Consider the following 110,509-nt stretch of genomic DNA (forward strand, 5'->3'; position numbering starts at 1 on the left):
GTACGGTAACCCGCACGCGCCGTAACTCACGAACTCACCACGGTCGAACACCACGATCTGCGCGTCCGGACTGAACCGCCGCGCCCGGCTGGCCGCACTCATTCCTGCGGCCACGCCGCCCACAATCACGATTCGCATGCCCGCAGCCTAGCCGCTCCCCGCCCGCCAGCCGTACCGGCGGCCTTCATGCGGGGCAGTGGGTTGCGGGCGGGGGAGAGGAATGCACCCGCCCGCAACCCCCTCCAGCCACCCGCCACCCGCCGTCTGCCATCAGCTATCTGCCATCAGCCGTATCACCGCCCGAAGCTCTGCACCCAGTAGTTGGCGAAGGTGGTGGTGGGGGTGCCGTTGCCGACGGCGGCGCCGAAGAGGGTCCAGTCGGGGTTCATGAGGGTCCGGCAGTGGCCGGGGCTGTCGATGAGGGTCTGCAGGGCCTCCTCGGGCGTCATGACGTTGTAGGCGGCGTTCTCGCCTGCCAGTTCGCCTGTGAAGCCGTTCTGGCGGGCGCGTTCCAGGGGTTCGCTGCCGGTTTCGGGGTTCACGTGCCCGCGGAAGTTCAGGCGGACCATGTCGTTCACGTGCATCTGCGCGCTGCGGGCCAGCGTGTCGTCCCAGGCGAGCGGGCCGGTCGTGTTGAACAGCTGGTCTCCGCAACGCTGCCCCTGCCGCCGGGCTTCGTTGGTGATGTTCATGAAGCGCACCATCCACTCGCGGGGATCGCTGACCTCGATCTGTGCGGGCTGCACGTACACCAGCGCGGCCCGGCCGTCCTGCACCGACACGCCGTAGCGGCTGAAGCCGACCCGGTGCCCGCACTGGTTGGCGAGTGCCCCGGCGACCAGTTTGACCTTCCCGAGTTTCGCCATGGTGAAACTGGCCGAGCGTTTCGCCGGGTAGTGCAAGCGGGCCAGTTCGTTTTTCAGGGTGAAGCCCCGCAGGACCTGCTCGGCCACGCTGTCCAGCGTCGGGTCGCGGTGCGCCTGCTGCCCGCAGCTCAGGAAGTCCGCCTGCACGACCTCCGAGAACAGGTCACTGGAATTGACCAGTTGCTCCGGGTTCAGGGTCACGCCCGGCAGGTTCAGGGTCGGCAGGGACGGCGCGATGACCGGCCCGGCGGGAGCGGCGGGGGGTTGCGTGCCGCCCGGTTGCCCACCTCCGGCCTGAACGCCCGAGTTCTGGACACCGGCGTTCTGCTGCGCAGCCGGCTGGGTCGCCGTCGTCTGTGTGGTGGCTGTCTGTGCAGCGCCCGTCTGTGTGGTGGCCGTCTGTGCAGGGGTCGGCTGTGTCTCGCCCGTCTGTGCGCTGGCGGGCTGTTGGGCAGCGAGCAGGGCGGTCAGCAGGAACAGGGTGCGGCGCGTCAGAAATGAAGGTGAAGTAAGCATCTGCTGCTATTGCATCATGAGAACCGCACGCTGTCCTCACAATCTGCCCATTAAGTTTGAAGATCCTCACGTTCGGCGGGTGTGCACCCGACACGTAGCCCCCCACGCGCATCCCCCCACCCGGCGCCCCGGTACCGGGCCAGTACTCCGCTGCACAGTGCCGAGCGGCGCACCCCCACGCGGGCTACCATGCGGGGCATGAGCGAAGCCCCCCCCATGCAGTACGCGCCCCTGAACCGCGCCCGCCTGATCGCCCCCGGCCCGGTCGAAGTCGCTCCGGACGTGCTGGCCCAGCTGGCGCAACCGCAGATGCACCACCGCGCGCAGGCCGGCATCGACAAGCTGATGGAAGCCCGCGCGAAACTCACGCAGTTGCTCGGCGACCCCTACGACGCCGTCATCACGACCAGCAGCGGCACCGGCGCGTTCGAGGGCGCCCTGCTGAGCACCACCCCGGCAGGCGCGCGGGTCGTGAACGCCCAGGCCGGGAAGTTCAGCGAACGCTGGGGCGAGATGGCCCAGCGCTTCGGGTACGACACGACCCTGGTCGCCAGACCCTGGGGCGACGTGCTCGACCCGCAGCAGGTCGCGGACGCCACGCGCGGCGCGCACACCCTGCTGATCACGCACAGCGAGACCAGCACCGGCGCCCTGCACGACCTGGAAGCCATCGCCCGCGCCGCGAAGGCGCAGAACCCGGACCTGATCGTCATTGCCGACTGCATCACCTCGTACGGCGTGGCGGAACTCCGCCCGGCCGCGTGGGGCGTGGACGTGATCGTCTCCGGCAGCCAGAAGGGCACCGCCACCCCGCCGGGCCTGGGCTTCGTGCTGTTCAGCCCCGAGGTGCAGGCGCGCATGATCCGCAATCCGGGCAACGCCTTCTACCTCGACATGACCCGCGAACTGGCCGGACAGAAAGCCGGGAGCACCCCGCAGACCCCGGCCATCAACCTGATCTACGCCCTGAGCACCGCCCTGGACCGCCTGCTGAGCGTGCCGCACGAGGTCCTGTGGGCCGAGCAGCGCCGCAAGACCGACGCCCTGATCGCCGCCGGAACCGCGCTGGGCGCGCCTGCCTGGGCACCGCGCACCAGCCCGGCCGTCGCGGTCCTGACGCCCCCGGACGGCATCACCGGCCGTCAGGTGGCCGCGCAACTGGCCAGCATGGGCCAGCGCGCCCTGCCCGGACAGGCCCCTCACGAGGACACCGTGTTCCGCGTGAGCACCATGGGCTACGCCGACCGCTACGACGCCCTGAGCATCGCCGGAATCCTGGAAGACGCCTTCGCCGCGCTCGGCGTGCCCTTCGAGCGGGGCGCCGCCGTGAACGCCGCGTGGCAGGCGCTGAACGACTGAACGCACCCACGCAGAACCGCCCCAGCTTCAGGCCGGGGCGGTTCTGCGTGGGTGCTGCGTGGGTGATGGTCAGTGCTCAGCGGACGGGGGGGGTGCTGGGCGGGTCACCGGCGGGGGGATCGCGGCGCTTGGTGCTGGTCACGCCGGCCAGGATGCCCAGGCCGAGCAGGACCACGGCGCCGATCAGGGTGTACGACTGCGGCCACGCGAACGCGTTTCCGGCGATGAACAACCCGACGATAAGAACGACGATCCCGATCATGTAAATGCTGAAGTTCGACATGGTGACCTCCTGTTGCAGTAGAGAACTGGAACCTGAATGAAGCGAAGAGTCTCGGACATACTGTTCTGGACAGTGGAATGATGTCCGGTTGAATGTGATCAGTGTAGTTCAGTGAATCTGACGCTGCCGCAATGAACTGTTGAAGCGACCTTGAAAGGGACTTTAAGTGCCCTTCAGGTCTGTTCCCGCCGGAGCACAGGGGACGGGCAGGACGCTGCCGCCCCCGTGCCGTACCCTGGGCGGCATGACCCGCGCCCTGTACCACACCACTCACGACCTGCTGTTCACCGCGCGGGTCACGCACGCCCACGCTCACACTCACGCTCACGAGGTCGCGCTGGACGCCACGGCCCTGTACCCCGAGTCGGGCGGGCAGGCATCCGACACCGGCACGCTGCGCTGGACGGACGCAGGCGGTGACGCCCGCGTGGCGACCGTGACGCACAGCCGCAGGGACAGGGCCGCCGGACTGATCTGGCACGCCCTGACCGGCGACGTGCCCCCGGTCGGCACGCCGGTGGCGGGCGAGGTGGACGCCGCGCGCCGCTGGCGGCACTCGCAGCGGCACAGCGCCGAGCACCTGCTGGCCCAGGCGTTCGTGCGCGTGAACCCGGCGTTCACGGTGGACGCCGTGAACATGACCGGCCCGGAATGCACCCTGGACCTGCGCGGCGACCCGGCCGAAACGCACGTGCGGGCCGCCGAGGTCCTGCTGCGCGAGACGCTGGGCCGCACCGACCTGACCCTCGAAACGCCGGTCGTGCCGGACCATGACCTGCACCTCTACCCGCTGCGGCGCGGGGCGAAGGTCAGCGGGGACGTGCGCCTCGTGATCTTCCGGGACGGGCAGGGCGAGCCGTTCGACGTGAGCGCCTGCGGCGGCACGCACGTCCCCCGCGCCAGCATGGCCGCCCCGGTCGTGATCCTGCGCACCGAGCGCGTGAAGGGCGGCGTGACCCGCGTGACCTTCATGGCAGGCGAGGAGGCGGGCGCGTTCCTGAGCAGCGTGTACACCGACGCCCGTAGGCTGGCCGTGGGGTTCAGCGTGCCGGTCGAGCGGCTGCCCGAACGGGTCGAGGCGCTGAGCGCCGAGCGGGCCGCACTGGCCTCGCAGCTGGACGCTCTGCACGCCGCGCACGCCCGCACCCTGCGGGACGCCTCTGCCGCACAGACGCACGGAACGGTGACCCTGCGTCTCGTGACGCTGCCCGACCCGGCTGGCCTGCTGCCCGCCCTGACCGACCTGAACCCCGGCGAGGTCGTCGTGGCGGTCACAGATGCGGGCCGCGTGGGTATCGGCAGCGCGCACCCCGACCTGAATGCCGCCGGGGTGCTGCGCGCCGCGCTGAACGCCAGCGGCGGCAAGGGCGGCGGAAGGCCCGACCTCGCGCAGGGCAGCACCCCGGACGTGGCCGCCTTCACGCACGCCGTCCGCGGGGCGCTGACCACCCCCGCCTGACCGTTCACAGCCGCGCCGGAACTTGGTAGGCTCAGGGGTCATGAGTATTCACCTGAACGCCGAACCCGGCCAGATCGCCGAAACCGTCCTCCTGCCGGGCGACCCGCTGCGTGCCAAGCACATCGCCGAGACCTTCCTGACCGACCCCGTCCTGCACAACACCGTGCGCGGCATGCACGGCTACACCGGCACGTACAAGGGCCAGCGGGTCAGCGTGCAGGGCACCGGCATGGGCATCGCCAGCTCCATGATCTACGTCAGCGAACTGATCACCGCCTACGGCTGCAAGAACCTGATCCGCGTCGGCACCGCCGGCAGCTATCAGGAGAACGTGCACGTGCGCGACATTGTGCTGGCGCAGGCGGCGTGTACGGACAGCAACATCAACAACATCCGCTTCGGCGCGAAAAACTTCGCCCCCATCGCCGACTTCGACCTGCTGATGCGCGCCTACCAGATCGCCCGCGAGCGCGGCCACACCACGCACGTCGGGAACATCATGAGCAGCGACACCTTCTACCACGACGATTTCGACCAGTACAAGATCTGGGCGGACTTCGGCGTGCTGGCCGTCGAGATGGAAGCCGCCGGGCTGTACACCCTGGCCGCCAAGCACGGCGTGAAGGCCCTGACCGTCCTGACCGTCAGCGACCACCTCGTCACCCGCGAGGAAACCACCGCCGAGGAACGCCAGCTGACCTTCAACGCCATGATCGAGATCGCCCTCGACGCCGCGCTGGGCGAGTAATACGGACTCCGATTGAATGGGCTGCAAAGACCATTCAATCCGAGCGGATGCGAGTAGGAGAGAAAAGGATTCCGGACGTGGAGCCGGCAATCCGGTGAAGTTCCGGATTGTTGGCGAAACAAACGGAATCCGCATAACCCCTTCAGGACTGCACCCCAGGCTGCACCTGCCGGGTCGCCGTGTGCGGCCCGGTTTTACACTGAGGGCATGAAGCGCGCAGCGGACTGGACGTTCAGTTATCCGGCGACGATGGGGGGCCGTCTGTCAGGGCGGGGTCTGGCCCGGCTGCGGCTGGCGCTGGGACTGCTGTTCCCGCCGCTGCGCTGGCCCCTGCGGCGCGTGGCGGACCTGCCTGCCCCGCTGCGCGGCGTGGCGTGGCCTGCGGGCGTGACCCCGCTGGGCGTGTACCGCGACCGGGCGGGTGGGACGTTCGTGCGCCTGCGCGGCCCGGCTGACCCGCACGGGCAGGCGCGGGCGCTGACCGGCCTCCGCGCCGCGCTGCTGGCGGCCGGGTGCCCGCCCGTGCCGACGGGTGCCGTGGGTTTCGGCGTGCCTGCGGACCTGTTCGGGGTGGGGGAGGAGTCCCTGCTGCTCGTGGTCGGCGCCCAGGTCGGCACGCTGGAGCTGCCGCTGCTGCCCCGGTCGGGGCATGCGGCCGCAGAGCCGGGCCTGAACCTGGGCGCCCTGCCCGGCGTGTCCTGGTCGGAACCGCAGGGCGCGCCGCATGCCCTGTTGCCGCCGGGCACGGACATCCGCGCGGCATTCACGCACTGGGTGGCGCAGGCGGCCGCGCAGGGCTGGGCGGCGCAGCCCCCACTGTTCGGTGCCGCGCAGGCCTTCACGCTCCTGACGAACGGCGAGCGGGCCGTGACCCTGAGTGCCGCGCAGGTCAGCGAGGTGCCCCTGGTGTGGGCGGCCGCGCTGGAAGGCGACCTGTGGAGTCATCTGCGGCGGCGCGCGGCTGCGCGTCAGTAGGAACGGGTCAGAATTCGCCGTCGGCACTGAAGACCGGGCTGTTCAGGATGGCGTACCCCGTGGCGGTCGCGGCGTCCCCGCGTGTGCCCAGCGTGCCCATGATCGCCTTCCCGAGCGCCTCGTAGCGGTCCACGCTGGCCTTCCAGTCGGCCGGGTCGAACCGCACGTAATCCTCGTCGGCGCCGGGCCGGTAGCGGCGCAGCGCCGCGATGTACGCCGCGTGATCCGCGCGGGCCTGCGTGACCTGCCGTGCGTACAGGGTGCCCGTCTGCCCGCCCAGAGAGCTGCGGGCCAGCGCCGCCAGACTCCCGATCTGCTCTTCCAGGAACGCGTAGGATCGGGGGACGGCGTGCGCGTACAGGGTGCCGCCCCCGGCACGCGTGCCCGCCAGTTCGCTCTCGATGGCGCGCATCTCGCGGTACTGCCTTCGCAGCGTGTCGATGCGGGCGCTGAGTTTCGGGTTGCCGGTCAGCGTGCGGCGCAGCGCGGCGGCGCGGCACTCCGCCCAGTTGTAACTGGCGTTGTCCTGATCGACTTCAGACCACGCGCTGATCGTCAGGGTGGCGTAGGTGCCGCTGTCCACGGCGTTCGCCAGCGCGCAGTTCGCCGGAGCCTGCGCCCGCGCGGCGCCGGACGCAAGAGTCAGGAACAGGCTCAGCAGGACGGACCGGCGCAGGAGTGTCATACCCCAGCGTACCCGGCCCGGTCTGCGCTGCCTACCGCTTACGCCCGGCGTGCCATCCGCGCGATGAAGAACCCATCGATGCCGCCGTCCGGGACGGTCAGCACGCCCGGTCCCGCCGGGACGGTGGGCACCTCGACGCCCGTCACGGGCTGCGCCTCGAAGTCCGGGTGGGCGTCCAGGAAGGCCTGCACGACCTGCGGTCCTTCCTGTGGCGTGACCGAGCACACCGAGTACACCAGCGTCCCGCCGGGCGGCACGAGCGCCGCCGCGTTCGGCAGCATCCGTGCCTGAAGCGCCGCCATTTCCTGCACGGCGTCCGGCGTGAGGCGCAACTTGATTTCCGGGTGGCTGCGCAGCGTGCCGCTGCCGGTGCAGGGGGCGTCCAGCAGCACCACGGCCGCCGGTTCCAGGGTCAGGGGTTCGGTCAGGTCGTGCGTCACGAACTCGGCTTTCAGGCCCAGGCGGCGCAGGTTCCCGCGCGCCGCGTCGTGCTTGCGGGCCACGAGGTCCACGCTGGTGACCTGCGCGCCGCGCGTGGCGAGCATCGCGGCCTTCACGCCCGCCCCGCCCGCCAGGTCCAGCACGCGCACGCCGCTCACGTCGCCCAGTGCGTCCACGCAGGCCAGACTGGCCGGGTTGATCGGCTGCGCCTGCCCGTTCTCGTACGCGGCGGTGCGGCGCAGCGGGCGGTCCAGTTCCACGCGGTCCACGCCCTGCACGCCCGGATGCACCACGCTGCCTTCTTCTTCCAGGGCTCGCACGCCTGCGTCCGACAGGCTCAGCCACAGCGGTTGCGGGCGCAGCAGGTCCGCCATGACCGCGCCCGCCTGCTCACCGAACGCCGCGCGGTACACCCCGGCCAGCCACCCGGGCAGTTCCGTGCGGGTCTCGTCGGTCGCGTCGGGCAGCGTCACGCGGCGCAGCACGGCGTTCACCAGCGCGGGCGGTCCCAGCCGTGCCCCGCGGGCGAGGTTCACGTACTCGCTCGCCACGGCGTGCGGCGCGGTGCCCAGGAACAGTTTCTCGAACGCTCCGGCCATCAGCACGGCCCGCGTTTTCGGGTGCGTCTCGCCCTTGAGCATGGGGGTCAGGGCGCGGTCCAGCGTCAGCGCGTGCCGCAGCGTGCCGTACACCACGTGCGTCGCCAGTCCCGAATCCCGGCCCGGCAGGCGGGCCTGTTGCAGGGCGTCGTCCAGTGCCGGGGCGGCGAAGGCGTCGCCGTTCAGGACGCGCAGCAGCACCCGCACCGCCACCTCACGCGCGGGATTGAACGGTCCCGGCCGGTCCTCGCGGGGACCGCGGGACGAGCCGGAAGCAGGGCGGGCAGAGGGTCGGCGTGGAGCGTCGTTCACCTTGGCAGTGTACGCGCCGGAAAGGGGAGGGGGTAGGAAGTGGGGTGTAGGCACTGGAGAGTGATTGGGGTTGACGGAAGCGGTCAGCCCGCGCACACGTTGTTGACCATCAGCCATCAGCTGGCATTGACCTTCGGTCGGCTGATCAGTGTCCAGATCAGCAGGGCGGTCAGGACGCCGCCGCTCAGGAGGTAGGGGGCGGCGTGTCCGGCGGTCTGGTACAGGCCGGTGCCGAGCAGGGGGCCGGTCATGCGGCCCAGGGCGAGGGCGCTGGAGTTCAGTCCGGCGACGGCGCCCTGCTGGTCCTCGGTGACGCTGAGGCTCAGGGCGGCGCTGAGGCTGGGGCTCAGGATGGCGCTGCCGATTCCGATGACGGCCAGGGCCAGCGTGATGGGCCAGAAGCTCTGGCCGGTGGGCAGCAGGAACATTCCGGCGGCCATGATCAGCAGCCCGGCGGCGACCAGCGGCGTGGTCGGAAAGCGTTTGGCGAGGGGGCGGATGGCGCCGCCCTGCACGAGCGCGGCGACCAGTCCGAAGATGGTGAGCATGCCGCCGACGGTACGGGCCGCGCCTTCGGGGGTGAGGTTCAGGGTGTCCTGCACGTAGAAGCCGATGGTCTGTTCCATGCCGACGCTGGCGAGGGTGCTCAGGGCGCTGATCGCCAGGAACAGCGGGATGGCTCCCTGGCCCAGCAGCGCGCGGCGGCTGCCGGCGGCGGGTTCGGGTGTTCCGGCGCGGCGTGTTTCGGGCAGGGTGCGCCACGCGACGAGGGCGGTGATCAGGCCCAGCGCGGTGCTGAAGAAGATGGGCGCGGTGAGGCTGACGGTGCTCAGGAGTGCGCCGATGGCGGGGCCGAACACGACGCCCAGCCCGAAGGCCGCGCCGATCAGGCCGAGGCTGGCGGCGCGGTCTTCCTTGTCGCTCAGGTCGGCCATCATGGCCTGCGCGGTGGGCAGGGTGGCGCTGGACAGCACGCCGCCGATCAGGCGGGAGATGACCAGCAGCGCGAACAGGGCGGTGCCGCCCAGCGCGCCCTGCACGCCCAGTTGCGCCAGGATGCCGAACAGGCCGAAGCTGATGGAAAAGCCCACGAGGCCCAGCAGCAGCACGGGTTTGCGGCCCAGGCGTTCGCTGCGGCTTCCCCAGATGGGGGAGAACACGAACTGCATCAGGGAGTACCCGGTGGAGAACCAGCCGGTCTGTGTCTCGGTCAGGCCGAGCTGGCGGCCCAGCGGCGCGATGATGGGGAACAGGACGCTGAGGCCCAGCATCGCGATGAAGATGGTGAAGAACAGCGTCAGGCGCGTGCGGCCCGTGGCTGCGGGGGGGGTGGGGGAGGCCGACATGCGCGGAGTATACGCCCCGGCCTGACCGCTCGGTAAGGACGCCTGTCCGGGCGCGCCGCCCGGGCACGATCAGGCCGGGCACGATCAGGTCTGTGGAACCGCATCCTGCGCATGGGCGCCGCCTGTCACCCATTCCGGTGGGGGCGGAGTGGCGTGCAGGACTGCCTGCCTGCGGCCCCGTATGTGCCCTGCATGTGAGGGTGGCGGCAGCGCTTTTCTGAAACGTCCTGTTCCTATGTCCCGTGGCCCGGTCGTGTGGGCCGCGTGGCAGATGAGTGGGGGGATGCGGAACTCTCACGTTTGCCGTATGATCGGGCGATCTTGACAGACCGAGGACCGGGACCAGCGGACGCGCACGCGGCATCCGTAAATATTGGACCCGGTACGAAAAGTATGATTTTTATCTGACTGGAACGTTCATTCTTCCATAATGGGGGCATTGCCAGGAAAGCGATCCGGGCTTATACTGAAAGGCGAGCAACCAGTGAAAACTCAGCCGACAGGGCTCAGGTCGGCACCCCCGGACGCCTCCTCCTGTGGAAGGCAGATGGAATCAGATGTACCCCAATTGGAAGCGGTTCACACAGGACCGCTCATCCGTAAGGAGCCTCATGAAAAAAGCACTGACCGTTCTGTCCCTCGCGCTGCTCGGCCAGGCCAGCGCCGCCACCATCACCGTTTGGACGCACTTCGGCGACAGCGAACTCGCGTGGCTGCGCACCCAGGCCGCCCAGTTCAAGACGAAAACCGGTAACACCGTCAACATCGTCAGCGTGCCCTTCGATCAGATTCCCGACAAGCTGATCCAGAGCGCCCCCAAGGGCCAGGGCCCCGACCTCGTCACCACCCTGCCCCAGGACCGCCTCGGCCAGCTGGCCGCCGCCGGCGTGATCGAGCCGATGGACAAATTCATCACCAGCAAGACCGACCTCGACAAGACCGCCGTCAGCGCCATGACCTACGGCGGCAAGCTGTTCGGCCTGCCCATGTTTGCCGAGGCCGTTGCCGTCGTGTACAACAAGAAACTCGTGCCCAGCGCCCCCACCACCTGGAACGCGTTCCTGGCCGCCGCGCAGAAGAACACCAGCAGCGGCAAGTACGGCTACCTCGCCGACCTCAGCAACGCCTACATGCAGTTCGGGATCGTCAGCGCCTACGGCGGCTACGTCTTCAAGAACACCGGCGGCACCCTGAACACCAAGGACGTGGGCCTCGCCAACGCCGGAGCCGACAAGGCCAGCGCGTTCCTGAACGACCTGCGCTACAAGTACAACCTCGTGCCCGAGGGTGTGGACGGCGGCGCCGCCAAGAGTGCCTTCGTGGACGGCCGCCTCGCCATGTTCCTGACCGGACCCTGGGACATGGGCGACATCAAGAAAGCCGGGATCGACTACGGCATCATGACCTTCCCCACCCCTCCCGGCGCGAGCGGCAAGTGGAGCCCCTTCGTGGGCGTGCAGGGCACCATGCTCAACGCCTACAGCAAGAACAAGGCCGCCGCCGCGCTGTTCGCCAAGCAGATCAGCTCCAGCGACGCGCAGGTCGCCTTCAACAAGGCCGGCGGCCGCATCCCCGTCAGCCTCAGCGCCCGCACCAAACTGAAGGCCGACCCGGTCGTCGTGGGCTTCGGCAAGAGCATCAGCGCCGGCACCCCCATGCCCAACGTGCCCCAGATGGGCGCCGTGTGGGGCCCCTGGAGCAACGCCATCGCCCAGAGCGTCCAGAAGCCCGGCCAGAACTACGGCCAGATCCTCGACAAGGCCGTGCAGGAAATCAACAGCAACATCAAGTGAGCCTGTAATGCCCGCGCTGCCCCGCCGCGTCACGCCGGACGGGGCAGTTGCTTTTGCCGGCGCCGCACGGCCCCAACCCCGCACGGTGACCGCCTCGCCCATGCACGCTGCACTCAGTCACGTTGCACTCAGGCACGCTGCATTCAGGCCCGCCCGGAGGTTCGTATGGGCAGTCGCTGCACCCTCCGGCCACTCCAGGGTGTAGGCTACCCGGCAACCAGGTCTGCCCCGCACCCACCCGCTCTGCCCGCCGCGCGACCGGCGGTTACGCCTGCCCCCCGGCAGCGAGGTCCTTTCAACCCATGACCCACACCATGCACCCACCGCCCCGGCGGCGGCCTACCGTTCCGCCGCAGGGCACCCAGGGCGTGTTCACCGCGCTGCTGATCCTGGCCGCCCTGATCGGCGTGAGTTTCCTGATCGGCTGGCTGCTGTCCGGCCTGGCCGCGCAGATCCTGCCCGGCGCCCCCGCGTACACCATCCTGATCTTCACGCTGCTGGCCCTGCTGCTCCTGACCCCCCTGACGTACCGCCTGTTCCCGTGGATCACCAACTGGTTCTACCTGCTGCCCGCCCTGGTGTTCATCCTGGCGTTCACGGTCCTGCCGGTCGTGCTGACCGTGAACTACGCCTTCACCAACTACAGCGGCGAGAACAGCGGCAACCCGGACAGCGCCTCGCGCACGCCCGCCACCCTCAGCGCCGACCGCCTGACCGTGACCCTGCCGGAACTGACCGGGCAACCCCTGCCGGAGTACCTGAAGTGCGCCGCGCCCACCTGCGCCGGCGGCACTGTCGTGCTGTTCGACGAGGAAGCCAGCGTGCCGTACCGGCAGAAGATCGCCAGTGTCCGCGCCAATACCGTCACGCTGGCCGCGCCCGTCCCGGACACCGTGGCCGTCGCGCAGGTCACCCGCATCAACCGCTTCGAGTACGTGGGCCTCGCCAACTTCCGCGAGATCTTCGGGAAGGCCAGCCGCGCCCTGTGGCCCGTGTTCCTGTGGACCGTGGTGTTCGCCTTCTCGACCATCGTGATCAACTCGCTGGCCGGGCTGATCCTGGGCATCCTGCTGTACAACAAACGCCTGAAGGGCCGCAACGTGTACCGCACGCTGCTGTTCCTGCCGTGGGCGGTACCCGCCGTGATCAGCGTGCAGATGTGGGTGGCGTTGTTCAACCAGCAGTTCGGGATCGTGAACAAGACCCTGGGACTGCTCGGCATTGCCGCCGTGCCCTGGCTGGGCGACCCGCTGTGGGCGAAGGTCAGCATCCTGCTCGTGAACCTGTGGCTGGGCTTCCCGTACATGATGACCGCCACCATCAGCGCCCTGAGCACCATCAACGAGGACCTGTACGAGGCCGCCAGCATCGACGGGGCCAGCCGCTGGCAGCAGATCACCAACATCACGCTGCCGCTGCTGCGCACCTCGTTCACGCCGATCCTGCTGTCGGGCTTCGCGTTCAACTTCAACAACTTCGGCATCATCTACCTGCTCACGGCGGGCGGCCCGGCCCAGGAAGGCCGTGAAAGTACCGCGCAGAGCACCGACATCCTGCTGTCGTGGGGGTACAACACCGCGTTCGTGTCCAGCGGCGGGCAGAACTTCGCGCTGGCCAGCGCCATCGCGCTGATCATCTTCTTCCTGACCCTCGCCATCAGCCTCGTGAACTTCCGCGCCGCCGGCGTGTTCGAGGAGGCCCGCAAGTGACCGCCACACCCAAGCCCAGCGACCTGCCGCCCGGCGGGTACGTCCACCGTGAACCCAGCCTGCTGCGCCGCGCGCTGCCGTGGCTGGTCACGGCCGCCCTGATCATCGGCCTGCTCGTGCTGGGGCAGGCGCTGGTCGAGAACATGAAAGGCCGCCAGAAGAGCTTCTCGATCTACTTCGTGGAACGCGGCTGGGTTCGTTTCCTGCTGTTCCTGCTGGCTGCCAGCGGCGTGCTGGCCCTGACCAGCCTCGTGGGTCAGCGGATCGGCATGGCCCGCACGGGACGGCGCATCAGTTACGCCGCCGTGCTGGGGGACCAGCTCACGCACCTGTTCCTGATCCTGGTCGTGCTGGTCGCCGTGTACCCGCTGCTGTACGTGCTGATCGCCGCCTTCGACCCGCGCAACAGCCTGTTCGCCTTCCCGGACTTCGAGAACCCCAACATCCTGTACCGCAGCGGCCTGATGCCCCGCCTGGACGTCCTGAGCACCGAGAACTTCGCCAAACTGTTCGAGGGTGTCGTCATTCCCGGCTGGCAACTGCTGCTGGCCGGGGTGGGCGGCGCGGCCCTGACCGCCGTGCTGCTCGGCGCGCTGATCGGCCGTTTCGGGCATGACAGCGTGGGCCTGCAACAGGCCCGCACCTGGGCCATGCGCGTCCTGGTGGTCGCCCTGACCATCCTGGTGCTGTTCATGACGCCCGGCCAGTTCACGGGCTTCAGCAACGAGAGCAAGTTCCTGCTGTCGGTCCGCAACACGCTGTTCGTGTCCGGCCTGACCGGCATCCTGGCCATCCTGCTGTCCACCACCGCCGGGTACGCCATGGCGAGACTGCGCTTCCCCGGCCGGTTCCAGATGCTGCTGTTCTTCATCTTCATCCAGATGTTCCCGGTGTTCCTGGCGCTGGTCGCCGTGTACAAACTCCTGACGGACCTGGGCCTGGGCAACACCTTCACGGGCCTGATCCTGGCGTACTCGGGCGGCGCCATCGCCTTCAACACCTGGATCTTCAAGGGGTACGTGGAAAGCCTGCCCGAATCGCTGGAGGAAGCGGCCATGGTGGACGGCGCGACCCGCTGGCAGACCTTCGTGAAGGTCGTGCTGCCACTGTCCGGCGGGATCATGGTGTTCATCTTCCTGAACCAGTTCATCGGCACGTACGCCGAGTTCATCCTGGCGAACGTCCTGCTGACCGGCGTGGAACAGTGGACGGTCGGCGTGATGCTGCGCTCGTTCACGACCGGACAGTTCAGCACCAAGTGGGGCGTGTTCGCCGCCGCCAGCACCCTGGGCGCCCTGCCGATCATTGCGCTGTTCTACGGCTTCCAGAACTACTTCGTGGGCGGCACCGTGTCCGGCGGCGTCAAGGAGTAATACGGACTCCGGTTGAATGGTTTGCACAAACCGTTCAACCCGAGCGGAGCGAGTGGGAGCCGGACGGGTTCCGGGCGTGGAGTTGGCAACTTGGCGCCTTCCCAAGTTGTCAACGAAACAGACGGAATCCGTATAACTTCATCCTCCACGTAAAAAGGCCCCCAGCTTGATCGGCTGGGGGCCTTCTTCGGTGTGCGGGTTCAGGCCTGCGGGGCGGCGTCTGGGTCGGGCATGCTGGCGGTCACGGCCGGGTCCACGCCGTCCTCGAAGCGGCGGAAGTTCTCGCGGAACATCCGGGCGAGTTTGCGGGCCGTCTCGTCGTAGGCCTGCGGGTCGGCCCAGGCGTCGCGGGGGTTCAGGACGCCCGCCGGGATGCCCTGCACGTTCGTGGGGATTTCCAGCCCGAAGTGCGGTTCGCGTTCGAAGGTCGCGCTGTCCAGTTCGCCGCTCAGGGCGGCGCCGATCAGGCGGCGGGTGTGCGCGATGCTCATGCGCTGGCCCGTGCCGTACATGCCGCCGGTCCAGCCGGTGTTCACCAGCCACACGCGCGCGCCGCTGTCCTGCACCCGGCTGGCCAGCAGGCGGGCGTACTCGCCGGGGTGGCGGGGCATGAACGGCGCGCCGAAGCAGGTGCTGAAGGTGGGGCTGGGTTCGGTCACGCCGTCCTCGGTGCCGGGGATCTTGGCGGTGAAGCCGCTGATGAACTGGTACATGGTCTGCTCGGCGCTCAGGCGGCTGATGGGCGGCAGTACCCCGAAGGCGTCGGCGGTCAGGAACACCACGTTGCGGGGGTGGCCGCCCAGACTGCCGGGCTGCACGTTCGGAATCTGGCTGATGGGGTAGGCGCTGCGGGTGTTCTCGGTCAGGCTGCCGTCGTTCAGGTCCGGCTGGCCGCTGGCGTCCAGGACCACGTTTTCCAGCACGGTGCCGTAGGTGCGGGTGGTGCGGTAGATGTCGGGTTCGGCCTCGGCGTTCAGTTTGATGACCTTGGCGTAACAGCCGCCCTCGAAGTTGAAGATGCCCGTGTCGGTCCAGCCGTGCTCGTCGTCGCCGATCAGGTGGCGGGCCGGGTCGGCGCTCAGGGTGGTCTTGCCGGTGCCGCTCAGGCCGAAGAACAGCGCCACGTCGCCGCCGTCCCCGACGTTTGCCGAGCAGTGCATGGGCATGACGCCCTGATCGGGCAGCAGGAAGTTCAGCACGCCGAAGATGCCTTTCTTGTTCTCTCCGGCGTACTGCGTGCCGCCCGCGATGATCATGCGGCGCGTGAAGTTCATGATGATGAACGTGTCACTGCGCACGCCGTCCAGCGCGGGGTCGGCGCGGAACGACGGGATGTTCAGCACCGTCCAGTCCTCGTGGAAGTCCGCCAGTTCGGCCGGGGTGGGGCGCACGAACATGTTGTGGATGAACAGCGAGTGGTACGCCATCTCGGTCACCATGCGGCACCCGATGCGGTAGCGGGGGTCCGTTCCGGCGTACACCTGCTGCACGAACAGTTCCTTCCCCTCGGCGTAGCGGGTCATCTTGTCGAGCAGGCGGTCGAACACCGCGCCGCTGATGGGCGTGTTGAAGCCGCCCCACCAGACCTTGTCGCGGGTCAGGTCGTCCTCGACGATGAAGCGGTCTTTCGGGCTGCGGCCGGTCTTGTTGGTGCGGACGGTCAGGGGACCGCAGGCGGCCTGCACGCCCTCGCCCAGGCGGGCAGCGTGCGCGTACAGGTCGTCCACGCCGGGGTTCAGGTGAATGGTGGCGGTCTTGATGCCGAGGTCGGCAAGGGGTGCGCTGGCGGTCAGACTCATGGGCGGTCCTCCTCTGGCTGGGCAGGTGGGAAGCGGGGCGGCAGGCAGCGGATCGGGCGGGGGGCGCGTGGGGCCGGGTGGGCGCGCGCGTCCTGAACGTGCCCGCAGGAGCGGCGGCGCACTAAGGGTCGAGTTGGTGTGTTGTCCTACAGTGGAATCTTCGCCTGGGAAACGGTTCCAGTCAAACCTTTTGGGTGTCACGCCTGAGGGAACAACATACACTAATGTCCGAGCGCTCTGGACGGAACGCTGCCCGCCTGCCTCCTGCCACCAGCATCCACCCCCGACTTACAGTGCCGTTACAGCCAGCCCCCTCCCACCACGCACATGACAGGTCCAGCCCAGCCGGACAGCCACGCTCCAGCGAAAGACCCCAGCGAAAGACCCCAGCGAAGTGCCCTAGCGAAGGGCCCCAGCAAAGGGCCACGACGAAAGCAGGAGGCGAACCCCGAACCCGGGGTGCCTCCTGCCACTGCTGCCCCCACTCTCCGGCCGTGCAGACCGGAGGGGAGCTGGGTACGTCAATCAGTTGGTGGGTTTGGTATCGCCCGCAGGCTTGCCGGACTCGGCCGCCGTGCGCGCCGCTGCCGGTGCGTCGGGGGCGACCGCGCCGCCCGCACTGCTGCCGGTCGTGGCGGCCTGGGTGGTCTGCGCCGCGCCGGGCGCCGGGGTCACCTTGGGTTCCTCGATACGCTCCAGCCACGCCGTGCCGATCAGGTTCCGGGCGTTGCGGCCCGCCTGCCGCAGAGACTGCGCCGCCTCGGGGCTCATGCCCTCCACGGCACTCAGGATGCCCTGACGGGCCGCCGGAACGCGGGCCAGCACCACCGCGCCCGTCCCGATCAGGGCCAGGGCCGTCAGGCCACCGGCGGGACTGCCGCTGCGGTCATCACGGCGGGCCTGTTTCGCCTGTTTCTCCAGCACTTTCAGTTCACGGGCCAGTTCCTTCTGAAGCGGCGCGACCTTCCGGTCGACGGCCTTCTGGAGTTTCGCGGGGTTCAGGGTCTTGCGACCGGCAGCCAGCTCGCGTTCCGCGTCACGGCGCGCCTGCTTCAGGGTGCGTTCCATGCGGCGCTGACGGGTCTGCGCGCCGTCCGCGACCTCATGCAGGGTGCTGCTCACGCGGTCGTGCACGGTCGCCAACAGTTCCTTCCCGGCGCCCTGCGCGTCCGCCAGGGTATCCCCGGCCGTGTGCTGCGCGGCGCTCAGCAGGCGCCCCGCCTTCCGGCGGCCCTGTTTCGTGACCGTCTGCGTACTCTCGGCCAGCGTGCCTGCCAGCACCCCGGCGCGTTCCTGCGCGGTGCCTGCCAGTTCCCCGGCCGTGCCCGCCAGCCCACCGGCGACCGTGGCGACCTCGTCCAGCACGCTGCTCAGCAGGCTGGACGCGCGGGGCACGCCTTCCTCGCGGATCAGTTGCGCGGCGCTCTGGCCACGGCGGGCGGCCTCGTGGGCCAGCCCCTGCGAGAGCTCCTGCGCCTGCGCCAGTCCCTGGGTCAGTCCCTGCGCCAGGGTGGGTTTCACGGTGTCCTGAAGGGTGTGCTGCGCGCCGCTCCACACGTCACGGCTGCCCGTGACCAGGGCGCGGCGGGTGTCCTTGTTCAGTGCCAGGGCCGCGAGGCCACCCAGCATCAGCAGGCTGCGTTTGCTGACGCCGCCGTTCATTTCGTTACTCATGACTTGCTCCTTTGAACTTCACCCGCTTGAGTGGGCGGCCCGGCCCACCGTGAGCCCGCAACCTGCCCGGAGTGAACCGGTTGAGCGCATTCTCGCTCCGCACCCACAGCCGAACGTGGGGGCAATGTAATGAGGATTTCATGTTCAGCACCCCCGCCAGACATCTGCCCGCCCTGAACGCCTCCCCTGAAACCTGCCGCTGACCCCGCTTGCCCGGCGGGGCAGACGCTAGACTGGCGGGCGTGACCCGAAAGGCCCGCCCCCGCGACGAGACCACCCAGACCGCGCCGCTCCCGACCGCTGCTCCCGCGCTGACGGTGGACGCCGGGCCGTCCCTGACCCGCCTGGAAGTCCGGAACCTCGCCACCATCCGGACGCTGGACCTGCACTTCGGCGCGGGCCTCAGCGTCTTTACCGGCGAGACCGGCGCGGGCAAGAGCATCATCGTGGACGCCCTGGGGTTGCTGCTGGGATCGCGCAGCAACACCGACCTGATCCGCACGGGCGAGGACGACCTGCTCGTGACCGGCTTCTGGAACGACGACGCCGCCAGCCGCCGCGTGACCAGCCAGGGCCGCAGCACCGCCCGGCTGGACGGCGAGGTCGTCACGCTGCGCGAGTTGCAGGACTGGGCGCAGCGCCGCCTGACCATCCACTGGCAGCACAGCGCCGTCAGCCTGCTCGGCCCCGCCAACCAGCGCGCCCTGCTCGACCGCCAGCTGCCGGGCGAACTGGCCGCCTACACGGCCGCGTACCGCGCCTGGACCGACGCCCGCACCCGCCTGGACGCCCTGCGCGCCAGCGAACGCGAACGCGCCCGGCAGCTGGACCTGCTGCAATTCCAGGCGACCGAGATCACCGAGGTGAACCCCACGCCCGGCGAGGAGGAACCCCTCCAGGCCGACCTGAACCGACTGGCGAACCTGGAAAGCATCGCGCAGGGGGCCGCCGGGGCCATCACGCTCCTCAGCGACGGCGAGGAGAACGCCCTGGGCTTCCTGGCCGAGGCGGTCCGGTCCCTGAACGTCAGCGCCCGCTACGACGACACGACCGCGCAACTGCAACGCGAACTGCGCGAGGCGCTCGACAGCGTGCAGGCCGTCGTCGGAGAACTGCGCGCCGTGGCCGAGGATCAGGCGCCGGACCCCGAGGAACTCGCGCGGGTCGAGGCCCGCCTGGGCGCGCTGGGCAAACTGCGCGCCAAGTACGGCCCCACCCTGGACGACGTGCTGACCTTCCACGCGCAGGTCGAACAGGAACTCGCCGCCCTGACCCGCGACGAGCAGGACGCCGGCACCCTGGACGCCGACGTGGCCGCCCTGCTGACCGACGTGCGCCGCGCCGCCGCCGACCTGGACGCCGCCCGCACCCGCCGCGCCGCGCCGCTGGCCGCCGAACTGGTCGGCGTGATCCGTCAACTCGGGATGCCGCACGCCCGCCTGGAATTCCAGCTGACCCCCCTGACCGAACCCGGCGCGCACGGCCTGAGCGACGTGACCCTGCAGTTCACCGCGAACCCCGGCGAGGACCTCGCCCCGCTGGCCGACGTGGCCTCCGGCGGGGAACTGTCGCGCGTGATGCTGGCCATCAGCACCGTGCTGGGAGCCGACACGCCCGCCGTGGTGTTCGACGAGGTCGATGCGGGCATCGGCGGGGGCGCGGCCCTGGCGGTCGCGGCGCAACTGCGGCACCTCGCGCAGACGCGGCAGGTGTTCGTGGTCACGCACCTCGCGCAGATCGCCGCGCAGGCCGACCATCACTTCAAGGTGGAAAAGAGCGTGCAGGACGGCCGCACTGTCAGCCGCGTCCGCCTCCTGACGCAGGACGAACGCCTGGAGGAGATCGCGCGGATGCTCAGCGGCAACACCAGTGACGCCGCCCTGCAACACGCCCGCGAACTGCTGGGCTAGGCCCGCACGCCACGGGAGAGGCCGGAAGGGAGGCCGGTGGGTGTGCCTTTGGTAAAGGTGACCTTCAGTTGAGCGTCAGCCCGGATGCCTAAGCTGCTACACATGACCCGATCCCACCTGCCCCTGCTGGGCGCCGCGCTGCTCGGCGTGAGCCTGCTCAGTGCCTGCACCATGTCCGCCCCCGGTAACCTGCGCGTTCACGAGGCGCTGCTGTACGGCGGCGCGCAGGAACGCATCGTGTGGGTGTACGGAACGCTGGGCCAGGGGAGCACCCAGAGCAGCGTGAAACTCGGCGCGAACACCGCCGAACTGCGCGCCCAGGTCACTGACGACCTCGCCCTGACCGGCACGCTCAGCGTGAACGGCAAGGCCACGTACCGCTCGGCGACCAGCGTCACCACGCAGAAACTCAGCGTGACCCGCCGCACCGACGGCACCTTCAACGTCACGCCGCTGAGTGGCGCGCGCCTGAGCGCCGTGTACTTCACGGACGGGCAGACCTGGACAAAACTGAACGGCACCAGCGGCACCGTGACCGGCACCCGCAGCGAAGGCCTCGGCGGGGCCGGGCAGCTCAGCCGCGACGAGGGAGCCGCGCTGGGCCGAGCCCTGCTGGGCCAGGGACCGCTGGCCGTCGGCGTCCTCGACAGCACCGACATTCCCGACGCGCCCCTGAGCGTCGAACCCGCCCCCACCGAGTACCAGCGCACCGCGCTGTACGTCCTGCCGAACGTCACCACCCAGACCCCCGTGACCCCCACCCGCCCCGGCCTGCCCACCACGCCCGGCACGCCCCCCACCGCCACGCTGCCCGGAGACGCCTTGACCTTCACCGAACTTGCCAGCGGCACCCAGGCCAGCGAGACCGCCCCCGCCACCCGCGTGGCCCGCACCAGCAGCGAGGCCCGCACCCTGTACGCCGCCGCGTACGCCCGCCAGACCGGCGCGCCCACCCCACCCACCCTGAACGGCTCGACCCTGATCGGCGTGTTCCTGGGCCAGCGTGCCACCGGCGGCTACGGCGTGAAAGTCACGGGCGCCAGCGTCAGCGGCGGCGTCCTGACCCTGGTCGTGCAGGTCAGGGCCCCCGCCCCGAACTCGTTCACCACGCAGGCCATCACCAGCCCCTGGACCATCGTGCAGGTGCCCGGCACGTTCACGCAGGTGCGCGTCGTGGACAGTGCCGGTCAGCCCCTCCAGGGCAGCGTCGGCAACGACCGCTGACCTGACCCCACCCTGAACGCAGCGCCCACCGGAATATCAGTTCCAGGCGGGCGCTGTGATTACGGTGTTCTGCGGCTGGTCGGCCTGGCCCGTCGCCGGGCGCCTGCGGGTTCGGCTGGGTGCGCGCCGCGCAGTCCCGCCCCCACGGTCAGGCCGGGACCGCCCAGCAGTACGGCCAGACTGCCGCACAGCAGCAGCCACGGCACCTCCAGTTGCGTCCACCCGACCGGCCCTCCGGCCAGCAGGCCCGGCAGTCGCGTCACGACCACCAGCGCCGCCAGCGTTCCGGCCAGGGGCCGCGACGCCAGCCCCAGCAGCAGCAGCAGCCCCCCGGCGAGTTCCAGCACGGCGCTCAGTGGCGCGGTCAGCAGCGGCAACGGCACCCCGGCGCGCGTGAACGCCTCGGTCACGCCGGGCAGACCCAGCGTGAAGATCTTCTGGAATCCATGCTCGGTGAACACGGCGGCCGTCGCCATCCTGATCACGGTCAACGCCGCTTCCGGGTGTTGTCTCACAATTGCCAGTGTATCCGGCACGCGCGCCTGTACCCGGCAGACGCGACCGGCACTTCAGACCGGCACTTCACCGGCCCCCTTCACGTCATGTGGACTCCGGTTGAATGGCTTACAGAGCCGCTGGGTCCGAGCGAGACGAGAAGGAGCAAAACGCCCCTCCGGACGTGGAGCCGGCAGCCCGGCGCGTGGGCGGGTGGAGGGCAGAACAGACGGAATCCGTATCGGCCACGAACACAGGTCGGGCCGCAGAAAGCGGCGGCCCCCCGCACTGGGAGGGCCGCCGCGGTTCAGGCCCGGAGGGGGCCTGAGGGTCGGATTACTTGCTGGGAACCTTGATGGCGCCGCTGATGATCTTGGCCTTCACGGCTTCCAGGCGGGCAACCTGGGCGCTGGTGATCAGGGCCTTGTTGTACTGGTCGACGGAGTAGCCCACGCCGCCTTCCTTCAGGCCGAAGCGACGCTCGCCGCCCTTGAACTTGTCTTCCTTGACGTCCTTGATCAGGGCGTAGACGGCGTTGTCGACGCGCTTGAGCATGCTGGTCAGGCCGTGGTTCATGGTGGCGGGGTTCTTGTCGAAGTCGCCCAGGTAGTTCTGGTTGCTGTCCACGCCGATGAAGAACATGGGGCGGGTGTCGCCGGCGCAGGCCTTGGTGTAGGCGGCGCTCTTCTTGAGGGTCGCGAACTTGTTGTTCACGAACTTCACGCCGCTGGGCAGGGCGCTGGCCTTCAGGCACTGCGTCTGCTTGATGTAGTCGATCACGCCGTTCCCCGACCCGCCCGCGGCGGCGAAGATGATGTCGGCACCCTTGGCGCGCATGCTACCGGCGATTTCCTTGGCCTTGCCGGGGTTGTTCCAGGCGTCGGGGGTGGTGCCCACGTACTGCGCGATGACCTTGACCTTGGGGTTGAAGGCCTTGGCGCCGGCCGCGTAGCCCGCCTCGAACTTGTGGATCAGGGGGATGTCCATGCCGCCCACGAAGCCCAGGACGCCGGTGGCGCTGTTCATCGCGGCGATGTAGCCGACCAGGTAGCTGCCCTGCTCTTCCTGGAAGACCAGGCTGGCGACGTTCTTCTCGGCGGACACGTCGTCGACCAGGCCGAAGTACAGGTCGGGGTTTTCCTTGGCGACCTGGCTGATGCTGGCGTTGTTGGCGAAGCCCACGCCGACGGTCAGGTCGAAGCCCTCGTTGGCGAAGGCGCGGATGCCCTGCACGGTCTGGCTGGGGTCGCTGGGTTCGAAGTCGGAGGACTTGACGCCCAGGTTCTTCTCGGCGCGCTGGGTGCCTTCGTAGGCGCTCTGGTTGAAGCTCTTGTCGAACTTACCGCCGGCGTCGTACGCGATGCCGACGCGGAGGGTCTGGGCGGAGGCGACGCTGGCGCTCAGGGCAAGGGCAATGGTCAGGATCTTCTTCATGGGTGTTCCTCCAAAGGTTCGTTGATGAATTCTTGAACAGAGTATACGGAATTCTGCGCCTGTCCAGTCCCCACCAGGGTCACACTCTTAACCATACGAGGGGGCGGCGGCGGATAGGAGAATTCTTGTGAACTTCTTAACGCAAGCAGCTGACGGGCACCTGAGCGGCCCTCTCACGCGCGGCACATCCCCGCCAGCGCGGCCCGCCCTGGCCTGCCGACAGTCTCAGCAATGGTGCGGACACTCTTCAGGTGCCGGAGGGGAACAGCATGGAACACGTCTTCTGTAACGCCATTCATGCTCACCCCCTCCCAGCCTCCCCCCGCAATGGGGAGGGGTAACCACTGCGTGTTCATCGCTGGTCTGCCCTGCGGGTTCCGGACGTGGGACTGGCAGGGCCGGTTGGCAGGGCCGGTGAAGTTCCGGATTGTCAGCGAGACAAACGGAGTCCGTCTCACTGGTCCAGGTGCTCAAGGCCCTCCAGGCCGTCGAACAGACCCCGCAGCGGGTACTGATGAATCGGCGTGCGCGTGCCGCCGATGCTGAAGTTCTCGTGACCCAGGCGCTCCTGCATCGCCGCGCGTTCCTCCGGCGTCATGCGGCCCATCAGGCTCTGCTCGCCCATCTGCGTGCCGTGCGCCGCCAGGGCCGCCTTCTTGTTCTCCGCGTACGCCGACACGTCCATGCGCACCGCGAAGGTCTCCTCGGACACGCCGTACACCAGCGGGTCGAGGTCCTGACCCATCCGCGCGATTCCGGCTGCCGACTCGACGCTCATGGCCGTGAAGTACAGCCGTTTCGGGCCGCCGTACGGCAGGGACCCCGCGCTGAAGAACGCCGCGCTGGCCGCCCGGTGAATCTGCAGGTGATCCACGTGGCCGTACCCGCCGTGCGGGTCGAAGGTCACCATCACCTGCGGCTGCACCCGCTCGATCAGGGCGCGCAGTTTCACCTCCACGTCCAGCGGGTTCACGTTCATCATGGCCAGCGGATCGTCGTGGCGGGTGCGTTCGTACCGGCCGGAATCGTGGTAATCCAGGAACACCGGGGCCGGAATCTCCAGCGCGCGGCACGCCTCGATCAGTTCCTGCTCGCGCTGGGCGCCCAGGTCGGTGACGGTCATGCCGGGCACCGTGATCTTCCCGGCCTCGCCGCGCGTGGCGCAGGCCAGCACCACGTTCACGCCCAGCCGCGCGTAGTGCGTCAGGGTGCCGCCCACGCTGAAGGCCTCGTCGTCCGGGTGGGCGAACACGGCCAGCAGGGTCGGGCGGGTGTTGAGGGCCGGAGTAGTGTGTGGCGCAGTGTGCGGCGCTGAATGCGTGTCAGTCATGCCGGGCAGTGTACGGGCCGCGCCCGCCGGGGGGTGTGCCCCCCTCCCCATTCGCCGCCCCGCGCGCCGGACGGTCAGGACTCGCGGGCGGCCAGCACCTGACCGCGCCCGTAAAAGTCCCACAGGGCGTCCGACCACGTGCGGTAGATCAGGCGGCGGTTCCCGGCGTCGGCGGCCTCCAGCGCCTCGCCCAGCGCGCGGTAGAAGCGGCTGCCCTGCTCCTGCATGGCGCGGGCCGTCCAGTACACCCCGGCCTCCATCATCTGCGCGTGCTGCTCCTCGGTGATCACCTGCCCAGCATGCCCCAGGCGGCGCGTGACGGGTGCCCCGCCGGCTGCCAGCATGGCCCGCGCGGCCCTGACACGCCCGGCGCGGGGTGTCTGCTACGCTCGGACGCATGACGAAGGTGGTGGCCATCACATCCGAGAAGGGCGGCGTGGGGAAAAGCACGCTGGCCGTGCATCTCGCAGGCGCGGCGCACGCCAGTAACCGCAAGGTCCTGCTGATCGACGAGGACGGCCGCGTGGGCAGCAGCCTGCGCTGGGCGGCCCGCAGCAGCGGCCTGCCGTTCCCGGTGCTGGCCGCCGACGACGTGAAACCCCGCCGACTGGCGGATTTCGACGTGGTCATCCTGGACACTGAGGGCCGCCCGCGCCGCAAGGACCTGCGGCAACTCGCGCAGCGCACCGACCTGATCCTGGTGCCCAGCGGCGTGTCCCCGCTGGAACTGGAGGCCACGCGGGAACTGATGGACTTCCTGCTGGCCGAGGACGCCGGACGCAAGACCCGCGTGGTCCTGACCCGCGTGCCCCCGGTGGGCCGCGCCGCCGAGGACATCCGCGAGGACCTGCGCGAGGACGGCGTGACCGTGTGCAACACCCTGATCCGCCAGTACGCGGCGTTCCAGCGGGCCGCCGAGCAGGGCGTCCTGGCCTGCGACGTGCGCGACCCGCGCGCCCAGGCCGCCTGGGACGACATCCTGGCCCTGTCACGAGAGGTCCTGTGAAACGCGCGCGCGTGGCAGGAGGGAAGTAGTGGGACGCTTCGACTACCTGCAGGAACGGGAAGTCCCGGCGCCAGAGACGGCCGACAGTGGCGCCACCCGCAAGGTCGGGAAGAAGGGCCGCAAGAAGGACGCGAAGGCCCGCAAGGCCCTGAAGGTCACGCCGGAACCCGACGGGCGCAGCAAGGGCGAGACCGCCGAGCGGGTCGAGGCGGTGTACGTCCGCAAGGAGACGGTGCGGGCCGTGTGGCGCGCCGTGAAGGCCGAGGGCGGCGAGAGCGTCAGCGAACTCGTCGAGGACCTGCTGCTCGCGTGGCTGCGCGAGCGCGCCTGACGTGACCTGCCGGGTACCACATCAGGTGGCATGGCGGGCCTGATACGGATTCCGTCTGTTTCGCCAACAATCCGGAACTCCACCGGATTGCCAGCTCCACGCCCGGAACCCGCTTTGCCCCCACTCGCATCCGCTCGGACTGAACGGTTGTTGCCCACCGTTCAGTCGGGGTCCGTATGAGCCCACGCGCGGCGCTGGCGCTGAGGCTGGCCGGGCTGGCCCTGGCGCTGCTGGTGACCGTGCCGGGCCTGCTCAACCCCCTGCGGGGCGGCGTGCTGGACGGCGCGAACCTGATCTTCCATGAGGCCGGGCACGTCCTGCTGGCCTGGGCGGGCGAGACGCTCATGCTGCTGGGCGGCAGCCTGATGCAGGTGGCGGTGCCGCTGGCCTGCGCCGCCGCGTTCCTGCTGCGCGGCGACCGCTACTCGGCGGGCATCGTGGGCCTGTGGCTGGCGCAGTCGCTGTCGGGCGTGGCGGCGTACATCCGGGACGCGCCGCTGCGGCAACTGGACCTGATCACGGGCGACCCGGACACCCACGACTGGTGGCAACTGCTGGGCGGCTGGAACCCGCTGCACAACTCGCTGAGACTGGCCGACCCGCTGGGCCGCTTCGTGACGTTCCTGGCGTTCGTGGCCGTGATCGTCTCGGTGCTGCTGGCCGTCTGGGACGACCTGCGCTAGCCTGCGCGCATGACGGGATCAGGAGGGGCGGGCGTGGTGGGGCGGTTCGCGCCCAGTCCGACCGGGGCCATGCACCTGGGCAACGCCCGCACGGCGCTGCTGGCGTGGCTGCACTCCCGCGCGCACGGGGGGCGGCACCTGCTGCGCTTCGAGGACCTGGATACCGGGCGGGTCCGCCCCTGGGCATACGACCTGACCCGCCGCGACCTGGAATGGCTGGGCCTGGACTGGGACGAGGAAATCACGCAGTCGCGGCGACTGGACCTGTACCGGGACGCCGCCGCGCGCCTGGACACCTACCCCTGCACCTGCACCCGCCGCGAGATCCGGGACGCCATTCAGGACAGCGCCGGGGCACCGCACGGCGAGGAACCCGTGTACCCCGGCACCTGCCGCGCCGCGCCCCGGAATCCGGACCGCCCGGCGGCGCTGCGCTGGCGCGTGCCGGACGGCGTGGTCTGCGCGCACGACGCCCTGAGCGGCCGGACGCTGTGCCAGGACCTGCGCGCGGACGTGGGTGATCTGGTGCTGCGCCGTAACGATGGCGTGTACGCCTACCATCTGGCGGTCGTGGTGGATGACGCGGCGGGCGGCGTGACCGACGTGCTGCGCGGCGAGGACCTCTGGACGGCCACGCCCCGGCAGGTGGCGTTGCAGGCGGCGCTGGGCCTGCCCACGCCCCGCTACCTGCACGTGCCGCTGATGACCGGTTACCGGGGCGAGCGCCTCGCCAAGCGGGGGGGAGCGCCGCCGCTCTCGGCGCTGCGTGAGGCAGGGGAGAGCGCGGCCCGGATCCGCGCGGAACTGGCCCGCAGCCTGGGCTGGCTGGTGCCGGACGAGGTGAGCCTGCTGGACCTGCTGCCCCTGTGGTCGGCGGAACTGGCGCGGCCCGGCGCGGGGTGAGGGCGTGCGTCCCTGGCGGTGAATTGCGCGGATTCTCACTGTCCGGACCTGTCAGACGAAAAGCGGCCAGACGGACCAAACTTAGACGAGTTGTCTAAGTTTGCCAAACGGACGTTCGGAGCGGCAGTCCTACGCTGAACCCATGCCCCTGACCCTTCCCACCTACCCGCAACCGGACGAACGCGGCCGCTACGGCCGGTTTGGTGGCCGGTACGTGCCCGAAACGCTGATCCCCGCCCTCGACGAACTCGAACAGGCCTACCTGACCGCCAAGACCGACCCCGCGTACCTGAACGAACTCGAGCGGCTGCACCGGGAATTCGTGGGCCGACCCAGCGGCCTGTACCTCGCCGAACGCCTCACCGCGCACGCCGGCGGCGCGAAAATCTACCTGAAACGCGAGGACCAGAACTACACCGGCGCGCACAAGATCAATAACTGCCTCGCGCAGGCCCTGCTCGCCAAGCGCATGGGCAAACAGCGGGTCGTGGCCGAGACCGGCGCCGGGCAGCACGGCGTGGCCAGCGCCACCGCCGCCGCCCTGCTGGGCCTGGACTGCGTGGTGTACATGGGCGCCGAGGACATCCGCCGCCAGGAACTGAACGTGTTCCGCATGAAACTGCTGGGCGCCGAGGTCCGCGCCGTCACCAGCGGCACCAGCACCCTCAAGGACGCCACCAACGAGGCCATCCGCGACTGGGTCACGAACGTCCGCGACACCTTCTACATCCTGGGCAGCGTCGTCGGGCCGCACCCGTACCCCGCCATGGTCCGCGACTTCCAGAGCGTGATCGGCGAGGAAGTCAAGGTGCAACTCCAGGCGCTGGAGGGCACCCCCACCCCGGACGTCATCGTGGCCTGCGTGGGCGGCGGCAGCAACGCCATCGGCATCTTCGCGCCGTACGCGTACCTGCCGGACGGCCAGCGCCCCCGCCTGATCGGCACCGAGGCCGCCGGGGAAGGCGTGGACACCGGACGGCACGCCGCCAGTGTGGCCGGTGGGCGCGTGGGTGTGCTGCACGGCAGCATGATGTACCTGCTGAACGACGCAGAGGGGCAGATCGTGCCGCCGCACTCCATCAGTGCGGGCCTGGACTACCCCGGCATCGGCCCGGAGCACTGCCTGTACAGCGACACCGGACTGGCCGAGTACGTGCCCGTCACGGACGCCCAGGCGCTTGAAGGCCTGCAACTGTGCACCCGCCTGGAAGGCATCATTCCCGCCCTGGAAAGCGCGCACGCCATCTACCACGCGGTCGAACTGGCCCGCACCATGCGCCCCGAGCAGACGATCGTGGTGAACCTGTCCGGGCGCGGCGACAAGGACGTGGCCGAGGTCATGCGCCTGCTGGACCTGCCGGAAGGGCAGAGCAGCACGCCCAGCCACAATCTGCCCGGCCACAACCTGCCGCACGCCCCGTCCGTCACGGCCCAGCAGGAGGTGCAGGCATGACCGCCCCCGCCCAGACCGGCGCCCAGCCGCAGGCCACCACGCCCGGCGCGGCCCGCATTCACGCGGCGTTCGCCCGCGCCGCGCAGGAAGGCCGCGCCGCGTTCATTCCCTTCATGACGGCCGGGTACCCCACCGCGTCCGCCTTCCCGGCCGTGGCGGACGCCCTGCTGACCCAGGCGGACCTGCTGGAAGTCGGCATTCCGTACAGCGACCCCCTCGGCGACGGTCCCACCATCCAGCGGGCCAGCGAGCAGGCTCTGGGCGGCGGCACCAGCACCCGCCACACCCTGCAACTCGTCAAGGACCTGCGCGCCCGTCACGACACGCCCATCGTGATCATGACCTACGTGAACCCCATCTACGCCGTCGGGCCGCGCGAATTCATGCGACTGGCGCAGGACGCTGGGGTGGACGGCCTGATCCTCCCGGACCTGCCGCCCGATCAGGACCTTGAAATCGCGGACCTCGCCGCCGAGCACGGCATCGCCGTGACGTTCCTGATCGCCCCCACCAGCACCCCCGAACGCGTGAAACTGGTCGCGGAGGCCTGCACGGGCTTCCTGTACGCCGTCAGCGTGACCGGCGTGACCGGCACCCGTGAAGGCGCGGCGCTGGGCGAGGTGCCCGCCATGCTGGCCCTGGCCCGCCAGTACGCCCGCGTGCCGGTCGCCGTGGGCTTCGGCGTGAAAGACGCCGAGACCGCCCATCAGGTCGCGCAGGTCGCAGACGGCGTGGTCGTGGGCAGCGCCTTCATCAACGCCGTGCAGCACGGACAGGACGTGGGCGCCCTGGCCGCCTCCATCGCCGAGGGTTGCCGCAAGGACTGATACGGACTCCGATTGAATGGGCTGCCAAGACCTTTCAATCCGAGCGGAGCGAGTAGGAGAGAAGCGGGTTCCGGACGTGGAGTTGACAGATCGGTGGTGTTCCGATCTGTTAACGAAACAAACGGAATCCGTATCAGGCGGGGAGGGTGCGGGCGGCGCGGAGGTTGTTGCGGGCCATGACACCCCAGGCGATCAGGGTCAGGGCGGCGCACAGCACGAACACGCTGCGGTACCCGAAGGTCTGCGCGACCGCGCCGGACGTGACGCCGCTGAGCATCGCGCCGACGCTGCTGGTGTTCGCGAAGAGGGTGGTGGCGGCGCTGAAACGGCCGGGCATCAGCGTCTGGAAGTAGGTCATGCCCAGGCCCGCCAGGATCGCCAGGACGACCGCGCGCACGACCTGCGCGGCGATCAGCAGCGGCAGGCTGTTCGACAGGACGATCAGCGCGAAGTGCAGCACGAACAAGCCCATCCCGGCGGCGATCAGGGTGGGCACGCCGGGCAGGCGCCGCCACATGACCAGGGCCAGCATGACCGGGATTTCCAGCAGGGCGCACAGGCCCACCAGGAACCCGACCTCGCGGGCGTCGCCACCCAGGGTGTCGGTCACGAACAGCGGGAACATCGCCATGCCCATCTGCATGCTCATGCCGTACAGCACGAACGCGGCGGCTCCGAAGGCGATCACGCGGCGGTTGGCGCGGCGGGTCTGCGCGGCGGCCTGTTGCGCGCCGCGTTCCTGCTCGGCGGTGGTCTGGGCAGCGCCGGGGCTGGGCAGCGGGCGGCGGCCCGGCACGCGGATCAGTGGCAGGGCGGCCAGCGCGAAGCACGCGGCGGCGGCCAGGAACACGGCGCGGTAGTCGCTGTCGCCCAGCAGCAGGGCGCCCAGGCCGGGGCCGACCACCCACGACAGGCTGAACACGCTGCGCAGCACGGTCATGGCGCGGTCGGCGAGGTCTGCGGGGACGTCCCTCAGGCTGGCGCGCGCGAACGAGAACACCTGCGGGAACGCGGCGGCCCCCAGCGACAGCAGCAGCACCCCGATGACCAGCAGGCCCGCGAAGCTGGCCGTGACGCTGATCAGGGCGTACGCGGCGGTCCCGGCGGCCAGGGTGGCCATCACGATGGGTTTGCGGTTGGGCAGGCGGTCGCTCCAGCGGGCCAGCAGCGTGGCGACCAGCACGGCGGCCACGGCGTTCAGGGTCAGGAACACCCCGATCTGGAAGGGGCTCATGCCGACGCGGTTCACGGCGTACAGCGCCAGGTATGGCACGGCCAGTGACAGCCCGAAGCCCAGCAGGAACACACTCAGGGCCAGTCCGGTGGCGTGCGGGAGCTTCAGCATGCTGCCCAGGCCTGCGGGGGTGGGGGGCGCGGCGACCGTCATTCGGATGCTCGTTCTGGGTGGTCTGCGGGGGTCCGTCCGTTCATCCGGACCACTGTAAGCCCGCCGCGCCGGGATGGACCGTGAGGAGGTGCTAGCCTCCGGCATGACCCCTGAACCGATCAAGACGCTGCCCCGCCGTCAGGACGTTCCGCAGGAGCAGACCTGGGACATCGAGGCCCTGTACGCCACGCCCGACGCCTGGGCTGCCGAGGGAGACGCCCTGAGCCGCGACATCGCCACGCTGTCTGCCCACGCCGGACAGCTGGGCACCCCGGACGGCCTGCTGGCCTACCTGTCGGCCGCCGACGACGTGGAACTGCGCCTGACCCGCTTCATGTCGTACGCCGGCATGACCGCCAGCGTGGACGGCCGGGACGCCGTGGCCGCCGCCCGCCGCGACCGCGCTGGGAACCTGGGCGCGCAGTACGGCAGCACGACTGCCTTCTACCGCCCGGAACTGCTGGCCCTGGACGAGGCGACCGTGCGCGGCTGGCTGGACACCCCGGCCTTCGCGGACCAGCGCGTGCGCCTGGAACGCATCCTGCGCGGCAAGCCGCACGTCCGCAGCGCCGAGGTCGAGGAACTGCTGGGCGCCGTGCAGGCCCCCTTCGCCTCCGAGCGGGGCATTCACCCGGCGCTGGCGAACATGGACCTGCGTTTCGGCACGGCGGGCGGCGAGACGGTCACGCAGGGGAACGTGGACCGCCTGACCTCCCACCCGGACCGCGAGGTGCGCCGCGAGGCCTGGGAAGGGTACGCCGACGCGCACCTCGCCGCGCGGCACTCGCAGGCCGCCATGTACGCCACGAACATCCGCCAGAGCGTCTTCCTGGCCCGCGCCCGCCGCTACCCGGACGCGATCACGGCGTCCCTGGCCCCCGACCGCATCCCCACCGACGTGGTCACCACCCTGCTGGACACGTACCGCGCCAGCACCCCCATCTGGCACCGCTACTGGCGGGTGCGCCGCGACTGGCTGGGCCTGAACGAACTGCGCGAGTATGACGTGAAGGCCGCGCTGGTCCCCCCCCGCCACGTGGACTACGCGCAGGCCGTCACCTGGATCGGCGAGGGCATGGCCCCCCTGGGCGAGGCGTACGTGCAGGACATGCTCTCGGGCCTGACCACCGAACGCTGGGTGGACTACGCCGAGAACGACGGCAAACGCCAGGGCGCGTACAGCAACGGCGGCGGGCGCGTCAAACCGTTCATCTTCATGACCTGGAACGACACCATGAACAGCTACAGCACCCTGGCGCACGAGATCGGGCACTCCATGCACTCGCTGCTGTCCATGCGTGAGCACCCGTACTCGGTGCCGCGCTACACGCTGTTCCACGCGGAAGTCGCCAGCAACTTCAATCAGGCGATGGTGCGCGCCCACCTGCTGAAACAGGCCCGCCAGAGCGGCGACACCGAGTTCGAGGTGCAGATCATCGAGGAAGCCCTCTCGAACTTCCACCGGTACTTCTTTATCATGCCGACCCTGGCCGCCTTCGAACTCGAAGCGTACCGCCGGATCGAGGCGGGCGGCACCCTGAGCGCCCCGGACCTGAACACCCTGACCGCCGACCTGCTCGCCCAGGGCTACGGCGACGGCGTGACCATGGACCGCGAACGCAGCGGCATCCTGTGGGCGCAGTTCAGCACGCACCTGTACGCCAACTTCTACGCGTACCAGTACGCGACCGGCATCAGCGCCGCGCACCAGCTTCTGGAGACCTTCGCAGGCGACCCGGACGCCGCCCGTGAGAACTACCTGCGCTTCCTGCGCTCCGGCGGCCGCCTGGACCCCATCGACGCGCTGCGTGAGGCGGGCGTGGACATGCTGAGCCCCGCGCCCGTCCAGGCCACCTTCCGCACCCTGGAAGGCTACGTGGCCCGCCTGGAAGAACTGCTCGCGCAGCGCCGCTGACACGGACTCCGATTAAATGGGCTGCAAAGCCCGTTCCATCCGAGCGGAGCGAGTAGGAGTCGGGCGGGTTCCGGACGTGGAGTGGGCAGATCGGTGATGTTCCGATCTGTCAACGAAATAAACGGCAGTCCGTATGACACCGGCGCCGGACTACGCGGACCCTGCTTCTGCTGATCGGGGTCCGCCGTCAGTCGGGCTGGTTGACGGGGCGGGCGCGGTCCAGCCAGCCGTGGTCGCGCAGGAACGCCCGGAAGTGGGTCAGCAGGGCGTCCGCCCGGGTGTGCTCGGTGGGGGGCAGGCTGCGTTTCCAGGCCTCGCCGGTCAGGCGGGTGTAGGCCAGCAGTGGCGCGTCCGTGCCCAGGAATGCGTCCAGGGAGGTCAGCAGCGCGGCCTCCGGTGCGGGTCGGTCCAGCGCGGCGAGGTACTGCCGGGCGGCGGCGTTCAGGCGCAGCGGGGCCGTGCCGGGCGGGGTGGGCGCCGTGTCCGTGTGCGGTGCGGCGCGGTCGGTGTCGGTGCGGGCGCCGGGCTGCGGCGCCTGCGTTCCGGGGGTCGTGATCATGCGCCGCAGTGTCGCTCCGGTTGGTCACGCCCGGTTCAGGGGCGCGTCAGCTGCCGGTCATGTGGATTCCGGTGGAGAGAAACGGACTCCGATGAAACGGGCTGCAAAGGCCATTCAATCCGGGCGGGCGGATCCCCCCCCGGTGGGTGCAGTGAAAGGGGCATGACCGGGGAATTGTATTGACCAATTTGATGAACATAGAATGAACGGGCTTTGAGCTTCAGAGAGGAGAGTCCCATCTTGGAAACCCTGCGTGTATCCGGCACTTCACGCCCCAACGCCATCGCTGGTGCCATCGCTGCGCTGCTGCGCTCGCAGGGGCAGGTGGAGATGCAGGCCATCGGCCCGGCCGCCGTGAACCAGGCAGTCAAGGCCCTGGCCATCGCCCGAGGTTACCTGACCGGTGACCTGCTCGATCTGGTCGCACAGCCAGAATTCGTGAAACTCGAAACTCCCCAGGAGGAACGCACCGCCGTGAAGTTCTCGGTGCGCGCCATTCCTGCCGCCCCGGCCTGAACCTGCACGGCCCGCAGGCCCGGTGTTCCTGCCGGGCGCGTTCCATGCTGCGTGCAGGGCCGCCCGGCGGCCGGGGCACCACCGTTCCGTGCGCAGACCCTGAATGCCGTCTCATAAAATCTGAGTGCATGTCGCTTAGATTGAGGGCAGGAGGAAGCGCCCCATGGAATTCTTAGGCCCCTACACCCCCCTGATCCTGCTGGTGTTCGTCGCGTCCATGCTGATCCAGGGTTACCTGACCCGCACGTACAGCCGCTGGAGTCAGGTTCGCAACCCCCGCAACCTGACCGGCGCGGACGTCGCCCGCCTGATGCTGGACGCCAACGGCCTGCACCACGTCCCCGTGAACGCCGTTCCCGGCAACCTCAGCGACCACTACGACCCCATCCGCAAGACCGTGAACCTCAGCGAGGGCGTGTACGGCGTGCCCAGCGTCAGCGCCATGGCCGTCGCCGCGCACGAGGTCGGGCACGCCATTCAGGACAAGGTCCGCATGCCCGCCCTGCTGCTCCGCGGCCGCCTCGCCGTCCCGCTGAGCCTTGGCATGAACCTCGCCCCGTGGCTGCTGATGGCCGGGATCTTCCTGCAACTCACCGGCCTGATCTGGGTCGGCGTGATCCTGTTCGGCGCGGCCCTGCTGTTTCACCTGATCACGCTGCCCGTCGAATTCGACGCCAGCCGCCGCGCCCTGGCGTACCTGCAGGCGGGCAACCTGACCGGCAGCGCCGAAGGGCAGAAGGGCGCCCAGGCCGTCCTGACCGCCGCCGCCCTGACCTACGTCGCCGGGTTCGCCATGGCCCTCGCGCAGTTCCTGAACGTGCTCGGGCTGGCCCGCAACCGCAGCTGACCACCCTCCCCACACACAGACAGCCCCCGACCTCTGGTGTCGGGGGCTGTCTGCTGTTTGACCTCCTAGAAGGCCAGAATCAGACGTTGAAGCCGAACATCCGCATCTGGCGTTTGCCGTCGTCGGTCATCTTGTCCGGACCCCATGGCGGCGTCCACACGAACTCCACGTTCACCTCGGTCACGCCGTCCAGGCGGCTGACGGCCATCTCGGCGTCCGCGCGGATCAGGTCCTGCACGGGGCAACCGACGCTGGTCAGGGTCATGGTGATGTCGATCAGGCCGCTCTCGGCGATGTCCACGCCGTAGATCAGGCCCAGGTCCACCACGTTCACCGGGATTTCCGGGTCCTTGACGACCTTCAGGGCTTCGAGAACCTGCGCCTCGGTGGGCAGCGTCACTGGCTGGCCTCCGGGCCGGTCGCGGTGGGCAGACCGTCGTTCGCCCAGGCCATGGTGCCCCCGGCGAGGTTCACGACCTGCGAGTACCCCTGCGCTTTCAGGTACTCTCCGGCGCGGGCGCTGCGGGCGCCGCTGCGGCAGATCATGACCAGTTCGCGGTCTTTCGGGAGTTCCGCGAACCGCGACTCGAACTCGCTGAGGGGAATCAGCGTGGCGCCCTCGGCGTGCACTTCCTCGAACTCGTTCGGCTCGCGAACGTCCACCAGCAGCGCCCCGGCCTGCACGCGGCGCTGCCCTTCCTGCGGAGAGATGTCTTCCATGCGGGCCAGCATAGCCGAGTGCGGGGCTGTGAATGTGCCCGCCACCCCCGAGCCCGTCCCGCGCGCCCCTATGCTGCGGGCATGACCCCGCCCGCCCCACCGCCCGCCCCCCCGCCCGATGGCGTGACCCTGATCGACCTGCGCCCCGAGGCGTTGCGTTCCCCGCCCCTCGCGGACCTGACCGGCCGCCCCGTGCGCGTGGTCAGCCTGGACGAGATCGAGAACGGCGCGCACGGCCTGACCCGCGACCTGGGGCCGCTGCTGGTCGTGTGCGAGCGGGGCGTGCGCAGCTCCCTGGCCGCCCGTTACCTGAACGCCGACGGTCTGGACGCCCGCGCCTATCCCGGCGGCGTCCCGGCGCTGCTGGCGGCGTTATCTCCCTCCGGTTCCTGACGGCCGGGCGGGACGCGGGCGGCGCGTCTCACGGTCCGCGCGGCTAGACTGCTTGCCATGTCAGTTCTGCCCCCCGGTTTCATCACGACCAGCGACGTGCTCGAAGGGCGCCTGAGCGGCGCGGACGTCCGCCGCCTGGAACTCGCGCACGGCAACGAGGAACTCCTGTACGGCCTGGACGTGCTCGGCCTCGCCGGGCCATTCAGCCGCGTCACCCCCTGGGAACTGGAGGACGAGCGGGGCGTGCGCCGCATCAACGCCAGCGGGTACGCCGCCACGCCCTTCGGCGAGATGCCGCCCGCCATCACGGAGTTCATGCAGGCGTTCCTGCGCGAGAACCGCGCCATGAGCCTCCCGCAGCAGAGCACCGGCCCGTGGCGCGCCGCGCTGGAAGCGAACCTCGTGCGGCTGCTGGCCCGCGAACTGCCCAGCCACGCCGACAGTCAGGTGTTCTTCTGCTCCAGCGGCACCGAGGCCATCGAGGGCGCCCTGAAATTCGCCAAGGCCTGGAGACCCAGGGCGAAATTCCAGATCTCGTTCGCCAGCGGGTACCACGGCAAGACGCTGGGCAGCCTGAGCCTCACGCCGAACCCCGAGTACCAGGACATCTTCCGGCCCCTCGTGCCGGGCGCACTGACCAGCCCCTACGGCGACCTGGACGCCCTGCGCAGCCTGATCCGCCGCGTCGGCCCCGACAACGTGGGCTGCGTGGTCATCGAACCCATCCAGGGCGAGGGTGGCGTGAACATCCCGCCCGCCGGATTCCTGCGCGGCGTCGGCGAACTGTGCCGCCAGCACGGCATCGTGGTCATCGCCGACGAGATCCAGACGGGCCTGGGCCGCACCGGCCACTGGTTCGAATCCGCCGCGCAGGGCCTGGACGCCGACATCATCACGCTTGCCAAACCGCTGGGCGGCGGCATGACCGCCGTGGGCGCCACCATCGTCCGCGCGCCCATCTACAAGAAAATGCTGGGCGGCCTGAGCAGCAAACGCCACAGCAACACCTTCGGCGGCGGCGCGCTGGCCATGGCCGTCGGCATGAAAAGCCTGGAGTACCTGATCGAGAACGACCTGCCCGCCCGCAGCGCCCGCCTGGGCGCAGAGGGCCTCGCGCGCCTCCAGGCTCTCCAGGTGCGCTTCCCGAAACTGCTTCAGGCAGTGCGCGGCCAGGGCATGCTGTTCGCCCTGCAATTCCAGCCGATGGTCGGCGTGCCCCTGCCCGGCGCCCTGAAGGAACTGGTGTTCGAGGCGACCGCCATCCTCGCGCTGCGCGAACTGCACGGCGCGGGCGTCATGGCGAACCTCAGCCTCAGCAGCAAACGCACCGTGCGCCTGACCCCTGCACTGGACATGCCGCAGGACGTGTTCGACACCATGATCGGCCGCGTGGAGGCCTTCGTGCAGACCCACCCGAACGCCCGCGACCTGCTGACCCGCACGCCCCCGCAGGTCACGGCCCGCCTCGCCGCGTTCGCCGCCAGCAAACCCAAGAAACGCACGCCCAGCGACGGGTAAGCCTTTCGTGGGATAGATCCTGCATGGGGGCCGGGGTGGCAGGACACACCCCGGCCCCCGGCAGTCGTGCAGGTGCCGCTCTACAACCCGCGTTCCAGTGCCGTGTCCAGCCGCTCCAGCATCAGCGTGACCTCTCCCGTTGTGATGCTCAGGGGCGGCCCCAGCAGCAGGTGATCGCCGCGCATGCCGTCCAGGGCGCCGCTGCCGGGGTACGTGAGCAGTCCGGCGTCGCGGGCGGCGGCGGCGACCCGTTCGGCTGCGCCGGGGGTCGCGTGCGGCTGCCCGGTGGCGGGGTCGCCCAGGATCACGCCGAGCAGCAGGCCGTGCCCGCGTACGTCCAGCACGCCGGGGTGGCGGGCTTGCAGGGCGCGCAGTCCGTCCAGCAACTGCGCCCCACGTTCCCGCGCCGCGTCCACCAGCCCTTCGCGCTGCACGATGTCCAGCACGCTCAGGCCCGCCGCCACGCTGACCGGGTGCCCGGCGTACGTGAAGCCGTGCTTGAACGCGCCGCTGCCGTTCATGACCGTGTCGTACACCTGCGCGGAGGCCATCACGCCTGCCAGGGGCGCGTACCCGGCGGCCAGTCCCTTGCCGAGCACCACGAGGTCCGGCGTGACCTGCGGGTCGTGCAGGCGTACGGCCAGTGGCGCTCCGCAGCGGCCCATGCCGCTCATGACCTCGTCCGCGATGAACAGCACGCCGTACTCCCGGCAGATCGCCGCGATGTGGGCGTGATACCCGGCGTTCGGGGCGAGCGCCGCGTCCGACGCGCCCACCACCGGCTCGCACATGAACGCCGCGACCGACTCCGGCCCGACCTTCTCCAGCAGGGCGCGCAGGCGTTCGGCGTCGGCCTCGCCGCTCAGGGACGGGTCGGGTTTCGGCAGTTTCGGCCACGCTTCGGGGCGCATCAGCGGGGCGTACACCTCACGCCGCGCGCCCATGCCCGACGCGGCCAGCGCGCCCAGGCTCGCGCCGTGGTAACTGGGCACCCGCGTGACCACCCGGAAGCGCCCCGGTTCGCCCCGCTCGACGTGGTACTGCCGAGCGAGCTTGATGGCACTCTCGTTCGCCTCGGACCCGCCGGACACCGCCCAGAAGCGGTAACTGGGCAGATTCAGGAACCCGGTCAGCTGCGAGGCGTACGTTTCGAGCACGTCACTGGAGAACTGCGAGCCGTGCACGAACGCCAGCCGCGCCGCCTGCTCCGCCATGGCCTGCGCCACCTCGGTGCGCCCGTGCCCCACGTTCGCCACGAGCGCCCCGGACGACCCGTCCAGGTACGAGCGGCCCTGATCGTCCTGAATGAACACCCCGTGGGCAGAAACGGCGGTCGGGTACGACTTGCGGCTGCGGTAGAACACGTTCGACATGGGCTGGGTTCCTTGTGCGCAAAGGGAGAGGGTGGCGGGAAGGAGGGGGGCGCGGGTCAGCGGCCGGTGTGGCCGTGCCCGCCCGTGCGGGTGGGGGCGCTGCCGTCGTCACCGTCGGCCAGCAGGAACGCGCTGAAGACGCCCTGCGCGAAGCGGTCCCCGGGCTGCGCCGAGTACGCCTCTTCACCCAGGTTGTGCAGCGCGATGCGGATGTTCCCGTCGTTGCCGGGATTGCCGTAGAAGTCCGCGTCGATGATGCCGACCGTGTTCGTGATCATGACCGCCCGCATCCCCACCGACGAGCGCGGGTAGATGGACAGCACCTCGCCCGGCCCCATGAACGCCTTCACGTCCGTGGCGATCACCACGCGCCCGCCGGGCGGCACCGTGAACGCTACAGGCGTGAAGAAGTCGTACCCGGCCGCCTGCCGCGACCCGCGCCGGGGCAGCGTGATGGGCGCGTCCGGGTGAACGCGGTGGGTCTCGGCGACCACCTCGAACCCGCGCGCGCGGGCGGCCCGGGCCGCCTCGACAGGGACCGTCAGTGTGCCGGGAGTGCTTACCACGTGTCGCCCCCACCGGCGGGCGGCCACGCGCCCAGCGCCTGCCGGACCGTCACGACCTGCCCGAAGTGATGCGCGGTATGCAGCGCCATGTCGGCCAGCAGTTCCCCGATGGTCTCCTCGTGGTTCACGGGGTTCGCCAGATCCGGGCGGGCGGCGTGCGGGTCGATGCGGGCCAGCAACTCGTAGAACTCGTTCTTCACGCGCGGCCAGTCCTCGCTGCTCACGGCGGGCCAGGTGTCGGCGGCGTGCTTCGGGTAGGGCTGCGCCTCGCCCATCTCGATGATGTCCAGCATCCAGCGGTTCCACCAGTTGATGTGCGCCACGAGTTCCGCCACCGAGTGCGGCAGGCCCGCCGGGCGGGTCGCGGCCACGTCGGCGTCCAGGCTGCTCAGGGACGCCTCGACGCCCACGAAGGCCTGCCCACCCCGGAACAGTTTGGGCAGCAGGCGCGCGAAGGCCATCTGGGTTCGTTCAGTACGATCAGGATCAGTCATGGGGCACAGTGTTCCAGAAAACGTGTGGGGCGGAGGTCACGGGAATGCCGGAGAATCATCATGAACAGCAGATCGGCGGGGTCCGGACCCTGAGTGAACTGGGCCTGCGTCTGCCGGACGCAGGGGCGATCCGGGAAGTGCTGGGCGCGGCGTACCCGCTGGACGGCCTGATCGTGCAGGAGGCGGACCTTGCCCCGGCGTTCCTGAACCTGCGCAGCGGCCTGCTTGGTGAGCTGTTCCAGACGTTCACCAATCACCGCCTGCCGCTGGCCCTGGTCGTCCCGGACCCGGCGCGTCACGGAGAACGATTCGCGGAACTTGCCCGCGAGCACGCCGGGCACGCCCTGATCCGTATCCTGCCGACCGTGGAGGCCGCGCGGACGTGGCTGGCGCGGCCTGCCCAGTCCTGAAGATCAGGCCGCGCCGCCCATGCCTGCTCAGTACCGCTGCGCGACGGTCTTGGTCTGAAGGAACCAGAACAGGTAGTCGGGGCCGCCGACCTTGGCGTTCGTGCCGCTCATGCCGTACCCGCCGAAGGCGTGCGTGCCGCTCAGGGCGCCCGTGCACTTGCGGTTGATGTACAGGTTCCCCACGTGCATGTCGCGGCGGGCCACCGCGATCTTGTGCGGGTCGCGCGAGTAGAACGCGGCGGTCAGGCCGTACTCGGAGTCGTTCGCCAGTTCGATGGCGTGCTGCCAGTCGCGGGCGCGGGTGAAGGTCAGGACCGGCCCGAAGATCTCCTGCTGGAACAGCGGATCGGCCGGGTCCACGTCCGCGAACAGGGTGGGGGAGACGTAGCCGCCCACGCGTTCCCCGGTGTCGGGCGTGTCGCCGCCCAGCACCAGTCGCGCGGTCGTGCGGCCCGCCTCGACAAACTGCGCGATGCGCTCGGCGCTGCCCTGGTGGATGACCGGGCCGATGGCGGCGTTCTCCTCGGGCAGACCGACCTTCAGGGCGCGGGTCTTCTCGGTCACGCGGGCCAGCAGGTCGTCGTACACGCTGTCTTCCGCGATCACGCGGGAGCAGGCGCTGCACTTCTGGCCGCTGTACCCGAACGCGGCCTGCACGATGCCGGTCGCGGCGGCCTCGATGTCCGCGTCCGCGCACACCACGGTGGGGTCCTTGCCGCCCATCTCGGCGATCACGCGCTTGAGCCACCGCTGGCCCGGCTGCACCCGCGCGGCCCGCTCGTAGATGCGGCAGCCGATCTCCTTGCTGCCGGTGAAGGCGATCATGCGCACGCCCGGATGATCCACCAGCGGGTCGCCCAGCACGTCGTCCGTGCCGGTCAGGAACTGCACGGCGCCCCGGGGCAGGCCCGCCTCGAACAGCAGTTCGACCATCAGGTACGATGAGAGCGGCGTCTCCCCGGCGGGTTTCCACAGCACCGTATTCCCGGCGGCCAGTGCGCCCAGCGCCATGCCCAGCGGAATGGCACTCGGGAAGTTCCACGGGCTGATGCAGGCCACCACGCCCAGCGGTTCGTACACGGTCGTCACGTGCTCGTCCGGCATGGGGTACACGGCCTTGCCCTGCGCCCAGCGCAGCGTTTCACGCGCGAAGACCTCGAAGTGGTCCACCGACTCGGCCACCTCGCCGTCCGCCTCGGCCCAGTTCTTGCCGTTCTCCAGCGTCATGACCGCGTTAAATTCCATTCGGCGGGCGCGCAGCAGCTCGGCGGCCCGTTTGAAGATGCTGGCGCGTTGCAGCGGGTCGGTGCGGCGCCATTCCAGGAAGGCGTCCTGCGCGGCGGCCACGGCCTGCTGCAACTGTGCGGGCGTGGCGTTCTGGAAGTGCCACAGCGTTTCTCTGGTGTCGGCGGGGTTGCGCACGGCGAAGGTGCCGTCCCCCTGGGCGTCCTGCCCGGCGATGATCAGCGGGAAGGTGCGGCCCGCGTACGCCTCGCGCACGGCCCGGAAGGCGTCGCGCTGGCGGGCGGCGACCGCCTCGTCCTGAAAGGTGTGGTACGGCTCGTGCTCGAAAGGCAGCAGGCCTTCCAGATGGGTGGTGGTCATCGGTCTCCTCTGGGTCGTGCGGGGTTGAAGTGCCGTGAGGCTAACACGCCGCGCGGGCAGGCGTAAACACGCTGTCAGACGGCAGAAAACCGGGCTGATGGCCTGAGCCATGGCCCCCGGATGCCCCCGAAACCTTGCAATTGAAAAGCAGTGTGCGGTGGCTGATGACCGGCAGTCACGCGCCGGTCACGCTGCCACCAGCATCATCACCCCGTCCCCCCACCCCGACCGGAGGTCACAGCATGCACGTTCCCACCCTGCCCAGCGGCACCTACCCCATCGGCAACTACCAGATGCACCCCGACCCCGGCAGCGGCCGCTACCGCATTCACGTGCAGTGCGCCGGACACTGGCACCCCGTCACCGCACCCCCGGACCAGGAAAGCCTGCTGGTCACGCTGCTACAGGCGCCATTCCCGACCGTGCAGGACGGCTGGATCGTCGCCGCCCGCTCACCGCTGGGCGGCCCCCTCACCTGACCCGCCCGCCCAGAGTGCCGCGCCGATCAGGCCCGCGTCCGCGCCCAGCGCCGCGTGCACCAGCTCCGGCCGGTACCGCTCCGGGAAGGCACCCAGCGCCGCGCGCACCTGCCCCAGGAACCCGGCCCGCAACCCCACGCTCCCACCGAACGCCACCCGCGTGACGCCCAGCAGCGCCGCCACGTCCGCGCACTTCCAGGCCAGCAGCGCCGCCGCCCGGCCCGTCACCTCCAGCGCCCGCGCGTCCCCGGCGTCCGCCGCGTCGCACAGCGCCCGCGCGTCCCCGAAGCCCAGCGCCGCCGCCTGCGCGCCCAGCGCCGTGCCGCTCGACTCGAACTCCAGCGGCCCCAGCCGCCCCAGCCCCGGCACCGCCGCGCCCGGCCCCCACGCCGCCGGGACGCTCACGAAGCCCAGCTCGGCGTCCAGGCCGTTTCCGGCCAGATGCAACTGCCCGCCCAGTACCAGCCCCGCGCCCACCCCGGTACTGACCGTCACGAACATGAACTCGTTCACGCCTCGCCCCGCCCCGGCCTGCGCCTCGCCCCACGCGGCGGCCCGCGCGTCGTTCAGGGCCGCGCACGGCAACCCCAGCCCCGAGGCGACCCGCTGGGCCAGCGGCACGTCCGTCCAGCCGGGAAAGGTGTGCGCCGCCGTCGCCGTGACCCGCCCGCCCGCCACCGCGCCCGCGCACGCCACACCCACCGCGCCCACCTGCCCGGCCAGCGGCGCAGCCAGTTCCGTCACGGCCGCCAGCACCGCGTCCGGAGTGGCCGGGCGGGGCGTGCGGGCCTCCAGGCGCTCCAGCACGCGCCCGTCCGCCGTGACCAGCGCCGCCCGCAGGCTGGTGCCCCCGATGTCCAGCGCCAGCAGGGACGCGCCCGGCAGGGCCGTGTCCAGCAGGGCAGAGTCCAGCAGGGGAGAGGCCGTCAGGGAACGGGCAGAACCGGATTGATCAGACACGGGTGCATTCTGTCACGCTGCGCCGCGCGCGGAAACGCCCGTGATCGGCCGTCACTGCTGCTCGATCTGGCCGCCCTGCGTGACGATCAGCTGCGCCGGGCGGCCGGAATCCAGCGACACCGATTGCCCCTGCGCCTGACGCTGGCCCTGCCCCTGCACGCTCACCTCGGCCCGCGTGACCCCCTCGGGCAGCGGCACCCGCCACGACTCGTGCGGCCACAGCGAGGCGCGTTCCAGGCACTCGCCGCCCGGCAGGCACACCTGAAGGCGCGACACTACCCCGCCCGAACGGTTCCCGATCCGCAGCGCCGCGTCCGCCCCGAAAAACGCCTGCGCCCACGCGCCCAGCGTCAGGGCGGCCAGGAGCACGGTCAGGGTCGTGGCCGCCACGCCGAACCGTCCGGGCGCCGGCGAGGTGGGGGAGGTCAGGTGGGTGCTCATGCCTCCCAGCGTGTCAGGAGTTCTTCTGCGGCGCGTCAGCCATTCGGACGATCCCCCCGGCCACCTGCCGGTCGTCCACACCGGCGGAACGCACCGTCAGCGGGAACACCCCGGTGAACAGGCGCGGCCACGCCAGCCGCGCCTCGCCCAGTTCCAGCGTCAGGCCGCGCCCCGCGAAGTGCCGCTCCCACACGGCCTGCACCCTCGGGGCCATCAACTCCGGGAGCCGCCGGTCTGCCGCGTGGAGCTGCTCACCCAGATCGAAGGGACTGGGCTGCCCCAGCTCGGCCCGCAGCAGCGAGCGGACCTCGCCCTGGTACAGCACGTCGTCCACCACCCGCGCCAGCAGCGCCCCGGCGTGCCCGGCCCGGTCCGTGACGAGCGCGGCCAGCTTCCCGAACGCCACCGCCGATCCCAGCGTGTTCCCGGCCGTGTTCCACGCACTGAACCCCGCCAGCTGCGCCAGCGGCAACCCCTGCATCAGCGTCCACAGGCGCGCCTCGGCCCCGTTCGGGTACGCGATGTCCGCCACGCTGACCGCCCGCCCGGCCCGCAGGTCGGCCCGCACGGCGTCCACGAACGCCGGCAGGTGCCGGTGCGGGGTGTCCACCGTCCCGAAATCCGGCTGCCGGTGCGCCTGCCGCACCCCCGGCGTGTTCACCGCCAGGATGAACGCCGCCCCGGCCGGACTGTCCGCCAGCACGCACCCGGCCGCCCGCAGGTGCGCGCGCACCAGTTCGCCCGCCGGGCGGTCCTCGTACAGCAGTTCCGCGCCCGCCCCGCCCACGCCGCTGTAGCGCACCCACACCGGCACCACCTCCGGGCGCAGCGCGCGGGCCAGCAGCGCGCACGGCACCTCATCCGCACCCGGGTACACGTCCAGCCGCTCCCAGACGCCCAGTTCGTCCGCGCGGGCCTCCAGCATCCGCCGGTCGAAGGCCGCCAGCCCGTACGGCGTGGTGTCGTCCAGCGTCAGGCACAGGTGCTCCAGCGTGCCGTCCGCCAGCAGGTCCAGCGCCGCCAGGTGCAGCGCCCGGTTCCGCTCGCGCGTGCCCACCCAGTCGGCCAGTACTTCGGCGGGCACGGCCGCCCGCGCCGCTTCCAGCGCCTCCCGGTGCGCCTCGCCGTGCCGCGCGTGCCGGTCGAACGCGTCACTGAACGCCCGCAGTTCCCGCCCCCACTGCCCGTAGTACGCCTTCTCCTCGTGCGGATCGTTGTCATGCGCGACCCGCACGATCACCCCGAACGCGTAGATCCGCAGCGTCGGGTTCAGCGCCCGCGCCTCCCGCAGCACCTCCAGCCGCGCCAGCGCCACGTCCAGACCGTCCGTCACGCGCCGCGCCGGAATCATGCCGCCCAGACACACCGTCTCCAGGCACACGATCAGCGCGTCCGCCCCGGCCGCCCGCTCCAGCAGCCACCCCCGCAGCGCCCCCGTATCCCCAGGCGTGAAGAACTCTGGCAGCGCCCGCGCGGGCGGCACGTCCACGACCGCGCCCGTCATGCGGCCCAGCCCGACCGGCAGGTCCAGCGTGGGAGGGCGGGTGTCCGGCGGGATCAGCAGCACGCGGGCGTTCGTCATGCCCGGCAGGGTAGAGCAAAAGCGGCAGCTGCCCTGCCACGAACGCGCGCCGACACCCTGCCACGAACGCACGCCGACAATGAACCCGCGCCCCACCGGGACAGGCAGGGCGCAGGCGAGGAACGTGTCAATCGGAGTCTGTATCAGCTGGACATCGGTTTCGGGCGGGTGTCCTTCCAGATGCCCCGGCTCGCAGCCTGCACTGCCGGGCGCGGTTCCGGAACGACCGGCAGCGGGAACGGGCGTTGGTACGGCGGAACGGGACGCGGCGCAGCACTCATCAGCGGTACCTGCTCAGGAACGCGCCGACGTTCAGCACGCCGCGCCCCATCTTGGCCTTGTACGTCACGTCCGGGCTGGGCGCGGCGCTCAGGCGCAGGTTCGTGGCGATGTTCACCGGACTCAGGCCGACCGCTGCGGTCGACAGGGCCAGCGCCGCCGCGCCCGACACGGCTGGCGCTGCGAACGACGTGCCCGACGCGTACGCCAGCTGGTTGTCCGGGTAGCTGGTCACGACCTTCTCGCCCGGCGCGGCCAGCGACATGCGGGCGCTGTACGTCGAGAAGTTGGACTTCATGCCTTTCATGTCCACGCTGCCGATCCCCAGCAGGCCGCTGTTGATGGCGAACACGCCAGTCATGAGGTTCTGTGCGGGGTACACCATGCCTTCGGTGCCGCTGTTCCCCGAGGAGTTCACGACCACCACGCCCTGCGCCAGTGCCGCCCTGATCGCCGCGTTCAGAGCGGGCGAGTCCAGCGCGGAACCCAGCGACAGGTTGATGACCTGCGCGCCGCTCGCGACCGCGCGGTCCATGGCCTGCAACACCCGCGACATCGGCCCGCGCCCATTCGGGTTCAGGACCCGCATGGGCAGGATCTCGGCGTTCGGCGCGATCTGCAGCACCACGCCGCTCACGGCCGTACCGTGCCCGTACTTGCCCTGGCCGTTGACCGGTTTCTCTTCCTGGGGGTTGGCGTCGCCGCCCACGAAATCCCACGCGCCCACCGTGTCGATGTGCCCGCGCAGCAGCGGGTGGTTCAGGTCGATGCCGGTGTCGATCACGGCGACCTTCACGCCCCGCCCGAGTTCCGGCGCCAGCTGGTGCGCCAGCGGCAGGTTGATCAGGTTCCAGTACTCCTGCACGTTGGCCCAGTCACTGGACTTCAGGAAGGAGTTGCCGCCGGCCCAGTTGGTGTTCCCGCCGGCCCAGTTGGTGGCGCCATTGGCCCAGTTGGTGGCCCCCAGCCCGTCGGCCAGGCCCTCGGCGGGACTGTCGTCAAGCACGGCCAGGTCCTGATCGGCTTCCAGCGTCACGTCCTGGGCGCTCACGCCCAGCGCCTGCAGGCCCTGCCCGTTCAGACTGGCGGCTTTCAGGGTGGCGGGCACCGACAGGATGGCGTAACCGCCTTCCGGGTGGAACGAGATGATCTGCGTGCCGGGCGCGGCACTCAGCAGCGCCTGCCGGGTCACGCCGGGCGCGATCCGCACGGTGGCGATCTGCCCGCCGGACACCAGGGCAGCCGGTGCGGGCAGTGCACTCTGCGCCGGCGCGGACCGCTGACCGCAGGCGGCCAGGGACAGCGCGGCGGCGATCAGGGTCAGGCGGGACAGGGCAGTCGTGGACTTCTTCATGGTGCTTCCTCCGCGTTCCGGTGGCCCGCGCATGCGGCGGGCAGACGTACCGGAACTTCCGAGGGTCAGTGTGCGCGGCAAGTATGACGCCCCCGAGACAGCGGAACACCCTGGCGGGTGCCCCCGCCGGGTGAGTCCACGTACGTGCTGGACGGTGCCGGGCGTTTCATGGTCTGCGGAAAGTCAAAAAAAGTCACAAACCGGGCCGATTATGACGCCCGCCCCCTCAACCGGACTCCGATTGAATGGGCTGCAAAGGTCATTCACTCCGAGCGGATGCGGGTGGGAGCCGAAGCGGGTTCCGGACGTGGAGCTGGCAACCCAGCGCCATTGCGGGTTGTCAGCGAAACAGACGGAATGCGATGAGACGCCACGCGGCGCGGCGGCCGTCAGGCTTCGGGCACGTCGGTCAGTACGCACACCCGGTTCCGTCCGGAACGCTTGGCGCGGTACAGCTGCTCGTCGGCCAGCGACACCAGCCGTTCGTGGTTCGGGACGCGCGGGTCGGTCGCCACACCCATCGACAGCGACACCGTCAGTGCCGGGTGAATCTGGGACCAGTCGTAGGTGTTCACCAGTTCCCGTACCCGCTCGCAGATCCGCTGCCCCTGCTCGGTGGTGGTGTTCGGGAACACGAACAGGAACTCCTCGCCCCCGTACCGGCCCACGCTGTCGCTGGGCCGCACCGCGTTCTGGAACAGCGCCGCCACGGCCCGCAGCACCTGATCCCCCACCAGATGCGAGAACTGATCGTTGATCTGCTTGAAGTGGTCGATGTCCGCCATCGCCACGCACAGCGGCGCCTGCGTGACCCGCCCGTGCAGGAACTCGTGCTGCAACACGCCCTCCACGTGCCGCCGGTTGAACAGCCCGGTCAGGCCGTCCTCGGACAGCTGGCGTTCCAGCAGGCGCGACTGCTCCTCGAGCATGTTCACCAGTCCGCTCTTCTCGGTGTTCACGCGTTCCAGCGCCTCGTTGGCACTGGCCAGCTCGATGGTCTTCAGGCGGTAGATCTGCGCCTCGGACTTCACCCGCTCGACCTCCAGTTGCGTCATCAGGGCCCGCGTCTTGAGTGCTGCCGACAGACTGTGAATCTCGCGTTCCACGTCATGATGCCGCCGGTACAGCTCGAACGCCTCCTGGTGTCGTCCCTCGGCCGCGCACAACTCGGACAGTTGCAGGTACGTGTTCATCATGACGTCCCGCGCAGACAGCGCCTCGGCGCGTGCCAGCGCCTGCTGGTAGTAGTCCTGGGCGGCCCGCAGGTCACCGCTGCTCTGCAACACCCGGCCCAGCTCGTACAGGTGCCCGGCTTCCAGCAGGGTCAGTTCGTTCTGCCGGGCCTCATCGATGGCGGCGTGCAGCATGGCGATCCCGCGTTCCGTGTCGCCCAGGCGTGCGGTGGCCTGACCTGCCGTGGCGAGGGCCGTATTCCCCACGCTGAGATTCCCGGCCTGCGCGGCGTACTCGATGGCGGCCTGCGCGGCCTGCGCGGCCACCTCCGGCTGGCCCAGGTCGAAGGCGACGGTGGCCTGCATGCTCAGCGCGAACGCCAGTCCGCTGGTGTGGTTCAGCGAGCGGTACAGTTCCAGGCCCGCCTGCACCAGTTCCATGGATTTGTCGAGGTCGCGGTTGTGGTAGTACAGGTTCGAGAGGTTGTGCAGGGCGTGCGCTTCACGCAGGCGGTCGTGGTCCTCGCGGGCGATACGCAGGACCACCGCGAGGTGATCGGCGGCCTTCTCGTAATCCTGAAGGTTCGAGTACACGGCGGCCGTGAAGTTCGCGCAGTCGGCCTGAAGGGCGCGGTTGTCGCACAGGATGCCGATGTCCGTGCCCTGCGAGAGGTGCGTCAGGGCTTCCTCGTACTGGCCGGCCATGAAGCAGTAGAAGCCGCTGGTGCGCTGCGCGAGGCCCAGGGTCAGGTCGTCCCCGCAGCGGCGCGCGGCGTCCAGGGCGCGCCGGGCGATCACGGCGCCGCCCTTGGGGTCGCTCTGACGCATGTTCCAGGCCTGCTCGATCAGCTGCTGCGCTTCACGGGCGTGCCCGTCGCCGGGTTGCGCGCTGGGTGCGGCGTGCAGGTCCGGGTGCAGCCGGGGGGCCAGCATGGGCTTGAGTTCCGGCTGGTTGCTGCTGACCATCATGATCAGGCGTTCCACGATCTCCGGGTCGAACTGCGTGCCGCTGCCGCGCTGCATCTCGTTCAGGGCGTCCTTGACCGTCCAGGCGTCCTTGTACGGCCGTTCGGATGTCAGGGCGTCGAACACGTCCGCGACCGCCACGATCCGCCCGGAGATGGGGATGTCCGTGCCGCTGAGCTGGCGGGGGTAACCGGCGCCGTCCCAGCGCTCATGGTGCGTGCGGGCGATCTCCTCGGCCATGCGCAGCAGGCGGGACGTGCTGCCCTCCAGCACCTTCGCGCCGATGACGGTGTGCAGTTTCATGCGCTCGAATTCTTCCGGGGTGTACGGACTGGTCTTCAGCAGGATGTCGTCACTGACGCCGATCTTGCCGATGTCATGCAGGCGCGCCGCCCAGCGGATCAGGTCGACCTCCTCGGGCGGCAGGCCCATCATCTGCGCGAGCTGCCCGCTGAGTTCCCCGACGCGGCGCGTGTGCTGCCCGGTGCGGTCGTCGCGGTACTCGGCGGCCATGCCGAGCCGCGTGACGATCTCGATCTGCACGGCTTCCAGTTCGGCGGTGCGGACCCGCACGGTCTCCTCGGCCTGCAGGCGGGCGTGCTGCGCCGCCTCGTTCAGTTGCCGGTACACGTCGGCGTCGTGCCGGGCGCGTTCCGCCTCGAACTGACTGCGCAGCGACTGCACCTGCCGCTCGCTGTCCTCGGTGAACAGTTGCCGTTCCAGTTCCCGCAGCGCCCGCAGGAACGGGTACGCGTCGGCGGGACGGTCCTGCTGCTCCAGACCGTGAACGAGGGTGGTCAGGATCGTCAGGGCCGAGGCATTCAGGTCGTACTGCCGCGCCTGTTGCAGCGCGCCGGTCAGCTGGGCCAGGGCCGCCTGGACGTCCTGACGGCTGAACGCGGCGCGGCCCAGGCTCAGCAGGGCGTTCACGCGGCCGTGCACGTCGCCGGTCTCCTCGGCCCAGTACAGCGACTGCTGGAACATCGCTTCGGCCTGCGCGGCGTCCCCGAGGTTCAGGTGCACCTGCCCCAGGTTGTCGAACAGGTCGATCAGGTGCGGCGTCTGGTCGTGCATGCGCGCCAGTTCGATGGCGTCCAGCAGGGTCCGGGCGGCCAGTTCGGTATTCCGCAGTTCGTTGTGCGCCAGTCCCAGGATGCCCAGCGCGGCCAGTTCCGTCTGCACGTCCCCGCAGCGGCGCGCGGTGTCCAGGCCGGGGTGCAGGAACGTCAGGGCGTGCGAGGGCTGCCCCATCAGCAGGAACGAGTGCGCGATGTTCACGCTGCACGCGCCGCGCAGTTCGTCCGGCAGTTCCTGGTACTGGTCGCACAGTTGCTGGCAGCCGTGCAGGGCGGCCAGCGCGTCGGCGTGCGCGCCCAGGTTCGCGTGCAGCATCCCGATGTTGTTCAGGCAGTGCGCCTGCCCGGCCCGGTCCCCACGCCGCGCCCGCAGGTCCAGTTCCCGCTGCTGGCACTCCACTGCCAGCCGCAGTTGCCCGCTGCGCTGCGCGGCGCCCGCCATCAGGGACAGGCCCTCGATCTCGGCTGCCTCGTCGGCGGCGGCGTGCGCGGCGTTCACGTAATCGGTCGCGGCGTGCAGCAGTTCGTTCAGGGCGTCCGGGCTGGACTGTTCGGCCAGCGCGGCGCAGCGTGCGGCGTGCGCGCGCAGGTCCGTCAGCGGCCCGCTGCTGACCGTCACGGCGGCCCGCACGTTATCCAGCATCTCTGTCATTCACCGTCCCCGTCGTTCAGACCAGGGTTCAGGGGCGGCCGGACCGTCGCGGGGGTCGGCCCGCGCGGCTGCTCTGGCGGCTGCTCCGGCCACTGGGCGGGACTCAGGCGGTCCAGCGCCAGCCGGAACAGGTCGGAGGTACCCGCAGCGTCCTCCGGACACACCACCAGCGAGGTATGCAGGTCCAGCGGCACGGGCGCGCCCCGCCGCAGGTGCGACAGCGCCCCGCCCAGCCGCTCCTGCCAGCCACGGACGGCCGGGTCGCCCGCCGCTTCCGGCGCCGCCTCCTGCGACGGGAAGCGCAGCAGCAACGCGAACGTCGCGCCGTTCAGGCGGTAGGCGCGGTCCTCGGCGCGCGTCACGGCCCGCAGGGTCCGCGCCAGCCGCGAGATCAGGTCGTTCCCGCCGGCGTACCCGGCCGTGGCGTTCAGGTACCGGATGTTCCCCAGGTCCACCAGCGTCACCGCGAACCGCGCGCCGTGCCGCGCCGCGAACGCCACCTCGGCGTGCAGGTCCGCCAGGAACGCCTGACGGTTCCCGAGGCCGGTGTACTCGTCCGTCAGGGCCGAGCGTTCCAGGGCGCGCAGCAGCGTCGCCTGAGACAGGGCCAGGGCCACGCAGCGCGCCGCGGCCGGCAGCAGCGCGCTGGCCTCCTGCCCCGTGACCGGAGGTGCGGGCGCGTCCGTGACCGAGAACGGCAGCAGCCGCAGCGTCTGCTCACCGATCTCGACGCTCAGCACGCCAGGTGTATCGGGACCGGGCACGTCAGGGGTGAACCGGTCGGGGTCGGGCATGCCCAGCGGCAGGCCCGTGCGGTGCACGGCCACACCGGGCGGCCCGCCAGCATGCGGGAACCACGCGGCGCAGGCGTCCGTGCCTGCCAGTTCCGCCAGGACCGGCAGGCTCACGTTCAGGATGTCCGGCACGCCGCGCGCCCCTTCCAGCAGGTGCGTCAGAGACAGCAGGGCCGCGCTGTCCTGCCTGGACCGCAGCGCCCGGTCCTCCAGCACCTGCACCTGCTCCCGCAGGCGCTGATACGCCCGCCGTTCCGCCTGCAGGTCCAGCGCCCGCAGCAGCGAACCGCCCACCAGGCGCGCCGCACCCCGCAGGTACGCCCGCGTTCCGGCATCCCACTCGGCGCCGGGCAGCCCCGTGAACGCCACCGTCACGCCCGGCTGGGCAGGCAGCGGCACGTGCAACGTGGGGCCGTCCCGGCCGTCCACGGTCCCGGCGGCGGCCAGCACCTCCGGCACGGGCGGCGTGACGTTCAGCAGCGCCGCGCGGCTCAGGTTCGGCACGCGGCCCATGTTGTCCAGCAGGACCTGCAAGATCGCGCCCGGACTGGCCTCCGAGCCGTACGCACTGACGAGTGACAGGAGTTCCTGCGCCTCGACCGGCAACTGCGACAGGTGCGGCCACGCCCGGCGGCCACCGCCCACACCGGGCGCGCAGCGGTACCCGGCGCCGCGCACCGTCTCGATGAGCGGCGCGTCACCTCCCGCGCCCTCCAGCTTGCGGCGGATGCGATTCACGTACGCATCGACCACCCGCTCGTCACCGCTGAACTCCAGGCCCCACACCCGCTCCAGGATTTCCGCGCGGGTGTACAGGCGACCCGGATTGACGCGCAGCAGGTCAAATACCGCCTGCTCACGCGCCGTCAACGAACCGGTCTCGGCGGCCCCCGCGCCCGCCGGAATGCCGGGCGGCGCGGGCACGGGCGGCGTGGGCGTGACCGACGCGGGGCTTGCTGTCGGCTCCTCCTGCCGGACCGAGTGGTTCATACCGCCTGATCCTGTCACGGCCCCGCTTACAGAACTCTCTCATGCGGAGTGAAAGTAGCAACAGGGAGTTCTGCCGGAATTCACCGCCACCCAGCCTGGATTTATCCGGGCCGCCATCACGATCTGCGCTGCCACGCCCTTCACCGCCACGACCTGCACCGCCACGCCTCCGGTCAGGCAGGCGGCCGACCGGGTTCCAGAAAGTCCAGCACGGCGTCCCGCATCTGCACGCTGGTGTAATGCCCGACGCCCGCGAAGGTGCGCTCGACCAGACCCGCATCTGCACCCGCCTGCGCGAACGCCGCCCGGTACGCCGCCGCCGTGGGCGCGTGATGCGCCGCCAGCGGGAAGGTCGGGTCCGCCTCGCCACTGGCCAGCAGCAGTGGCGTGACAGGCAACTCCGCCATGTGCGTGACCGGCCGGTAGGTGTCGAGGAAGGCCCGCAGCGCCGGGACGCGCACCTGCGGTTCATTCCACACGCCGGACGTGATCAGCGCCGCCGTCCGCGCCACCGGGAAGCCCGCGTCCGGCAGGGTGTGCCGCAGCGTCTGCGCCACGTACCCGCCCATGCTGGACCCCACCAGCCACAACGGCACACTCCGGAATGCTGACCCGAAGTCCAGCCCGAGGTCCGCGCCCGCCTGGGTGTGCAGCGCCTCCAGCAGCGCCGGAGCCTCGGCCACCGTGCGGCGCACGCTCTCCCACACGTACTCGCGGGCATTCAGGTCCGGGGGGGTGTCGCCCTGCCGCTCGCCGTGCAGCGCCGCGTCCGGCAGCAGCACCGCCGCGCCGCCCACCCCCGCACCGTCCACACCCGCACCGTCCACACCCGCACGGCCCGCCGCCAGGGCCGCGTACACGCCCAGCTTGCCCTCCTTGGCCGCCCAGGCCCCGTGGTACACCACGCACAGCGCCGTGACCGGTTGCCCCTCGGGCGGCAGTTCCAGCAGGCACGGCACGCCCGCCAGCACCCGGCGCACCACCCGGTACGGCCCACCGCCCACCAGCGGGGCCGCGTGCGGGTCGGCCGGATCGAACGCGCGGATCACGCCTCCACCCGCATGGCCTGACCGTCCGGACGTGCCGCCCACACGTCCGGGTTACGCAGCGTCGCCCAGTCCCCGAAGGTCAGGCCCAGTGCCAGCGCCAGCAGGTTCCCGTGCGTGACCACGGCCACCACGCCCGCCGGGTCGCGCGCGTCCGCCAGCGCCGCCTGAATGCGGGCGCGGGCCGCCGCGCCGGACTCGCCGCCCGGCAGGCACAGGGTGTCGTCCGCGAAACTCTCCCGCAGCCGCTCGCGCCAGTCGGCGCGGGATGCGCCGCTCAGGACCCGCTCGGTCAGGCGCTGATCCGTCGTGACGGGCAGGCCCAGCCGATCTGCCAGCGGACGCGCCGTCGCCGCCGCCCGCACCCAGGGGCTGCTGACGATCCGCGTGACACCCAGCCCGGCCAGCGAAGAAGCCAACTCCTGCGCCGCCGCCTCGCCGTCCGGGGTCAGCGGGGCGTGCGGTTCCTGCCCGGTCGCCCGCGCGTGCCGCACCAGCAGCAGCGTTCCCGGCTTCACTTCAACTCTGCCCGTCATACGTTCCCTCCCCGCGCGCGCATCTCGGCCCGCAGGGCCTGCACGTCCACCGCCCGCACCTGCCCCGCGTGATCCCGCGCCGCCCACGCCGCCGCGATCCCGGCCGCCTCGCCCATCGTGTGGCAGTTCTGCTGCACGCGAATCGCGGACTGCGCCTCGAAGGTACTGCTCGCCGCGCGCCCCGGCACCAGCAGGTTCACCACGCCGCGCGGCACCAGCGCCCGGAACGGAATCTCGTGGTACGCGTCCGGCGCGAAGTACGGCGCGCTGCCCTCCCGCTCGTGCAGCAGCCGCGCGCCCCCCTTCACCGAGTGGATGTCCACCGGGTAGTGATTCCGGCAGATGGAATCCTCGAAGCGCGCGCAGTCCAGGATGTCCGTCACGCCCAGCGTGTACTCGCCCTCGATGCGCCGCGTCTCGCGCACACCCACCATCGGCGCGACCACCCCCACGAACGCGTTCTCGCAGCCCGGCAGGAACCGGCGGCAGAAGTCCGTCAGACGCGTCACGGCCGCCCGCCCGTCCAGTTGCGCCTCGCTGAGCTGCCAGGGGTCCGCGCCGTCGTTCAGGTCCGCGCGGATACGCGGGCAGTTGAAACTCAACTCTCCGGGCCGCCCCGGCACGCTGAACGCCTGGAAGTAATCCCCGTCCCGCTCCAGCAGCACCCCGTCCGCCACCGCCTGCCGGAACAGGCCCTCCAGCGAACTGCGGCGGCCCCACACCATCCAGAAATGCAGGAACTCCGGCCCGTCCTGCGGTTGCCCCGCGCCGTTCAGGAAGTCACGCAGCCGCCCCGTATCCACGCCCGCCAGCGAGAACCGCAGACTCATGGCCTGATGCACCCCGTCCTCATCACCCGCCTGGAACGGCACGCCCGCCTCCGCCGCCACGTCCGCGTCCCCGGTCGCGTCGATGAACACCCGCGCCCGCAGCGCCTGCAAGCCCCCCTTGTTGTGTACGACCAGCGCCCCGATCCTGTCCCCATCCATGACGGGCTGCACCACCTGCGTGTGAAACAGCACCTCCGCCCCCGCGTCGGCCAGCAGGTCGTCCAGCACGAACTTCAGGCCCTCCGGATTGAACCAGTTGTCGTTCCCGTGCGCGTCCACCGCGCCGTCCCCCCGCGCCCGCAGGCGGGCCTTGATCTCGTCCGTCAGGCCCAGGTTCAGGTTCTGCCCGCCCGACACGTTCCGCATCAGCGGCGTCACCCACGCGTTCGTGCCCGTGCCGCCCAGACTGCCCTGCGCCTCCACGACCAGCACCCGCGCGCCCGACCGGGCCGCCGCGACCCCCGCGACCGCCCCGGCCGTCCCGCCCCCCGCCACGATCACGTCCCACTCGCGGCCCAGCGTCCGGTAGGGGAGGGTGCCCCCGGTCACGCGTCCCGCCAGTCGTGCGTCAGCAGGTGCCTCAGCGCCGCCTGCGTGAGCCAGTCGAAGGTGTCCGGCGCGTCCTGAAAGCGGCGGCGGACCTCAGCCAGCGGTACCCACTCGTGACCGGCGGCCCCGTCGCCGCGCTCCGTCAGGTCGCCGCTGGCCTGCACGCGGAAGAAGAAGCCCACGCTGTCCACCGGCCCGCGCCGGGTCTGGTACACGAAAGTGGGCGTCAGGCACTCCACCTCGGCGGCCGGGGTCACGGTGACGGTGCCGCGCAGGTCCGTCAGGTAGTCGGTGACGGTCAGGCCCGTTTCCTCGCGGACCTCGCGGGCCAGGGCGTCCGTGATGCCCTCGAAGGGGTCGAGTTGCCCGCCGGGAAATTCCAGGCGTCTGGGTTGCCCGGGTTTCACGCGGCGTTGCAGCAGGACCTCTCGCCCGTGGGGGCCGCTGCGTTCGATCACGGCGCGGGCGTTCACGTAGAAGTCCTTCCGGCGTCGTGGCCGCGTCAGCAGTCGTGGCAGCGCCAGCATCAGCCTTTCACCGCACCTTCCAGGCCTTTCATGAAGTACTTCTGGCCCATCAGGAACACGATCAGGATCGGGATGATCGTGATCACGGCGCCCGCCATGACGGCGCGGCTGTTCGTGCTGAAGGTGCTGCTGAGTTCCAGCAGGCCCGCCGAGAGGGGCAGCATGTTCTTGTCGGGCAGCATGATCCGCGCCCACAGGAACGAGTTCCAGTACGCCACGAATTCCAGGATGGCGAACGCCACGATGGTGGGGAGGGCCAGCGGCAGCATGATGCGCCGCCAGATGGTCAGTTCGCGCGCCCCGTCGATGCGGGCGGCCTCGATCAGTTCCTGCGGGACGCCCAGGTATGCCTGCCGCAGCAGGAACAGCCCGATGATGCTGGCTGCGCCCGGCAGGACCACCGCCATGTACTGACGGACCGCGTCAATGACCGGGTTGGTCTGTTGCAGCAGGCCCAGTTTGATGGTCGTGATGTAGTTGACGATCAGTCCCGCCTCGTTCGGCAGGACCATCAGGATCAGGATCGCGTAGAAGATCAGGTCCCGGCCCGGAAAGCGCATCTTGGCCAGTGGGTACGCGGCCAGGGTCGCCAGGGTGGTCGTGATGGTCACGCCCAGCACGCAGATGACCAGCGAGTTCAGGATCAGGCGCCAGAACGGCACGGTCGTCCCGCTGAACACCTCGGCGTAGTTGCGCAGGGACACACCCTTGGGCAGGATCTTCGCCTCGTAGATGTTCCCGGTCGGTTCGAACGACGTGATCAGCGTCCAGTAGAACGGGTAGAGCATGATCAGCGCGATCACGATCAGCACCGCGTACGCCAGGACGTTCTGCACGCGTTGCCGGGCCACGCGGCGCGATTTGAGCTGCGCGGCCAGCCGGGCGTGCTCCTCGGCGCTCATGGGGGCGGTCGCGGCGGGCAGGGGAGAGGTCATACGGACTCCGATTGAATGGACTGCAAAGGCCACTGGGTCCGAGCGGATGCGAGAAGGAGAGAAACGGGTTTCGGACGTGGAGTTGGCAACCCGGCGCCCTTCCGGGTGGAGGGCGAAACAAACGGAATCCGTATCAGGTCAGGCATCGACTTTCCCTCCGCGCGTCAGTTTGAAGTTGATCAGGCCGAACAGGATGCTGATGACCGCGATGATGATCCCGGCCGCGGCCGCCAGCCCGTACTGGAAGTCCACGAACGCCCGCGAGTACGTGTAGAACAGCGCCGAGTACGTACTGCCGGCCGGGCCGCCCTGCGTCATCACGTAGATCTCCTCGAACACCTTGATGGCGCTGATGGTGGACATCAGGCTGCACACCAGAATCGTGGGCCGCAGCCCCGGCAGCGTGATGTTCCAGAACACCTGCGTGCGGGTCGCGCCGTCGATGGTGGCCGCTTCCTCCAGCTCCGGGCTGATGCCCTGCAATCCCGCGAGGTACAGCACCATGTAGTACCCGATGCCCTTCCAGAGCGTCACGAACATCACCGCGTACAGCGCCGTGGCCGGGTTGTTCAGGAAACTGCCGTTCTGCGGCAGGCCCAGGAATCCCAGGACGGCCGTGACCGGCCCGCCCTGCTGGTACATCCAGTTCCAGATGAGGCCCACTACCGCGAAGCTCGTCACGACCGGCACGTAGTACGCCGTGCGGAAAAACCCGATGCCTTTCAGGGGCCGGTTCACCAGCAGCGCCACCAGAATCGCGATCACCTGAATGACCGGCACGACCAGGATGTACTTCAGGCTGTTGGTCAGCCCCGACCAGAACTGCTCGTCGGCCAGCAGTTCCCGGAAGTTCGCCAGGCCCACCCACTGCGGCGGCGAGATGATGTTGTACTTCGTGAACGCCAGGTACGTACCGAAAATCACGGGCCACGTGTGGTACACGACCAGCAGGATCAGGAACGGAAGCATGAAGGCGTAGGCGATCAGGGTGTTGCGGGCCGTGACCTTGGCGCCCGTTCCACCCAACTTGTGCTGTGCCCGGCGTGACACACGCCGCTGGGTTGAAGTCATGCCCGGCAGTGTACGCACTTCGCGTCCCGCAGGCATGAAAAAACCAGCCTCCCGCAGGGGGAAGCTGGTGCGGACCACGCGGGGTCCGGTGGGAGGTCAGTCCGGGATCAGTGGCCGTCGCCGTCGGTCGCTTCGCGTTTGCCTTCGGTGTACTCGGCGTTCGCTTCGGCGTTATGAACCTCGGCCTTGGCGCGGTCCTCAAGGGCTTCGGCCTTGTGGTGCGCGTCGCCCGTCACGGCGTGCGCGACGTCATGCCCCGCTTCACGCAGGCGGTCGGCGCCCTCGTTGACCTTGGCCTTGGCGGCGTCCAGCATGTTCCCGGCAGTGCTCTTGTCATCACTCATTGTGAACCTCCTGCAAGTTGAATTCCCTCTTGGGTTGGCCCTCTTGGGTGTGCCCAGCATCAGGCAGCGGGCCGAGCCTGCGGTGAGGGAACGTTCAGGAGTCCCCCAGGAACCCGAAGGCAATCCTTCATGAGGGCACGCGCCCGCCCTGAGCGCGGCCGATCCCGCCCCGGCCGGACACCCACCAAACTCTGAACTGCGTCCAGATCGCGCCTTGAACCCTTCGGGTAACACGGACACCAACTCCCCGCTCACGCGACTGGGGTACAGTGATTCCCGTCATGGATAACCACATCAAGGTGCCCACGCAGGGCGAGAAGATCACGATGCAAGACGGCAAGCTCAGCGTGCCGAACCACCCCATCATTCCCTTCGTCGAGGGCGACGGCACCGGCCCCGACATCTGGAAAGCCAGCGTGCGCGTCCTCGACGCCGCCGTCGAGATCGCCTACGGCGGTGAGAAGAAGATCGAGTGGATGGAAGTCTACGCCGGTGAGAAGAGCCTCGAAGTGTACGGCGCCAACGAGTGGCTGCCCCAGGGCACCCTGGACGCCTTCCGCGAGTACCTGTTCGGCATCAAGGGCCCGCTGACCACCCCGGTCGGCACGGGCATCCGCTCCATCAACGTCGCGCTGCGCCAGGAACTCGACCTGTACGCCTGCGTGCGCCCCGTCCAGTACTTCAAGGGCGTGCCCAGCCCCGTCAAGCGCCCCGAAGACGTGGACATGGTCATCTTCCGCGAGAACACCGAGGACATCTACGCCGGCATCGAGTACAAGGCCGGCACGCCCGAGGCCGACAAGGTCCGCGGCTTCCTGACCCGCGAGATGGGCGTCACCAAGATCCGCTTCCCCGACACCAGCTCGTTCGGCATCAAGCCCGTCAGCCGCGAAGGCACCGAGCGTCTCGTGCGCGCCGCCATCCAGTTCGCCATCGACAACGGCCGCAAGAGCGTCGCCATCGTCCACAAGGGCAACATCATGAAGTTCACGGAAGGCGGCTTCCGCGACTGGGGCTACGAACTCGCCAAACGTGAATTCGGCGCGGTCGAGATCGACGGCGGCCCCTGGTGCCAGCTCCCGAACGGCATCGTCATCAAGGACGTCATCGCCGACAACTTCCTCCAGCAGATCCTGCTGCGCCCCACCGACTACGACGTGATCGCCACGCTGAACCTGAACGGCGACTACGTCAGCGACGCGCTGGCCGCACAGGTCGGCGGGATCGGCATCGCCCCCGGCGCGAACATCAACTACGTGACCGGCCACGCCATCTTCGAAGCCACGCACGGTACCGCCCCCAAGTACGCCGGTAAGGACGTCATCAACCCCAGCTCCGTGATCCTCTCGGGCGAGATGATGCTGCGCTACATGGGCTGGACCGAGGCCGCCGACCTGATCCTGAAAGGCCTGGACGACACCATCCAGCAGCGCGTCGTCACGTACGACTTCGCCCGCAACATGGAAGGCGCCACCGAAGTCAAGACCAGCCAGTTCGGTGACAAGATCATCGAGAACATGAAAGCCCGCAAGGCATAAGCCACACGGCAAGGGAGGGAGGCCCGGACCGCACACGCTGCGTCCGGGCCTCCCTGTTTACATGCTCTGCCCACAGCCACAGACAGGCCCGCCCACCGGAGCGGCGTGGCGGGCCTGTCTGCGGCTGCGGGGTTACCCGATGGCGAGCATGCGTTCGATGGGCACCAGGGCCTTCTCGCGGATGTCGGCGGGAACAGTCACGCGCGGTTGCAGGTTCTCCAGTGCGTCGCGGATGTTCTCCAGGGTGATCATCTTCATGTACTCGCAGCAGGCGGTGCGGCTGACCGGAATGAAGGTCTTGTCGGGCACGTCGTGTTCCAGGCGGGTGACCATGCCGGTCTCGGTGACGACGATGAATTCCTGCGCGGCGCTCTCGCGGGCGCGGTGGACCATGCCCTCGGTGGAGTACAGCTGCAATTCCGGCAGGGCGCCCAGGATTTTGGTGGAGCAGCCGCATTCGGGGTGGATGAGCAGTTCGGCGTCCGGGTACGCGGCCTGCTGGTCCGTGACGTCCTCGGGGCGGATGGCCTCGTGGACGTGGCAGGCGCCGTCCCAGACGTCCATGGCCCGGCCGGTCTCGCGGATGACGTGCGCCGCCAGGAAGCGGTCCGGGGCGAACAGGACCGGCACGTCTGCCGGGAGGTTCTGCACGATCTGCACGGCGTTCCCGCTGGTGCAGCAGTAGTCGCTCTCGGCTTTCACGTCGGCGGTGGTGTTCACGTACGTGACGACCAGTCCGCCGGGGTTCTGCGTTTTCCAGTCGCGGATGCCCTGCGCGGTGACGGTGTCGGCCAGCGAGCACCCGGCGCGCAGGTCGGGCAGCAGCACGGTCTTGTCCGGGTTGAGGATGGCGGCGGTTTCGGCCATGAAGTGCACGCCGGCGAACACGATCACGTCCGCGTCGGTCTTCGCGGCCTGCCGGGACAGGCCCAGCGAGTCGCCCACGTAGTCGGCCACGGCCTGCACCTCGGGCCGCTGGTAGTTGTGCGCGATGATCACGGCGTTCTTCTCGCGGCGCAGGCGTTCGATGTCCGCGCGGATCTGCGATTCGTCCGGCATGACTTCCAGTTGCAGCAGGTCGCGGTTGGGCGTCTGCGGCCGCGGGACGACCGGGGTGCTGGCCGGGTCGGGGCGTTCCGTGACGGGGCGGGGGGTGGGGGCCGTGTTGGGCAGGTCGGTCATGACAGGTCCTCGGGTGCAGGGGTGTGTGGGGTGGGAAGGAAGTTCAGGCTGATGTCCAGCGCGGGCGCCGAGTGCGTCAGCGCCCCGGCACTCACGAAGTCCACGCCGCTGGCCGCCACGCGCGGCAGGCGTTCGGGGGTCATGTTGCCGCTGGCTTCCAGCGTCACGTGCGGCGCGAGGCGGTCTCGCAGGGCCACGGCCTGGGCCAGCAGTTCGTCGCTCATGTTGTCCAGCAGCACGCGGTCGGCGCGGGCGTGCAGGGCTTCCTCCAGGCCCGCGAGGTCCGGCACCTCGCACTCGATCTTCAGCAGGTAACTGTGGTCGCGGGCGCGGCGGATGGCTTCCGTGATGCTCCCGGCGGCGGCCACGTGGTTGTCCTTGATCAGGATGCCGTCGTCCAGGCCCGCGCGGTGATTGAACCCGCCGCCGTGCCGCACCGCCTGTTTCTCCAGGTCGCGCCACAGCGGGGTGGTCTTGCGGGTGTCGAGCAGGCGCGTGTGCCCGCCGCCCAGCGCGTCCGCGTAGCGCCGGGTCTGCGTGGCGACGCCCGAGAGGCGCTGCATCAGGTTCAGGGCGAGGCGTTCGCCGGTCAGGAGGCTGCGGGCCGCGCCGCTCACCGTGCCGATCGGGCCGCGCGTGCGGGCCTCGCCGTCCCGCGCGGTCCAGGTGACCGTCACGGCCGGGTCCACCAGCGCGAAGACGCGCGTGGCGACCTCCAGGCCACTCAGGACGCCCGGTTCCTTCAGCAGGAACTCGGCGGTGGCCCCCTGCGAGGCGGGAATGGTGGCGAGGGTCGTGGCGTCCCCCCGGCCGATATCCTCGGCCAGGGCGGCGCGCAGGCGCTCGTCGAGGCTCAGCATGGGGCGGCCCCCAGCGGTGACGTTGTGCGGGATTTCACGCGGAAGACCCTAGCACAGAAGTGGCAGGAACCGCCGTGCCCACCGGCACCCGCGCCACCGTTTCCCCCAGCGCGCGCGACTGCATGGAATGCACCGCGCCCGCCGCCTCGCCCGGAAAGTCCGTCCGGTGATGCCCGCCGCGCGACTCCTCGCGGTCCAGCGCCGCCCGCAACACCCGCTCTCCGATCAGGGCCAGATGCCCGGCCTCCAGGCTCTCGCGGGACTCGGTGGTCGTCACCGGCCACGCCCAGGCGTCCAGCGCGGCCCGCAGCGCCGTCCCGTCGCGCCGCAACCCCGCCGCGTCCGCCACGGCTGCCCGCAGTGCGGGAAGGCAGGCGGGGTCCACCAGCGGTGCCGGGAGTGCCTCCGTGCGCGCTGGCACCGGCTTCAGGACCGCCAGGGCTGCCCGCGCCGCCCGCGCGCCGAACACCAGCCCCTCGGACAGGCTGTTACTGGCCAGCCGGTTCGCGCCGTGCAGGCCACTGGACGCCACCTCGCCCGCCGCGTACAGGCCCGGCACGCCCGCGCGGCCCTGCACGTCCGTCTGCACGCCCCCCATCGTGTAATGCACCGCCGGCTGCACCGGGATCAGGTCCGCGCCCAGGTCCAGGCCCAGTGGCGCCAGGGACGCCGTGACCGTCGGGAAGCGCGAGCGCACGAACGCCGCGCCCAGGTGCCGCAGGTCCAGGTCCACCCGGCCCGTCGCGGCGATCTCGGCGGCGATGGCGCGGGCCACCACGTCACGCGGCGCGAGTTCGTGCGCCGGATCGTACCGTTCCATGAACCGCTCGCCCCGTGCGTTCAGCAGCCGCCCACCCTCGCCGCGCGCGGCCTCCGTCACCAGGAACGCCGCCCCGCCCCGCACCACGGCCGTCGGGTGGAACTGCACGAACTCCAGGTCCCGCAGCGCCGCGCCCGCCTGCCACGCCAGCCCCAGCCCGTCCCCGGTACCCTCGGGCGGCGCGGTCGTCACCGGGTACAGCCGCCCGAACCCCCCGGTCGCCAGCAGCACCGCCCCGGCCCGCACCCTCACGGGCCCGTCCGGCGTGAGCAGGTCCACGCCCACCACCGCACCCCCGGACACCCGCAGGTTCCGCACGAACGCGCCCTCCAGCACGTTCAGCGCCGGACCCCGCGCCGCTCCGAGCGCCCCGGCCAGCGCCAGGCTGATCGAGTGCCCCGTCGAGTCGCCCGTGTGCCGGATCCTGGCCCGGCTGTGCCCGCCTTCCAGCGTCACGTGCGGGCTGAACGTCACGCCCAGGTCCCGCAGGGTCTCCACGTGCGACCGGGCGTCCCGCACGAACGCCTGCACCGCCTCCGGCTCGCACAGGCCACGTCCGGCCTTCAGGGTGTCGAGCGCATGCGCGTCCTCATCCCCCTGCGCCAGTGGCGCCGCGATGCCGCCCTGCGCCCAGCGGGTCGAACCGCCCGTCAGCGGCGTCTTGCAGGCCAGCACCACATCCGCCCCGTAACTGCGCGCCGTCAGGGCCGCGTACGCACCCGCCACACCGCCGCCGACCACCAGCAGCTCCGTCTCGACAATCCTCACGCCCGACAGGGTACGGCACGGACAGGAGCAAAGGGCTTGACAGGAGCCGCCGGATCGCGCACACGCTGCCATCTGCCATCTGCCATCTGCCATCTGCCATCTGCCATCTGCCATCTGCCATCTGCCATCCGCCATCCGCCATCCGCCCGCTTGCTAGACTGCGCGGTATGACACGACTGCTGCTTGCCCTGGCGGGCGTGATTCTGCTGGCGGTCACGGCGCTGGCGCTGGTGTGGTTGATCGGTCAGGTGCTGGTGGGCCTGGGTGCCGTGCTGGTGGGCGCTGTGGGTGTGCTGGGGCGCCTGCTGTGGTTTCTGCTGGTGACGGGTCTGCTGGCGGGACTGGTGTATTTCGTGACGAGTGCGTGGCGTCCGGCGTTGCGGGCGCGTGGCGGCAGCGAACCTGCCCGGCCTGCCAGCGTCGCCCCGGTCCGTCTGGAGAAACCTCCGGTCACGCCGGACACGTCCGCCTGAGGCTGCGCAGGTGCTCCCGCGCCGTGCGGGTCGCCATGCCAGGATGAGGGTATGTCTGACCTGATGCCCGAACAGACGGCCGATTCCAGCGTGCTGAACCCGGCGCGCTTTCTGGGCCGCGCGGACGTGTACGCGCAGGCCCGCCCCGGTTATCCGGACGCGCTGGGCGCGTGGCTGCGTGACCTGGGGTTGCTGAATGCACGGGTCGCGGATATCGGCGCGGGCACCGGCCTGTTCACGCGCCTGCTGCTGGCGCACGGCGCGGCGGTGACGGCCGTGGAACCCAACCCGGACATGCGCGCCGCGCTGGGCGGGGGGTTGCGTGGCGTGCCGGGCCTGACCGTGCAGGCCGGAACGTCCGAGGCGACCGGGTTGGCGGGCGCGTCGGTGGGGCTGATCACGGCGGCGCAGGCGGCCCACTGGTTCGACCCGGCGCGCACGACCCCCGAGTTCCGGCGGGTGCTGGTTCCGGGCGGGCGGGTGCTGTTCGTCTGGAACGACTGGCGGGCCGCACAGGACAGCGCGCCGTTCAACCGCGCATACGGCGAGGTCGTGCGGGCCTTCACGGACGACGATCCCCTGCAACTGCGCGTGCCGGAGGACGACCTGCCGCTGTTCATGCCCGGCGGGTTCGAGGTGCGCGAGTGGACGCACGCGCACACCCTGACGCGCGCGGCGCTGCATGCGCTGGCGGGCAGCGTGAGTTACCTGCCCGCGCCGGACTCGCCGGAGTTCCCGGCCCTGCGCTCGGCGCTGGACGCAGCGTTCGATGCTCACGCAACCGTGGAACCGGGCGGCGCGGAGGCCCACGTGCAACTGGCGTACCTGACGAAGGCGTACCTGGGCACGCTGGACGCCACCGATCCCACCCCTTCCAGCTCTGCCGTGTTACGCTGAGGACAGAACCCCCGGCGGGTCCGACCGGCCGGGAAAGGAGGTTTTCGCCATGACCCACCCTGAGCCCGTCACCCCCTGGCCCGCCGCGCTGCCCCCCGGCGGGTACGCCGCCGAGGTCGTGGCGAACGCCTTCATCGAACTCGCCCGCCGCGAGGGGCGGCACCTGACGCAGATGCAGGTGCACAAACTGGTGTTCATCGCGCACGGCTACGCGCTGGCCCTGCTGGGCCGCCCCCTGACGTACAACACCGTACACGCCTGGAAGAATGGCCCGGTCATCCGCCGCCTGTGGGAACGCTGGGGCGGGCGGGGCGTGCAGCCCATCGAGTCGCCGCTGCCGGTTGCGCCGTCCGAACCGGACCTGCACGCCGACCCGGACGCGGCCGAGGTGATCCGCAGCGTCTGGAGCGCCTACGGCAGCATGGACGGCCTGGAACTCTCGCGCCTGACCCACCGCGCCGGGAGTCCCTGGGCGCAGGTGTACGCGGCCCGCGCGGACCTGATCCCCGACGAGATCACCCGCGAGTACTACACCGCCCTGGCCCGCAGCGCCTGATGCCGGACCCCGCCCCACCACCCGCCGGTCCGTCACCTGCCGCCCCACCACCGGCCCCGGCACCCGAACGGACCGCCATCGAGCAGGCCGTGCTGCACGGCCTGGAAGCCGAGCGGCGCGCCCTTCCCACCCAGGCGGACCTGGAACGCCGCACCCGCGAACTGCGTTACCGCGAGGCGGTGGATCAACGCTGGCTGCGGCTGGGCGTGGGGGCCATCGTGTTCCTGCTGTCCGGCGCGTGGCTGGCCGCCGACGTGGTCCTGACCCTGGCGGCCGGGTGGGGTGAACTGGCGGGCCGACCGTTCCGGCTGGACAGCAGCGTGCTCGTGGCGTTCCTGACGACCAGCACCGCCACCGTGATCGGCCTGTTCCTGGTGTTCCTGCGCTGGCTGTACCCGCAGGAACGCGCCCTGCCGGACGCTCCACCCCCCACCCCGGACCCGTAGTCCCCGCAGGGGTGTGTGCGCGTCGTAACGCGCACTTCAGTTGGGTGCGCGTAATCCCGTAGAATGGCAGATTGTGACGCGCGCCGCCGCCCGAGCCCAGCCCCTGCGCTGAGACCTGCTCTGGTCCCCTCCGGCGCGGCCCACGCTCCCGGAGGACTTTTGAGTTACTGGCGCAACACCATCAAACCCCTGCTGGACGACGAGACCGGCACCCTGTTCAAGCAGGCTCCCGTCCGCGTGACCCTGGCCTTCCCCAACCGCTACTCGGTCGGGATGGCCTCGCTGGGTTATCAGGTCATCTACCGCATGTTCAACAACGAGGAAGGTGTCGCCTGCGAACGCGCCTTCCTGCCCGACGACGTCGAGGCCTTCGAGCGGACCGGGCAGGCCCTGCCCACCGTCGAGACCGGCCGGGACGCCGGGGACTGCCAGCTGTTCGCGGTCAGCGTGTCCTTCGAGCTGGACCTGACGAACATCATCCGCCTGCTGGACGTGGCGGGCCTGCGCCCCCTGCGCGAGGAACGCGACGACAGCGACGCCATCGTCATGATCGGCGGGCCGTTCACCAGCTCCAACCCCTACCCGCTCGCTCCGTTCGCGGACGTGATCATCATCGGGGACGGCGAGCAGATCATCCCGGTCGTCAGCGAGGCCCTGCGCGAGGCGACGAGCCGCGAGGACTTCTACGACCTCGTGGACGGCATGCCCGGCGTGTTCCTCCCGGCGCGGCACACGCACGAACCCAAGTGGGCGACCGCGCCCAAGGAACTGCTGCCCGCGTACAGCCAGATCGTCACGCCGCACAGCGAACTGAGCAACATGTTCCTGGTCGAGGCGCAGCGCGGCTGCCCCCGCCCCTGCACCTTCTGCCTCGCCCGGACCATGTACGGCCCGAACCGCAACAATCAGGCGCAGGAACTGCTGGACGTGATTCCCGACTGGGCCACCAAGGTCGGACTGGTCGGCGCGGCCCTCAGCGACTTCCCGCACACCAAGTTCGTGGGCCGTACCCTGACCGACCGGGGCATCAAGCTCGGCGTCAGCTCCATCCGGGCCGACACGGTCGACGCCGAACTGGCCGAGATCCTCAAGGCCGGCGGGCTGCGGACCTTCACGGTCGCCAGCGACGCCCCCAGCGAACGCCTGCGCCGCTGGCTGAAAAAGGGCATCACCACCGAGGACCTCGTGAAGACCGCGCACATCAGCCGCGACCTGGGCTTCAAGGGCGTCAAGGTGTACATGATGATCGGCCTCGGCCCCGAGAACGACGACGACATCACGGAACTGATCTCCTTCACCAAGGAACTCGCCGGAATCAACCGCATCGCGCTGGGCATCAGCCCCTTCGTGCCCAAACGCCACACGCCGCACTTCGCGGACCCCTTCGCCGGCGTGCAGGTCATCGAGAAGCGCATGAAACGCATCCAGAAGGAACTGCGCACCACCGCCGAACTGCGCAACGTGTCCGCCAAGTGGGCCTGGGTGGAAAGCGTGATCGCGCGCGGCGGCCCCGAGGTCGGCATGGCCGCCTACCAGATCTACCGCAACGAGAGCATCGGCGCGTGGAAGAAAGCCCTGGCCGATGTCGGCTGGAGCGACGAATTCGAGACGAACGCCCCCGCCATCGACCTGCCGCCCGGCCAGTACGAGAGCAAGGACGTCAGCGCCCACGCGCAGGGCCTCGCCATCTGACCCCGCGTATCCCCGGACCAGCCCCCTCCCGTACAGGAGCGGGGCTGATTCCGTGCGCCTACCATGTACGAGCTACAGCCCATGCCCCAGTCAGTCAGTTCTGCGAGGCCAGGAATGCCGCCTGGTTGCGGTAGAAGGTCTTCACGTCCCGGAACGACAGGTTGCCTGTGATGTCGATGTGGTCGTACCCGCTGACGCGGCCCAGGCGGTACCAGCCCCCAGGCGTGGTGGCCTGCCCGGTGTACGCGGCGCTGCCCTGACCGGTCGGGGCGTTCATGGAGGTGTTCGGGACGATCCCGTCGTTCGCCCACCACGCGCTGCTGTACGTGACGGCCCCGCCTGGGCTGTGGCCCGTGATGTTGCCCAGGCCGGGTTTCAGCGGCCACGCGTAGGGGTACGCGATGGGTTGCAGGACCGGGTTCATGGTGGGGGTGGGGTACTGCCAGCCGCTGATCAGGCCGGTGGTGGTGGCGTTCGTCTCCCACGAGAAGTACCGCGTGGTGCGGCTGCGGCCCGCGTAGGCGTTCAGGGCGGCCGCGCCGTCCACGCTCAGGTCGTACGCCGCCTGATCGCGGCTGTTCCAGATGCCGGAGTTGAACACGCGGGTGTTGTACGTGGTGAAATTCTCGCCCGGCGCGCGGCTCAGGCCCCACTGGCCCAGGTCGAAGTTGTACACGAAGTTCTGCGGGTCGAGCCCGCCGACGCTGCCCGCGAAGGCCAGGATCAGGTTCTTGAACATGGGCACGGCGTCCTGCAACGTGTCGGCGGCGGGGCTGCCGTTGTTTGGGCTGCTGACCGTCATGACGCTGCGCACCCACCCGGCGCGGCCTCCGGCGTACAGGCCGCCGCTGGCGCGATTGGCGGCGTCGCCGTCATCCAGCAGTTTCACGAGCAGGCGCGCGGTCTGGCCGCCCATGGAGTGACCCAGCAGGTTGACCGGGTGCTGCGCGTCCCACTGCGGGTAGAAGCCGGGGTAGCACTTGGCGGCGTCCGTGCGGGCGTGCCCGTGCGTGGCGGCGTGCGCCGCGCCGTAGTCCACGCAGCCGCCCTTGATCTGCGCGTACAGTTCGGCCGCGCGGTCCCAGTTGCTGCTGACTGGCCCCATGCTGGCCGTGTGGACCGCGTAGCCCTGGCCGCGCAGGTCCTGCTGCACGTCGTTCAGGCCGCCCCAGTAGCGCAGGCCCAGCGCCTCGTCCCGCCCGAAGCCGCCCAGGCCGTGCACCAGGATCAGCGGCGTGCTCTTATCCAGCGCCTGCGCGTTCAGCGGTGCGGGCAGCGCGGTGTCGCGCAGGTCGGTGCGGGTAGGGGCGGCGGTCGCCTCGGTCGGGGTGGGCACGGCTGCCGTGGCCGGAACGGTGGCAGCCGTGGGGCCGGTGGGTGCGCCGCAGGAGGCGAGCAGCAGCGCGGCGCTCAGGGCGGCCAGGACGGGGGTGCGGGCATGGGTACGGTGCGGGGCATGTGACATGACGGCTCCTGGGCCACGGGCGGAGGCAGGCCCGCGCCGGATTCAGGAGTGGGGGCTGCTGGTGTCCGGACACGCTGGAACGGACGGTTCTGCCGCGGGTGGCAGCTGGGTTGTGGGTACGTTCCGCACAGTGACATACCGGGGGAGAGGTTTACTTGACGGGGGTTCATTTTTGAACTGCACCCTTCCTGCCCCCTTCCTGGCGTTTGCAAACAATTCCGCCTGAAATCCAGTCAATCTCACGCCGACCCTGACCCGATGCGGCATGATGGGCCGCATGACGAACCCCACCCCCCGCCCGCAGACCATGGCGGAAAAGATCCTCTCCCGGCGCGGCACGCAGGTCGTGTACGCCGGCGACCTCGCGGTCGTCGAGGTCGATCAGGTCATGGTCGTGGACTCCATCGCCCAGAGCTTCATCCAGCGCATGCAGCAGGACCTGAACGCCACGCCTAAATACCCCGAGCGGGTCAGCATCGTGATCGACCACGTCGCCCCGGCCAGTACCGTCAGCGTGGCCCAGGCGCAGAAGGAAGCGCGCGAGTACGCCGCGCAGACCGGCGTGCGCCTGTTCGACGTGGGGCGCGGCATCTGCCATCAGGTGCTGATGGAGGAGGGACTGGCCCGCCCCGGCTGGATCGTGCTGGGCAGCGACAGCCACAGCACCACCTACGGCGCGGTCGCCGCGTTCGGCAGCGGCATGGGCGCCACCGACATCGCCCTGGCCGCCGCCAGCGGCAAGACGTGGCTGAAAGTCCCCGACAGCGTCAAGGTGACCTTCACGGGCGACCTGCGGCCCGGCGTGACCGCCAAGGACGTCGCGCTGGAGATGATCCGCCGCCTCGGCGCGGACGGCGCGACGTACCAGAGCATCGAGATGCACGCCGGGGACCGCTTCACGCGCGGCGAACGCATGACCCTCGCCAACCTGTGCGTCGAGGCCGGTGCGAAGGCCGGACTGGTCGTGCCCGGCGGCGAGATCCTCACCGCGTACGGCTACGACATCCCCGACTGGGTCTACCCCGACGAGGGAGCCACGTACGTGCAGAGCATCGAGATCGACCTTGCCACCCTGAACCCCCGCATGAGTGCGCCTAGCGAGGTCGACAACGTGTTCGACGTGGCCGACCTGCGCGAACAGCTGCGCGACCAGCACGTGGATCAGGTGTTCATCGGCACCTGCACGAACGGCCGCATCGAGGACCTGCACGCCGCCGCCGACGTCCTGCGCGGACGGCGCGTCGCGCCCGGCACCCGCCTGCTGGTCATCCCGGCCAGCAGTCAGGTCATGGAGGACGCCATGGCCGACGGCACGTTGTTGACCCTGCAACGCGCCGGAGCGGTGCTGGGCACGCCCGGCTGCGGGCCGTGCATGGGCCGCCACCAGGGCGTCCTCGCGCCCGGCGAGGTCTGCGTCAGCACCAGTAACCGCAACTTCATCGGGCGCATGGGTGACAAGGACGCCCGCATCTACCTCGCGTCGCCTGCCGTGGCCGCCGCGACCGCCGTCATGGGCCGCGTCGCACTGCCAGAGGACGTGCTGGCCACCCCGGTACCCGCGTGAACGTCCGGCTGGATCACTGCGTGCTGCACGTCTGCGACTGGGCGCGCTCGAACGAGTTCTACGCGCGGGTGCTGGGGGCCGAGGTCATCCCGTGCGGGCAGGGCTTCGCGTACCGCTTCGGGGCGCAGCAGCTGAACCTGCACGGGCCGGGCCTGAGTCCGCAGCCGCTGGCGCGCGTGCCGGTCGCGCCGGGTGGCAGTGACCTGTGCTTCGTGTGGGACGGCCCGGTCAGCGGGGCCGCCGCGCACCTGGGTGCGTGTGGCGTGCCGGTGGAACTGGGTCCGGTGGCCCGCGCGGGCGCGCAGGGGAACGGCCTGAGCGTGTACTTCCGCGATCCGGACGGGTCGCTGCTGGAATTCATCAGTTACGAGCAGTCAAGCGAGCAAGAGGGGGCCTGAGATGCCGAGAATCTGGAAATTTGGTGACAGCGTGAACACGGACGACATCCTGCCGGGCAAGTTCGCGCCGTTCATGGCGGGCGAGGACGTGTTCCAGACGTTCGCGTTCCATTACATCCGACCCGAATTCGCAGCAGCGGTGCGGCCCGGCGACGTGCTGATCGGTGGGCGCAACTGGGGCCTGGGCAGCAGCCGCGAGTATGCCCCGCAGGCGCTGAAGAAGTTGCAGGTGGGCGGGATCGTCGCGCCTACTTTTGCGCGTATTCATTACCGCAACCTGCTGAACCTGGGCATCCCGGCGTTCGAGTTCGACCTGACGGACCTGCTGGAGGACGGCGCGGAGGTGTCGCTGGACGTGCCCACGGGCGTCCTGACGCATGCGGGCGGGACGGTGCAACTGCCGCCGCCGCCGGAGTTCCTGCGTGAGGCGCTGGCCGAGGGGAGCATCCTGGCGTTCTTCAAGAAGCACGGGCGTTTTCCCGGCGAGCCCGCCTGAACCGGGCGTCCTACACTGGGGGTATGGCGACCCTTGAGATTGAATGCCCCGTGTGCGCGGAAGTGCTGGAACTGACCGACGAGGACCGTGCGGAACTGATGGTGGGGGACGTCATCGTGTGCGACTCCTGCCATTCGGAGATGGAGGTCACCGTGAACGGTGAGGGCGAGGACTTCGACCTGGAGCTGCTGGGCGAGATGACGACCTGCCCGAACTGCGGTGAGGAGTTCGAGGTGACCGAGGACCTGCTGGCGGCCGCGCCGGTGCAGGTGCTGGACGGCGCGGAGGTGAGCGTGGTGTCGTGTCCTCACTGCCGTGGGCTGGTGGCGTTGGAGATGATGGAGGACGGCACGGTGATCTGATACGGACTCCGATTGAGTGGCTTGCAGAGCCGTTCAATCGGAATCCGTATGAGAGCAGCGCCACCTGCCTAGGCAATTGCGAACGCTAAACTTTTTCTGTAATAACCTACCAAATGTAAGGAGTGAATATGGCTACCGTTCAATTTGAAAACCCCGATACCGGCGCAACCATCGAACTGACCAACCCCGAACTCGGCGAACTCGTCACCGACGACGAAACCGGCGTGGAATACGAGGTCGTCTCCATCGACCCGCCCCGCCTCGAAGCCGCCCCGCAGGAAGCGGAGGACTGGGGCGAGTGACCCCGCCAGGGCACGCGGTCAGGCCGTTCCACCGGAACACCTGACCGCGCTCCCTTGCAGGGTCACCAACCCCGGATACCCAGCATGGCCGACCTCGCCGTCCTGTACGACCGCATCCGCCCCGACGAGAAGATGCTCTTCGAGGCCCTCGACGACCTCGGCGTTCCCTACGACAAGGTCTACACCCCCCAGCTGAAGGTCACCTTCGACGAGCAGGGCCGCGCCGCCGTCCCCTGGAAGGTCGCCATCGAACGCTGCGTCAGCCAGAGCCGCGGCCACGGCGTGACCCGCGCCCTGGAGGGCTTCGGCGTGAAGGTCATCAACCCCGCGCACGTCATCGAACTGTGCGGCGATAAACTCGCCACGAACGCCGCCCTGCACGCCCACGGCCTGCCCACCCCCCGCACCGGCGTCGCCTTCGACGGCGACACCGCCCTGACCCTCATCGAGGAGATGGGCTACCCGGTCGTCCTGAAACCCACCGTGGGTTCGTGGGGCCGCATGGTCAGCCGCCTGAACGACCGCGCCGCCGCCGAGGCCGTCATCGAGCACAAGGAAGTCCTGGGCGGCCCGCAGCACGGGATCTTCTACGTGCAGGAACTCATCAACAAGCCCGGCCGGGACATCCGCGCGTTCGTGGTGGGCGGCGTGTGCATCGGCGCGATCTACCGCACCAGCGAACACTGGATCACGAACACCGCGCGCGGCGCGAAAGCCAGCAACTGCCCCGTCACGCCCGAAATGGCCGACCTGGCCGTGCGGGCCGCCGCCGCCGTGCACGGGCAGATCGTCGCCATCGACCTCGTCGAGGACCCCGCCGCGCCCAACGAGTGGGGCGGCCTGAAGATCATCGAGATCAACCACACCATGGAATTCAAGAACTCCGTGGCGACCACCGGCGTGAACATCCCGCGCCTGATGGGCGAGTACGCCATCAGCCTGCTGTAACGGCCTGCAAAGAGAGAGGCCCGGTGATCAGCGAACCGGGCCTCTCTTCTGGTTGCGTCCCCGCTGGGTGTGGGTCAGTCCAGTACATCGATTCCGGCGGCCTGCACGCGGTCCCGCACGTCCCGCACGCCCTCGCCGTCGATGCGCATCACGAACTTCCGGCGGCCGTTCTCACCGCCGTACGTGGCGACACTGATGATGTTGCTCGGGCCGATCGCGGTCGCCGCGCGCGCCAGACTGCCCGGCACGTCCGGCATGTCCAGCGCCAGCCGGCGCCCACCCTCCCGCATGCCCAGAATGCCCGTGAACGCCCGCAGGACATCCATGGTCGTGATGATCCCGCTCAGGCGACCCGCATCCGTCAGGACCGGCAGGCCCCCCACGTGATGCTCCTGCATGCGCAGCGCGGCGTCCTCCATGTACTCACCCTCGGCCGCCGTGATGACCGGGCGGGCCATCATCTCCGCGACCGTCAGCTTGCTCAGCAGGTAATTCAGTTCCCAGACGCTCAGGGTCGTGGCCTTGCTGGGCATGGCGTCCTTCAGGTCCTTGCGGGTCGTGATGCCCACCAGCCGGTCACCGTCCATGACGGGCAGGCGGCGGAACCCGCCCTCCTTGAGCAGTTTCAGGGCGTCCATGACGGGCGTATCGGGGGTCACGGTGGTGGGGTTGGGGGTCATCCAGTCGCGAACGAGCATGCGCGCAGTGTACATGCGCGGCGCGGCGCGCAGTCCGCACCCGCCAGGGGGGGCGCGGCGGGCACTGGCCCACGTGCCTCACGCGGTCCGGCCTGCTCCTGGCCCGGCCTGCTGCCCGGTCCGGCTGTGCCCTCCGGGCGGGGAGAGAGCTGCATGTGAAACGGGTCAGCGGCCCTTCATTCGGCTCAGAAACACCCGTGCTACGGTGCGCCTCATGAAGATCAACGCCAAGATCCTGGCTCCCCTGGCCCTCGTGGCCGCGTACGGCCTGGGCACTGTCGCCCCGCACGCCCAGACCACCGCCCAGAAGGTCGGGTTCGTGGACGTGTCCAAACTGCTCGCCGCGCACCCCGGCGACAAGGAAATCCAGGCCATCCAGAAGAAAGCCGACGATGAACTCACGGCGCTGGACAAGCAGGTCAAGGCCATCGACGCCAAGGGCGCGGGCGCCAGCGCCGCCGAGAAGCAGACCCGCGAGCAGCTGGTCACCACCATCCGCAGCAAGGCCGACGCCTACGACAAGCAGCTGGCCCCCAAGATCAGCGTGGTCGAGAAGGCCGTCGACACGGCCATCAACACGGTCGCCAAGAGCAACGGCTACTCCATCATCATGGACCGCGAAGTGGCCGCCAAGAGCGGACTGGTCATCTACGCCGACAGCACCACCGAACTGACCGACGCGGTCGCCAAGTCCGTCAAGTAAACCGCCCACCGGGAAAGGCGACCGTCAGGTCAGCCCACCCCGGACGGTGACCGTGGCCCCGCTCGCACCATGCCGGCGGGGCCACACGCATCGCACGTCCAGCTCACCTGCAAGGAGACACCACCCTTGAACAAATTCATGATCATCCTTCCCCTCGCCCTGCTGACCACCGTCCCGCACGCGCAACAGAGCAAAAGCCGCGTGGGTTTCCTGAACGTGCAGACGGTCGTGAAGGCCATGCCCGGCAGTAAAACTTACCTGGACCTGAACGCCAAGGCGACAGCTGACCTGACCGCCAAGCAGAAGAACCTTCAGGCACTGGCTGCGAAGGCCACCACGACCGCCGACCGCGCCGCGCTGACCAAGGCGCAGCAGGCGTATGCCGCCGCCCGCGCCGACTACGCCAAACGGATTGACGTGGCCTTCCAGCCGCTGAGCAAGGAGGTCAATGCCGCCGTGGCCAAGGTCGCCAAGACTAACGGGTACACCGTGGTCCTCGACGAGAAGGTCGCCGCTCAGACCAGTCTGGTCGTGTACGCCAACGAGGGCGCCACCAGCCTGAACGCCGCCGTCATCAAAGAACTCAAGTAACACGGACGCCCGCTGGATGGGCTGGAAGAGGGCCGCCTGTTCTACCTGAACGGGCGGCCCTTCTCTTTACTTTTGTCCTGCTGCTTGGCCTTTTGAGGCTAGCTCTCAGTGCGCCTGGTTTCAGAGGCGGACGGTTTCGTTCTCGCCCATGTCGGGCTTCCCGCCGACCAGTCCCCTGGCGAATTCCAGCAGGCTGCGGATCTTGCCGTTGCCTTCCCAGTACTCGGCGCCGTTCGCGTGAATCTGGATCAGTTGAATGTTCGGGTCTTCCTTGCCCTGCGGGAAGTACGACTGGTAGAAGTCACTCCAGAGTTCATCGAGTTTCGCGCGGTTCTCGACCAGTTGCGCGGTGCCGTTGACGCTGACGTACACGCCCTTGTCGGGGCTGGAGTAACTGACATTCACCTGCGGGCGGGCGGCCATGTCCTGCACCTGCTCGGTGTCCTTGCCGCCGATAAACCAGATGTCGCCGTCGAACTCGACCTGCTGGGTGGTCATGGGGTGGGCGTGCAGGTGACCGTCGGCGGTCTGGACGGTCAGCATGGCGAAGTGAACTTCCTTGATCATGCCGGCCAGCGTCTTGATGGCGTCCGTGCGGGTGGGTTCCGTGTGGGCCGTGTCGGATTGAGTCATGCCCGCACCCTGTCACGCGGGGCGCGCCCCGGACTGAAAGGAGGCGCACCGTGTGAACAGCGGCACAACCCGCCCTGAAGGAACGCTGCATGCCGCGTGAGGAACAGGCCCCGTCCCGGTGGGTGGAAAACCGTGCGGCCCGGATACCAGAGGTCCGGGCCGCACGTGCGCGCGAAAGGCGCGGGCGGGAAGGTCAGACGAGCAGGTCAGGCGGGCAGATGCTGACCTTTCGGGCGGGTGTCGGGGACATTGCGGACCAGCAGCACGCCCAGGATGAAGAACGCGGCGGCAATGCCGAACACCAGCGTGTACCCCAGGTTGTCGCCGCGCGCGTTCCCCCAGTCGAGCAGTGCGCCCTGCGGCCCACCGATGAACTGCGGGGCCACGAACGCCACGTGCCAGATGCCCATGTCCCGCGCGAAACTGGTGTCGCTGGGCATGGCGTCGCTGCCCAGCGCCCAGTCCACGCTGGTGAACGCCCCGAAGCCCAGGCCGAACACCACGGCCAGCAGCAGCGCCGCCCCGAAGCCCGGCACGATCAGCAGCAGCAGCGCGGCGGCGGCCATGGTGGTGCCCGCCACGTAGATGACGGGTTTGCGTCCCACCCGGTCACTGATCCGCCCGCCGATCAGCGCGGAGACGATGCTGGCCGTGATGATGCACGCCAGCATGATCGAGTTGGAGGTCACGGGGTCCTTCTGGCCCAGCACGTCCGCGTTGTAGTACTGCAGGAACGGCTGCACCGAGTACTGCCCCAGCGCGAACAGTACCCGCGTGACGAACACCCACAGGAACGGCTGGTACGCGAACAGCGTGCGCCACGGCGCCGGGCGCTGGCCCGCTGCGGGCGGCGCGTGATCGTCCGGCACGCCGCGCATGGTCACCAGCGCCGGGACGAGCAGGACCACGCCGATCAGCACGAACGACACCAGCGCCGGCAGGTGCAGGCTGCCCACCACGAAGGCACTCACGGCGCCCAGCAGTTGCCCGGCCGCCTGAAGCATGCCCATCACGCCGCTGTACTGGCCGCGCTGCTCGGGCGGCACGAGTTGCGGAATCAGGGCCGAGTACGGCGCGGTGGCGTAATTGTTCCCGAACTGCACCAGCACGAACCCCAGCACGTACACCCAGAAGCCCGTCATGCCGCCCAGCAGGGTCACGGCGGCCCCCATGACCGCCAGTCCGGCGATGTTCACGCCCACGCCCAGGCGCAGGTACGGCACGCGCCGCCCCGTGCGGTCACTGTGCGCCCCGACCAGCGGCGGGATCACCAGGGCCATGACCGCGCCGATGGCGACCAGCGCGCCCGAGTACGTGCCTTTCAGGCTGGACCCCACGAACGATTCCACGTTGGCGGGCATCAGGACCAGCAGCAGCAGCAGCCAGTGGAACGCCGTGCCGAACCAGAACGCGGACAGCACCCACGGACTGACGCGCGGAGCGGTAAGAGATTGGGCAGTCATGATGCGGCGAGTATACGGGCGGCCGGGCGACGAACCGCGCCGGAATGACCAGCAGGCGCGCAGGACGGACACGGCAGAAGGTCGGCCCCCGGGTCCTGGCCGCGCGGGGCAGGGAAGACCGGGCGTCAGGGCCGGGCTGAAAGACGACCGACCCCGCCGGGATCGTTCCCGCTCAGGGCGTTCCGGGCAGCGCGTCCCAGTACGCCTGGAGGTCCGGGGCCAGCGGCACCTCGGCCACCACCTGCGTCCCGGCCCACGGGAACGCCACGCGCGCCGCGTGCAGCGCCTGCCGCGCCAGCCCCAGCCGCGCCGTGAGTTCCGGCGTCTGCCCGGTCTCCATGAATGCCAGGAACACGTCCGGGTCACGGCCGTACAGTTTGTCCCCGACCATCGGCAGGCCCAGGTGAGACAGGTGCGCGCGGATCTGATGCAGGCGGCCGCTGCGCGGGTACGCCTCGATCAGGGTATGCCCGGCGCGGCGTGCCACGACCCGGAAGTCTGTCACGGCCGGTTTGCCGTCCGGCACGACCGCCTGCCGGATCGCGATGCGGTTCGCGCCGCCCAGCCCCAGGTCGCCCAGCGGGCCGTCCAGCGTGAACCGCTCCCAGTCGGGTGTGCCGTGCACGACCGCCAGGTACGTCTTGCCGACCAGGTGCGTCTTGAACAGCGTGAAGAACCGCTGCGCGGCCTCCCGGTCGCGGGTCAGGATCTGCGCGCCGCTCGTCTCGCGGTCCAGGCGGTGCGGGGGCGCCAGGGCCGCCTCGCCGGTCGTGCGCTGCATGAACGTCAGCAGGTCCGGCACCTCCACCCGCGCCCGGACCGGGTGCGTGAGCCACAGCGCGGGCTTGTGCACCACGTAGAAGTCCGGGTGCTCCATGATCACGCGCGGCCGCTCGGTGGGCGGCGTGGGCTGCGCCGGGGCGGTCACAGTTCCCACACGCTGGCGTAACCACGGCCCCGCAGGCGCGCCGACAGGTCCACCCCCCGGTCCACCGTGCGCGACAGCCGCGCCCGTAGCCACTCGCCCGGCACCTCCGGCGCGTCCCAGTGCGCGGACGTGGCGTACACGAAGTGCGGGTTCACCACGCAGCGGAAATCCACCATCAACCCGAACGCGAACGCCCCGTGACTCAGGTACCCGTGATCCAGCCCGCCCGACACCAGGAACGTCACGGGCTTATCGAACCACGCGCCGTGCAGGCCGCGCGCCTCGTCACTGCTGCCCGTCAGTTCCACCAGCGCTCTGGCGCCGGACCCCAGCCCCCAGTTGTACACGGGCACGCCCAGGAACACGCCGTCCGCCCCGGCAATCGCCGCGTGGTACAGCGCCGCGTGCGGGTGCGCGTAACAGCCGCCCGGCCCCTGCACGTTATCGAAGGGCGGCAGCGGCTGCGCGCGCAGATCCAGGAACGTGACCGCGTGCCCCTGCGCCCGCAACTGCGCGGCGGCCAGGGTGCACAGCCACGCGCTGCGGCTTTCCGGATCGAGACTGGTGGACAGGACCGTGAACTTCACGCCCCAGAGCGTAGTGCATCCCGGCTGCATCCCGGCTGCATCCCGGCTGCATCCCGGCGAGGCGGGCAGGTCAGCGGGCGGCGTCCTCCAGCTGCCGCAGGTGCTCGATGCGGGCGTCCGTGCCGGGGTGCGTGCCCAGCAGGTCCGGCACGCTGCCCGGCCCTCCGTCCTGCGCTTCCAGTCGCGCCAGGATGGTCTGAAGGGGCCGCGTGGTGCCGTAGCGTTCCAGCATGAAGCGGGCGGCCACCTCGTCGGACTGCGTCTCGGCGGCCCGCGAGTACCCGCCCTGCACCAGCGCCACCGGCACCGCCGCCGCGAACGTCGAGGCGCTCACGACGTCCCCGGTCACCGCCGTGATGATCAGCGACAGCCCCAGCGCCTGGTACACGCTGGCCAGCCCGTGCCGCTGCGTGACGTGCCCCGCCTCGTGCGCCAGCACACCCACCAGTTCCCGGTCACTGCGGGCCAGCGCGACCAGCTGATCGGTCATGACGACCGTGCCGTTCGGCAACGCGAACGCGTTCGCGCCCAGCCCGCCGCTCCCGGCAGGTTCACCGTCACGCAGCAGCAGCCGGTACCCGTACGGGCCGCCCGCCCAGCCGCTCACGTCCCGGAACGCCGCCTGCAACTGCGCCTGCCGCGCCGCGCTCAGGTCACTCGGGCCGATCAGGTTCTGGCCCTCCAGCACCCCCATCGCCTCACGGTCGAACGAGGCGAGCACGCCCACGGGCGTCACGGCCGCCGCCTGCCGCGCCAGCGCCGGAATGCCGAACGTGACGAAGCCCCACAGGACCGCGCCCGTCACGGCCACCGCGCCCAGCGCCGTGCCCCAGCTGCCCTCCAGCCTCCGCACGCCGCCCAGCAGGCGGTTCCGGCCGTGCTGCCGTTCCCAGTCGCGGATGCTCGGGTCGTCCGGCGTCTCGAAGCGGCTGCCGTCCGGGAAGTTCAGGCTGCGGCGCACGCCGGGCAGCGGCGCGTCCAGCGTCACCTGATCCGCCCGCCAGTGATGATCGCCGCGCCCCTCCAGCCGCACCCGCACGCCCCCTGCCCCCAGGTGCAGGGTCGCCGGGTGGTCACGGCTGCTGTGCCCGTCAAAGAACACGCCCGGCAGGCCCGGCCCGGCCTGATCCGTTCCGTTCAGGTCCGGCATGTCAGAACCCCAGCCCGATGTCCAGCAGTTCGGTGGCCGCCTCGCCCAGCGCCGACTCCGGACCGCCCGTCCCACGCGCGAAGTCGTCCAGCGGCGCGATGGCCCGCACGCTCACGCCCTCCAGCAGGTAACGGTTGCGGCGGATGTCCGCCCACGGGGTCGCCAGTCCCAGCGTCAGCAGTTGCGCCGCGCCGTTCGACACGGTGATCCACACCACCCGCCACGGATTGAAGGTCGCGCCCGTCCGGACCACGCCGCCCAGTTCCGCGTTGTTCAGCACGTACCGCATGGTCGCCGCCCGCACGTACTGCCACGCCACGCCGTTCAGCGAGATCAGGATCACGTACGCCACCGCGACGAAGATTAAGAAGAACAATCCGGAACCCAGGCTGTCCCAGTCCATGCTGTCCAGATCGAAGCCGTTGCCTGCCATCCACGCCACCAGCGTCACCACTGCCGGCACGCCCAGCAGCAGCCCCGCCCCGACCAGCAGGCCCACGCCCGTCAGCGCGATCAGGTACATGGGCGCCACGTCCCCCCGGAACAGGCCGCGCGCCGACCCGTACCGCAGGTTGTCGATCTGGTAGCGGCGCTGCATGAACCACGCCCACGGCAGCGCCAGCCCACTGCTGACGCTGGCCGCCACGTTCGCCGCGCCGTACGCCACGTACGCGCCCTTCAGGCTGCCGTCGAAGTGAAACCGCAGCCCCCGGTGCACCGTGTTCACCGCCTGAAACCGCATGGACTGCGCCACCAGCCACGGGTACAGCAGCGCGAACACCAGCCCGATCAGGACCGACAGGCCCCACAGACGTTCGCTCTGCTGCGTCAACGTGAACGCCCCGAACAGCGCCCCCACCACCACGTACGACCGCAGCAGCTTCAGCGGATCGGCCCGGTACTCGAAGTTCTGGCCGTCCACCCAGGTGTGCCCGTAGAAGTACTGCCGGTTACGCACCCGCGCCCACGGCAGGTAGATGCCCAGCGTCACCACCGACAGCGCCGCGTTCACGATCCACAGCCGGAAGTACTCCCCGGTGGACCCCGTGAACGACACCGGGTACGTCGTCACGTGCGGCGCGGCCAGCCCCGGCGCGGGCAGTTCAGGTGCGGGCAGTTCAGGCGCGGGCAGCCGCTCCGGCGCCGAGGGAAGGTCATGCCGCCCCGGAACGGCCGTACCGGGTGCGGGCACGGTGGGTTCTGGCGTGCGTGGCAGGGCGGGATCGGTCATGCCCCCATGCTACGGGGCGGCCGCCCCCGCCGCTTCCTCAGGTGCGCGGCACACGAAAAAGCAGCGGACGCCAGAGGCACCCGCTGCGAACCTGCCGCCGGTCTTACCAGCGGTTGTCGCGGCCACCCATGCCGCCGCCCATCGGGGCGGGCGCGGCGTTGGTGACGACCACGTTCTTGGCCTGCGGGCCCTTGTTGCCCTGGCCGGCCTCCACTTCGAATTCGACCTCGTCGCCCTCGTTCAGCTTGCGGAAGCCGCTGCTCTGGATGGCGCTGTAGTGCACGAACACGTCGGGGTTACCCGGGTGCTCGAGGAATCCGTAGCCTTTTTCAACGTTGAACCACTTCACTCGACCTTGAGCCATAACTCTCCTTGCATCTCGCAGATTCGCTGCCTGGTATCCGACCCTCTGGGCCAGACCCAACAGACTGGCACGAATTTTGAGACACCCGGATTATCGCACGGACCCTCAGAATCCGCACGTCGAAATGCCACACACTCCCAGAAACCATTCACGCCGATCAAACTAAAATGACCGTATGAAACGAAATAAAATGGTTTTATTGGACCTGGGTTCAATCAGCGTCGGGAGCCGCAGAAGACTCTCATACGGACTCCGACTGCATGGCTTGCAGGCCGCCGGGCCCGGGCTGACGCGACACGGACTTCCGGGCCTGGAGTTGGCTGATCGGTGGTGTTCCGGGCTGCACCATGTGCGCCCCCCCCGCAGGCAATTCACGGGTCGTCCGTGCGCGTCCGGTACGACCTGAACGGCCCCTCGGACCTTCATGCTAGGCTGGCAGGCAGTTCAAGACCCACCGCGCGTGACCACAGGGGCCGCCTTCCCGGCACGGCCCGAACCCAGGTTCACGCCCGGACTTTCGGAGGAAAGGCATGCCGCGCTACGCCCTGGACGGGCACGTCCCAGACATTCACCCCACCGCCTTCATCGCCCCCAGCGCCGAGATCATCGGGCAGGTGAGCGTCGGCGAGCACGCCAGCGTGTGGTTCGGCGCCGTGCTGCGCGGCGACCTGGAGCCCATCACGATCGGCCCGGCCTGCAACGTTCAGGACGGCGCCGTCCTGCACACCGACGCCGGGTGGCCCTGCGTCCTGACCGACCACGTGACCGTCGGGCACCGCGCCGTCGTGCACGGCGCCACCTGCGGACCCGGCAGTCTGGTCGGCATGGGCGCCGTCATGCTCAGCGGCTCCAGCCTGGGCGCCGGGGCGGTCCTGGGCGCCGGGGCGGTCCTGCCCGAGGGCGTGCACGTGCCGGACGGCATGCTGGCCGTCGGAATTCCGGCGCGGGTGGTGCGCCCCGCATCCGGCGCGGGGAACGCCACGCGCTACGTGCACAACGGCGCGCGGTTCCGTGAGGGCCTGACCCTGCTGGAAGACGACCTGCCCGGCACCCTGGCCCGCGTGGACGGCCTGTGATACGGACGGCCGTCTGTTTCGCTTCAACCGGAGTCCGCATGAGGACGGAACGTACGGTTCAGGCCGGTCAGCCGGAGTTCGCGTGACACCCCGCCGGGTGGCGCACCGTGAAGGCGGCGCTCCGTTGCCCACGCGCCGCCCGGCCCGCCTTCCGCTGCGTGCAAACCTTCACCTGAAGGCCCCCGCATGAAGGCCGCCGTATGAAGGCCCCTGTATGAAGGAACGCCGCCCCCGTACGCCCCGCGTGCCCGATTCACCCGAAGCGCGTGAGGCGGCCGCCATTGCCCGCGTGGCCCGCGCTGCCCGCGCGGCAGCCAGGGCGGATGCCCGGAAAGCCGACCTGCTGCGCACGCCGCATGCTCCCGCGCCGACCGGCGCGCAGAGTGATCCCACGGGCGTCAGTGCCGCTGGTACTGTGGACCGTGACCCCGCACCCGCCGTTCCCCCGGCCGACCCACCCCGGGAACCTGCGGAGTCAGCCCCGGCGGCTCCTGCCGTGCCTACCGACGTCCCACCTGACCCTGCGGTGAACCTCATGACTGAACTCGACGGCAACGCACCGGGGCACCAGCGGCCCGGCCCCCCGGCAGACGACGCCGACAGCGGTGAACTCAGCGACCTGATCCCGGAACTGACGCCCATGTACCCCGGCGCGGCGCCGTTCCTGGCGCGGTTCCTGCCGCACTCGGCAGCCAGTCACGCGGGCCTCACGCATCACTTCTGCGACCTGCACGCGTTCCTGAAGTACCTGCACGAGGGCGCGTGGTACGGGTACCTGCACGCCACGCTGGGCGAGCAGAGCGCGTTCGTGCTGCTGTTCGAGGGCCGCGCCGTGACGGCCGCCGCCGCGAGCGCCACGGGCGAGCAGGCACTCGGGGAACTGCTGAACCTGTACGAGCAGGGCGCGTCCCTGAGCGCCCACCCGCTGCCCGCGAACCTGGCGCACGTCCTGAGCGGCGTGGGGTCCCGCGCCTGGAAGTTCAACCTGACCGAGGATTTCACGGGCCTGCACGCCCGACCCACCGGCGCGATCTACTACCTGCGGGGCGAGATCATGGCGACCATGCCCGCCACCCTCCCGTACGAGGGGGCGTTCCCGGCGCCGCTGCGCCCGCAGACGCTGATCCTGCCGCGCAGTCTGGCCGGGTGGGCGCACCACCAGTACGCCATGACCCTGCGCGGCCGGGACGCCGTGAACGCCATCACGGGCCTGCACCAGACGTTCCGCGCGCAGCACGGGGCCGCCGGGCTGGCCTTCCTGCGCGCCCTGGCCGAGTCGCTGTCGCCCGCCGAGTACGCCCTGCGTTCGGACGTGGCCCTGCACGACCTGGAAGCGATGGTGCAGGACTTCGTCAAGAGCGGGTACGTCCGCGAGGTCTGAAGCGGATTACGATTGAATGGCTTATAAAGCCGTTCCATCCGCCCGGACCCGGCGGCTTTGCAAGCCATGCCACCGGAGTCCGTATGAACCCGCTGTTCAGTCGAGGTAGCCCTCGCTGAGGACCCACAGGCGGAACGCGGCGCCGTCGTCCTGCGCCTGCGGGGCGGGCGTGATCTCGCGGGAGTTGCTGAAGTACCGCCCCGTCACGCCGATGGGGTCGGCGGCGAGGTGAATGCTGGTCTGCGCGCCCTGTTCGGGCGTGATGGCGAACAGGTCCACGACGCGGTACAGCTGGCTGACGAGGCCGCCGTTGTTGTGCGCGAAGCCCGTGGCGACCATGCCGGGGTGCAGGCTGTTGCTCTGAATGCCGCTCTCGCGGCGGGCGAGTTCGCGGGCGAACAGGATGTTGGCGAGTTTGCTCTGCGAGTACGCGGCCCACCCGCCGTACCCGCGCCGGAATTCCGGGTCGTCGAAACGGATGCGCCCCATGGCGTGCGCGGCCGAGGCGACCGTCACGACGCGCGGCGCGGCACTCTGGCGGAGCAGCGGCAGCAGTTCGTGGGTCAGGACGAACGGCGCGAGGTGGTTCAGGGCCCAGGTCTGTTCGGTGCCCTCGCTGGTTTCCTGGCGGCGGGTGTTGAACGCCCCGGCGTTGTTGATCAGGACGTCCAGTTGCCCGAACCGCTCGGTGTACTCGCGGGCGGCGCGGCGCACCTGGGCCAGTTCGCTCAGGTCGGCCAGCAGGGTGGCGGCGGCGCCGGTCTGTCGGGCGGCGTCCTCGGTCTTGCTGGGGTTGCGGCCCATGATGGTCACGTGTGCGCCGCGCGCGGCGAGTTCGCGGGCGGTGATCAGGCCGATGCCGCCGGTCGCGCCGCTGATCAGTACGCGCTGTCCGTGCAGGGGGGTGGTGGGGCTGGAAGTCATGCCTCACAGCATAGAAGCCGGGCGCGCGGGCGGGTTGAAGCATAAAGGACAATCGCGCGCCCACCGGGTCTGCGCGGGGTGCCCGGCAGCGGCCTGTAGAGAGGCGGCTATAGAGAGGCAGGCCGTTCACGGGCAGGGGAACAGAAAGTGAGGCTGATTCCTTGAGCGGATCAGCCCCCGTGCGCTGCGGACTTCACCCGGCCCGCGTGTTGAATTGTTGTGCGCTGATAAGGACAGTGTAGGCGGCGCTGTTCACAGGAATGTCACAACCAGATGAAGGTCAGGTAAGTCCAAGGAACGCTTAACGCGTCTCAGTGCCTGACGGGTTGTTGGCGCCTGACGGGTCGTCGGTGCTGGGTGGCGTGTCGGTGCTGGGCGGTGCGGCGGGGCTGAAGGCCTGCACGCCGACGTTCAGCAGGCGGTCGAGGGTCACGGCGAACTGTCCGTTCTGCGCGGCGCTCAGTTCGGCGCTCACGGCGTGCGAGGCGGCGCTGTGGATCAGCAGGGTCACGCAGGTGAGCAGGTACGGAACGCGGGGGCCGCTGCTGGGCAGGTGGGCGTGCAGGCGGTTTTCGAGGTCCGCGAAGACCTGCTGGCGGCGGTGGGTGAAGGCGGGACCGCTGCCGCTTTGCAGCAGGGTCAGCAGGGAGCGTTCCTGCACCAGTGAGGTGTAGATGGCGGCGAAGGGCCGGTCCTGCTGGCCGCTGCGGATCTCTGCGAGCAGCGGCGCGAGCCGGGTTTCGAATTCCTCAAGGCGCTGGCCGAGCAGTTCGGCGAGGATGTCTGTGGTGGAGGTGAAGTACGAGTAGATGGTGGGTCTGGAGACACCGACGTGCCGGGCGACGTCGCCCATGTTCACGGCCTCGAAACCGCGGGTGGTGAAGAGGTGTTCGCTGCCGTCGAGAATCTGCTGTCGGCGGTCGGCGGAGGGGAGGCGGCGGCGACCCCCGGTGGGGGAGGAGAGAGTCATGTTCACCAGTCTACACCGCTGTTGACACATTGTCACTTGACAGGGTGTCGGTAATCCCTCATGCTGTGACCCATCTGACAGAGTGTCACGAGCCCTGTCGACTTCCGAGGCGACCATGAACGACGGACCACCCAACGACACGCAGCCCAACCCGGACCTCACGCCCGACCGTCCCAACCTGCAGCAATCCTACCAGCGCCTGACCCCCGCCGAACGCAGCCTGTGGCGCTACCCGATCATGTGGGCCGCCGCCGCCGCCTTCCTGTTCGTGCCGATGGTCTACGCCGGCGTGTACCTCATGAGCGTCTGGGACCCCAGCGGCAACCTCCCGGACCTGCCGGCCGCCCTGGTCAACCTGGACACCGGCACCGTTTCACGCGGCAAGAACGTCAACGCCGGACACGACCTCGTCGTGGAACTCCAGAAAGACCCCCCCGTGAACTTCACGCGCTACGCCACCCAGGCCGCCGCCGAACAGGCCGTGCGCCGGGGCGAGGTCTACTTCGCCCTGACCATCCCCGCCGACTTCAGCCGCAAGGCCGTCAGCGGCGACAGCAGCCAGCACGGCCTGCTCCAGCTGTACCGCGCGCCCGGCCTGAACTACTACGCCAGCACCGTCGCCGACCGCGTCAGTAGCGCCATCGCCGAGGACCTGAACGCCACGCTCGGCCAGAACCGCTGGGAAGTCGTGCAGACCAGCCTCAAGGACGTGCAGCAGGGCTTTTCTGACATTCACGACGCCACCGTGAAACTCGCGGACGGCGCGCAGGCACTGCTGGACGGCACCGAGAAACTCCAGGGCGGCGCAGACAAACTCGCAGGCGGCGCGGAAACCCTCGCCGACGGCGCGGGCAAACTCGCTGACGGCGCGAGCAGCCTCAGCGGCGGCGTCAGCAGCCTCGCAGGCGGCGTCACCAGACTGTCCGGCGGCCTGAAACAACTCGAGGCAGCCGCGCCCGGCGAGAAACAACTCGCGCCCCTGCGCAAGGGCAGCGCCACACTCGCCAGCAGCGCCGACCAGCTGTCCGGCGGCCTGAACAAACTCGCGGACGGCAGCGACCAGCTGGCCGCCGGAGCGAAGAAACTCGGCGGCGGCGCTGCGCAGGTGAACACCGGCACCACGCAACTCGCCACGCAACTCCCGGCCCTCGCCAGCGGCCTGGGCGACCTGAACACCGGCGCCGGGCAACTCGCCGCCGGAGCCGCCAAACTGAACACCGGCGTCACCGACGGCCTGAAACCCGCCGCCGACGGCGCCACGCAACTCAGCAAGGGCGCCGCCAGCCTGAACGCCGGCCTCGGCAAGGCCCAGACCGGCGCGAAACAGGCCGCCGACGGCGCCACGCAACTCGCCGCCGGACTGACCCGCCTGGACAGCGGCCTGGGCACGCTGCAAAAGGGAGCGCAGAGCCTCGCAAGTGGCAGCAACACCCTCGCCACCAGCCTGAAAGGCACACCCGCCGCCACCGGCGCGCAGAGCGTGCAGACCGGCGCAGCCCAGCTGAACACCGGACTGCAACAATCCCAGGCGGCCGCCAGCGCCGCCAGCCGGGGCGCGCAGAGCCTCGCCACGCAACTCCCGGCCCTGAGCAGCGGCCTGACCGACCTGAAAACCGGCGCCGCCCAGCTGCAGACCGGCGCCGACAAACTCAGCGCGGGCCTCAGCAGCGGCCTCAAACCCCTCCAGGCCGGAGCGGCCGACCTGCAAAGCGGCGCGAACCGACTCGCCAGCGGCGCCGCCAGCGCCCAGACCGGCGCGCAGAAAGCCGCCGCCGGAGCGAAAGAACTCGCCGCCGGAACCGCCCAGGTGCAGACCGGCGCCGAGCAACTGAACACCGGCGCCGCCACCCTGGCCACCAACACCCGCAAGGCCGCCACCGGCGCCGCACAACTGGCCGCCGGCGCCCGCGACCTGCAAGGCGGCGTGACCACCCTCACCGACGGGAACATCAGGATCAAGAAAGCCCTCGGCGACATCACCGCCCAACTGCCCGCCCAGAAAGACCTGAACACCCTGAACACCGGCGGGAAATCCCTGGCCATCAACAGCGCCAGACTCGCCACCGGAGCCGACACGCTCGCCAGCGGCGCCACCGACCTGAGGGGCGGCACCGACGACCTGCGCAGCGGCGCCCTGAAACTCCGCAACGGCCTGACCGAACTGCGCGACAAGGTCCCCACCGACACCGAAGAACTCGGCGGCGACCCCGACGGCCTCGCCCAGAGCGTCATCGTGCAGACCCGCGCCACCGCCGACGTTCCCAACAACGGCAACGCCTTCGCCCCGTACTTCATTGCCCTGGCCCTCTGGGTCGGCGCGACCCTGACCACCTTCATCTTCCCGTTCCTGCTGATCCCGGAAAGTGGACGCACCGCCCGCCAGAGTGCGCGCGTCCTGCGTAAACTCACGCACCCGCTGATCATCGTGATCGGACAGGCCCTGATCGTCGTGACCGGCGTTCACCTGATGAACGTGTCCTTCCTGAACCCCGCGCAGGTCGTCCTGACCGCCGTGGCAGGCAGCGTCACCTTCATGATCGTGATCCTCGCCCTGAACCTGCTGTTCGGCCCGGCCGGGCGCGTCCTGGCCCTGATCCTGCTGATCGTGCAACTCGCAGCCAGCGGCGGCAGTTACCCCATCGAACTGTCCAGCCCGTTCTTCCGGCTGATCCACACCGTCATTCCCGTCACCGACGTCATCAACGCCCTGCGCAGCGCCATGTTCGGCGCGTACGAAGGTCAGTACTGGACCTTCATGGGCCGCATGGGCGTGGTCGCCGCCGTCGCCCTGGTCGTCGCGCTGCTCAGCCGCCGCCGCTGGGTGTACGCCCCGGACAGCAACTTCCGCTCGCCCATCATCACCGACGTGGGCTGAAGCCTGCCCGCACCCACCGCCGCGCCACGCCCACCACCGGGCCCCGGGCGCGGCGCACCCGTTTCAGCGTGGCGGCCGCCCACTCTCAAGGGCCGCCCGGTACGACTCCACCGACTCGCCGGGGCAGGACAATGGATGCAGCTGCACCAGCTGCCGCCACGATTCGACCCGCTGGTCGTCCAGCAGCACCTGCGGCTTGGGCAGGAACGCCATGAACACGCCATCCAGCCCCACCTCGCGCGCACTGTCCCGCGCGTACGCGGCCCCACCGGAACTCCAGCAGTACAGCTCCGCGCCCTGCGCCGCCAGCTCCCGCACATGCGCGATTGCGCCGGGGATCGGCACCCGCGACCGCCCCACGTTCCGCACCAGCGTCTCGTCCACATCCACATATACGATCAGTGGGGGAGGGGTCATCAGATGACTTCGCGGAATGCCACGCTCTGACTGCGGTTCTGCAACTCGCTGCGGAGGTATTGCAGGCGGGGGTGTTCCAGCCTGGGGTCGTGCGCGAGGATGTGTTTTGCCAGTTCGCGGGCCTGTTCGATGATCTGCGTGTCGTTGGCGAGGTCCGCGAGGCGCAGGTCCGGGATGCCGCTCTGGCGGGTGCCGCGGATCTCGCCGGGGCCGCGCAGTTTCAGGTCGGCCTCGGCAATGACGAAGCCGTCTGTAGAGCCTTCGATGATCTTCAGGCGCTGGCGGGTTTTCTTGCTGTGTTCCCCGGCAATCAGCACGCAGTAGGACTTGGCGCTGCCCCGGCCCACGCGGCCGCGCAGCTGGTGCAGCTGGGCGAGGCCGAAGCGTTCGGCGTTCTCGATGACCATCACGCTGGCGTTGGGGACGTCCACGCCGACCTCGATGACGGTGGTGGACACGAGGATGTCGAACTCGTGCGCGCGGAAGCGGTCCATCACATGGTCCTTCTCGGCGGCGCTCATCTTGCCGTGCAGCAGGTCGATGCGCGCTTCCGGGAGGATGGTCTTGAGGTCGTCGGCGAGTTGCGTGGCGGCGAGCAGTTCGAGGTTCTCGTTCTCCTCGATCAGGGCGGTGACGACGAACGCCTGCCGCCCCTCGCGGACCTGTCCCATGACGAAGCCGTAGGCCTGCTGGCGGGCGGTGTCCTGAATGAGTTTCGTTTCGATGGGCGTGCGGCCGGGTGGCAGTTCGTCGATGATGCTGAGTTCCAGGTCGCCGTACGCGGTCAGGGCCAGCGAGCGGGGGATGGGTGTGGCGCTCATGACGAGCACGTCGGGGCGGCCCGCGAGGAGCCTGCGCCGTTGCTGCACGCCGAAGCGGTGTTCCTCGTCCACGACGGCCAGCCCGAGGTTGTCGAAGCGCACGTTCTCCTGAATGAGCGCCTGGGTGCCCACGACGACGTCCACGTCCCCCTCGGCGATGCGGGTCTGCATTTCCAGTTTCACCTTGGGGGTCATCGCGCCGATCAGGAGGCCCACCCGCACGTCCAGTTTGCCCAGGTACCCGACGAGGTTCGCGTAGTGCTGCCGCGCGAGGATCTCGGTGGGGGCCATCAGCGCGCCCTGGTAGCCGTCGCGCACGGCGAGGTACAGCGCGCAGGCGGCGACGGCCGTCTTGCCGCTCCCCACGTCGCCCTGCACGAGGCGGGCCATCTGGCGGTCGCTGCGCATGTCGTCCGTGATTTCCAGCAGCACGCGCCGCTGGGCGTTCGTGAAGCGGAACGGCAACGCGCCCTCGAAGGTGTGGATGTCCTCGCTTTTCGCGCCGAAGCGTTTGCCTTCCAGCACGGCGTCCTCACCCTGAAGCAGCATCCGCAGTTCCAGGAACAGGTACTCGTCGAAGCGCAGGCGGTGGTTCGCGCGGGCCAGTTGCGCCTCGTCGGCCGGGTAGTGCATGCCCCACAGGGCGTCACCCAGGTCGGTCAGGGCGTACTTCTGCCGCCAGTGGGCGGGCAGGTAATCGTCCAGCGGCGCGGCCAGCAATGCGCGGTGCGCGGCGCGGCGCAGGAATTCCTGCGAGACGCCGTCCTTGCTGTCGTACACGCCCACGATCCGCCCGGTACTGAGGCTGTCCTGCGCGCCGTCCACTGTTTCCAGGTGCTCGACACCCAGTTGCACGCTGCGCCCGAAGCGTTTCACGCGGCCCGTCAGGACCAGCCGCGCGCCCTCACGCAGCTGCTTTTCCACCCACGGCTGGTTGAACCACGTGGCCTTCACCCGCCCGCCCGACGGGGTTTCCAGCGTCACGTCCAGAATCTGCATGCCGGGCTTCGGGCTGCGGCGCGACCTGGCGACCACGCGGCCCTCCACCGTGACCTTCTGCCCGTCCTCGACCTCGGACAGGTCCGGCAGGGCGCGGCGGTCCTCGTGGCGGTGCGGGTAGGCGTGCAGCACGTCCCGGACGGTGTGCAGGCCCAGGGATTGCAGTTTGCGCGCCCCGCCGGGGCCGGTGTCCAGCCGGGCGATCTCGGCGTCCAGCGGGAGGCGCTCGCCGGGCGCGGCGGTCGGGGGGGCCGTGCGGGTCGCGGCGCGTTTCGGGGCGGTTTTCGGGGCGTCCGGGTCGGCCAGCAGCGCCAGCGCCCCACGCAGGGCCGCCTCACGCTCCGGGCCGTCCAGTTCCGCGTACCCGCGCAGCGCCTCGCGCACCTTCGGGAAGGGGTTTCCCAGCGGCGAGGCCAGCAGCCGCTCCACGCCGCCCGCCACCACGCGGTTCTGGCAACCGCCGGCCAGTTCGGCGCTCAGGGGCCGCCGCAATTTCTCCCGCAGTTCCGCCACAGTCGCCATGCCCGCACAGGCTAGCAGAGGGCGCGCGGCACTGTCCGTGAGGGGGGCGTTATTCCAGGGACGCGGGCCGGTCCGGGCGGCTGGTCGGCGCGGCGCGCAGCAGCAGGCTCAGCGTGAACGCCACGGTGACCAGTCCCAGGGCCAGGATGTACGCGCGGCGCAGTCCCTCGGCCAGCTGGAACCCGCCGCTCTCGATGGCGCCGGACCCGATCAGCAGGGCCATCAGGGCCACGCCGAGCGCGCCGCCCATCTGCCGGGCGAACAGGACGCCGCTGGTGACGGCGCCCAGGTCCTCGCGGGCGCTGCTTTCCTGCGCGGCGAGCAGCAGGCTGAGCATGGCGAACCCCATGCCGGTGCCGACCGCGAACCCCAGGACGCTCGTGACCCACAGCGGCGCGTGCACGGCGAAGGTCAGCGCGGCGAACATGACGACCAGCACGGCGAATCCGGCCTGCGCGATGCGGGCCAGCGGGACGGTCCTGACGAGTCTGGCGGTCAGGATGGCGGTCAGGGTCCAGCCGACCAGCATGGGGGTCAGGATCGCCCCGGCGGAGGTCGCGCCGCCCCCGCTGACGCCCTGCGCGTACAGCGGCAGGTACGCGATCACGCCGAAGTACGCCGCGCCGCCCAGCAGGTTCCCGGCGAACGCCACGCGCGGCAGCCGCTCGCGCAGGGCGCGCATGGGCAGCAGCGGGTCCGGGTGGCGCCGCTCGACCAGCACGGCGGCCAGCAGGATCATCAGTCCGGCGGCCACCATGAGCCACTGCCGCTGCTCCAGGCCCCAGACCAGCAGGCCACTCCCGGCCGTGAACAGCAGCGCGCCGGGCCAGTCGAGCCGCGCGGGCCGGGGGCGCCCCGTTTCCGGCAGGAAGCGCAGGGCCAGCAGCAGGGCCGCCACCCCGAACGGCAGGCTGGCGTAGAAGGTCCAGCGCCATGACAGGCTCTCGGTCAGCCAGCCGCCCAGCAGCGGCCCCAGCAGCCCCGAGATGCCCCACACGCCCGAGATGAACGACTGCACCCGCGTCCGTTCGGCCAGGGTGTACAGTTCGCCGATCATGGTCAGCGTGAGCGGCAGCAGCGCGCCCGCCCCGAGGCCCTGCACGGCCCGCGCCAGGATCAGGGCGGTCATGGAATGACTCAGGCCGCACAGTGCCGACCCGGTCAGGAAGATCACCACGCCCCACAGGTACAGGCGGCGCCGCCCCACGATGTCGCTCGCGCGGCCCCACAGCGGGCTGGAGACCGTGCTGGTCAGCAGGTACACCGCGAACGGCAGGGCGTACAGGCTCTCGCCGCCCAGGTCCGCGATGACGCTGGGCATGGCGGTGGCGACCACGCTGGCCTCCAGCGCCGCCAGGAATACGCCCACCACCAGTCCCACCGTGGCGAGCTGCCGGACCTGCGGGGAGATGGCGGGGGCCGGAGGCTGGGATGAAGACTGGGTCGGGGCGGCGTTCACCCGCGCAGGGTACTCCCGGCGCGGTCATGAAGATTGCGCGACTGGATTCATGGACTCTGAATCGTTACAGTCGGCGCATGACCACCCATTCAACCGGACTGCACCAGCGTCCCCTGGGCCGCAGCGACCTGAGCGTCAGCGAGATCGGCTACGGCGCCTGGGGCATCGGCGCCGACATGTGGAAGGGCGCGCAGGACGACGAGAGCCTCACCGCCCTGCGCCGCTACGTCGCCCTTGGCGGCAACTTCATAGATACGGCCATGGGTTACGGTGACGGCCACAGCGAACGCCTCGTCGGACAGGTCGCCCGCGAACACCCGGGCACCCTCGTCGCCACCAAGATCAGCCCCCTGAACGGCCAGTGGCCCGCCGCGCCCGCCACCACCGCCGACCAGGCCTACCCCGGCGAGTACGTGATCCGCATGACCGAGGACAGCCTCGCCCGCCTGGGCCTGGACACCATCGACGTGCAGCAACTCCACGTCTGGAACGACTCCTGGCTGGGCCAGGGCGACTGGCAGGACGCCGTGGCGCAACTGAAACGTGACGGGAAGGTCCGCGCCTTCGGCATCAGCGTCAACGACCACCAGCCGCACAACGCCGTGGCCGCCGTCGAGGCCGGAGCGGTGGACAGCGTGCAGGTCATCTACAACGTGTTCGACCAGTCCCCCCAGGACCGCCTGCTCGACGCCTGCCACGCCCACGGCGTCGGCGTGATCGTCCGCGTCGCACTCGACGAGGGCAGCCTGACAGGCACCCTCACCGCAGACACCACCTTCCCCGAAGGCGACTGGCGCAACGGGTACTTCGGCGGGAACCGCCTGACCGAACTGCAACCCCGCCTGCGCGCCATCGAACAGGACCTCGGCATCCGCACCGACGGGCTGGCCGAGACCAGCCTGCGCTTCGTCCTGAGCCACCCCGCCGTCTCTACCGTGATCGTCGGGATGCGCTCGGTGCGCAACGTGGAACGCAACGCCGCCCTCGCGGATGGTCAGGGCCTCCCGGCCGAACAGGTACGCAAACTTCACGCGCACCGCTGGGACCGCAACTGGTACCGACCCGCCGAGTAACGCCCAGCTTCAGAAACCCTGAGCGGGATAAACTCGCACGCGCGGTACGCTGCGCGCATGAAACGACTCGGTGACGTGATCGTCCTGGAACTCCCCGCCACCCTGATGGGCACGCCCAGCGTCATCCACCCGGTCGCGCTGGTCGGCCCGGACCACATCCTGACCCTGGTGGACACCGGGCTGCCCGGCATGCTGGACGCCATCATCGGCGAACTGCGCGCCGCCGACTTCACGCTCGGGCAGGTGCGGCGCGTGATCGTCACGCACCACGACCTCGACCACATCGGCAGCCTGGAAGCCGTCGTGCACGCCACCGGCGCGGAAGTCTGGGCACTGGAACCCGAGGTGCCGTACGTCACGGGCGAACGCCGCGCCCAGAAACTCCCCAGCCCCGAACAGGCGCAGGCGATGCTGGCCGACCCGGACCTGAACCCCACCATGCGCGCCATGCTGACCCGCGAACCCACCCGCGTACCCGTCAGCCGCGCCCTGCGGGACGGCGACCTGCTGCCCGGCCACGTGCGCGTGATCGCCACGCCCGGCCACACCCCCGGCCACCTGAGCCTGCTCGTTCCCGGCGGGAACATCCTGATCAGCGGCGACGCACTGACCTCACAGGACGGCGCGCTGCACGGCCCCCTCTCCCGCGCCACGCCCGACCTGCCCGGCGCGCACGACTCCGTCCGCCGACTCGCGCAGGAAGACGTGCAGACCATCGTCACGTACCACGGCGGCGTGGTCAGCGACGACGCCGGAGGGCAACTGCGCGCCCTGGCCGCCAGCCTGACATGACCGGGATGAGCGTGACGCAAGCGGCCCGGCTGGTCACCGCGCCCCAGCAGCCCGACCTGACGCAGCGGGACGCCACCTCCCGGTTCGCGCCCGAACGGGACACCCGGCGCGCCCTGTGGCAGGCGCATAGCCGCGCCTCCCGCCCCGACCTGCTCCCCTGGGACCTGGGCCTCGACTGGTCCGTCCTGGCGGCAGAGTGGGCCGGGGTGCTGGGGGAGACGCTGTGCGCGCAGCACCTCACGCGCGTGGACCTGCGCTTCACGGTCGCGCCCACGCGCCTACAGGCCCTTCACCTGATGGAACTCATGGGCCTGTGCGTTGCGCCATACGCCCTCACGGACGACATTCCTCCCGACTGGTGGGAGGTCGTCGTGTACCTCAGCGAGTTCGGCGGGCACGTCGGGCAGGACAAGGTTCGCCTTCCGGCCGCGCAGGCCCGCGCGGAGCACCCCGGCCGCCTCTGCACCCGCTACCTGCCTCCGGACCCGCTGCCCGACGCACCCACCGGCGTGACGGGCGTATCCGACCGTGACCTCGTGGCTGGGGATCACGTCCTGCACCTGCGGCTTCTCAGTCGCGACTGGCGCAGCAACGTAGCCGTGACGGACGCCCGCTGGAGCGACACCACGCCCCGCCCCGCCACCGGCCCCTACGGGCAGTCGCACGACGCACTGCTCGGGCCGCTGTTCGCCATCGATTTCGTCACGAGCGGCGGCGTGCGCTGGGCCGTGGATTTCAACACCAGTCCCGGCGCGACCGGCGCTCCCGTTCACCAGTTGCCGGGCGGCACCATCATGGGCGCCGTGCAGCACTGGCGCGGCTGGAACGGCTGATTACCCCGTCCCGGCGGGCCGCCGCTGCATCAGCGCCGTGCGTTTGCACCTCGCCACGATCTCGCCCCGCTGGTTGATCGCGCGGTGCTCCACGGTCACGATGCCCGCGTCCGGGCGGCTGCGGCTCTCACGGACCTCCAGCACCTCGGATTCGGCGTGGATGGTGTCGCCGTGGAACACGGGTTTCGGGAACGTCACGTCCGTCAGGCCCAGGTTCGCCACCAGCGTGCCCAGCGTCAGCTCGTGCACGCTGAGGCCCACCAGCAGACTCAGGGTGAGCAGGCTGTTCACGAGTGGCCGCCCGAACTCGGTTCCGGCGGCGTGCTCGTGATCCAGGTGCAGCGGCTGCGGGTTCATGGTCATGGTCGTGAAGAACACGTTGTCGGCCTCCGTCACGGTGCGTGTCACGCGGTGCCGGATGAGGGTGCCGGGCGTCAGTTCCTCCAGGTAACGCCCCTGCGGGCGGTTCAGGTCTTCGTTCATGGGGTGCCTCCGGCGGTGAGTGGGTCGTGGTGTTTGCGCTGCCTGATCATCAGCCGACCTCCTGCGCGAGGATGGCGCGCGCGGCGGCCAGCATGGGTTCATCCACCATCTGGCCCTCGAAGCTGAACGCGCCGTGGCCCTGCTGCGCGGCCTCTTGCGCGGCGTTCAGGAGGGCGTGGGCGCGGGTCTTCTCGGCGTCGGTCGCACCGAACAGGTCGTGGGCCAGTGCGACCTGCGCCGGGTGAATGCAGAGCTTCCCGGCGTACCCGAGGGCGCGGCCCAGCGCCCCGTCCTCGCGGAAGCGGTCCGGGTCGTTCAGGGCAGTCACGACGATGTCCAGCGCGGGCACGCCGGTCAGGCGGGCGGCCAGCGCCACCTGCGAGCGGGCGTACAGCACCTCCAGGCCGCCGGGCGTGCGCCGCCCACCCAGGTCGGTCGTGTAATCCTCCGCGCCAAAGTACGCCCAGCGCACGGCGTCCTCACGCAGGATCTCGTGGGCATTCCACACGCCGGCCCCCGTTTCCAGGCCCGCCAGGATCGGCAGGTTCAGGCCGTGCGTGGCCAGCGCGTTCACCACCAGGCGCACGTCGGCGGCACTCTCCAGTTTCGGGATGACCACCCCGGCCAGTTCCGGGGTCAGCACGTTCAGGTCATCCGCGAAGTACGGCGAGTGCGGGGCGTTCACGCGCAGGAACACCGGCAGGTGCGGCGCGGCCGTCATCAGGTCCCGCGCGGCGTCCCGCGCGACCGGACGGGCGGCGGCCTTCGCTTCCGGGGTGCCGGGCACGGCGTCTTCCAGGTCGATCACCACGGCGTCCGGCTGCGTGCGCGGCAGCTTGGCGATCAGGTCGGCGCGGTTGCCCGGCGCGAACAGCAGGCTGCGCGGGCGGGCCAGTCGGGCGCCACTCACGCGGGCCACCCGGCGCTGGGCCGCTTGCAGGAGAACAAACGAACGTTCGTTGACATGCCCCGAGGATAGCGGCTCCGGTGCCTTGCGGGGTCTGTGCCCCGGGATGCGGTGCGTCACATCTGCTTGAACGGCCCTGCGGAATGCAGGAAATTTAACACCATGATAACCAGAGTGATCATCCTGCTGGCAGCTCTGTACGGTCTGTGGACCTACGGAATCGACGGTATCCGCATCAGCCTCCAGGGCCAGACGCCACGCACGTACACCGCGCAGCAGGTCATCGACAGCGGCGTCGGCGGCGCCCGGTACGTCCGCATCACGGGATTCACGGACGGCACCTACGTCTACCAGACCCCGGACAAGGACAGCGACGACAAGACCCGCACCGTCAACCGCATCGAGTACGCCCTGCTGCCGGAACAGGAATTCAGCGCCAGCGTGAAAGCCGTCATGAGCGGCGAGCCGCACGTCACGCCCATTCACATCATGGCCAGCGACAGCCGCGTCAGCTCCGGCTGCCAGGCCGAGGAGAAAGAAGGCGGTGACGGCTGCCTCACCCTGGGCGAACGCACCATCGAGGGCATCGTCCGCACCGGCCCGGAAGCCATGACCAGCGAGACACGCGACCTGTTCAACGAGGGCGGCGAGTACAGGGTCAGTGACGACGTGCTGTACATCACGGAAGGAGACCGCCCGGCCGCACTGTGGGTCCCGATCCTCGTGACCGTCGCCCTGACCCTCCTGAGCCTGCTGATGCTGCTCACGTTCGTGCCGACCGGACGCCGCGCCACCTGATCCGGACTCCGATTGAATGGGCTGCAAAGATCATTCAATCCGAGCGGATGCGAGTAGGAGAGAAAGCGGGCTGCCGGACGTGGAGTGAACAGATCGGTGGTGTTCCGATCTGTTCACGAAACAAACGGCAGTCCGTATGACCCGGACTCCGACCGGCTGCGGGTGGCCCGCCCCCGCCTGCCTAGTTTCCGGCATTGACCCGGCGCGGGCGCGGCGCGTACACTTCCCGGCATGAACGCGGCGAACAACAACGTGAATGATGATCCCTGCTAGGGGACGTCACGCCGCATACCGCGCCCCCGACCCCACCACGGAGTCGGGGGCTTCTTCATGAACAAGGAGACGCACCGCATGACCACCGAAGCCACCCCCGAACAGCCCGCCCAGCAACGCCTGCCCCGCACCCTCACCCGCGACCTGAACCACCACGACGGCCAGACCGTGCGCCTGCAGGGCTTCGTGCATGCCCGCCGCGACCTGGGCGGCGTGCAGTTCGTGGTGCTGCGCGACGTGAGCGGCGTCACGCAGTGCGTCGGCAAGGGCCTGAACCTGCCGCTCGCGGAGAGCAGCGTGGAGGTCACGGGCACCGTCAAGGCGCACCCCAAGGCGCCCGGCGGGTTCGAGGTGCAGATCAGTGAGTTCCGCGTGATCAGCGCCGCCGTGGAGGCCAGCCCGGTCGAGATTCCCAAGATGGAATGGAACGTCAACCCGGAAACCATGCTCGACTACCGCGTGGTGACCGTGCGCGGCCTGAAGGAACGCGCCGCGCTGAAGGTGCAGGCCGAACTGGTCGCCGCGTTCCGGGATCACCTGATGACCGAGGGCTTCACCGAGATCAGCACGCCCAAGATCGTCTCGGCCGGCGCGGAGGGCGGCGCGAACCTGTTCCCTATCGACTACTTCGGACAAGGCGCGTACCTCGCGCAGAGCCCGCAGCTGTACAAGCAGATCATGGTCGGCGTGTTCGAGCGCGTGTTCGAGGTCGCGCCCGTGTACCGCGCCGAGGAGCACGCCACCAGCCGTCACCTGAACGAGTACCTGAGCCTGGACGTCGAGATGGGCTTCATCGAGGACGAGGAAGACGTCATGAGCCTGGAGAACCGCCTGCTGGCGAGCATCATGACCCGCCTGAAAGCCACCTCGCAGGCCGAGTTCGACCTGCTGGGCGCCACCATTCCCGACGTGCCCGCGCACATTCCGCGTATCAGCCTGTTCGATGCCCGCGCCCTCGTCACCGAGAAGTACGGGCATCAGGTGGGCGGCAAGGACCTCGACCCGGAAGCCGAGCGTCTGCTGTGCCAGCACTACGCGGAAACGGAGGGCAGCGACTTCGTGTTCGTCACCAAGTACCCCCGCGCCGCCCGACCGTTCTACGCGCACCCGGACAGCAACGCCGACGGCAGCCTCAGCAGCGAGATCACGCGCGGCTTCGACCTGCTGTTCCGCGGCATCGAGATCACCTCGGGCGGCCAGCGCATCCACGACCACGCCATGCTGATGGACTCCATCGCCGCGTACAAACTCAACCCCGAGTCGCTTTCGGGCTACACCGAGGTCTTCAAGTACGGCATGCCCCCCCACGGCGGCTTCGCCATCGGCGCCGAACGCCTCACCGCCAAACTGCTGGGCATCAGCAACGTCCGCTACGCCCGCGCCTTCCCCCGCGACCGCCACCGGCTGACGCCCTGAGGGGCGTGGGTGATGGCCGATGGTCGACGGCCGATAGCTGATGGTCGATGGCTGATAGGCAGGCTCGCCCCGTGACGGGTGGGCCTGTTTTCGGTTGCGGGCGGGTGTACGCTGGAACCGTCCCCATCCAGCCCCCCCGGCCCCGGAGGAACCACCATGCGCGCACCTGCCGTCCGACCCGCCCTGATCCTGAGCGCCGCGCTGCTGGGCTGCGCCGGCACGCACGCCCTGGCCGCCTGCGACCCCGCCGGGTTCATGCCGCCCGGCACCCGCACGTACCGCCTGACCACGCAGGGCCAGAGCAGCACCTTCACGTCCCGCGCCCAGGTGAAGGGCAACACCGTGACCGTCCAGACCACCACGGGCGGCCAGACGACCAGCAGCACCTGGACCTGCACGGGCAGGGGCATGACCGCCACCATCGGCGCCGGTAAGGGCGACCTGCGGCTGGAGGCCGGATTCTACCCGCCCACCTCTGCCTGGAAGGTCGGGTACGCCTGGACCAGCGACGGGAAGGTGCAGGCCAGCGGCGGCATGAACATGCAGAGCCGCACCCGCAGCCGCATTGCCGCGCAGGAGAAGGTCACCACGCCCGCCGGGACGTTCACTGCGCTGCGCGTCGAGACGACGACCACCACCACCATGACCCCGCCCGCCGGGGCTGACCTGCCGCCCGGCATGGACCTGAACAAACTGATGGGTGGCGACACCCGCAGCACCGCGTGGTACGTGCGTGGCGTCGGTCTGGTCAAGCAGACCATTCCGTCCGCGCAGTTCAGCATGGTCCTGACGAAGTACACCCGCTGACCCTGGCCGGCCCCGCCGCGACTGGGCTACCATTCCCGGCATGACCGACCCCACCCGAGGCAGCAACGAACAGGCCCTGAACGAGGAATTCGCGCAGTTCAGCGTGGACGGGCAGCGACTGTACGGCCTGCTGCACCGCCCCACCGGAGACGCGCCCGCGCAGGGCTGGCCCAGCGTGGTCATCCTGCACGGCTTCACCGGCAACCGTGGCGGCGACCACCGCCTGCTGCCGCTGCTGTCCCGTTTCCTTGCGGCGCGCGGCGTGGCCAGCCTGCGCTTCGACTTCCGGGGCAGCGGCGAGAGCCACGGCGATTTCAGCGAGATGACCGTCACCCGCGAGGTGCAGGACACCCAGGCCGCCTTCGAGTACCTGCGCCGTCAGAGCGGCATCGACCCGGAACGCACCATGCTGCTGGGCTTCAGCATGGGCGGGCTGGTCGCTGCACTCAGCGCGCCCCTGGTCCGCCCGCACCGCCTCGCCCTGTGGGCACCTGCCCTGCCGGAACTGTGGCTGCCGTTCCTGCGGGGCGGGTTCCTGCCCGCCACCGTCACCGATTACAACGGCTGGCCGCTGGGCCGCGAGTTCCTTCAGGAAATGACCCGCCTGCGCCCCCTGGAGGCGGCCGCCGCGTGGCAGGGCGAGGCCCGCGTCTTCCACGGCGACGCCGACCAGACCTGCCCCCCCGAATTCGGCGTGCGCTACGCCCAGGCGCTGCGCTGCGAGGCCGTCGCCATTCCCGGCGCGGGCCACACCTTCGACTCGCTCGAACAGGTGGACCTGCTGTACCGCGAGACGGCGCGCTTCCTCACCGGGGGGTGAAGGGGAAGTGGGGAGCGGTGCGCGGGAAGTCGGGGCTGTTCCCGCCCACATCCCACTCCCCAGTTACCCGTCCGAGCGGGCGACCCAGATGGTGTGCCACGCGCCCCGGCCCTCGCGGGCGCGGGCGCGGCGCACCTCGGTGTGATACCCGGCCCTTTCCAGCGCGGCCGTGAAGCGCGGCACGGCCTCCACGCTCCAGACGGCCAGCAGCCCGCCGGGCGTCAGGGCGGCGCGGATGGCGGCCAGACCGCGCGGCGAGTACAGCCAGTCGTTGCCATGCTGGGTCATGCCTTCCGGGCCGTTGTCCACGTCCAGCAGGATCGCGTCGAAGGTCCGCCGCGAGGCGCGGATCAGGTCGGCCACGTCGCCCACGTGCACGCGGGTGCGCGGGTCGGTCAGCGGGTACCCGGCGGCCTGCCCGAGCGGGCCCCGGTTCCAGTCCACGACGGCGCCCACGAGTTCCGCGACGGTGACGGTCGCGTCCGGCCCGGCGCTGCGCAGCGCGGCGGCGAGCGTGAAGCCCATGCCCAGCCCTCCCACCAGGACGTGCGCGGCGGCGCGGCCCGCCACCTGCGGCACGGCGTACTCGGCCAGCGCCTCCTCGCTGGCGTGCTGGCGGCTGTTCATGAGTTCGCTCACATACCCGCTGATGCGGATGCTGAACTCGTTCTCCCGCTGCCACAGTTCCAGCTGATCGGAACTGCCGGGAATGGGCGCGGCGCCCAGCGGCACCCAGGCTTTCAAGCGCGCACCGGGCGGGGGGAGGCTGGGCAGGAGGGAAGGTGGGCGTGCGGCATCCGGCCAGTGTACCTGCCTGCCCCGCCTACAGCCCGATCAGGGCGCCCAGCGCGGCCGCGCCGATCACGACCAGCGCCGGGTTCACGCGCGTGCGGGTCAGCAGCGCGAACGCGGCGGCAGCGATGACGGCGCCCGCCACGTTCTGCACGCTGCCGCGCGCCAGGACCAGCACCCCGGCCAGCAGCACGCCCCCCCCGAACGGCAGCAGGGCGCTGCGGATGGTGGGCAGCCACTTCCAGCCCAGCAGGCGCCTCCAGGCGAGGGCGGCGGCGGCGCTCAGCAGCGCGGTGGGGCCGTAGAAGCCCAGCGTGGCGGCGGCCGCTCCGGCCCACCCGCCCGCCGCGAAGCCGTAGTGGGTCATGGCGAGCATGTTCGGTCCGGGCATGACCTGCCCCAGCGCGAACCCGCTGGCGAGCGTCCCTGGCGTGATCCACTGCCGCTGCCCGACCAGCACCCGTTCGATCTCGGCCAGGTTCGCCCCGCCGAAACTGATCAGCCCCAGCCTCGTGAAGGTCAGCAGGATATCCAGCCAGTTCGCCCCGGCGTCCGTCACGGCTGCTCCTGCGGGCGGGGGCGGTGCAGGATCAGGCCCGCGCCCACCACGACCCCCAGCACCGGCAGCAGGTCCAGGCGCAGCAGGCCGATCCCGGCGAAGGTCGCCAGCGCCAGTGGCCACCCGCCGCGCAGGCCACCCACGACCCGCAGGACCGGCAGGGCCGCCGTGAGCATGACCGCCAGGGCCGCACACGCCGCGCCGCGCAGCGCACTCTGAAGCGGTGCGGGCAGCCCGCCGGGCAGGCCCAGCGTGACGACCGTGACGGCCAGCATGGCGATCAGTCCGGGCGTCAGGACACCCACGACCGCCCAGAGCGCGCCGGGCCAGCCGCGCAGGCGCGCGCCGATCATGGCGGCCAGATTCACGGCGTTCGGGCCGGGCGTCAGTTGCGCCAGCGTGTACGATTCCGCGAAGTCCAGTTCGGTCATCCAGGCGCGGCCCAGCACGGCGCGGCGCATGTGGGCGGGCAGGCCCCCGCCGATGCCCACCATCGCCACGCCCGCGAACACCCGCAGCAGGTCCGCGTGCGTGGGCGTGACCGGAACCGGCGCCGGTGGGTGGTGGGGTGCGTCCTCCGGCGGGGCGGGCGGCGGGGCGGTGGGAGCACTCATCTGAACTCCGGTTGAACAGCATCCAACCCGGGCAGAGCGAGCAGGAGAGAAGCGGATTCCGGGCGCGGAGTTGGCACCCCGGTGCCGTGCCGGGGTGTGAACGCAACAGACGGAATCCGTTCCATGGCCCGAGGCTACTCCCGGCCCCGCCGCTCGGGCGTGACTGTCGGGGGAACACCCGTGCACGCAACGCACGCAATCCCACCCACCCGCGCGGCCCGGCCCAGCACTACGCCAACTGGCTGATTCCGTCCGTATGAATTCGCCCGTGGCGTATCCTGCGAGGCACGATGACCACCTCACCCCCGGACGCCGCCGTGCACGTTCGCGACCTGCGCAAGGCCTACGCCGTCCACGAGAAGGAACCCGGCTTCATGGGCAGCCTGCGCTCGTTCGTGAGCCGCAAGACCCGGCAGGTCGAGGCGGTGCGCGGCGTGAGTTTCGACCTGCACCCCGGCGAGGTCGTGGGGTTCCTCGGGCCGAACGGGGCGGGGAAGACCACCACACTCAAGATGCTCTCGGGCCTGCTGCACCCGTCGGGCGGCGAGGCGCGCGTGGCGGGCTTCGAGCCCCGGCGGCGCGAGGCGGCGTTCCTGCGGCAGATCACGCTGGTCATGGGGCAGAAGCAGCAGCTGATCTGGGACCTCCCGGCGCTGGATTCCTTTCTGGTCAATCAGGCGATCTACGAGATCCCGGACGACCAGTACCGCGCGACCATGCGTGAATTCACGGATGTGCTGGGCCTGGACGGCATCCTGAAGAAGCAGGTGCGCAAGCTGTCGCTGGGCGAACGCATGAAGTGCGAACTGGCCGCCGCGCTGCTGCACCGACCCAGGGTGCTGTTCCTGGACGAACCGACCATCGGACTGGACGTGAACATGCAGGAAAGCGTGCGGGCGTTCGTGCGCGACTACAACGAGCGGTACGACGCGACCGTGATCCTCACGAGTCACTACATGGCGGACGTGACCGCCCTGGCCCGCCGCATCCTGGTGATCGACCAGGGCGCACTGGTGTTCGACGGCGACCTGGGCAGCCTCGCCGGGCAGGCCGGGGCGGGGAAGACCATCCGGTTGCAACTGCGGTCCCCCGTGACCGCTCAGGTGCTCGCCGGGTACGGGCAGGACGTGAGTGTGGACGGCCTGAGCGCCCAGCTGAGCGTGCCGCGCGCCGAGGTCAGCGAACGCGCCGCGCGGCTGCTGGCCGACCTGGACGTGGCCGACCTGACCGTCGAGGACCCCAGTATCGAGGCGATCATGGCTGACCTGTTCGGGCACCGCACGCCCCCCGCGCCCGCACTGGAGACCGTGTGAGCCGCCCCGGCCCCCTGAACACCGCGCGGGTGCTGTTCGCCACGCATTTCGCGGAGATGGCCGAGTACCGCGCCGAGGTCGTCATCTGGATGCTGTCCGGCACGCTGTCGCTGGTCATGATGCTGGTCTGGATGGCGCAGGCGCAGGCCGCGCCCGGCGGGCAGATTCGCGGCTACGACGCCGCCGGGTTCGCCACGTACTTCCTGAGCACCTGGCTGGTGTCGCAACTGCTGGTCGTGTGGGTCGCGTGGGAACTGGATTTCGAGATCCGGCAGGGCACCCTGTCCCCGAAACTGCTGCGCCCGCTGGACCCGATGTGGACGCATTACGCGTCGCACGTCGCCGAGCGGCTGGTCAGGATCGTGCCCATGCTGGTGCTCGTCACGGCGTTCGCGCTGCTGTCCGGCGCGCGTTTCACGACCGAGTGGTGGGCGTACCCGGCCGCGCTGGGCCTCGCGGCACTGGGCTTCACGGCGCGCTTCCTGTACGAGTACGCCATCGGCCTGCTGGCCTTCTGGACCGAGAGCAGCACCAGCTTCCAGGAACTCGCGTGGCTGGTGTACGCCGCGCTGGGCGGCATGTTCGCCCCGCTGGACTTCTACCCCGCCTGGGTGCAGAACGTGGCCGTCTGGACGCCGTTCCCGTACATGCTGGGCCTCCCCGCGCAACTCCTGGCGGGCAAGGCCGGACCCGACGACGCCCTGCGCGGCGCGCTCGTCATGCTGGGCTGGCTGGTCGTGTTCTGGTTCCTGCGACTGGCCGTCTGGCGAGCTGGCCTCAAAAAGTACGGCGCGGTGGGAGCATGAGGGTCGATGGTGAACGGTTGATGGTTGACAGAGGCTGGTGCGCTCTTCCATCAACCATCGACCATCAACATTCAACCCGCATCACGCCCAGGTGTGCCGCGTGACGCGCTACCTGCGGCTGCTGCGGATCTTCACGGGCGCGACCCTGTCGGCGCAGCTGGAGTACCGCGCGAACTTCGTGGGGGCGCTGCTGGCCAGTCTGGGCGAGGTGGGCGTGGCGCTGCTGGGCCTGGGGATCGTGTTCGGGCAGCCCGGCATTACCAGCGTGGGAGGCTGGTCGTTCCGGGAGGCGCTGCTGGTCACGGGGTTCTTCATGCTGACCGAGGGCGTGATCAGCGTGTTCATCCAGCCGAACATGAGCAAGATCGCGGACGCCATCCGCACCGGCAGCATGGACTTCACGCTGCTCAAACCCATCGACGCGCAGTTCGGGGTGAGTACCCGGCACCTGAACGTGCTGCGCGCGCCCGACCTGCTGATCGGGCTGGGCCTGATCGCCTACGCCGCGTCGGGCCTGAGCGTCACGGCGGGCGGGGTGCTGGGCGCGGCGCTGCTGTACGCCTCGGCGGTCGTGATCGTGTACTGCATCTGGTTGGCGCTGAGCACCACGGCGTTCTGGTTCGTGAAGACGCAGAACGTCGCGGAACTGTTCAACGGCGTGTTCGGCGCGGCCCGCTTCCCGGTGTCGGCCTTCCCGCTGCCCGTGCGGGCGTTCCTGACGTTCGTGGTGCCGGTGGCGTTCATCACGACCGTGCCCGCGCAGGCCATGACCGGCGAACTGGCCTGGAGCGTGGCGCTGGCGTCGCCGGTCGTGGCGGCCGCGCTGTTCGTGGTGACCCGCCTGTTCTGGCTGCGCGCGGTCGGCAGTTACACCAGCGCGAGCAGCTGATGCCCACAGGTCCGGGCGCCGGAGAGGCCCCAGGCTGGGAGGCCCCCACCTGGCAGACACTGGGCCTGAGCCGCCCGCGCGCCCTGCCCCTGACCGGCGCGGCCCGCGAGCGGCTGGCGCACCTGACCGAACTGCGCGACATCGACTCGCCCGCCGCAGCCGACCGCGCCGGGGCCGAGTACGCCGGGGAACGCTGGCTGGCGCCGGACCTGCTGGGCGTGCGCCCCTGGCTGCCGCCGGGCACGCCGCGCCGCGAGGTGCCGGGCGCCGTCCTGAACGGCGAGTGGACCGGCTTTCTGGCGCTGCTGGGAGAGTACGGCCCCTGGGTGTACGCCGCCGACGTGCGGGCCTTGCAGGAACTCTCGGGTGCGTACGCCGCGCTGGTGCAGGCCGCGCAGACTGCCCCCGAGGACGTGGCGCTGCACGCCGCCGCGCGCTCGCTGGCCGACGCGCCACACCACACGCTGCTGATCCGGCTGGAAGCCACGCCGTACCGCCGCCCCGAACGTCCCGCGCGGTGGTGGCCCGCGCGCTGGTGGTCGTGGGGGCGACCCGGAAGGCAACCTCCCGCCGACGCCGCCACGCTGGTCGAACTGGAACGCGCCTTCTGGACGCTGGTGGCCGCGCACGCCCAGGACCGCCGCGCCGCCTGGGTCGCCCGCCGCTAGGGTGCCCCGGTCTGGGGTGCTCCGGTCGGGGGTGGGCATCCTCGCCGGGGACTTTAAGCGTGCGTTCACGTCCCTGCCGGATTGTCGGTTGCGGCCGACTGTGCCCCCCGCCGCCGCATTACATTCTCCGCATATGACTCCCGGCGCTACCGATCAGACCCCCATCCTGCTGCAACCCCTGACCCTGCGTGACATGAAGCTGCGTAACCGCGTGGTCGTGTCTCCCATGTGCATGTACTCCGCCGACGGCGGCCTCGCCAACGACTTTCACCTGGTGCACCTGGGGCAGTACGCGCTGGGCGGCGCGGGCCTGATCATCACCGAGGCGGCCGCCGTGAGTCCCGAGGGCCGCATCAGCCCCGAGGACCTGGGCCTGTGGGAGGACCGGCACATCACGCCGCTGGGCCGCATCACGGACTTCGTGCACGAGCACGGCGGGCAGATCGGCATTCAACTGGCGCACGCCGGACGCAAGGCCAGCACCTACGCGCCCTGGCGCGGACGGGGCGCGGTGCCCGAGGAACGCGGCGGCTGGCAGGTCATCGGCCCGGCCGACGAGCCGTTCAGCGACACCTTCCCCACGCCCCGCGCCATGACCGAGGACGACATTCATCGCGTCACCGACGCCTTCGCGCAGGCCGCGCGCCGCGCCGAGATCGCCGGATTCGACACGGTCGAGATCCACGCCGCGCACGGCTACCTGCTGCACCAGTTCCTGTCGCCCCTGGCGAACACCCGCACCGACGGGTACGGCGGCAGTTTCGAGAACCGCACCCGCCTGCTGCTGGAAGTCACGCGCGCCGTGCGCCGCGTGTGGCCCATGCACAAGCCCCTGCTGGTCCGCCTGAGCGCCACCGACTGGGCCGACGGCGGCTGGGACGAAAGTCAGACGGCCGTGCTGTGCGGCCTGCTGGCCAACGAGGGTGTGGACGCCGTGGACATCAGCAGCGGCGGCCTGACGACCGCGCAGCAGATCACCGTGCAGCCCGCCTATCAGGTGCCGTTCGCCGCGCAGGTCCGGGCCGCCGCGCCGCACCTGAAGGTCATCACGGTCGGCATGATCGACACCCCGGAACGCGCCGAGGAAATCCTGCGTAACGGCGACGCGGACCTGATCGCCCTGGCCCGCCCACTGCTGGGCGACCCCCACTGGGCCGAGGCGGCCGCCCAGCGCCTCGGCGCCGAACGCGACCTGATCCCGCAGTACGCCCGGGGCACCCGCACCACCTGACCGGCGTTCCGGTCCTGCCCTGCGTTACAGGAACGCCGGAACGGAATCCGTGAACTGCCCGTCGAGCAGGTGCAGCGTGCGGTCCGCGAAGGCGGCGAGGCGGTCGTCGTGCGTGACGAGCAGCACGCCCGCCCGTTCCTGCCGCGCGAGACCCACGAGCAGTTCGGCCACGGCGTGCGCGTTGCTCCGGTCGAGACTGCCCGTGGGTTCGTCCGCCAGGACCACGGCAGGCCGGGCGGCCAGGGCGCGTGCCACCGCCACCCGCTGGCGTTCCCCGCCGCTCAGGACGCCGGGCAGGCTGTCCTCGCGGCCACCCAGACCCACGCGGGCCAGCAGGTCGCGGGCGCGGGCCTCGTCGCGCGTCCCGGCCAGCCTGGACGGGATCAGCACGTTGTCCAGCACGTTCAGGTCTTCCAGCAGGTAGTGATGCTGGAAGACCAGTCCGATCCGCCCGGCGCGGCGCGTGGCGCGCACCTGCGTGTCCAGCGTGTCGACCCGCTCCCCGGCCCACCAGACCTCGCCGCTCTGCGGGACATCCAGGCCGCCCAGCAGGTGCAGCAGCGTGCTCTTGCCGCTGCCGGATGGGCCGGTCACGGCGACCACCTCGCCCGGCATGACCCGCAGCGACACGCCACTCAGGGCCGTCAGGGTGCCGTACGTCTGGCGCAGGTCGCGGGCTTCCAGGGCGGCGCCCTGCGTGTGGGCGGTGTCTGCGGGTGGCTGAGTCGTCACGCGCGCATGCTAGAGCACGCGCCGGTGAACGGGTGTGCGGCGCGGCCTGCGGTGGGCGGCGCAGACTGTATTTCGGTCGTTTGTCAAGCTAGGATGCGCCTTATGGCTCGGATGGACGATCTCAGACACTCTCCGCTTTTTCATGACGTCCCCCTGGAGGCCCTCCAGGAGGCGATGCAGGTCATCACCGAACGCCGCTACTACCCCGGTCAGGTCATCCTGGAACAGGACGCCGAGGGCGAGGCGCTGCACCTGATCACCAGCGGCGTCGTGCGCGTCTCACGCATCAGCCTGGGCAGCCGCGAGCGCGTCATGGGTGACGTGTACGCGCCGGGCGTGATCGGCGAGACGGCCGTGCTGGGCGGCGGTGAACGCAGCGCCACCGTCCGCGCCCAGACGGACGTCACGACCCTGATGCTGTACCGCTCGCACTTCAAGCAGATTCTCAAACGGCACCCGCAGGTCCTGTGGAACCTGAGTGCCATGCTGGTGCAGCGCGTCACGTTCCTGAACGACGAACTGATCGCCTTCGGCCTGAACACCGAATCCGCCCTCAGTCACGTGTTCACCAGCCTGTACCGGCAGCGCGTGCAGGCGGGCGTACCCGACCCGCAGGTGCTGCCGCTGTCCACGCAGGACATCATGGCCCGCATCTCCAGCAGCCGCGAGACCGTGTCGCGCGTCATGCGCAAACTCGACGGGGCGGGCCTGCTGACGTACACCAGCGCGCAGGTGACCCTGATCGACCCGGACGGCCTGGAGAACATCGCGCTGGACGACAGCGACAGCCCCGACTGAGGCGCCATCCGGCGGGCCACCCGGGGGCTGCCCTCCGGTGGGTTGCCCGCCGGGTGTCTGCCCGCTGTGTGTCTGCCCAATGGATGTCTGCCCAATGGAGGTCTGCACTATGCTGCGCGCATGAAACTGGCACGCATGATGCACGGCAATCAGGCCCGCTGGGGCGAACTGGACGGCGACACGCTGCACCTGACGGGCGGCATGGGCGGCCCCCGCACGGGCGAGCAGGTCCCGCTGGACCGCGCGGCGCTGCTGGCCCCGGCGGAACCCAGCAAGATCGTCTGCGTGGGCCGCAACTACCTGGATCACATCCGCGAACTGGGCAACGACACCGGCGACCTGCCCAGTGAACCCGGCATCTTCCTGAAAGGCCCGAACGCCCTGGCGGAACCCGGCGGGACCGTGCAGCGCCCCGACTGGACGCAGAACTTTCACTTCGAGGGCGAACTGGCACTGGTGATCGGCACGCAGGCCCGCCACCTGACCCCGGAGAATGCGCTGTCGCACGTGGCCGGGTACACCTGCGGGCTGGACCTGACCGCCCGCGACCTGCAGAAGACGGACCTGCAATGGTTCCGCGCGAAGGCCGCCGACCGCTTCTGCCCGCTGGGACCGTGGCTGGAAACGGACCTCGACCCGCGCGACCTGCGCGTGCAGACCCGCGTGAACGGCGAGACCCGCCAGGACGGCCGCACCAGTCAGATGATCTTCCCGGTCGTGGATATCCTGGTGTACCTGACCCGCTTCGTGACCCTGGAACCCGGCGACGTGGTCCTGACCGGCACGCCCGAGGGTGTCGGGGCGCTGCAACCGGGTGACGTGGTCGAGGTCGAGGTGCAGGGGATTGGCGTGCTGAGCACCCCCATCGGCTGATACGGACTGCCGTCTGTTTCGCCCTCCACCCGGAAGGGCGCCGGGTTGCCGATT

The 110,509-nt window shown here is 70.1% G+C and carries 109 protein-coding genes (1 of these 109 only partly in view); 53 read left to right on the forward strand and 56 right to left on the reverse strand.

Features of this window, described 5'->3' with window-relative positions:
• A protein-coding gene (locus IEY70_RS04590) for an FAD-dependent oxidoreductase (RefSeq protein WP_189063827.1) crosses the window boundary here: on the reverse strand, positions 1 to 138 show its 5' portion. It extends 1,203 nt beyond the left edge of the window; the window shows 138 of its 1,341 coding nt (coding positions 1–138); it begins with the start codon at positions 136 to 138; its stop codon lies beyond the left edge, outside the window.
• 155 nt (positions 139 to 293) lie between these two features.
• Positions 294 to 1,382, reverse strand: a complete 1,089-nt coding sequence (locus IEY70_RS04595; protein WP_189063828.1) for a CAP domain-containing protein — start codon at positions 1,380 to 1,382, stop codon at positions 294 to 296.
• A gap of 198 nt (positions 1,383 to 1,580) precedes the next feature.
• Here IEY70_RS04595 and IEY70_RS04600 point away from each other — a divergent pair, with 198 nt between their 5' ends.
• On the forward strand, positions 1,581 to 2,741 hold the full coding sequence (locus IEY70_RS04600; RefSeq protein WP_189063829.1) for an aminotransferase class V-fold PLP-dependent enzyme: 1,161 nt from the start codon (positions 1,581 to 1,583) through the stop codon (positions 2,739 to 2,741).
• 76 nt (positions 2,742 to 2,817) lie between these two features.
• Here IEY70_RS04600 and IEY70_RS04605 read toward each other — a convergent pair whose 3' ends face one another.
• Positions 2,818 to 3,024 (reverse strand): hypothetical protein, encoded by a 207-nt coding sequence (locus tag IEY70_RS04605; protein WP_189063830.1) that lies wholly within the window; start codon positions 3,022 to 3,024, stop codon positions 2,818 to 2,820.
• A gap of 244 nt (positions 3,025 to 3,268) precedes the next feature.
• Between IEY70_RS04605 and IEY70_RS04610 the strand changes: the two genes are divergently transcribed.
• The 3 genes from IEY70_RS04610 to IEY70_RS04620 all read left to right on the forward strand — a co-directional run bounded on the left by IEY70_RS04610 (position 3,269) and on the right by IEY70_RS04620 (position 6,206).
• On the forward strand, positions 3,269 to 4,483 hold the full coding sequence (locus IEY70_RS04610) for an alanyl-tRNA editing protein (protein ID WP_189063831.1): 1,215 nt from the start codon (positions 3,269 to 3,271) through the stop codon (positions 4,481 to 4,483).
• Between the two features lie 40 nt (positions 4,484 to 4,523).
• Positions 4,524 to 5,231 carry a purine-nucleoside phosphorylase gene (gene deoD / locus IEY70_RS04615; protein WP_189063832.1) on the forward strand — a complete coding sequence of 236 codons (708 nt, stop codon included), beginning with the start codon at positions 4,524 to 4,526 and terminating at the stop codon, positions 5,229 to 5,231.
• 207 nt (positions 5,232 to 5,438) lie between these two features.
• Positions 5,439 to 6,206, forward strand: coding sequence for a hypothetical protein (locus IEY70_RS04620; protein WP_189063833.1), 768 nt, complete (start codon positions 5,439 to 5,441; stop codon positions 6,204 to 6,206).
• 7 nt (positions 6,207 to 6,213) lie between these two features.
• On the opposite strand, the gene IEY70_RS04625 is transcribed toward IEY70_RS04620, so the two are convergent.
• From IEY70_RS04625 to IEY70_RS04635, 3 genes are all read right to left on the reverse strand, one after another.
• Positions 6,214 to 6,891 (reverse strand): hypothetical protein, encoded by a 678-nt coding sequence (locus IEY70_RS04625; protein ID WP_189063834.1) that lies wholly within the window; start codon positions 6,889 to 6,891, stop codon positions 6,214 to 6,216.
• A gap of 38 nt (positions 6,892 to 6,929) precedes the next feature.
• The gene (locus IEY70_RS04630; protein WP_229777651.1) at positions 6,930 to 8,138 is read right to left on the reverse strand and encodes an RsmB/NOP family class I SAM-dependent RNA methyltransferase; all 1,209 of its coding nucleotides are present in this window, start codon (positions 8,136 to 8,138) and stop codon (positions 6,930 to 6,932) included.
• Positions 8,139 to 8,359: 221 nt separating this feature from the next.
• Positions 8,360 to 9,589 carry an MFS transporter gene (locus IEY70_RS04635; protein WP_189063836.1) on the reverse strand — a complete coding sequence of 410 codons (1,230 nt, stop codon included), beginning with the start codon at positions 9,587 to 9,589 and terminating at the stop codon, positions 8,360 to 8,362.
• A gap of 611 nt (positions 9,590 to 10,200) precedes the next feature.
• Here IEY70_RS04635 and IEY70_RS04640 point away from each other — a divergent pair.
• From IEY70_RS04640 to IEY70_RS04650, 3 genes are all read left to right on the forward strand, one after another.
• Entirely contained in the window at positions 10,201 to 11,382 is a 1,182-nt protein-coding gene (locus IEY70_RS04640) for a sugar ABC transporter substrate-binding protein (RefSeq protein WP_189063837.1), read from the forward strand.
• A gap of 302 nt (positions 11,383 to 11,684) precedes the next feature.
• On the forward strand, positions 11,685 to 13,091 hold the full coding sequence (locus tag IEY70_RS04645; RefSeq protein ID WP_189063838.1) for an ABC transporter permease subunit: 1,407 nt from the start codon (positions 11,685 to 11,687) through the stop codon (positions 13,089 to 13,091).
• On the forward strand, positions 13,088 to 14,464 hold the full coding sequence (locus IEY70_RS04650; RefSeq protein ID WP_189063839.1) for a sugar ABC transporter permease: 1,377 nt from the start codon (positions 13,088 to 13,090) through the stop codon (positions 14,462 to 14,464). Before IEY70_RS04645 ends, IEY70_RS04650 begins: the two co-directional genes overlap by 4 nt.
• A gap of 200 nt (positions 14,465 to 14,664) precedes the next feature.
• On the opposite strand, the gene pckA is transcribed toward IEY70_RS04650, so the two are convergent.
• Together pckA and IEY70_RS04660 are read right to left on the reverse strand one after the other, a co-directional pair.
• On the reverse strand, positions 14,665 to 16,263 hold the full coding sequence (gene pckA, locus IEY70_RS04655) for a phosphoenolpyruvate carboxykinase (ATP) (RefSeq protein ID WP_189063840.1): 1,599 nt from the start codon (positions 16,261 to 16,263) through the stop codon (positions 14,665 to 14,667).
• A 525-nt stretch (positions 16,264 to 16,788) separates the two neighbouring features.
• A complete protein-coding gene (locus IEY70_RS04660; RefSeq protein ID WP_189063841.1) occupies positions 16,789 to 17,937 on the reverse strand; it encodes a serine/threonine-protein kinase in 1,149 nt (382 codons plus the stop codon).
• Positions 17,938 to 18,179: 242 nt separating this feature from the next.
• On the opposite strand from IEY70_RS04660, the gene IEY70_RS04665 reads away from it, so the two are divergent.
• The gene (locus IEY70_RS04665; protein WP_189063842.1) at positions 18,180 to 19,847 is read left to right on the forward strand and encodes a DNA repair protein RecN; all 1,668 of its coding nucleotides are present in this window, start codon (positions 18,180 to 18,182) and stop codon (positions 19,845 to 19,847) included.
• 102 nt (positions 19,848 to 19,949) lie between these two features.
• Positions 19,950 to 21,071, forward strand: a complete 1,122-nt coding sequence (locus IEY70_RS04670; protein WP_189063843.1) for a protease complex subunit PrcB family protein — start codon at positions 19,950 to 19,952, stop codon at positions 21,069 to 21,071.
• 59 nt (positions 21,072 to 21,130) lie between these two features.
• On the opposite strand, the gene IEY70_RS04675 is transcribed toward IEY70_RS04670, so the two are convergent.
• The 4 genes from IEY70_RS04675 to IEY70_RS04690 form a co-directional block, all read right to left on the reverse strand.
• Complete coding sequence (locus IEY70_RS04675) at positions 21,131 to 21,586, reverse strand: DoxX family protein (protein ID WP_189063844.1); 456 nt, start codon at positions 21,584 to 21,586, stop codon at positions 21,131 to 21,133.
• Positions 21,587 to 21,902: 316 nt separating this feature from the next.
• Positions 21,903 to 23,000 carry a BMP family lipoprotein gene (locus IEY70_RS04680; protein WP_189063845.1) on the reverse strand — a complete coding sequence of 366 codons (1,098 nt, stop codon included), beginning with the start codon at positions 22,998 to 23,000 and terminating at the stop codon, positions 21,903 to 21,905.
• A gap of 454 nt (positions 23,001 to 23,454) precedes the next feature.
• The gene (locus IEY70_RS04685; RefSeq protein WP_189063846.1) at positions 23,455 to 24,330 is read right to left on the reverse strand and encodes a PIG-L deacetylase family protein; all 876 of its coding nucleotides are present in this window, start codon (positions 24,328 to 24,330) and stop codon (positions 23,455 to 23,457) included.
• A 74-nt stretch (positions 24,331 to 24,404) separates the two neighbouring features.
• A complete protein-coding gene (locus IEY70_RS04690; protein WP_308425508.1) occupies positions 24,405 to 24,674 on the reverse strand; it encodes a hypothetical protein in 270 nt (89 codons plus the stop codon).
• 53 nt (positions 24,675 to 24,727) lie between these two features.
• Between IEY70_RS04690 and IEY70_RS04695 the strand changes: the two genes are divergently transcribed.
• From IEY70_RS04695 to trpA, 6 genes are all read left to right on the forward strand, one after another.
• Positions 24,728 to 25,336, forward strand: a complete 609-nt coding sequence (locus IEY70_RS04695; RefSeq protein WP_189063847.1) for a nucleotide-binding protein — start codon at positions 24,728 to 24,730, stop codon at positions 25,334 to 25,336.
• A 28-nt stretch (positions 25,337 to 25,364) separates the two neighbouring features.
• The gene (locus IEY70_RS04700) at positions 25,365 to 25,667 is read left to right on the forward strand and encodes a hypothetical protein (protein WP_229777629.1); all 303 of its coding nucleotides are present in this window, start codon (positions 25,365 to 25,367) and stop codon (positions 25,665 to 25,667) included.
• 176 nt (positions 25,668 to 25,843) lie between these two features.
• Positions 25,844 to 26,350, forward strand: coding sequence for a hypothetical protein (locus tag IEY70_RS04705; protein ID WP_189063848.1), 507 nt, complete (start codon positions 25,844 to 25,846; stop codon positions 26,348 to 26,350).
• Between the two features lie 9 nt (positions 26,351 to 26,359).
• On the forward strand, positions 26,360 to 27,253 hold the full coding sequence (gene gluQRS, locus IEY70_RS04710; protein WP_189063849.1) for a tRNA glutamyl-Q(34) synthetase GluQRS: 894 nt from the start codon (positions 26,360 to 26,362) through the stop codon (positions 27,251 to 27,253).
• Positions 27,254 to 27,395: 142 nt separating this feature from the next.
• Positions 27,396 to 28,706: a tryptophan synthase subunit beta gene (gene trpB / locus IEY70_RS04715; RefSeq protein WP_189063850.1), complete on the forward strand. Its 1,311-nt coding sequence runs from the start codon at positions 27,396 to 27,398 to the stop codon at positions 28,704 to 28,706.
• Complete coding sequence (gene trpA, locus IEY70_RS04720) at positions 28,703 to 29,533, forward strand: tryptophan synthase subunit alpha (protein WP_189063851.1); 831 nt, start codon at positions 28,703 to 28,705, stop codon at positions 29,531 to 29,533. The genes trpB and trpA overlap by 4 nt, the downstream gene beginning before the upstream one ends.
• A 133-nt stretch (positions 29,534 to 29,666) precedes the next feature.
• Here trpA and IEY70_RS04725 read toward each other — a convergent pair whose 3' ends face one another.
• The gene (locus IEY70_RS04725; protein WP_229777631.1) at positions 29,667 to 30,920 is read right to left on the reverse strand and encodes a sugar efflux transporter; all 1,254 of its coding nucleotides are present in this window, start codon (positions 30,918 to 30,920) and stop codon (positions 29,667 to 29,669) included.
• Between the two features lie 103 nt (positions 30,921 to 31,023).
• On the opposite strand from IEY70_RS04725, the gene pepF reads away from it, so the two are divergent.
• Positions 31,024 to 32,835 carry an oligoendopeptidase F gene (pepF, locus tag IEY70_RS04730; RefSeq protein ID WP_189063852.1) on the forward strand — a complete coding sequence of 604 codons (1,812 nt, stop codon included), beginning with the start codon at positions 31,024 to 31,026 and terminating at the stop codon, positions 32,833 to 32,835.
• A 187-nt stretch (positions 32,836 to 33,022) separates the two neighbouring features.
• Here pepF and IEY70_RS04735 read toward each other — a convergent pair whose 3' ends face one another.
• On the reverse strand, positions 33,023 to 33,394 hold the full coding sequence (locus IEY70_RS04735; RefSeq protein ID WP_229777632.1) for a hypothetical protein: 372 nt from the start codon (positions 33,392 to 33,394) through the stop codon (positions 33,023 to 33,025).
• Between the two features lie 240 nt (positions 33,395 to 33,634).
• On the opposite strand from IEY70_RS04735, the gene IEY70_RS04740 reads away from it, so the two are divergent.
• Both IEY70_RS04740 and IEY70_RS04745 read left to right on the forward strand, forming a co-directional pair.
• Positions 33,635 to 33,910 carry a stage V sporulation protein S gene (locus IEY70_RS04740; RefSeq protein ID WP_189063853.1) on the forward strand — a complete coding sequence of 92 codons (276 nt, stop codon included), beginning with the start codon at positions 33,635 to 33,637 and terminating at the stop codon, positions 33,908 to 33,910.
• 163 nt (positions 33,911 to 34,073) lie between these two features.
• Positions 34,074 to 34,757, forward strand: a complete 684-nt coding sequence (locus IEY70_RS04745; protein WP_189063854.1) for a zinc metallopeptidase — start codon at positions 34,074 to 34,076, stop codon at positions 34,755 to 34,757.
• A 79-nt stretch (positions 34,758 to 34,836) separates the two neighbouring features.
• On the opposite strand, the gene IEY70_RS04750 is transcribed toward IEY70_RS04745, so the two are convergent.
• Both IEY70_RS04750 and IEY70_RS04755 read right to left on the reverse strand, forming a co-directional pair.
• On the reverse strand, positions 34,837 to 35,157 hold the full coding sequence (locus IEY70_RS04750; RefSeq protein ID WP_189063855.1) for a metal-sulfur cluster assembly factor: 321 nt from the start codon (positions 35,155 to 35,157) through the stop codon (positions 34,837 to 34,839).
• On the reverse strand, positions 35,154 to 35,477 hold the full coding sequence (locus IEY70_RS04755; protein ID WP_229777633.1) for a rhodanese-like domain-containing protein: 324 nt from the start codon (positions 35,475 to 35,477) through the stop codon (positions 35,154 to 35,156). Before IEY70_RS04755 ends, IEY70_RS04750 begins: the two co-directional genes overlap by 4 nt.
• A gap of 81 nt (positions 35,478 to 35,558) precedes the next feature.
• On the opposite strand from IEY70_RS04755, the gene IEY70_RS04760 reads away from it, so the two are divergent.
• On the forward strand, positions 35,559 to 35,870 hold the full coding sequence (locus IEY70_RS04760; protein ID WP_189063857.1) for a rhodanese-like domain-containing protein: 312 nt from the start codon (positions 35,559 to 35,561) through the stop codon (positions 35,868 to 35,870).
• Positions 35,871 to 35,927: 57 nt separating this feature from the next.
• Entirely contained in the window at positions 35,928 to 37,388 is a 1,461-nt protein-coding gene (locus IEY70_RS04765; RefSeq protein ID WP_189063858.1) for a class-III pyridoxal-phosphate-dependent aminotransferase, read from the forward strand.
• Between the two features lie 80 nt (positions 37,389 to 37,468).
• Here IEY70_RS04765 and IEY70_RS04770 read toward each other — a convergent pair whose 3' ends face one another.
• From IEY70_RS04770 to IEY70_RS04780, 3 genes are read right to left on the reverse strand one after another with little or no spacing between them, the layout of a single operon-like run.
• On the reverse strand, positions 37,469 to 38,761 hold the full coding sequence (locus IEY70_RS04770) for an aminotransferase family protein (RefSeq protein WP_189063859.1): 1,293 nt from the start codon (positions 38,759 to 38,761) through the stop codon (positions 37,469 to 37,471).
• Positions 38,762 to 38,817: 56 nt separating this feature from the next.
• Complete coding sequence (locus IEY70_RS04775) at positions 38,818 to 39,327, reverse strand: dCTP deaminase/dUTPase family protein (protein ID WP_229777634.1); 510 nt, start codon at positions 39,325 to 39,327, stop codon at positions 38,818 to 38,820.
• On the reverse strand, positions 39,321 to 39,821 hold the full coding sequence (locus IEY70_RS04780) for a DinB family protein (RefSeq protein WP_189063860.1): 501 nt from the start codon (positions 39,819 to 39,821) through the stop codon (positions 39,321 to 39,323). The genes IEY70_RS04775 and IEY70_RS04780 overlap by 7 nt, the downstream gene beginning before the upstream one ends.
• 44 nt (positions 39,822 to 39,865) lie before the next feature.
• Between IEY70_RS04780 and IEY70_RS04785 the strand changes: the two genes are divergently transcribed.
• Positions 39,866 to 40,231 (forward strand): DUF4180 domain-containing protein, encoded by a 366-nt coding sequence (locus tag IEY70_RS04785; protein ID WP_189063861.1) that lies wholly within the window; start codon positions 39,866 to 39,868, stop codon positions 40,229 to 40,231.
• A gap of 27 nt (positions 40,232 to 40,258) precedes the next feature.
• Here IEY70_RS04785 and IEY70_RS04790 read toward each other — a convergent pair whose 3' ends face one another.
• The gene (locus IEY70_RS04790) at positions 40,259 to 41,836 is read right to left on the reverse strand and encodes an L-glutamate gamma-semialdehyde dehydrogenase (RefSeq protein ID WP_189063862.1); all 1,578 of its coding nucleotides are present in this window, start codon (positions 41,834 to 41,836) and stop codon (positions 40,259 to 40,261) included.
• A 242-nt stretch (positions 41,837 to 42,078) separates the two neighbouring features.
• On the opposite strand from IEY70_RS04790, the gene IEY70_RS04795 reads away from it, so the two are divergent.
• The gene (locus IEY70_RS04795; protein WP_189063863.1) at positions 42,079 to 42,315 is read left to right on the forward strand and encodes a hypothetical protein; all 237 of its coding nucleotides are present in this window, start codon (positions 42,079 to 42,081) and stop codon (positions 42,313 to 42,315) included.
• Here the strand turns inward: IEY70_RS04795 and IEY70_RS04800 are convergent.
• From IEY70_RS04800 to IEY70_RS04860, 13 genes are all read right to left on the reverse strand, one after another.
• Positions 42,289 to 43,275, reverse strand: a complete 987-nt coding sequence (locus IEY70_RS04800; protein ID WP_308425509.1) for an ROK family protein — start codon at positions 43,273 to 43,275, stop codon at positions 42,289 to 42,291. The genes IEY70_RS04795 and IEY70_RS04800 overlap by 27 nt on opposite strands.
• A gap of 51 nt (positions 43,276 to 43,326) precedes the next feature.
• Positions 43,327 to 43,716 (reverse strand): hypothetical protein, encoded by a 390-nt coding sequence (locus IEY70_RS04805; protein ID WP_189063864.1) that lies wholly within the window; start codon positions 43,714 to 43,716, stop codon positions 43,327 to 43,329.
• A 13-nt stretch (positions 43,717 to 43,729) separates the two neighbouring features.
• Entirely contained in the window at positions 43,730 to 45,298 is a 1,569-nt protein-coding gene (locus tag IEY70_RS04810) for a DUF4127 family protein (protein ID WP_189063865.1), read from the reverse strand.
• 280 nt (positions 45,299 to 45,578) lie between these two features.
• Entirely contained in the window at positions 45,579 to 46,931 is a 1,353-nt protein-coding gene (locus IEY70_RS04815; protein ID WP_189063866.1) for a S8 family serine peptidase, read from the reverse strand.
• A gap of 389 nt (positions 46,932 to 47,320) precedes the next feature.
• On the reverse strand, positions 47,321 to 50,797 hold the full coding sequence (locus tag IEY70_RS04820) for a diguanylate cyclase (protein ID WP_189063867.1): 3,477 nt from the start codon (positions 50,795 to 50,797) through the stop codon (positions 47,321 to 47,323).
• Positions 50,794 to 52,581 (reverse strand): winged helix-turn-helix domain-containing protein, encoded by a 1,788-nt coding sequence (locus IEY70_RS04825; protein WP_189063868.1) that lies wholly within the window; start codon positions 52,579 to 52,581, stop codon positions 50,794 to 50,796. Before IEY70_RS04825 ends, IEY70_RS04820 begins: the two co-directional genes overlap by 4 nt.
• Before the next feature lie 173 nt (positions 52,582 to 52,754).
• A complete protein-coding gene (locus IEY70_RS04830; RefSeq protein ID WP_189063869.1) occupies positions 52,755 to 53,630 on the reverse strand; it encodes an alpha/beta hydrolase family protein in 876 nt (291 codons plus the stop codon).
• Entirely contained in the window at positions 53,627 to 54,163 is a 537-nt protein-coding gene (locus tag IEY70_RS04835) for a histidine phosphatase family protein (RefSeq protein WP_189063870.1), read from the reverse strand. The genes IEY70_RS04830 and IEY70_RS04835 overlap by 4 nt, the downstream gene beginning before the upstream one ends.
• On the reverse strand, positions 54,160 to 55,542 hold the full coding sequence (locus tag IEY70_RS04840; RefSeq protein ID WP_189063871.1) for an FAD-dependent oxidoreductase: 1,383 nt from the start codon (positions 55,540 to 55,542) through the stop codon (positions 54,160 to 54,162). Before IEY70_RS04840 ends, IEY70_RS04835 begins: the two co-directional genes overlap by 4 nt.
• On the reverse strand, positions 55,539 to 56,069 hold the full coding sequence (locus IEY70_RS04845; RefSeq protein ID WP_189063872.1) for an NUDIX domain-containing protein: 531 nt from the start codon (positions 56,067 to 56,069) through the stop codon (positions 55,539 to 55,541). The genes IEY70_RS04840 and IEY70_RS04845 overlap by 4 nt, the downstream gene beginning before the upstream one ends.
• On the reverse strand, positions 56,069 to 57,004 hold the full coding sequence (locus IEY70_RS04850) for a carbohydrate ABC transporter permease (protein WP_229777635.1): 936 nt from the start codon (positions 57,002 to 57,004) through the stop codon (positions 56,069 to 56,071). The genes IEY70_RS04845 and IEY70_RS04850 overlap by 1 nt, the downstream gene beginning before the upstream one ends.
• A gap of 138 nt (positions 57,005 to 57,142) precedes the next feature.
• Complete coding sequence (locus IEY70_RS04855; protein ID WP_189063873.1) at positions 57,143 to 58,075, reverse strand: carbohydrate ABC transporter permease; 933 nt, start codon at positions 58,073 to 58,075, stop codon at positions 57,143 to 57,145.
• Positions 58,076 to 58,182: 107 nt separating this feature from the next.
• Positions 58,183 to 58,419, reverse strand: a complete 237-nt coding sequence (locus IEY70_RS04860; RefSeq protein WP_189063874.1) for a hypothetical protein — start codon at positions 58,417 to 58,419, stop codon at positions 58,183 to 58,185.
• Between the two features lie 281 nt (positions 58,420 to 58,700).
• Here IEY70_RS04860 and icd point away from each other — a divergent pair, with 281 nt between their 5' ends.
• Positions 58,701 to 59,957: an NADP-dependent isocitrate dehydrogenase gene (gene icd / locus IEY70_RS04865; RefSeq protein WP_189063875.1), complete on the forward strand. Its 1,257-nt coding sequence runs from the start codon at positions 58,701 to 58,703 to the stop codon at positions 59,955 to 59,957.
• 132 nt (positions 59,958 to 60,089) lie between these two features.
• On the opposite strand, the gene nadA is transcribed toward icd, so the two are convergent.
• From nadA to nadB, 3 genes are read right to left on the reverse strand one after another with little or no spacing between them, the layout of a single operon-like run.
• Positions 60,090 to 61,139 (reverse strand): quinolinate synthase NadA, encoded by a 1,050-nt coding sequence (gene nadA / locus IEY70_RS04870; protein WP_189063876.1) that lies wholly within the window; start codon positions 61,137 to 61,139, stop codon positions 60,090 to 60,092.
• Complete coding sequence (nadC, locus tag IEY70_RS04875; RefSeq protein WP_189063877.1) at positions 61,136 to 61,999, reverse strand: carboxylating nicotinate-nucleotide diphosphorylase; 864 nt, start codon at positions 61,997 to 61,999, stop codon at positions 61,136 to 61,138. Before nadC ends, nadA begins: the two co-directional genes overlap by 4 nt.
• A 34-nt stretch (positions 62,000 to 62,033) precedes the next feature.
• A complete protein-coding gene (nadB, locus tag IEY70_RS04880) occupies positions 62,034 to 63,587 on the reverse strand; it encodes an L-aspartate oxidase (protein WP_189063878.1) in 1,554 nt (517 codons plus the stop codon).
• Between the two features lie 167 nt (positions 63,588 to 63,754).
• Between nadB and IEY70_RS04885 the strand changes: the two genes are divergently transcribed.
• The 5 genes from IEY70_RS04885 to IEY70_RS04905 all read left to right on the forward strand — a co-directional run bounded on the left by IEY70_RS04885 (position 63,755) and on the right by IEY70_RS04905 (position 67,651).
• Positions 63,755 to 64,060, forward strand: coding sequence for a hypothetical protein (locus tag IEY70_RS04885; RefSeq protein ID WP_229777636.1), 306 nt, complete (start codon positions 63,755 to 63,757; stop codon positions 64,058 to 64,060).
• A 51-nt stretch (positions 64,061 to 64,111) separates the two neighbouring features.
• Complete coding sequence (locus IEY70_RS04890; protein ID WP_229777637.1) at positions 64,112 to 64,957, forward strand: class I SAM-dependent methyltransferase; 846 nt, start codon at positions 64,112 to 64,114, stop codon at positions 64,955 to 64,957.
• 49 nt (positions 64,958 to 65,006) lie between these two features.
• Positions 65,007 to 65,513, forward strand: a complete 507-nt coding sequence (locus tag IEY70_RS04895) for a Panacea domain-containing protein (RefSeq protein ID WP_099749037.1) — start codon at positions 65,007 to 65,009, stop codon at positions 65,511 to 65,513.
• Entirely contained in the window at positions 65,513 to 65,959 is a 447-nt protein-coding gene (locus IEY70_RS04900) for a hypothetical protein (protein ID WP_189063879.1), read from the forward strand. Before IEY70_RS04895 ends, IEY70_RS04900 begins: the two co-directional genes overlap by 1 nt.
• 159 nt (positions 65,960 to 66,118) lie before the next feature.
• The gene (locus IEY70_RS04905) at positions 66,119 to 67,651 is read left to right on the forward strand and encodes a B12-binding domain-containing radical SAM protein (protein WP_189063880.1); all 1,533 of its coding nucleotides are present in this window, start codon (positions 66,119 to 66,121) and stop codon (positions 67,649 to 67,651) included.
• Between the two features lie 94 nt (positions 67,652 to 67,745).
• On the opposite strand, the gene IEY70_RS04910 is transcribed toward IEY70_RS04905, so the two are convergent.
• Complete coding sequence (locus tag IEY70_RS04910; protein ID WP_189063881.1) at positions 67,746 to 69,116, reverse strand: esterase/lipase family protein; 1,371 nt, start codon at positions 69,114 to 69,116, stop codon at positions 67,746 to 67,748.
• 277 nt (positions 69,117 to 69,393) lie between these two features.
• Between IEY70_RS04910 and IEY70_RS04915 the strand changes: the two genes are divergently transcribed.
• The 6 genes from IEY70_RS04915 (at position 69,394) to lysX (ending at position 73,186) form a co-directional block, all read left to right on the forward strand.
• Positions 69,394 to 70,680: a 3-isopropylmalate dehydratase large subunit gene (locus IEY70_RS04915; protein ID WP_189063882.1), complete on the forward strand. Its 1,287-nt coding sequence runs from the start codon at positions 69,394 to 69,396 to the stop codon at positions 70,678 to 70,680.
• A complete protein-coding gene (locus IEY70_RS04920; protein WP_189063883.1) occupies positions 70,677 to 71,078 on the forward strand; it encodes a VOC family protein in 402 nt (133 codons plus the stop codon). The genes IEY70_RS04915 and IEY70_RS04920 overlap by 4 nt, the downstream gene beginning before the upstream one ends.
• Position 71,079: 1 nt before the next feature.
• Positions 71,080 to 71,574, forward strand: coding sequence for a LeuD/DmdB family oxidoreductase small subunit (locus tag IEY70_RS04925; protein ID WP_189063884.1), 495 nt, complete (start codon positions 71,080 to 71,082; stop codon positions 71,572 to 71,574).
• Positions 71,575 to 71,597: 23 nt separating this feature from the next.
• Positions 71,598 to 71,936: a hypothetical protein gene (locus IEY70_RS04930; RefSeq protein ID WP_189063885.1), complete on the forward strand. Its 339-nt coding sequence runs from the start codon at positions 71,598 to 71,600 to the stop codon at positions 71,934 to 71,936.
• Between the two features lie 128 nt (positions 71,937 to 72,064).
• Entirely contained in the window at positions 72,065 to 72,238 is a 174-nt protein-coding gene (gene lysW / locus IEY70_RS04935) for a lysine biosynthesis protein LysW (protein WP_189063886.1), read from the forward strand.
• A gap of 84 nt (positions 72,239 to 72,322) precedes the next feature.
• On the forward strand, positions 72,323 to 73,186 hold the full coding sequence (gene lysX / locus IEY70_RS04940; protein WP_189063887.1) for a lysine biosynthesis protein LysX: 864 nt from the start codon (positions 72,323 to 72,325) through the stop codon (positions 73,184 to 73,186).
• Positions 73,187 to 73,260: 74 nt separating this feature from the next.
• Here the strand turns inward: lysX and IEY70_RS04945 are convergent, their stop codons facing one another.
• Positions 73,261 to 73,884 carry a CBS and ACT domain-containing protein gene (locus tag IEY70_RS04945; RefSeq protein WP_189063888.1) on the reverse strand — a complete coding sequence of 208 codons (624 nt, stop codon included), beginning with the start codon at positions 73,882 to 73,884 and terminating at the stop codon, positions 73,261 to 73,263.
• A gap of 214 nt (positions 73,885 to 74,098) precedes the next feature.
• Here IEY70_RS04945 and IEY70_RS04950 point away from each other — a divergent pair, with 214 nt between their 5' ends.
• Both IEY70_RS04950 and IEY70_RS04955 read left to right on the forward strand, forming a co-directional pair.
• Positions 74,099 to 74,587, forward strand: coding sequence for an OmpH/Skp family outer membrane protein (locus IEY70_RS04950; RefSeq protein ID WP_189063889.1), 489 nt, complete (start codon positions 74,099 to 74,101; stop codon positions 74,585 to 74,587).
• Between the two features lie 138 nt (positions 74,588 to 74,725).
• The gene (locus IEY70_RS04955; protein ID WP_229777639.1) at positions 74,726 to 75,178 is read left to right on the forward strand and encodes an OmpH family outer membrane protein; all 453 of its coding nucleotides are present in this window, start codon (positions 74,726 to 74,728) and stop codon (positions 75,176 to 75,178) included.
• A gap of 120 nt (positions 75,179 to 75,298) precedes the next feature.
• Here IEY70_RS04955 and IEY70_RS04960 read toward each other — a convergent pair whose 3' ends face one another.
• The 7 genes from IEY70_RS04960 to IEY70_RS04990 all read right to left on the reverse strand — a co-directional run bounded on the left by IEY70_RS04960 (position 75,299) and on the right by IEY70_RS04990 (position 81,534).
• Positions 75,299 to 75,811 (reverse strand): pyridoxamine 5'-phosphate oxidase family protein, encoded by a 513-nt coding sequence (locus IEY70_RS04960; RefSeq protein ID WP_189063891.1) that lies wholly within the window; start codon positions 75,809 to 75,811, stop codon positions 75,299 to 75,301.
• A 206-nt stretch (positions 75,812 to 76,017) separates the two neighbouring features.
• The gene (locus IEY70_RS04965; protein ID WP_189063892.1) at positions 76,018 to 77,274 is read right to left on the reverse strand and encodes an MFS transporter; all 1,257 of its coding nucleotides are present in this window, start codon (positions 77,272 to 77,274) and stop codon (positions 76,018 to 76,020) included.
• A 172-nt stretch (positions 77,275 to 77,446) separates the two neighbouring features.
• On the reverse strand, positions 77,447 to 78,151 hold the full coding sequence (locus IEY70_RS04970) for an RluA family pseudouridine synthase (protein WP_189063969.1): 705 nt from the start codon (positions 78,149 to 78,151) through the stop codon (positions 77,447 to 77,449).
• A gap of 47 nt (positions 78,152 to 78,198) precedes the next feature.
• Positions 78,199 to 78,789, reverse strand: a complete 591-nt coding sequence (locus tag IEY70_RS04975) for an NADPH-dependent FMN reductase (protein WP_189063893.1) — start codon at positions 78,787 to 78,789, stop codon at positions 78,199 to 78,201.
• Between the two features lie 70 nt (positions 78,790 to 78,859).
• Positions 78,860 to 79,939: a M48 family metallopeptidase gene (locus IEY70_RS04980; RefSeq protein WP_189063894.1), complete on the reverse strand. Its 1,080-nt coding sequence runs from the start codon at positions 79,937 to 79,939 to the stop codon at positions 78,860 to 78,862.
• A 1-nt stretch (position 79,940) separates the two neighbouring features.
• Entirely contained in the window at positions 79,941 to 81,170 is a 1,230-nt protein-coding gene (locus IEY70_RS04985) for a YjgN family protein (protein WP_189063895.1), read from the reverse strand.
• Between the two features lie 103 nt (positions 81,171 to 81,273).
• Positions 81,274 to 81,534 carry a cold-shock protein gene (locus IEY70_RS04990; protein ID WP_189063896.1) on the reverse strand — a complete coding sequence of 87 codons (261 nt, stop codon included), beginning with the start codon at positions 81,532 to 81,534 and terminating at the stop codon, positions 81,274 to 81,276.
• A gap of 530 nt (positions 81,535 to 82,064) precedes the next feature.
• Between IEY70_RS04990 and IEY70_RS04995 the strand changes: the two genes are divergently transcribed.
• A complete protein-coding gene (locus IEY70_RS04995; RefSeq protein ID WP_189063897.1) occupies positions 82,065 to 82,610 on the forward strand; it encodes a gamma carbonic anhydrase family protein in 546 nt (181 codons plus the stop codon).
• 535 nt (positions 82,611 to 83,145) lie between these two features.
• The gene (locus IEY70_RS05000; protein WP_229777641.1) at positions 83,146 to 83,991 is read left to right on the forward strand and encodes a hypothetical protein; all 846 of its coding nucleotides are present in this window, start codon (positions 83,146 to 83,148) and stop codon (positions 83,989 to 83,991) included.
• Between the two features lie 96 nt (positions 83,992 to 84,087).
• Here IEY70_RS05000 and IEY70_RS05005 read toward each other — a convergent pair whose 3' ends face one another.
• Entirely contained in the window at positions 84,088 to 84,915 is an 828-nt protein-coding gene (locus IEY70_RS05005; RefSeq protein WP_189063898.1) for an SDR family oxidoreductase, read from the reverse strand.
• 301 nt (positions 84,916 to 85,216) lie between these two features.
• Positions 85,217 to 85,885, reverse strand: a complete 669-nt coding sequence (locus tag IEY70_RS05010; RefSeq protein WP_189063899.1) for a TetR/AcrR family transcriptional regulator — start codon at positions 85,883 to 85,885, stop codon at positions 85,217 to 85,219.
• A 115-nt stretch (positions 85,886 to 86,000) separates the two neighbouring features.
• Between IEY70_RS05010 and IEY70_RS21255 the strand changes: the two genes are divergently transcribed.
• Positions 86,001 to 88,760: a YhgE/Pip domain-containing protein gene (locus IEY70_RS21255; protein ID WP_189063900.1), complete on the forward strand. Its 2,760-nt coding sequence runs from the start codon at positions 86,001 to 86,003 to the stop codon at positions 88,758 to 88,760.
• 63 nt (positions 88,761 to 88,823) lie between these two features.
• On the opposite strand, the gene IEY70_RS05020 is transcribed toward IEY70_RS21255, so the two are convergent.
• Genes IEY70_RS05020 through IEY70_RS05030 form a run of 3 tightly spaced genes read right to left on the reverse strand, consistent with a single transcriptional unit; the run spans position 88,824 to position 92,978 of the window.
• The gene (locus IEY70_RS05020) at positions 88,824 to 89,177 is read right to left on the reverse strand and encodes a DUF705 domain-containing protein (RefSeq protein ID WP_189063901.1); all 354 of its coding nucleotides are present in this window, start codon (positions 89,175 to 89,177) and stop codon (positions 88,824 to 88,826) included.
• Positions 89,177 to 91,519, reverse strand: coding sequence for an ATP-dependent DNA helicase RecG (gene recG / locus IEY70_RS05025; protein ID WP_189063902.1), 2,343 nt, complete (start codon positions 91,517 to 91,519; stop codon positions 89,177 to 89,179). Before recG ends, IEY70_RS05020 begins: the two co-directional genes overlap by 1 nt.
• Before the next feature lie 49 nt (positions 91,520 to 91,568).
• Positions 91,569 to 92,978, reverse strand: coding sequence for an MDR family MFS transporter (locus IEY70_RS05030; RefSeq protein WP_189063903.1), 1,410 nt, complete (start codon positions 92,976 to 92,978; stop codon positions 91,569 to 91,571).
• Positions 92,979 to 93,055: 77 nt separating this feature from the next.
• Here IEY70_RS05030 and IEY70_RS05035 point away from each other — a divergent pair, with 77 nt between their 5' ends.
• The 3 genes from IEY70_RS05035 to IEY70_RS05045 are packed head-to-tail and all read left to right on the forward strand — an operon-like array spanning position 93,056 to position 95,676.
• Positions 93,056 to 94,051 carry an aldo/keto reductase gene (locus IEY70_RS05035; RefSeq protein ID WP_229777643.1) on the forward strand — a complete coding sequence of 332 codons (996 nt, stop codon included), beginning with the start codon at positions 93,056 to 93,058 and terminating at the stop codon, positions 94,049 to 94,051.
• 57 nt (positions 94,052 to 94,108) lie between these two features.
• Positions 94,109 to 94,843, forward strand: a complete 735-nt coding sequence (locus IEY70_RS05040; protein ID WP_189063904.1) for an MBL fold metallo-hydrolase — start codon at positions 94,109 to 94,111, stop codon at positions 94,841 to 94,843.
• A gap of 5 nt (positions 94,844 to 94,848) precedes the next feature.
• Complete coding sequence (locus IEY70_RS05045; protein ID WP_189063905.1) at positions 94,849 to 95,676, forward strand: hypothetical protein; 828 nt, start codon at positions 94,849 to 94,851, stop codon at positions 95,674 to 95,676.
• Here the strand turns inward: IEY70_RS05045 and IEY70_RS05050 are convergent, their stop codons facing one another.
• Together IEY70_RS05050 and IEY70_RS05055 are read right to left on the reverse strand one after the other, a co-directional pair.
• Entirely contained in the window at positions 95,677 to 96,159 is a 483-nt protein-coding gene (locus IEY70_RS05050; RefSeq protein WP_189063906.1) for a MaoC family dehydratase, read from the reverse strand.
• Between the two features lie 49 nt (positions 96,160 to 96,208).
• Positions 96,209 to 97,069, reverse strand: a complete 861-nt coding sequence (locus tag IEY70_RS05055; protein ID WP_229777644.1) for an HpcH/HpaI aldolase/citrate lyase family protein — start codon at positions 97,067 to 97,069, stop codon at positions 96,209 to 96,211.
• Between the two features lie 159 nt (positions 97,070 to 97,228).
• Between IEY70_RS05055 and IEY70_RS05060 the strand changes: the two genes are divergently transcribed.
• The 4 genes from IEY70_RS05060 to IEY70_RS05075 all read left to right on the forward strand — a co-directional run bounded on the left by IEY70_RS05060 (position 97,229) and on the right by IEY70_RS05075 (position 101,180).
• The gene (locus IEY70_RS05060) at positions 97,229 to 97,864 is read left to right on the forward strand and encodes a hypothetical protein (RefSeq protein ID WP_189063907.1); all 636 of its coding nucleotides are present in this window, start codon (positions 97,229 to 97,231) and stop codon (positions 97,862 to 97,864) included.
• Between the two features lie 351 nt (positions 97,865 to 98,215).
• Positions 98,216 to 99,553 (forward strand): aspartate--tRNA(Asn) ligase, encoded by a 1,338-nt coding sequence (gene aspS / locus IEY70_RS05065; protein WP_189063973.1) that lies wholly within the window; start codon positions 98,216 to 98,218, stop codon positions 99,551 to 99,553.
• Between the two features lie 156 nt (positions 99,554 to 99,709).
• On the forward strand, positions 99,710 to 100,360 hold the full coding sequence (locus tag IEY70_RS05070) for a hypothetical protein (RefSeq protein WP_189063908.1): 651 nt from the start codon (positions 99,710 to 99,712) through the stop codon (positions 100,358 to 100,360).
• A gap of 40 nt (positions 100,361 to 100,400) precedes the next feature.
• Positions 100,401 to 101,180 carry an alpha/beta hydrolase family protein gene (locus tag IEY70_RS05075; protein WP_189063909.1) on the forward strand — a complete coding sequence of 260 codons (780 nt, stop codon included), beginning with the start codon at positions 100,401 to 100,403 and terminating at the stop codon, positions 101,178 to 101,180.
• A gap of 63 nt (positions 101,181 to 101,243) precedes the next feature.
• Here the strand turns inward: IEY70_RS05075 and IEY70_RS05080 are convergent, their stop codons facing one another.
• The 3 genes from IEY70_RS05080 to IEY70_RS05090 form a co-directional block, all read right to left on the reverse strand.
• A complete protein-coding gene (locus IEY70_RS05080; protein WP_189063910.1) occupies positions 101,244 to 101,924 on the reverse strand; it encodes a spermidine synthase in 681 nt (226 codons plus the stop codon).
• Positions 101,925 to 102,003: 79 nt separating this feature from the next.
• Positions 102,004 to 102,531, reverse strand: a complete 528-nt coding sequence (locus tag IEY70_RS05085; RefSeq protein ID WP_189063911.1) for a chromate transporter — start codon at positions 102,529 to 102,531, stop codon at positions 102,004 to 102,006.
• A complete protein-coding gene (locus IEY70_RS05090) occupies positions 102,528 to 103,145 on the reverse strand; it encodes a chromate transporter (protein WP_189063912.1) in 618 nt (205 codons plus the stop codon). Before IEY70_RS05090 ends, IEY70_RS05085 begins: the two co-directional genes overlap by 4 nt.
• A 290-nt stretch (positions 103,146 to 103,435) precedes the next feature.
• Here IEY70_RS05090 and IEY70_RS05095 point away from each other — a divergent pair, with 290 nt between their 5' ends.
• From IEY70_RS05095 to IEY70_RS05115, 5 genes are all read left to right on the forward strand, one after another.
• Positions 103,436 to 104,458 (forward strand): ABC transporter ATP-binding protein, encoded by a 1,023-nt coding sequence (locus IEY70_RS05095; RefSeq protein ID WP_189063913.1) that lies wholly within the window; start codon positions 103,436 to 103,438, stop codon positions 104,456 to 104,458.
• A gap of 56 nt (positions 104,459 to 104,514) precedes the next feature.
• The gene (locus tag IEY70_RS05100) at positions 104,515 to 105,264 is read left to right on the forward strand and encodes an ABC transporter permease (RefSeq protein WP_189063974.1); all 750 of its coding nucleotides are present in this window, start codon (positions 104,515 to 104,517) and stop codon (positions 105,262 to 105,264) included.
• Positions 105,265 to 105,364: 100 nt separating this feature from the next.
• A complete protein-coding gene (locus IEY70_RS05105) occupies positions 105,365 to 106,153 on the forward strand; it encodes an ABC transporter permease (protein WP_189063914.1) in 789 nt (262 codons plus the stop codon).
• On the forward strand, positions 106,153 to 106,821 hold the full coding sequence (locus tag IEY70_RS05110) for a hypothetical protein (RefSeq protein WP_189063915.1): 669 nt from the start codon (positions 106,153 to 106,155) through the stop codon (positions 106,819 to 106,821). Before IEY70_RS05105 ends, IEY70_RS05110 begins: the two co-directional genes overlap by 1 nt.
• A gap of 133 nt (positions 106,822 to 106,954) precedes the next feature.
• The gene (locus IEY70_RS05115) at positions 106,955 to 108,052 is read left to right on the forward strand and encodes an NADH:flavin oxidoreductase/NADH oxidase (RefSeq protein WP_189063916.1); all 1,098 of its coding nucleotides are present in this window, start codon (positions 106,955 to 106,957) and stop codon (positions 108,050 to 108,052) included.
• Positions 108,053 to 108,076: 24 nt separating this feature from the next.
• Here IEY70_RS05115 and IEY70_RS05120 read toward each other — a convergent pair whose 3' ends face one another.
• The gene (locus IEY70_RS05120) at positions 108,077 to 108,784 is read right to left on the reverse strand and encodes an ABC transporter ATP-binding protein (protein WP_189063917.1); all 708 of its coding nucleotides are present in this window, start codon (positions 108,782 to 108,784) and stop codon (positions 108,077 to 108,079) included.
• Positions 108,785 to 108,958: 174 nt separating this feature from the next.
• On the opposite strand from IEY70_RS05120, the gene IEY70_RS05125 reads away from it, so the two are divergent.
• Positions 108,959 to 109,582: a Crp/Fnr family transcriptional regulator gene (locus tag IEY70_RS05125; protein ID WP_229777645.1), complete on the forward strand. Its 624-nt coding sequence runs from the start codon at positions 108,959 to 108,961 to the stop codon at positions 109,580 to 109,582.
• A gap of 120 nt (positions 109,583 to 109,702) precedes the next feature.
• A complete protein-coding gene (locus IEY70_RS05130; protein ID WP_189063919.1) occupies positions 109,703 to 110,455 on the forward strand; it encodes a fumarylacetoacetate hydrolase family protein in 753 nt (250 codons plus the stop codon).
• The last annotated feature ends 54 nt before the right edge of the window (positions 110,456 to 110,509 follow it).

Source organism: Deinococcus seoulensis, assembly GCF_014648115.1.
Classification (GTDB): Bacteria; Deinococcota; Deinococci; order Deinococcales; family Deinococcaceae; genus Deinococcus; species Deinococcus seoulensis.

What these genes read in the sequence shown, in the direction of transcription:
- IEY70_RS04910 (WP_189063881.1), bottom strand. Translation starts at nt 69,116, where the DNA reads ATGTCACATGCCCCGCACCGTACCCATGCCCGCACCCCCGTCCTGGCC.
- gluQRS (WP_189063849.1), top strand. Translation starts at nt 26,360, where the DNA reads ATGACGGGATCAGGAGGGGCGGGCGTGGTGGGGCGGTTCGCGCCCAGT.
- IEY70_RS05000 (WP_229777641.1), top strand. Translation starts at nt 83,146, where the DNA reads ATGACTGAACTCGACGGCAACGCACCGGGGCACCAGCGGCCCGGCCCC.
- IEY70_RS04610 (WP_189063831.1), top strand. Translation starts at nt 3,269, where the DNA reads ATGACCCGCGCCCTGTACCACACCACTCACGACCTGCTGTTCACCGCG.
- IEY70_RS04985 (WP_189063895.1), bottom strand. Translation starts at nt 81,170, where the DNA reads ATGACCGATCCCGCCCTGCCACGCACGCCAGAACCCACCGTGCCCGCA.
- IEY70_RS04625 (WP_189063834.1), bottom strand. Translation starts at nt 6,891, where the DNA reads ATGACACTCCTGCGCCGGTCCGTCCTGCTGAGCCTGTTCCTGACTCTT.
- IEY70_RS04995 (WP_189063897.1), top strand. Translation starts at nt 82,065, where the DNA reads ATGCCGCGCTACGCCCTGGACGGGCACGTCCCAGACATTCACCCCACC.
- IEY70_RS04735 (WP_229777632.1), bottom strand. Translation starts at nt 33,394, where the DNA reads ATGATCACGACCCCCGGAACGCAGGCGCCGCAGCCCGGCGCCCGCACC.
- IEY70_RS05035 (WP_229777643.1), top strand. Translation starts at nt 93,056, where the DNA reads ATGACCACCCATTCAACCGGACTGCACCAGCGTCCCCTGGGCCGCAGC.
- IEY70_RS05050 (WP_189063906.1), bottom strand. Translation starts at nt 96,159, where the DNA reads ATGAACGAAGACCTGAACCGCCCGCAGGGGCGTTACCTGGAGGAACTG.
- IEY70_RS04755 (WP_229777633.1), bottom strand. Translation starts at nt 35,477, where the DNA reads ATGGAAGACATCTCTCCGCAGGAAGGGCAGCGCCGCGTGCAGGCCGGG.
- IEY70_RS05115 (WP_189063916.1), top strand. Translation starts at nt 106,955, where the DNA reads ATGACTCCCGGCGCTACCGATCAGACCCCCATCCTGCTGCAACCCCTG.
- IEY70_RS04915 (WP_189063882.1), top strand. Translation starts at nt 69,394, where the DNA reads ATGACGAACCCCACCCCCCGCCCGCAGACCATGGCGGAAAAGATCCTC.
- IEY70_RS04695 (WP_189063847.1), top strand. Translation starts at nt 24,728, where the DNA reads ATGACGAAGGTGGTGGCCATCACATCCGAGAAGGGCGGCGTGGGGAAA.
- IEY70_RS04980 (WP_189063894.1), bottom strand. Translation starts at nt 79,939, where the DNA reads ATGCCGGACCTGAACGGAACGGATCAGGCCGGGCCGGGCCTGCCGGGC.
- IEY70_RS04600 (WP_189063829.1), top strand. Translation starts at nt 1,581, where the DNA reads ATGAGCGAAGCCCCCCCCATGCAGTACGCGCCCCTGAACCGCGCCCGC.
- IEY70_RS04970 (WP_189063969.1), bottom strand. Translation starts at nt 78,151, where the DNA reads ATGGAGCACCCGGACTTCTACGTGGTGCACAAGCCCGCGCTGTGGCTC.
- pepF (WP_189063852.1), top strand. Translation starts at nt 31,024, where the DNA reads ATGACCCCTGAACCGATCAAGACGCTGCCCCGCCGTCAGGACGTTCCG.
- IEY70_RS05110 (WP_189063915.1), top strand. Translation starts at nt 106,153, where the DNA reads ATGCCCACAGGTCCGGGCGCCGGAGAGGCCCCAGGCTGGGAGGCCCCC.
- IEY70_RS04900 (WP_189063879.1), top strand. Translation starts at nt 65,513, where the DNA reads ATGCCGGACCCCGCCCCACCACCCGCCGGTCCGTCACCTGCCGCCCCA.
- IEY70_RS05090 (WP_189063912.1), bottom strand. Translation starts at nt 103,145, where the DNA reads ATGAGTGCTCCCACCGCCCCGCCGCCCGCCCCGCCGGAGGACGCACCC.
- IEY70_RS05130 (WP_189063919.1), top strand. Translation starts at nt 109,703, where the DNA reads ATGAAACTGGCACGCATGATGCACGGCAATCAGGCCCGCTGGGGCGAA.
- IEY70_RS04820 (WP_189063867.1), bottom strand. Translation starts at nt 50,797, where the DNA reads ATGACAGAGATGCTGGATAACGTGCGGGCCGCCGTGACGGTCAGCAGC.
- IEY70_RS05045 (WP_189063905.1), top strand. Translation starts at nt 94,849, where the DNA reads ATGAGCGTGACGCAAGCGGCCCGGCTGGTCACCGCGCCCCAGCAGCCC.
- icd (WP_189063875.1), top strand. Translation starts at nt 58,701, where the DNA reads ATGGATAACCACATCAAGGTGCCCACGCAGGGCGAGAAGATCACGATG.
- IEY70_RS05010 (WP_189063899.1), bottom strand. Translation starts at nt 85,885, where the DNA reads ATGACTCTCTCCTCCCCCACCGGGGGTCGCCGCCGCCTCCCCTCCGCC.
- deoD (WP_189063832.1), top strand. Translation starts at nt 4,524, where the DNA reads ATGAGTATTCACCTGAACGCCGAACCCGGCCAGATCGCCGAAACCGTC.
- pckA (WP_189063840.1), bottom strand. Translation starts at nt 16,263, where the DNA reads ATGAGTCTGACCGCCAGCGCACCCCTTGCCGACCTCGGCATCAAGACC.
- trpA (WP_189063851.1), top strand. Translation starts at nt 28,703, where the DNA reads ATGACCGCCCCCGCCCAGACCGGCGCCCAGCCGCAGGCCACCACGCCC.
- IEY70_RS04660 (WP_189063841.1), bottom strand. Translation starts at nt 17,937, where the DNA reads ATGAGTAACGAAATGAACGGCGGCGTCAGCAAACGCAGCCTGCTGATG.
- lysX (WP_189063887.1), top strand. Translation starts at nt 72,323, where the DNA reads ATGGCCGACCTCGCCGTCCTGTACGACCGCATCCGCCCCGACGAGAAG.
- IEY70_RS04835 (WP_189063870.1), bottom strand. Translation starts at nt 54,163, where the DNA reads ATGACGGGCAGAGTTGAAGTGAAGCCGGGAACGCTGCTGCTGGTGCGG.
- IEY70_RS04640 (WP_189063837.1), top strand. Translation starts at nt 10,201, where the DNA reads ATGAAAAAAGCACTGACCGTTCTGTCCCTCGCGCTGCTCGGCCAGGCC.
- IEY70_RS04990 (WP_189063896.1), bottom strand. Translation starts at nt 81,534, where the DNA reads ATGGCTCAAGGTCGAGTGAAGTGGTTCAACGTTGAAAAAGGCTACGGA.
- nadC (WP_189063877.1), bottom strand. Translation starts at nt 61,999, where the DNA reads ATGCTGAGCCTCGACGAGCGCCTGCGCGCCGCCCTGGCCGAGGATATC.
- IEY70_RS04815 (WP_189063866.1), bottom strand. Translation starts at nt 46,931, where the DNA reads ATGAAGAAGTCCACGACTGCCCTGTCCCGCCTGACCCTGATCGCCGCC.
- IEY70_RS04890 (WP_229777637.1), top strand. Translation starts at nt 64,112, where the DNA reads ATGTCTGACCTGATGCCCGAACAGACGGCCGATTCCAGCGTGCTGAAC.
- IEY70_RS04885 (WP_229777636.1), top strand. Translation starts at nt 63,755, where the DNA reads ATGACACGACTGCTGCTTGCCCTGGCGGGCGTGATTCTGCTGGCGGTC.
- IEY70_RS04945 (WP_189063888.1), bottom strand. Translation starts at nt 73,884, where the DNA reads ATGCTCGTTCGCGACTGGATGACCCCCAACCCCACCACCGTGACCCCC.
- IEY70_RS04805 (WP_189063864.1), bottom strand. Translation starts at nt 43,716, where the DNA reads ATGAGCACCCACCTGACCTCCCCCACCTCGCCGGCGCCCGGACGGTTC.
- IEY70_RS05020 (WP_189063901.1), bottom strand. Translation starts at nt 89,177, where the DNA reads ATGACCCCTCCCCCACTGATCGTATATGTGGATGTGGACGAGACGCTG.
- IEY70_RS05040 (WP_189063904.1), top strand. Translation starts at nt 94,109, where the DNA reads ATGAAACGACTCGGTGACGTGATCGTCCTGGAACTCCCCGCCACCCTG.
- IEY70_RS04955 (WP_229777639.1), top strand. Translation starts at nt 74,726, where the DNA reads ATGATCATCCTTCCCCTCGCCCTGCTGACCACCGTCCCGCACGCGCAA.
- IEY70_RS04745 (WP_189063854.1), top strand. Translation starts at nt 34,074, where the DNA reads ATGGAATTCTTAGGCCCCTACACCCCCCTGATCCTGCTGGTGTTCGTC.
- IEY70_RS04765 (WP_189063858.1), top strand. Translation starts at nt 35,928, where the DNA reads ATGTCAGTTCTGCCCCCCGGTTTCATCACGACCAGCGACGTGCTCGAA.
- IEY70_RS04825 (WP_189063868.1), bottom strand. Translation starts at nt 52,581, where the DNA reads ATGAACCACTCGGTCCGGCAGGAGGAGCCGACAGCAAGCCCCGCGTCG.
- IEY70_RS04685 (WP_189063846.1), bottom strand. Translation starts at nt 24,330, where the DNA reads ATGACTGACACGCATTCAGCGCCGCACACTGCGCCACACACTACTCCG.
- IEY70_RS04855 (WP_189063873.1), bottom strand. Translation starts at nt 58,075, where the DNA reads ATGACTTCAACCCAGCGGCGTGTGTCACGCCGGGCACAGCACAAGTTG.
- IEY70_RS04705 (WP_189063848.1), top strand. Translation starts at nt 25,844, where the DNA reads ATGAGCCCACGCGCGGCGCTGGCGCTGAGGCTGGCCGGGCTGGCCCTG.
- IEY70_RS05070 (WP_189063908.1), top strand. Translation starts at nt 99,710, where the DNA reads ATGCGCGCACCTGCCGTCCGACCCGCCCTGATCCTGAGCGCCGCGCTG.
- IEY70_RS04850 (WP_229777635.1), bottom strand. Translation starts at nt 57,004, where the DNA reads ATGACCTCTCCCCTGCCCGCCGCGACCGCCCCCATGAGCGCCGAGGAG.
- recG (WP_189063902.1), bottom strand. Translation starts at nt 91,519, where the DNA reads ATGGCGACTGTGGCGGAACTGCGGGAGAAATTGCGGCGGCCCCTGAGC.
- aspS (WP_189063973.1), top strand. Translation starts at nt 98,216, where the DNA reads ATGACCACCGAAGCCACCCCCGAACAGCCCGCCCAGCAACGCCTGCCC.
- IEY70_RS04605 (WP_189063830.1), bottom strand. Translation starts at nt 3,024, where the DNA reads ATGTCGAACTTCAGCATTTACATGATCGGGATCGTCGTTCTTATCGTC.
- IEY70_RS04845 (WP_189063872.1), bottom strand. Translation starts at nt 56,069, where the DNA reads ATGCTGGCGCTGCCACGACTGCTGACGCGGCCACGACGCCGGAAGGAC.
- IEY70_RS21255 (WP_189063900.1), top strand. Translation starts at nt 86,001, where the DNA reads ATGAACGACGGACCACCCAACGACACGCAGCCCAACCCGGACCTCACG.
- IEY70_RS04620 (WP_189063833.1), top strand. Translation starts at nt 5,439, where the DNA reads ATGAAGCGCGCAGCGGACTGGACGTTCAGTTATCCGGCGACGATGGGG.
- IEY70_RS04965 (WP_189063892.1), bottom strand. Translation starts at nt 77,274, where the DNA reads ATGACTGCCCAATCTCTTACCGCTCCGCGCGTCAGTCCGTGGGTGCTG.
- IEY70_RS04925 (WP_189063884.1), top strand. Translation starts at nt 71,080, where the DNA reads ATGCCGAGAATCTGGAAATTTGGTGACAGCGTGAACACGGACGACATC.
- IEY70_RS04930 (WP_189063885.1), top strand. Translation starts at nt 71,598, where the DNA reads ATGGCGACCCTTGAGATTGAATGCCCCGTGTGCGCGGAAGTGCTGGAA.
- IEY70_RS04760 (WP_189063857.1), top strand. Translation starts at nt 35,559, where the DNA reads ATGACCCCGCCCGCCCCACCGCCCGCCCCCCCGCCCGATGGCGTGACC.
- IEY70_RS04810 (WP_189063865.1), bottom strand. Translation starts at nt 45,298, where the DNA reads ATGACGAACGCCCGCGTGCTGCTGATCCCGCCGGACACCCGCCCTCCC.
- IEY70_RS04785 (WP_189063861.1), top strand. Translation starts at nt 39,866, where the DNA reads ATGCCGGAGAATCATCATGAACAGCAGATCGGCGGGGTCCGGACCCTG.
- lysW (WP_189063886.1), top strand. Translation starts at nt 72,065, where the DNA reads ATGGCTACCGTTCAATTTGAAAACCCCGATACCGGCGCAACCATCGAA.
- IEY70_RS05005 (WP_189063898.1), bottom strand. Translation starts at nt 84,915, where the DNA reads ATGACTTCCAGCCCCACCACCCCCCTGCACGGACAGCGCGTACTGATC.
- IEY70_RS04895 (WP_099749037.1), top strand. Translation starts at nt 65,007, where the DNA reads ATGACCCACCCTGAGCCCGTCACCCCCTGGCCCGCCGCGCTGCCCCCC.
- IEY70_RS05095 (WP_189063913.1), top strand. Translation starts at nt 103,436, where the DNA reads ATGACCACCTCACCCCCGGACGCCGCCGTGCACGTTCGCGACCTGCGC.
- IEY70_RS05100 (WP_189063974.1), top strand. Translation starts at nt 104,515, where the DNA reads ATGGCCGAGTACCGCGCCGAGGTCGTCATCTGGATGCTGTCCGGCACG.
- IEY70_RS04960 (WP_189063891.1), bottom strand. Translation starts at nt 75,811, where the DNA reads ATGACTCAATCCGACACGGCCCACACGGAACCCACCCGCACGGACGCC.
- IEY70_RS04790 (WP_189063862.1), bottom strand. Translation starts at nt 41,836, where the DNA reads ATGACCACCACCCATCTGGAAGGCCTGCTGCCTTTCGAGCACGAGCCG.
- IEY70_RS04950 (WP_189063889.1), top strand. Translation starts at nt 74,099, where the DNA reads ATGAAGATCAACGCCAAGATCCTGGCTCCCCTGGCCCTCGTGGCCGCG.
- nadA (WP_189063876.1), bottom strand. Translation starts at nt 61,139, where the DNA reads ATGACCGACCTGCCCAACACGGCCCCCACCCCCCGCCCCGTCACGGAA.
- IEY70_RS05125 (WP_229777645.1), top strand. Translation starts at nt 108,959, where the DNA reads ATGCAGGTCATCACCGAACGCCGCTACTACCCCGGTCAGGTCATCCTG.
- trpB (WP_189063850.1), top strand. Translation starts at nt 27,396, where the DNA reads ATGCCCCTGACCCTTCCCACCTACCCGCAACCGGACGAACGCGGCCGC.
- IEY70_RS04770 (WP_189063859.1), bottom strand. Translation starts at nt 38,761, where the DNA reads ATGTCGAACGTGTTCTACCGCAGCCGCAAGTCGTACCCGACCGCCGTT.
- IEY70_RS04680 (WP_189063845.1), bottom strand. Translation starts at nt 23,000, where the DNA reads ATGAAGAAGATCCTGACCATTGCCCTTGCCCTGAGCGCCAGCGTCGCC.
- IEY70_RS04670 (WP_189063843.1), top strand. Translation starts at nt 19,950, where the DNA reads ATGACCCGATCCCACCTGCCCCTGCTGGGCGCCGCGCTGCTCGGCGTG.
- IEY70_RS04690 (WP_308425508.1), bottom strand. Translation starts at nt 24,674, where the DNA reads ATGCTGGCAGCCGGCGGGGCACCCGTCACGCGCCGCCTGGGGCATGCT.
- IEY70_RS04635 (WP_189063836.1), bottom strand. Translation starts at nt 9,589, where the DNA reads ATGTCGGCCTCCCCCACCCCCCCCGCAGCCACGGGCCGCACGCGCCTG.
- IEY70_RS05060 (WP_189063907.1), top strand. Translation starts at nt 97,229, where the DNA reads ATGATAACCAGAGTGATCATCCTGCTGGCAGCTCTGTACGGTCTGTGG.
- IEY70_RS04780 (WP_189063860.1), bottom strand. Translation starts at nt 39,821, where the DNA reads ATGACTGATCCTGATCGTACTGAACGAACCCAGATGGCCTTCGCGCGC.
- IEY70_RS04795 (WP_189063863.1), top strand. Translation starts at nt 42,079, where the DNA reads ATGCACGTTCCCACCCTGCCCAGCGGCACCTACCCCATCGGCAACTAC.
- IEY70_RS04645 (WP_189063838.1), top strand. Translation starts at nt 11,685, where the DNA reads ATGACCCACACCATGCACCCACCGCCCCGGCGGCGGCCTACCGTTCCG.
- IEY70_RS04725 (WP_229777631.1), bottom strand. Translation starts at nt 30,920, where the DNA reads ATGACGGTCGCCGCGCCCCCCACCCCCGCAGGCCTGGGCAGCATGCTG.
- IEY70_RS05075 (WP_189063909.1), top strand. Translation starts at nt 100,401, where the DNA reads ATGACCGACCCCACCCGAGGCAGCAACGAACAGGCCCTGAACGAGGAA.
- IEY70_RS04860 (WP_189063874.1), bottom strand. Translation starts at nt 58,419, where the DNA reads ATGAGTGATGACAAGAGCACTGCCGGGAACATGCTGGACGCCGCCAAG.
- IEY70_RS04595 (WP_189063828.1), bottom strand. Translation starts at nt 1,382, where the DNA reads ATGCTTACTTCACCTTCATTTCTGACGCGCCGCACCCTGTTCCTGCTG.